At 71.2% G+C, this 108169-nt stretch carries 114 protein-coding genes (1 of these 114 cut by a window edge); 61 read left to right on the top strand and 53 right to left on the bottom strand.

The features are described 5' to 3' along the window. Together H8B08_RS10375 and H8B08_RS10370 are read left to right on the top strand one after the other, a co-directional pair. Nucleotides 1-879: the 3' portion of an arylsulfatase gene (locus H8B08_RS10375; RefSeq protein ID WP_187450121.1), read on the top strand. Its footprint begins 585 nt before the window's first position; the window shows 879 of its 1464 coding nt (coding positions 586-1464); its start codon lies off the left edge, out of view; the stop codon is at nucleotides 877-879. A gap of 149 nt (nucleotides 880-1028) precedes the next feature. Further along, nucleotides 1029-1853 (top strand): sel1 repeat family protein, encoded by an 825-nt coding sequence (locus H8B08_RS10370; protein ID WP_187450120.1) that lies wholly within the window; start codon nucleotides 1029-1031, stop codon nucleotides 1851-1853. A 4-nt stretch (nucleotides 1854-1857) separates the two neighbouring features. On the opposite strand, the gene H8B08_RS10365 is transcribed toward H8B08_RS10370, so the two are convergent. Beyond that, nucleotides 1858-2856, bottom strand: coding sequence for a transporter (locus tag H8B08_RS10365; RefSeq protein ID WP_187450119.1), 999 nt, complete (start codon nucleotides 2854-2856; stop codon nucleotides 1858-1860). 495 nt (nucleotides 2857-3351) lie between these two features. Between H8B08_RS10365 and H8B08_RS10360 the strand changes: the two genes are divergently transcribed. From H8B08_RS10360 to H8B08_RS10345, 4 genes are all read left to right on the top strand, one after another. Then, nucleotides 3352-4569 (top strand): pilus assembly protein TadG-related protein, encoded by a 1218-nt coding sequence (locus tag H8B08_RS10360; RefSeq protein WP_187450118.1) that lies wholly within the window; start codon nucleotides 3352-3354, stop codon nucleotides 4567-4569. Between the two features lie 4 nt (nucleotides 4570-4573). Further along, nucleotides 4574-4996: a TadE/TadG family type IV pilus assembly protein gene (locus tag H8B08_RS10355; protein ID WP_187450117.1), complete on the top strand. Its 423-nt coding sequence runs from the start codon at nucleotides 4574-4576 to the stop codon at nucleotides 4994-4996. A 7-nt stretch (nucleotides 4997-5003) separates the two neighbouring features. Beyond that, nucleotides 5004-5411, top strand: a complete 408-nt coding sequence (locus H8B08_RS10350) for a TadE/TadG family type IV pilus assembly protein (RefSeq protein WP_187450116.1) — start codon at nucleotides 5004-5006, stop codon at nucleotides 5409-5411. A gap of 450 nt (nucleotides 5412-5861) precedes the next feature. Continuing rightward, nucleotides 5862-7421, top strand: a complete 1560-nt coding sequence (locus H8B08_RS10345; RefSeq protein ID WP_187450115.1) for an LOG family protein — start codon at nucleotides 5862-5864, stop codon at nucleotides 7419-7421. Between the two features lie 141 nt (nucleotides 7422-7562). Here the strand turns inward: H8B08_RS10345 and H8B08_RS10340 are convergent, their stop codons facing one another. The 6 genes from H8B08_RS10340 to H8B08_RS10315 all read right to left on the bottom strand — a co-directional run bounded on the left by H8B08_RS10340 (nucleotide 7563) and on the right by H8B08_RS10315 (nucleotide 11887). Continuing rightward, nucleotides 7563-7754, bottom strand: coding sequence for a hypothetical protein (locus H8B08_RS10340; RefSeq protein WP_187450114.1), 192 nt, complete (start codon nucleotides 7752-7754; stop codon nucleotides 7563-7565). A gap of 286 nt (nucleotides 7755-8040) precedes the next feature. Next, complete coding sequence (locus H8B08_RS10335; protein ID WP_187450113.1) at nucleotides 8041-8430, bottom strand: OsmC family protein; 390 nt, start codon at nucleotides 8428-8430, stop codon at nucleotides 8041-8043. Between the two features lie 143 nt (nucleotides 8431-8573). Beyond that, nucleotides 8574-9113: a DUF4136 domain-containing protein gene (locus tag H8B08_RS10330; RefSeq protein WP_187450112.1), complete on the bottom strand. Its 540-nt coding sequence runs from the start codon at nucleotides 9111-9113 to the stop codon at nucleotides 8574-8576. Between the two features lie 101 nt (nucleotides 9114-9214). Further along, entirely contained in the window at nucleotides 9215-9751 is a 537-nt protein-coding gene (locus tag H8B08_RS10325; RefSeq protein WP_187450111.1) for a DUF4136 domain-containing protein, read from the bottom strand. A 5-nt stretch (nucleotides 9752-9756) separates the two neighbouring features. Beyond that, a complete protein-coding gene (locus tag H8B08_RS10320) occupies nucleotides 9757-10299 on the bottom strand; it encodes a DUF4136 domain-containing protein (protein ID WP_187450110.1) in 543 nt (180 codons plus the stop codon). 1144 nt (nucleotides 10300-11443) lie between these two features. Next, nucleotides 11444-11887 (bottom strand): DUF1036 domain-containing protein, encoded by a 444-nt coding sequence (locus H8B08_RS10315; RefSeq protein ID WP_187450109.1) that lies wholly within the window; start codon nucleotides 11885-11887, stop codon nucleotides 11444-11446. A 64-nt stretch (nucleotides 11888-11951) separates the two neighbouring features. On the opposite strand from H8B08_RS10315, the gene H8B08_RS10310 reads away from it, so the two are divergent. Together H8B08_RS10310 and H8B08_RS10305 are read left to right on the top strand one after the other, a co-directional pair. Next, entirely contained in the window at nucleotides 11952-12326 is a 375-nt protein-coding gene (locus tag H8B08_RS10310) for a hypothetical protein (RefSeq protein WP_187450108.1), read from the top strand. After that, nucleotides 12304-13557: a PBSX family phage terminase large subunit gene (locus H8B08_RS10305; RefSeq protein ID WP_187450107.1), complete on the top strand. Its 1254-nt coding sequence runs from the start codon at nucleotides 12304-12306 to the stop codon at nucleotides 13555-13557. The genes H8B08_RS10310 and H8B08_RS10305 overlap by 23 nt, the downstream gene beginning before the upstream one ends. Nucleotides 13558-13585: 28 nt before the next feature. On the opposite strand, the gene H8B08_RS10300 is transcribed toward H8B08_RS10305, so the two are convergent. After that, on the bottom strand, nucleotides 13586-14002 hold the full coding sequence (locus H8B08_RS10300; RefSeq protein WP_187450106.1) for a hypothetical protein: 417 nt from the start codon (nucleotides 14000-14002) through the stop codon (nucleotides 13586-13588). A gap of 313 nt (nucleotides 14003-14315) precedes the next feature. On the opposite strand from H8B08_RS10300, the gene H8B08_RS10295 reads away from it, so the two are divergent. Continuing rightward, a complete protein-coding gene (locus H8B08_RS10295) occupies nucleotides 14316-16214 on the top strand; it encodes a portal protein (RefSeq protein ID WP_187450105.1) in 1899 nt (632 codons plus the stop codon). Nucleotides 16215-16320: 106 nt separating this feature from the next. Further along, nucleotides 16321-17199, top strand: coding sequence for a DUF4240 domain-containing protein (locus H8B08_RS18925; RefSeq protein WP_222934405.1), 879 nt, complete (start codon nucleotides 16321-16323; stop codon nucleotides 17197-17199). A gap of 114 nt (nucleotides 17200-17313) precedes the next feature. Here H8B08_RS18925 and H8B08_RS10285 read toward each other — a convergent pair whose 3' ends face one another. Beyond that, on the bottom strand, nucleotides 17314-17724 hold the full coding sequence (locus H8B08_RS10285; RefSeq protein WP_187450104.1) for a hypothetical protein: 411 nt from the start codon (nucleotides 17722-17724) through the stop codon (nucleotides 17314-17316). A 93-nt stretch (nucleotides 17725-17817) separates the two neighbouring features. Between H8B08_RS10285 and H8B08_RS10280 the strand changes: the two genes are divergently transcribed. Continuing rightward, nucleotides 17818-18795, top strand: a complete 978-nt coding sequence (locus H8B08_RS10280; RefSeq protein WP_187450103.1) for a pesticin C-terminus-like muramidase — start codon at nucleotides 17818-17820, stop codon at nucleotides 18793-18795. Nucleotides 18796-18880: 85 nt separating this feature from the next. Then, complete coding sequence (locus H8B08_RS10275; protein WP_187450102.1) at nucleotides 18881-19408, top strand: hypothetical protein; 528 nt, start codon at nucleotides 18881-18883, stop codon at nucleotides 19406-19408. 18 nt (nucleotides 19409-19426) lie between these two features. Here H8B08_RS10275 and H8B08_RS10270 read toward each other — a convergent pair whose 3' ends face one another. The 6 genes from H8B08_RS10270 to H8B08_RS10245 all read right to left on the bottom strand — a co-directional run bounded on the left by H8B08_RS10270 (nucleotide 19427) and on the right by H8B08_RS10245 (nucleotide 23003). Beyond that, nucleotides 19427-19654, bottom strand: a complete 228-nt coding sequence (locus H8B08_RS10270; protein WP_187450101.1) for a hypothetical protein — start codon at nucleotides 19652-19654, stop codon at nucleotides 19427-19429. A gap of 98 nt (nucleotides 19655-19752) precedes the next feature. Continuing rightward, on the bottom strand, nucleotides 19753-20394 hold the full coding sequence (locus H8B08_RS10265; protein WP_187450100.1) for a hypothetical protein: 642 nt from the start codon (nucleotides 20392-20394) through the stop codon (nucleotides 19753-19755). 71 nt (nucleotides 20395-20465) lie between these two features. Beyond that, complete coding sequence (locus tag H8B08_RS10260) at nucleotides 20466-20999, bottom strand: hypothetical protein (RefSeq protein ID WP_187450190.1); 534 nt, start codon at nucleotides 20997-20999, stop codon at nucleotides 20466-20468. A 170-nt stretch (nucleotides 21000-21169) separates the two neighbouring features. Then, nucleotides 21170-21955 (bottom strand): MerR family transcriptional regulator, encoded by a 786-nt coding sequence (locus tag H8B08_RS10255; RefSeq protein ID WP_187450099.1) that lies wholly within the window; start codon nucleotides 21953-21955, stop codon nucleotides 21170-21172. A 228-nt stretch (nucleotides 21956-22183) separates the two neighbouring features. Further along, nucleotides 22184-22375 carry a hypothetical protein gene (locus H8B08_RS10250; protein WP_187450098.1) on the bottom strand — a complete coding sequence of 64 codons (192 nt, stop codon included), beginning with the start codon at nucleotides 22373-22375 and terminating at the stop codon, nucleotides 22184-22186. Nucleotides 22376-22460: 85 nt separating this feature from the next. Continuing rightward, nucleotides 22461-23003 carry a hypothetical protein gene (locus H8B08_RS10245; RefSeq protein ID WP_187450097.1) on the bottom strand — a complete coding sequence of 181 codons (543 nt, stop codon included), beginning with the start codon at nucleotides 23001-23003 and terminating at the stop codon, nucleotides 22461-22463. A gap of 198 nt (nucleotides 23004-23201) precedes the next feature. Here H8B08_RS10245 and H8B08_RS10240 point away from each other — a divergent pair, with 198 nt between their 5' ends. From H8B08_RS10240 to H8B08_RS10230, 3 genes are all read left to right on the top strand, one after another. Further along, complete coding sequence (locus H8B08_RS10240; RefSeq protein WP_187450096.1) at nucleotides 23202-23642, top strand: response regulator; 441 nt, start codon at nucleotides 23202-23204, stop codon at nucleotides 23640-23642. A gap of 17 nt (nucleotides 23643-23659) precedes the next feature. After that, the gene (locus tag H8B08_RS10235; RefSeq protein WP_187450189.1) at nucleotides 23660-24370 is read left to right on the top strand and encodes a peptidase S14; all 711 of its coding nucleotides are present in this window, start codon (nucleotides 23660-23662) and stop codon (nucleotides 24368-24370) included. A 94-nt stretch (nucleotides 24371-24464) separates the two neighbouring features. Continuing rightward, on the top strand, nucleotides 24465-24770 hold the full coding sequence (locus tag H8B08_RS10230) for a hypothetical protein (RefSeq protein ID WP_187450095.1): 306 nt from the start codon (nucleotides 24465-24467) through the stop codon (nucleotides 24768-24770). A 333-nt stretch (nucleotides 24771-25103) separates the two neighbouring features. Here the strand turns inward: H8B08_RS10230 and H8B08_RS10225 are convergent, their stop codons facing one another. Beyond that, nucleotides 25104-25880 carry a hemerythrin domain-containing protein gene (locus tag H8B08_RS10225; protein ID WP_222934404.1) on the bottom strand — a complete coding sequence of 259 codons (777 nt, stop codon included), beginning with the start codon at nucleotides 25878-25880 and terminating at the stop codon, nucleotides 25104-25106. Between the two features lie 207 nt (nucleotides 25881-26087). On the opposite strand from H8B08_RS10225, the gene H8B08_RS10220 reads away from it, so the two are divergent. Further along, nucleotides 26088-26924 (top strand): hypothetical protein, encoded by an 837-nt coding sequence (locus H8B08_RS10220; protein ID WP_187450094.1) that lies wholly within the window; start codon nucleotides 26088-26090, stop codon nucleotides 26922-26924. A gap of 3 nt (nucleotides 26925-26927) precedes the next feature. Beyond that, nucleotides 26928-28106, top strand: a complete 1179-nt coding sequence (locus H8B08_RS10215) for a P22 phage major capsid protein family protein (protein ID WP_187450093.1) — start codon at nucleotides 26928-26930, stop codon at nucleotides 28104-28106. 61 nt (nucleotides 28107-28167) lie between these two features. On the opposite strand, the gene H8B08_RS10210 is transcribed toward H8B08_RS10215, so the two are convergent. Both H8B08_RS10210 and H8B08_RS10205 read right to left on the bottom strand, forming a co-directional pair. Beyond that, a complete protein-coding gene (locus H8B08_RS10210) occupies nucleotides 28168-29295 on the bottom strand; it encodes a hypothetical protein (protein ID WP_187450092.1) in 1128 nt (375 codons plus the stop codon). Beyond that, on the bottom strand, nucleotides 29264-30736 hold the full coding sequence (locus H8B08_RS10205; protein ID WP_187450091.1) for an MBOAT family protein: 1473 nt from the start codon (nucleotides 30734-30736) through the stop codon (nucleotides 29264-29266). The genes H8B08_RS10210 and H8B08_RS10205 overlap by 32 nt, the downstream gene beginning before the upstream one ends. 218 nt (nucleotides 30737-30954) lie before the next feature. On the opposite strand from H8B08_RS10205, the gene H8B08_RS10200 reads away from it, so the two are divergent. Next, nucleotides 30955-31563: a hypothetical protein gene (locus H8B08_RS10200; RefSeq protein WP_187450090.1), complete on the top strand. Its 609-nt coding sequence runs from the start codon at nucleotides 30955-30957 to the stop codon at nucleotides 31561-31563. Nucleotides 31564-31579: 16 nt separating this feature from the next. Then, nucleotides 31580-34645 (top strand): hypothetical protein, encoded by a 3066-nt coding sequence (locus H8B08_RS10195; protein ID WP_187450089.1) that lies wholly within the window; start codon nucleotides 31580-31582, stop codon nucleotides 34643-34645. On the opposite strand, the gene H8B08_RS10190 is transcribed toward H8B08_RS10195, so the two are convergent. Both H8B08_RS10190 and H8B08_RS10185 read right to left on the bottom strand, forming a co-directional pair. Beyond that, a complete protein-coding gene (locus H8B08_RS10190; protein WP_187450088.1) occupies nucleotides 34642-35712 on the bottom strand; it encodes a hypothetical protein in 1071 nt (356 codons plus the stop codon). The two genes, H8B08_RS10195 and H8B08_RS10190, sit on opposite strands and share 4 nt — an antisense overlap. Before the next feature lie 2 nt (nucleotides 35713-35714). Then, on the bottom strand, nucleotides 35715-36677 hold the full coding sequence (locus tag H8B08_RS10185; RefSeq protein WP_187450087.1) for a glycosyltransferase family 2 protein: 963 nt from the start codon (nucleotides 36675-36677) through the stop codon (nucleotides 35715-35717). Between the two features lie 120 nt (nucleotides 36678-36797). Here H8B08_RS10185 and H8B08_RS10180 point away from each other — a divergent pair, with 120 nt between their 5' ends. The 11 genes from H8B08_RS10180 to H8B08_RS10130 all read left to right on the top strand — a co-directional run bounded on the left by H8B08_RS10180 (nucleotide 36798) and on the right by H8B08_RS10130 (nucleotide 45661). Next, nucleotides 36798-37718, top strand: a complete 921-nt coding sequence (locus H8B08_RS10180) for a phage tail protein (protein WP_187450086.1) — start codon at nucleotides 36798-36800, stop codon at nucleotides 37716-37718. Next, complete coding sequence (locus tag H8B08_RS10175; RefSeq protein ID WP_187450085.1) at nucleotides 37718-39190, top strand: hypothetical protein; 1473 nt, start codon at nucleotides 37718-37720, stop codon at nucleotides 39188-39190. The genes H8B08_RS10180 and H8B08_RS10175 overlap by 1 nt, the downstream gene beginning before the upstream one ends. Then, on the top strand, nucleotides 39187-39402 hold the full coding sequence (locus tag H8B08_RS10170) for a hypothetical protein (RefSeq protein ID WP_187450084.1): 216 nt from the start codon (nucleotides 39187-39189) through the stop codon (nucleotides 39400-39402). Before H8B08_RS10175 ends, H8B08_RS10170 begins: the two co-directional genes overlap by 4 nt. Nucleotides 39403-39437: 35 nt before the next feature. Then, a complete protein-coding gene (locus H8B08_RS10165) occupies nucleotides 39438-39827 on the top strand; it encodes a hypothetical protein (protein ID WP_187450083.1) in 390 nt (129 codons plus the stop codon). Nucleotides 39828-40003: 176 nt separating this feature from the next. Further along, the gene (locus H8B08_RS10160; RefSeq protein WP_187450082.1) at nucleotides 40004-40819 is read left to right on the top strand and encodes a hypothetical protein; all 816 of its coding nucleotides are present in this window, start codon (nucleotides 40004-40006) and stop codon (nucleotides 40817-40819) included. 1 nt (nucleotide 40820) lies between these two features. Then, the gene (locus tag H8B08_RS10155; protein ID WP_187450081.1) at nucleotides 40821-41066 is read left to right on the top strand and encodes a hypothetical protein; all 246 of its coding nucleotides are present in this window, start codon (nucleotides 40821-40823) and stop codon (nucleotides 41064-41066) included. Nucleotides 41067-41115: 49 nt separating this feature from the next. After that, nucleotides 41116-41769, top strand: coding sequence for a glycoside hydrolase family 19 protein (locus H8B08_RS10150; RefSeq protein WP_187450080.1), 654 nt, complete (start codon nucleotides 41116-41118; stop codon nucleotides 41767-41769). 11 nt (nucleotides 41770-41780) lie between these two features. Next, nucleotides 41781-42026 carry a hypothetical protein gene (locus H8B08_RS10145; protein ID WP_187450079.1) on the top strand — a complete coding sequence of 82 codons (246 nt, stop codon included), beginning with the start codon at nucleotides 41781-41783 and terminating at the stop codon, nucleotides 42024-42026. Next, nucleotides 42023-42421: a hypothetical protein gene (locus tag H8B08_RS10140; protein WP_187450078.1), complete on the top strand. Its 399-nt coding sequence runs from the start codon at nucleotides 42023-42025 to the stop codon at nucleotides 42419-42421. The genes H8B08_RS10145 and H8B08_RS10140 overlap by 4 nt, the downstream gene beginning before the upstream one ends. 210 nt (nucleotides 42422-42631) lie before the next feature. Continuing rightward, nucleotides 42632-44926: an MASE1 domain-containing protein gene (locus H8B08_RS10135; RefSeq protein WP_187450077.1), complete on the top strand. Its 2295-nt coding sequence runs from the start codon at nucleotides 42632-42634 to the stop codon at nucleotides 44924-44926. 102 nt (nucleotides 44927-45028) lie between these two features. Next, nucleotides 45029-45661 carry a hypothetical protein gene (locus tag H8B08_RS10130; protein WP_187450076.1) on the top strand — a complete coding sequence of 211 codons (633 nt, stop codon included), beginning with the start codon at nucleotides 45029-45031 and terminating at the stop codon, nucleotides 45659-45661. A gap of 64 nt (nucleotides 45662-45725) precedes the next feature. Here the strand turns inward: H8B08_RS10130 and H8B08_RS10125 are convergent, their stop codons facing one another. The 3 genes from H8B08_RS10125 to queA form a co-directional block, all read right to left on the bottom strand. Next, nucleotides 45726-46193, bottom strand: a complete 468-nt coding sequence (locus tag H8B08_RS10125) for an SMI1/KNR4 family protein (protein ID WP_187450075.1) — start codon at nucleotides 46191-46193, stop codon at nucleotides 45726-45728. 4 nt (nucleotides 46194-46197) lie between these two features. After that, nucleotides 46198-47316, bottom strand: coding sequence for a tRNA guanosine(34) transglycosylase Tgt (tgt, locus tag H8B08_RS10120; RefSeq protein ID WP_187450074.1), 1119 nt, complete (start codon nucleotides 47314-47316; stop codon nucleotides 46198-46200). 230 nt (nucleotides 47317-47546) lie between these two features. Then, nucleotides 47547-48623 carry a tRNA preQ1(34) S-adenosylmethionine ribosyltransferase-isomerase QueA gene (gene queA / locus H8B08_RS10115; RefSeq protein WP_187450073.1) on the bottom strand — a complete coding sequence of 359 codons (1077 nt, stop codon included), beginning with the start codon at nucleotides 48621-48623 and terminating at the stop codon, nucleotides 47547-47549. 280 nt (nucleotides 48624-48903) lie between these two features. On the opposite strand from queA, the gene H8B08_RS10110 reads away from it, so the two are divergent. Together H8B08_RS10110 and H8B08_RS10105 are read left to right on the top strand one after the other, a co-directional pair. Next, entirely contained in the window at nucleotides 48904-49488 is a 585-nt protein-coding gene (locus tag H8B08_RS10110; protein WP_187450072.1) for a hypothetical protein, read from the top strand. 177 nt (nucleotides 49489-49665) lie between these two features. Next, nucleotides 49666-50577, top strand: a complete 912-nt coding sequence (locus H8B08_RS10105) for a M20/M25/M40 family metallo-hydrolase (RefSeq protein WP_187450071.1) — start codon at nucleotides 49666-49668, stop codon at nucleotides 50575-50577. 280 nt (nucleotides 50578-50857) lie between these two features. Here the strand turns inward: H8B08_RS10105 and H8B08_RS10100 are convergent, their stop codons facing one another. Further along, on the bottom strand, nucleotides 50858-51595 hold the full coding sequence (locus H8B08_RS10100) for a glycerophosphodiester phosphodiesterase family protein (RefSeq protein ID WP_187450070.1): 738 nt from the start codon (nucleotides 51593-51595) through the stop codon (nucleotides 50858-50860). Then, complete coding sequence (locus tag H8B08_RS10095) at nucleotides 51592-52050, bottom strand: RidA family protein (RefSeq protein WP_187450069.1); 459 nt, start codon at nucleotides 52048-52050, stop codon at nucleotides 51592-51594. The genes H8B08_RS10100 and H8B08_RS10095 overlap by 4 nt, the downstream gene beginning before the upstream one ends. Nucleotides 52051-52231: 181 nt before the next feature. Between H8B08_RS10095 and H8B08_RS10090 the strand changes: the two genes are divergently transcribed. Further along, a complete protein-coding gene (locus tag H8B08_RS10090; RefSeq protein ID WP_187450068.1) occupies nucleotides 52232-52396 on the top strand; it encodes a hypothetical protein in 165 nt (54 codons plus the stop codon). A 140-nt stretch (nucleotides 52397-52536) separates the two neighbouring features. Here the strand turns inward: H8B08_RS10090 and H8B08_RS10085 are convergent, their stop codons facing one another. Then, complete coding sequence (locus H8B08_RS10085; protein ID WP_187450067.1) at nucleotides 52537-53163, bottom strand: hypothetical protein; 627 nt, start codon at nucleotides 53161-53163, stop codon at nucleotides 52537-52539. A 110-nt stretch (nucleotides 53164-53273) separates the two neighbouring features. Between H8B08_RS10085 and H8B08_RS10080 the strand changes: the two genes are divergently transcribed. Then, entirely contained in the window at nucleotides 53274-53573 is a 300-nt protein-coding gene (locus tag H8B08_RS10080) for a hypothetical protein (protein WP_187450066.1), read from the top strand. Between the two features lies 1 nt (nucleotide 53574). Here the strand turns inward: H8B08_RS10080 and H8B08_RS10075 are convergent, their stop codons facing one another. Next, on the bottom strand, nucleotides 53575-54294 hold the full coding sequence (locus H8B08_RS10075; protein ID WP_187450065.1) for a hypothetical protein: 720 nt from the start codon (nucleotides 54292-54294) through the stop codon (nucleotides 53575-53577). 235 nt (nucleotides 54295-54529) lie between these two features. On the opposite strand from H8B08_RS10075, the gene H8B08_RS10070 reads away from it, so the two are divergent. Genes H8B08_RS10070 through H8B08_RS10060 form a run of 3 tightly spaced genes read left to right on the top strand, consistent with a single transcriptional unit; the run spans nucleotide 54530 to nucleotide 55760 of the window. After that, on the top strand, nucleotides 54530-54883 hold the full coding sequence (locus H8B08_RS10070) for a hypothetical protein (protein WP_187450064.1): 354 nt from the start codon (nucleotides 54530-54532) through the stop codon (nucleotides 54881-54883). Beyond that, nucleotides 54883-55218 carry a PadR family transcriptional regulator gene (locus H8B08_RS10065; RefSeq protein WP_187450063.1) on the top strand — a complete coding sequence of 112 codons (336 nt, stop codon included), beginning with the start codon at nucleotides 54883-54885 and terminating at the stop codon, nucleotides 55216-55218. The genes H8B08_RS10070 and H8B08_RS10065 overlap by 1 nt, the downstream gene beginning before the upstream one ends. Continuing rightward, a complete protein-coding gene (locus tag H8B08_RS10060) occupies nucleotides 55215-55760 on the top strand; it encodes a DUF1700 domain-containing protein (protein ID WP_187450062.1) in 546 nt (181 codons plus the stop codon). The genes H8B08_RS10065 and H8B08_RS10060 overlap by 4 nt, the downstream gene beginning before the upstream one ends. Before the next feature lie 213 nt (nucleotides 55761-55973). Here H8B08_RS10060 and H8B08_RS10055 read toward each other — a convergent pair whose 3' ends face one another. Both H8B08_RS10055 and H8B08_RS19205 read right to left on the bottom strand, forming a co-directional pair. Beyond that, a complete protein-coding gene (locus H8B08_RS10055; RefSeq protein ID WP_187450061.1) occupies nucleotides 55974-57230 on the bottom strand; it encodes a DNA polymerase IV in 1257 nt (418 codons plus the stop codon). After that, a complete protein-coding gene (locus H8B08_RS19205; RefSeq protein WP_187450060.1) occupies nucleotides 57227-58270 on the bottom strand; it encodes an ROK family protein in 1044 nt (347 codons plus the stop codon). The genes H8B08_RS10055 and H8B08_RS19205 overlap by 4 nt, the downstream gene beginning before the upstream one ends. Nucleotides 58271-58370: 100 nt before the next feature. On the opposite strand from H8B08_RS19205, the gene H8B08_RS10045 reads away from it, so the two are divergent. The 3 genes from H8B08_RS10045 to H8B08_RS10035 all read left to right on the top strand — a co-directional run bounded on the left by H8B08_RS10045 (nucleotide 58371) and on the right by H8B08_RS10035 (nucleotide 61396). Then, a complete protein-coding gene (locus H8B08_RS10045) occupies nucleotides 58371-58736 on the top strand; it encodes a response regulator (protein ID WP_163261853.1) in 366 nt (121 codons plus the stop codon). A gap of 11 nt (nucleotides 58737-58747) precedes the next feature. Then, nucleotides 58748-60112 (top strand): PleD family two-component system response regulator, encoded by a 1365-nt coding sequence (locus H8B08_RS10040; protein WP_187450059.1) that lies wholly within the window; start codon nucleotides 58748-58750, stop codon nucleotides 60110-60112. Nucleotides 60113-60247: 135 nt separating this feature from the next. Beyond that, nucleotides 60248-61396, top strand: coding sequence for a hypothetical protein (locus H8B08_RS10035; RefSeq protein WP_187450058.1), 1149 nt, complete (start codon nucleotides 60248-60250; stop codon nucleotides 61394-61396). Nucleotides 61397-61424: 28 nt separating this feature from the next. Here H8B08_RS10035 and H8B08_RS10030 read toward each other — a convergent pair whose 3' ends face one another. From H8B08_RS10030 to H8B08_RS10010, 5 genes are all read right to left on the bottom strand, one after another. Beyond that, the gene (locus H8B08_RS10030) at nucleotides 61425-62225 is read right to left on the bottom strand and encodes a hypothetical protein (protein ID WP_187450057.1); all 801 of its coding nucleotides are present in this window, start codon (nucleotides 62223-62225) and stop codon (nucleotides 61425-61427) included. A 167-nt stretch (nucleotides 62226-62392) separates the two neighbouring features. Continuing rightward, on the bottom strand, nucleotides 62393-62560 hold the full coding sequence (rpmG, locus tag H8B08_RS10025; protein WP_018079812.1) for a 50S ribosomal protein L33: 168 nt from the start codon (nucleotides 62558-62560) through the stop codon (nucleotides 62393-62395). A 208-nt stretch (nucleotides 62561-62768) separates the two neighbouring features. Next, complete coding sequence (locus H8B08_RS10020) at nucleotides 62769-64154, bottom strand: TolC family protein (protein ID WP_187450056.1); 1386 nt, start codon at nucleotides 64152-64154, stop codon at nucleotides 62769-62771. A 14-nt stretch (nucleotides 64155-64168) separates the two neighbouring features. After that, entirely contained in the window at nucleotides 64169-67348 is a 3180-nt protein-coding gene (locus H8B08_RS10015; protein WP_187450055.1) for an efflux RND transporter permease subunit, read from the bottom strand. 7 nt (nucleotides 67349-67355) lie between these two features. Then, a complete protein-coding gene (locus H8B08_RS10010) occupies nucleotides 67356-68525 on the bottom strand; it encodes an efflux RND transporter periplasmic adaptor subunit (RefSeq protein WP_187450054.1) in 1170 nt (389 codons plus the stop codon). Between the two features lie 226 nt (nucleotides 68526-68751). Here H8B08_RS10010 and H8B08_RS10005 point away from each other — a divergent pair, with 226 nt between their 5' ends. Further along, entirely contained in the window at nucleotides 68752-69324 is a 573-nt protein-coding gene (locus tag H8B08_RS10005; RefSeq protein WP_222934403.1) for a TetR/AcrR family transcriptional regulator, read from the top strand. Between the two features lie 11 nt (nucleotides 69325-69335). Here the strand turns inward: H8B08_RS10005 and H8B08_RS10000 are convergent, their stop codons facing one another. Further along, nucleotides 69336-69689 carry a hypothetical protein gene (locus tag H8B08_RS10000; protein ID WP_187450052.1) on the bottom strand — a complete coding sequence of 118 codons (354 nt, stop codon included), beginning with the start codon at nucleotides 69687-69689 and terminating at the stop codon, nucleotides 69336-69338. Beyond that, nucleotides 69647-72343: a prolyl oligopeptidase family serine peptidase gene (locus H8B08_RS09995; protein ID WP_370545454.1), complete on the bottom strand. Its 2697-nt coding sequence runs from the start codon at nucleotides 72341-72343 to the stop codon at nucleotides 69647-69649. The genes H8B08_RS10000 and H8B08_RS09995 overlap by 43 nt, the downstream gene beginning before the upstream one ends. 168 nt (nucleotides 72344-72511) lie before the next feature. Between H8B08_RS09995 and H8B08_RS09990 the strand changes: the two genes are divergently transcribed. The 5 genes from H8B08_RS09990 (at nucleotide 72512) to H8B08_RS09970 (ending at nucleotide 75784) form a co-directional block, all read left to right on the top strand. Continuing rightward, the gene (locus H8B08_RS09990) at nucleotides 72512-72760 is read left to right on the top strand and encodes a DUF3297 family protein (RefSeq protein ID WP_187450051.1); all 249 of its coding nucleotides are present in this window, start codon (nucleotides 72512-72514) and stop codon (nucleotides 72758-72760) included. 324 nt (nucleotides 72761-73084) lie between these two features. Then, nucleotides 73085-73633, top strand: coding sequence for a hypothetical protein (locus H8B08_RS09985; RefSeq protein ID WP_187450050.1), 549 nt, complete (start codon nucleotides 73085-73087; stop codon nucleotides 73631-73633). Further along, the gene (locus tag H8B08_RS09980) at nucleotides 73630-74841 is read left to right on the top strand and encodes a zinc-dependent alcohol dehydrogenase (protein WP_187450049.1); all 1212 of its coding nucleotides are present in this window, start codon (nucleotides 73630-73632) and stop codon (nucleotides 74839-74841) included. The genes H8B08_RS09985 and H8B08_RS09980 overlap by 4 nt, the downstream gene beginning before the upstream one ends. 78 nt (nucleotides 74842-74919) lie before the next feature. Continuing rightward, complete coding sequence (locus tag H8B08_RS09975; RefSeq protein ID WP_187450048.1) at nucleotides 74920-75171, top strand: YciI family protein; 252 nt, start codon at nucleotides 74920-74922, stop codon at nucleotides 75169-75171. A gap of 37 nt (nucleotides 75172-75208) precedes the next feature. Continuing rightward, nucleotides 75209-75784 carry a hypothetical protein gene (locus H8B08_RS09970; RefSeq protein ID WP_255500765.1) on the top strand — a complete coding sequence of 192 codons (576 nt, stop codon included), beginning with the start codon at nucleotides 75209-75211 and terminating at the stop codon, nucleotides 75782-75784. Here the strand turns inward: H8B08_RS09970 and H8B08_RS09965 are convergent. From H8B08_RS09965 to H8B08_RS09945, 5 genes are all read right to left on the bottom strand, one after another. Next, nucleotides 75781-76482: an NUDIX hydrolase gene (locus H8B08_RS09965; RefSeq protein WP_187450047.1), complete on the bottom strand. Its 702-nt coding sequence runs from the start codon at nucleotides 76480-76482 to the stop codon at nucleotides 75781-75783. The two genes, H8B08_RS09970 and H8B08_RS09965, sit on opposite strands and share 4 nt — an antisense overlap. A 166-nt stretch (nucleotides 76483-76648) precedes the next feature. Beyond that, nucleotides 76649-78190: a sodium:proton antiporter gene (locus H8B08_RS09960; protein WP_187450046.1), complete on the bottom strand. Its 1542-nt coding sequence runs from the start codon at nucleotides 78188-78190 to the stop codon at nucleotides 76649-76651. 96 nt (nucleotides 78191-78286) lie between these two features. Then, entirely contained in the window at nucleotides 78287-80575 is a 2289-nt protein-coding gene (gene rnr / locus H8B08_RS09955; RefSeq protein WP_187450045.1) for a ribonuclease R, read from the bottom strand. Between the two features lie 72 nt (nucleotides 80576-80647). After that, nucleotides 80648-81160 carry an OmpH family outer membrane protein gene (locus H8B08_RS09950; protein ID WP_187450044.1) on the bottom strand — a complete coding sequence of 171 codons (513 nt, stop codon included), beginning with the start codon at nucleotides 81158-81160 and terminating at the stop codon, nucleotides 80648-80650. An 11-nt stretch (nucleotides 81161-81171) separates the two neighbouring features. Beyond that, entirely contained in the window at nucleotides 81172-81780 is a 609-nt protein-coding gene (locus tag H8B08_RS09945; protein WP_187450043.1) for a hypothetical protein, read from the bottom strand. A gap of 360 nt (nucleotides 81781-82140) precedes the next feature. Here H8B08_RS09945 and H8B08_RS09940 point away from each other — a divergent pair, with 360 nt between their 5' ends. The 3 genes from H8B08_RS09940 to H8B08_RS09930 all read left to right on the top strand — a co-directional run bounded on the left by H8B08_RS09940 (nucleotide 82141) and on the right by H8B08_RS09930 (nucleotide 84337). After that, nucleotides 82141-83349, top strand: coding sequence for an acyltransferase family protein (locus H8B08_RS09940; protein ID WP_187450042.1), 1209 nt, complete (start codon nucleotides 82141-82143; stop codon nucleotides 83347-83349). Between the two features lie 62 nt (nucleotides 83350-83411). Then, nucleotides 83412-84026: a hypothetical protein gene (locus tag H8B08_RS09935; protein ID WP_187450041.1), complete on the top strand. Its 615-nt coding sequence runs from the start codon at nucleotides 83412-83414 to the stop codon at nucleotides 84024-84026. Between the two features lie 8 nt (nucleotides 84027-84034). Further along, nucleotides 84035-84337, top strand: coding sequence for a transcriptional regulator (locus H8B08_RS09930; protein WP_187450040.1), 303 nt, complete (start codon nucleotides 84035-84037; stop codon nucleotides 84335-84337). On the opposite strand, the gene H8B08_RS09925 is transcribed toward H8B08_RS09930, so the two are convergent. The 5 genes from H8B08_RS09925 to plsY form a co-directional block, all read right to left on the bottom strand. Continuing rightward, entirely contained in the window at nucleotides 84334-84954 is a 621-nt protein-coding gene (locus H8B08_RS09925; RefSeq protein ID WP_187450039.1) for a hypothetical protein, read from the bottom strand. The two genes, H8B08_RS09930 and H8B08_RS09925, sit on opposite strands and share 4 nt — an antisense overlap. Before the next feature lie 57 nt (nucleotides 84955-85011). After that, nucleotides 85012-87633 (bottom strand): type I DNA topoisomerase, encoded by a 2622-nt coding sequence (topA, locus tag H8B08_RS09920; RefSeq protein ID WP_187450038.1) that lies wholly within the window; start codon nucleotides 87631-87633, stop codon nucleotides 85012-85014. 180 nt (nucleotides 87634-87813) lie between these two features. Then, the gene (locus H8B08_RS09915; RefSeq protein WP_187450037.1) at nucleotides 87814-88803 is read right to left on the bottom strand and encodes an aldo/keto reductase; all 990 of its coding nucleotides are present in this window, start codon (nucleotides 88801-88803) and stop codon (nucleotides 87814-87816) included. A 209-nt stretch (nucleotides 88804-89012) separates the two neighbouring features. Further along, entirely contained in the window at nucleotides 89013-90089 is a 1077-nt protein-coding gene (dprA, locus tag H8B08_RS09910) for a DNA-processing protein DprA (protein WP_187450183.1), read from the bottom strand. A gap of 3 nt (nucleotides 90090-90092) precedes the next feature. Further along, entirely contained in the window at nucleotides 90093-90692 is a 600-nt protein-coding gene (gene plsY / locus H8B08_RS09905; RefSeq protein ID WP_187450182.1) for a glycerol-3-phosphate 1-O-acyltransferase PlsY, read from the bottom strand. Nucleotides 90693-90866: 174 nt separating this feature from the next. Here plsY and H8B08_RS09900 point away from each other — a divergent pair, with 174 nt between their 5' ends. From H8B08_RS09900 to H8B08_RS09885, 4 genes are read left to right on the top strand one after another with little or no spacing between them, the layout of a single operon-like run. Beyond that, nucleotides 90867-91316 (top strand): hypothetical protein, encoded by a 450-nt coding sequence (locus tag H8B08_RS09900; RefSeq protein WP_187450036.1) that lies wholly within the window; start codon nucleotides 90867-90869, stop codon nucleotides 91314-91316. After that, complete coding sequence (locus H8B08_RS09895; RefSeq protein ID WP_187450035.1) at nucleotides 91313-91777, top strand: hypothetical protein; 465 nt, start codon at nucleotides 91313-91315, stop codon at nucleotides 91775-91777. The genes H8B08_RS09900 and H8B08_RS09895 overlap by 4 nt, the downstream gene beginning before the upstream one ends. Nucleotides 91778-91830: 53 nt before the next feature. Next, nucleotides 91831-92238 (top strand): hypothetical protein, encoded by a 408-nt coding sequence (locus H8B08_RS09890; RefSeq protein ID WP_187450034.1) that lies wholly within the window; start codon nucleotides 91831-91833, stop codon nucleotides 92236-92238. 1 nt (nucleotide 92239) lies between these two features. After that, the gene (locus H8B08_RS09885) at nucleotides 92240-92620 is read left to right on the top strand and encodes a hypothetical protein (protein WP_187450033.1); all 381 of its coding nucleotides are present in this window, start codon (nucleotides 92240-92242) and stop codon (nucleotides 92618-92620) included. Nucleotides 92621-92817: 197 nt separating this feature from the next. Here H8B08_RS09885 and pyrC read toward each other — a convergent pair whose 3' ends face one another. Together pyrC and H8B08_RS09875 are read right to left on the bottom strand one after the other, a co-directional pair. Continuing rightward, nucleotides 92818-94095, bottom strand: coding sequence for a dihydroorotase (gene pyrC / locus H8B08_RS09880; protein ID WP_187450032.1), 1278 nt, complete (start codon nucleotides 94093-94095; stop codon nucleotides 92818-92820). After that, on the bottom strand, nucleotides 94092-95078 hold the full coding sequence (locus tag H8B08_RS09875; protein WP_187450031.1) for an aspartate carbamoyltransferase catalytic subunit: 987 nt from the start codon (nucleotides 95076-95078) through the stop codon (nucleotides 94092-94094). The genes pyrC and H8B08_RS09875 overlap by 4 nt, the downstream gene beginning before the upstream one ends. Nucleotides 95079-95256: 178 nt before the next feature. Between H8B08_RS09875 and H8B08_RS09870 the strand changes: the two genes are divergently transcribed. From H8B08_RS09870 to cydB, 3 genes are read left to right on the top strand one after another with little or no spacing between them, the layout of a single operon-like run. Beyond that, nucleotides 95257-97080: a PQQ-binding-like beta-propeller repeat protein gene (locus tag H8B08_RS09870; protein WP_187450030.1), complete on the top strand. Its 1824-nt coding sequence runs from the start codon at nucleotides 95257-95259 to the stop codon at nucleotides 97078-97080. A 29-nt stretch (nucleotides 97081-97109) separates the two neighbouring features. Further along, entirely contained in the window at nucleotides 97110-98519 is a 1410-nt protein-coding gene (locus H8B08_RS09865; protein WP_187450029.1) for a cytochrome ubiquinol oxidase subunit I, read from the top strand. A 2-nt stretch (nucleotides 98520-98521) separates the two neighbouring features. Continuing rightward, on the top strand, nucleotides 98522-99541 hold the full coding sequence (gene cydB, locus H8B08_RS09860; RefSeq protein ID WP_222934402.1) for a cytochrome d ubiquinol oxidase subunit II: 1020 nt from the start codon (nucleotides 98522-98524) through the stop codon (nucleotides 99539-99541). On the opposite strand, the gene H8B08_RS09855 is transcribed toward cydB, so the two are convergent. Further along, on the bottom strand, nucleotides 99538-100272 hold the full coding sequence (locus H8B08_RS09855; protein ID WP_187450028.1) for a hypothetical protein: 735 nt from the start codon (nucleotides 100270-100272) through the stop codon (nucleotides 99538-99540). The genes cydB and H8B08_RS09855 overlap by 4 nt on opposite strands. Before the next feature lie 171 nt (nucleotides 100273-100443). Between H8B08_RS09855 and H8B08_RS09850 the strand changes: the two genes are divergently transcribed. Continuing rightward, nucleotides 100444-101190 (top strand): tetratricopeptide repeat protein, encoded by a 747-nt coding sequence (locus H8B08_RS09850; RefSeq protein ID WP_187450027.1) that lies wholly within the window; start codon nucleotides 100444-100446, stop codon nucleotides 101188-101190. A 46-nt stretch (nucleotides 101191-101236) separates the two neighbouring features. Here H8B08_RS09850 and H8B08_RS09845 read toward each other — a convergent pair whose 3' ends face one another. The 3 genes from H8B08_RS09845 to ruvX all read right to left on the bottom strand — a co-directional run bounded on the left by H8B08_RS09845 (nucleotide 101237) and on the right by ruvX (nucleotide 102937). Continuing rightward, nucleotides 101237-101479 carry a hexameric tyrosine-coordinated heme protein gene (locus H8B08_RS09845; RefSeq protein WP_187450026.1) on the bottom strand — a complete coding sequence of 81 codons (243 nt, stop codon included), beginning with the start codon at nucleotides 101477-101479 and terminating at the stop codon, nucleotides 101237-101239. Nucleotides 101480-101543: 64 nt separating this feature from the next. Next, nucleotides 101544-102467 carry an AEC family transporter gene (locus H8B08_RS09840; protein WP_187450025.1) on the bottom strand — a complete coding sequence of 308 codons (924 nt, stop codon included), beginning with the start codon at nucleotides 102465-102467 and terminating at the stop codon, nucleotides 101544-101546. Next, complete coding sequence (gene ruvX / locus H8B08_RS09835) at nucleotides 102464-102937, bottom strand: Holliday junction resolvase RuvX (protein WP_187450180.1); 474 nt, start codon at nucleotides 102935-102937, stop codon at nucleotides 102464-102466. The genes H8B08_RS09840 and ruvX overlap by 4 nt, the downstream gene beginning before the upstream one ends. A gap of 299 nt (nucleotides 102938-103236) precedes the next feature. Between ruvX and gatC the strand changes: the two genes are divergently transcribed. From gatC to gatB, 4 genes are all read left to right on the top strand, one after another. Beyond that, complete coding sequence (gene gatC, locus H8B08_RS09830; protein WP_187450024.1) at nucleotides 103237-103524, top strand: Asp-tRNA(Asn)/Glu-tRNA(Gln) amidotransferase subunit GatC; 288 nt, start codon at nucleotides 103237-103239, stop codon at nucleotides 103522-103524. Then, nucleotides 103524-104999 carry an Asp-tRNA(Asn)/Glu-tRNA(Gln) amidotransferase subunit GatA gene (gatA, locus tag H8B08_RS09825; RefSeq protein WP_187450023.1) on the top strand — a complete coding sequence of 492 codons (1476 nt, stop codon included), beginning with the start codon at nucleotides 103524-103526 and terminating at the stop codon, nucleotides 104997-104999. The genes gatC and gatA overlap by 1 nt, the downstream gene beginning before the upstream one ends. A gap of 220 nt (nucleotides 105000-105219) precedes the next feature. Continuing rightward, a complete protein-coding gene (locus H8B08_RS09820; protein ID WP_187450022.1) occupies nucleotides 105220-105642 on the top strand; it encodes an endonuclease domain-containing protein in 423 nt (140 codons plus the stop codon). Then, nucleotides 105635-107143 (top strand): Asp-tRNA(Asn)/Glu-tRNA(Gln) amidotransferase subunit GatB, encoded by a 1509-nt coding sequence (gene gatB / locus H8B08_RS09815; protein ID WP_187450021.1) that lies wholly within the window; start codon nucleotides 105635-105637, stop codon nucleotides 107141-107143. Before H8B08_RS09820 ends, gatB begins: the two co-directional genes overlap by 8 nt. Before the next feature lie 416 nt (nucleotides 107144-107559). On the opposite strand, the gene H8B08_RS09810 is transcribed toward gatB, so the two are convergent. Then, on the bottom strand, nucleotides 107560-108169 hold a 610-nt coding region (locus tag H8B08_RS09810), incomplete at its 5' end, for an RcnB family protein (protein ID WP_187450020.1).

Below are 108169 nucleotides of genomic sequence, written 5' to 3'. Positions count from 1 at the left end.
CTGGACCTGAAGGTGCGGCCGATCGTGGACGAGAAGTACATCATCCCCAAGACGGTCGAGTACATCAGGCGCGAAGCGGCGGCGAAGAAGCCCTTCTTCGTCTACGTGGGCTACTCCGAGGTGCACCCGCCGGTGATGTCCAACCCGAATTTCGCCGGCAAGTCCACCGAGCGCAGCGGGGAGTTCGCCGACGTCATCGCCGAGATGGACTACCGGGTCGGCCAGGTCATGGACGCCGTCAAGGCCGCGGGCGTCGAGGACAACACGATCTTTATCTTCAGCAGCGACAACGCGGGCGGAGGGGCGGTCCCGCAAGTCGGGCCGGGCTCGAACGGGCCGTTCCGCGGCAATTTCTTCAACACGCCGTTCGAGGGAAGCATGCGGGTGCCGGCCATCGTCCGCTGGCCCGGTAAGGTCCCGGCCGGCGTGGTCACGGAGCAGATGCTGGCCGCCGTGGACTGGCTGCCGACAGTGGCCGGAATGGTGGGGGCGCCCGGCCTCGTGCCCAGGGACCGCCCGATCGACGGCGTTGACGCGTCGCCCTTCATGCTGGGCAAGAGCGATAAGACCGGCCGCGACAGCTACATGTTCTTCGGCGCGGACGGCGAGCTGATGTCGATCAAGTGGAAGTTCTGGAAGACGGTCTTCCGCTACACGGCCGATAGCCCGGCCGTCGAGAGCCCCTACCTCCGGCCGGCGTTTCCCCTGATGTACAACCTGAGCAGCGATCCGCACGAGGACAACAATCTATTCTATACCGATTTCACCACTGCATGGGTTCTGGCCCCGAATCTCAAGCTCATCGAAGGGTATGAGCGGAGCGTGAAGCAATACCCGAACATCAAGGTCGGCGAGGACTTCACCGGGTATAATAAATAAGCGCCGGATCGCGCCGCGCCCAAACGGCCAGCTTCGCCGGTGGCGGCCGCCAGCGGTCGAGGCATGCCTGCGACGATCCGTTCGGCCTGGGCGTCTGGACCGCGCCCGGGGCGCCGCTATCCTCGCCGCGATTCCGGGAGGGGACCCCCATGAAGTCGATTGTTTTAGCGCTCGCGCTGGCGCTGACCGCGGGCGCGTCCGCCCAAGCTGCGCCGGCGCCGGCCGAGCCGAGCCAGGCCGCCATCGACAAGGCGCAAGGCCTGCTGAACCAGGCCCAGGCGCTGCAGGCGAAGGGCGACCTGGCCGGGGCGCTGAAGCTGGTCGGCGAGGCGGCCCTGGCCGTCGACAACCCCGATCTGATGCACAAGCTGGGGCACATGTATCAGACGGCCGACGCCCAGAAGGCGGTCCCCGACCACCTCGCCCAGTCGCTGCGCTGGTTCAAGCTGGCGGCCGACCGGAACCAGGCGGACTCGCTGGCCCACTACGGCCAGGCCCTGATCGACGGCGCGGGCGTGAAGCGCGACCACGCCGAGGGCGTGCGCATGCTGCTGGACGCCCGCGAGGGCGGCTATCACGGCGCCTACGCGGCGCTGGAGAAGATCGCCGAGACCCAGAAGCTGGCGGTGGAGTGCGCGGTCGCCATGGCCGCGCGCAAGGGCTACGAGCCGGCCAAGCAGGAAGAGCTGGTCATGGGCCGGGCCACCAAGTGGTACCTGGTGCGGTCGGGGGCCGGCGACAGGCGCCGCGGCGACACCCTGAGCATCTACGGCGCGCGCGACCGCGGGGTGTCCGAGTCGTCCGCCTACACCGAGTTGCTGCTGTCGACGGGCGGCTTCACCCGCATGGAGACGGTGGTGATCCCGGTCGGCTCGGACCGCGAGTTCCGCTACGACCAGCCCGCCGACTACGTCGACGCCAGCGCCCAGGGCGAGCGCGACGCCGCCGAGATCCTGGCCGCCTGCAAGCGCTGAGGCGTCAGCCGCCGGCGGCCGCCTTGGGCCGGGGGCCGCTCAGCGGCACGCTCAGGGTCAGGAAGCCGGCCCAGCCCTCCAGCCGGTGTTCGGCGGCGAACTCCCAGTAGGCGCGCGCGTTCAGCGCCGCCTGGCGGCCGTTGACGCTGAACAGGTAGCCGACCTCGGGGCCGACGGCGGCCACGCTGGACTTGAACGCGCCCACCCGGTCGCCTGAGCCGCTGTCGTCGGTCAGCTGCTGGTACCAGTAGCCGGCCAGGCCGACATAGACCTGCTGGTTCAGGAACTGCGAGGCGGCCCAGTCGAGGTGGAAATCGACGCCGCTCTTATAGTCGGTCTGCGGATTTTCGAAGTTGTAGGTGAGCCCTGCCGTGGCCGAGAACTCCCGCCCCGACTTCGGATCGAGGTAGGTGTAGGCGCCGCCGCCGTCGACGGCCGCGTGGCCGAGGCCGATGTTGGCCAGCCGGTCGGGATCGTACGCGCCGACCGGAAGGTCGCCGGTCAGGTAGGCCATCCAGTTGTTGACGCCCTTGTTCCAGGTCACCGAGGCGAGCGGATAGAGGTCGCCGAACCCCCAGACGGAGTCGTCGCGCCGGCCGGTCAGCTCGTCGCCGTTCGGGCGCGCGACCCGGATGTCGCCCGAGACGCTGTTCCACGCGTACATGCCGGTCATGGACAGGGCGAGCTGGCCGCCGCCGAGCACCTTGCCCTCGGGCGCGTAGAGGGCGGTGACGAGCTGGGCGACGAGGTCGCCGTCGACGTCGGCGACGATGGATCCGCCGATCGGAAAGCTCCGCTCGTGGCCGGCGTCGCCGCTGTAAACGTAGGTGTCGCCTCCCAGGTAGAAGCCGGGCGGCGGGGGCACGGCCGCGTCGCTGGCGTACTGGCCGGGCAGCCAGAAGCTGACCCCGCCCTCGTCGGCGCGGGCGGGGGCGGCGAGGGCGGCCAGCGCCGCGGCCAGGACGGCGGCGAGGAGCGGAGCGGGTTTGCGGGACGCACGCATGGCCTGGCCTGCACCTGTTGAGCCGATGCTGAGCAACATTCCTCGAGCGGGGGTGTTCCTGGGGCCTCTTCCCCTCTCCCGGTCGGGAGAGGGCGGGGCCCACGCGCCGCAAGGCGCGTGGGAGGGTGAGGGATACGGGAGGGGGCAGGGCGGGGCGCCAAGGCCGCTCGGGTCCGTAACCCCTCATCCTCCCACGCTGCGAAGCAGCGTGGGCCCCTCCTTCTCCCTCCGGGAGAAGGGTCAGGAACGGTTGGGGCGGAGGCCGGTTGACCGCCCGCGGCCGAGGCCGCGTCTGTACTTCTCGTTCGCTTGGAGGACGGAGGGCTTCGTTCGGCGGAGCGCGGGGCGAAGCCCTCCGGACAGGCTTAATGCGTGTTCACCAAACGGTTCGCGTATAACATGGATAATGCAAATTAAGCCTTTGCTTTCGCACTCGATTTAACACGCGGGCGTAGCCTCGACGGAGCAGGTGATTCTCTCCGGGGGCGCGTGGTGATGCGGAACTTCCTTCGACGGTTCAGGTCCGAGGGCGGCAACGTCGCCCTGCTGTTCGCTCTGACGCTGCCGCTGGTGGCCGGCGGGGCGGGGCTGGGGATCGAAACGACCTACTGGTATTTCAAGGACCTGGAGCTGCAGGCGGCGTCCGACGCGGCGGCCTATGCGGCGGCCATCGACAAGCGGGCCGGCGCCAGCGACGCCGAGATCGCCGCCACGGCCAAGCGCGAGGCGGTGGCAAACGGCTTCACCATCGCCGGCGGCACGGTGGTGGTGAACACCCCGCCGAGCTCGGGCAAGTTCGCCGGCAGCCCGGACGCGGTGGAGGTGCAGCTGCGCTCGCCGGTGCAGCGGTTCTTCACCAAGGTGTTCAGCAAGTCCAAGGTGGAGGCGCGGGCCCGCTCGGTGGCGGTGTTCCAGACCGCGGCCAGCGCCTGCGTGCTGGCCCTGCACCCCTCGGCCTCCGGCGCGGCCAAGTTCTCCGGCAGCTCCAGCCTGACGCTGAACGGCTGCAGCGTCATGACCAATTCGGTGGCGGCCGACGCCACCATCACCCAGGGCTCGAACAGCCTGAAGACCACCTGCCTGATCTCGGTCGGCGGCGTGGCCCTGTCGGGGGCCAACCTGACCATGACCGAGTGCGACGCGCCCGTGACCCAGGCGCCCCCGGTCGCCGACCCGTACCGCAACGTGCCCGAACCCTCCGCCTCCGGTCCGTGCAAGCCGGACGTGGGCGCCACGCGCACGCCGGGCATCTACTGCAGCGGCATGAGCCTGAGCGGCACCGTGAACCTGCAGCCGGGCGTCTACGTGGTCACCGGCGGCAACCTGAAGATCAACGCCAACACCAAGGTGATGGGCGAGGGGGTGACGATCTTCTTCAACGGCTCGTCCTCCCCGCAGATCAACGGTTCGGCCACCATCCAGGTGAGCGCGCCGACCTCGGGGCCCTATTCGGGCGTGCTGTTCATGGGCGACCGCGAGAGCACGGCCGGGCGGGCGACCTTCAACGGCACGGCCGACTCCAAGATGACCGGAGCGATCTACTTCGCCAACAACGCGGTCGAGTACCTCGGCGACTTCGAGGGCGAGAACGGCTGCACCCAGGTGGTGGCGCGCACGGTCGAGTGGAACGGCAACGCCACCTTCAACGCCGACTGCACCGACAAGGGCATGAGCGCCCTGCCGGCCATGAAGCTCGTCAAACTCGCGGAATAGGCCCATGCGCGGATTGAAGAAATTCCTGAAGGACTGCGGCGGCGCCTCGGCCGTGGAGTTCGCCCTGATCGTGCCGATCCTGTCGGGGGCGGCGGTGATGACCTACGACCTGTGGACCGGCTCGAGGGGCGTGCTGGCCATGCGCGCCGGCGTCGAGGCGGGCGCGCAGTACATCCGCGGCGGCGGGTCCAGCGACGCGACGGCGAAGACGATCGCGCTGGCCTCCTGGAAGGACAAGCCGCGCAACGCGGCGGTGACCGTCTCGCGCTCGTGCAAGTGCGGCAGCGCGGCGAACGTCTGCACCGGCCTGTGCGCCAGCACCCAGACCCCGCCGCAGGTGTTCGTGACCTTCGCCGCCAGCGGCACGGGCACCGGCGTGTTCCTGAAGCAAACGCTCAAAGACACGCAGGTGGTCCGTGTCCGCTGAGCGCGCCGTGAAAGCCCCTCGCCGGCGGTTCGCGGGCGACGAGGGCGGGGCGACGGCGGTGGAGTTCGCCATCGTCGGCCCGATCTTCCTGATGCTCCTGTTCGCGCTGATCAACTTCGGCTGGGCCATGCACTGCGCCTCGAGCGTGCGCTACGCCACCGAGGAATCCGCGCGCAAGCTGGCCATCGACGCCGACGTCGACGCGGCGGTGATCAAGGCCGACATCGTCAAGCGCCTGACCCAGATCGCCGATCCGGACGTGACGGTGACGGTGACCAAGGACCGCTCGACGCCGAAGCTGCAGGTGGCCGACGTGGTGACCTCGTACAAGCACCACATCGGCTCGCCGTGGATCCCGGCCTACACGGTGAACTTCCGCACGGAAGTGAGCATCGCGACGCCGCTGTTCGAGTGATCTCCGATCCCCCTTCGGGGGGAGCCGCCGTCCCAGGCGGCGGCGGGGGGCTTCGGCGCGCGCGGCGGTCGGCCGCGCAAGCGCACCAGTACCCGTGGTCTCCGTCGCCTTGCGCCGGAGCCCCCCGAACCTCCGTGCGGCTTAATCCATGGCGGCGAGTTTGCTCCCGGATCGGGGCTGGAGCTCCGCATCCGGCGTGCGGAGGTTCAAAATGATCGTCACCCTCGGGCTTGTCCCGAGGGCCCAGGCATCCGGTGCGCGAACGGTTCTAGCGGAGGTGCGAGCTGAACGCTGGGCCCTCGGGACAAGCCCGAGGGTGACGGGCGTGGGGCGGCGCCGTCGCGCTCCGCTGGAGGCCCCCACGGCGGCTTTGCCGCCGGCTCCCCCCAGCGGGGGGAGATCTAAGGGGGCGCTTGCCCTGCGGTCGCGGCGGGCGGAGACTGTCGCGGTATGCTTGAGATCCGTGACGAGCAGGACGTGCGGGGGTGGCTGGCGGCGCCCGACCACGGGCCGGCCATGTTCCACTCGCTGGACCTGCGGCCGTTCGCGCAGGGCTTCGCCCGGACCACCACGGCCGGCTGCGCCTTCCTGGACTGCGAGCTGGCGCCCGAGACCGCCGCGCAGGCGGTGGCGGAGGGGGCCTATGTGGTGTCCAAGGCGCCGGGCGTGCCGTTCCGCCAGTTTCCGAGCCGCTGGTACACGGTGGCGACCATCTACGACGGCTTCCAGCCGGGCCGGCCGGGCTCGTGGGCCGACTCTTACGACCATCGCTGCTTCCGCTGGTTCATGGAGGAGCAGGCGGTGCCCCGGCGGCTGAACGCGGCCGAGGCGGTGGCGGCCAAGCTGCACGACACGGCCATGGAGCACGCGGTCGGGCGCTTCCTGAAGCAGTGCGGCCGGCGGGCGGTGGCCTTCATGGGCGGCCACGACGTCAGCCGCAACGCGCCCAGCTATCGGGACGTGGCGGTGCTGGCGCGCGACCTGCACCGGCTGGGCTTCCTGATCATCACCGGCGGCGGGCCGGGGCTGATGGAGGCGGCCAACCTGGGCGCGTTTCTCGCGCCGTTCGCCGATCACGAGCTGAACGTCGCGCTGGCGGAGCTGGCCCCGGCCCCGGACTACAAGGAGGTCGACGCCTGGCTGGAGACGGCGTGCGCGGTGCGCGCGCGGCTGCTGGGGACCTGGGACGCGCCCTCGCATCCGGGCGGGCCGAGCCTGGGCATTCCGACCTGGCTGTACGGCCACGAGCCGCCCAACCTGTTCGCCAGCCACATCGCCAAGTTCTTCTACAACGCGCTGCGCGAGGACGGCCTGGTCAGCGTGTCGAGCGGCGGCATCATCTTCGCCGAGGGCAACGCAGGCACGGTGCAGGAAATCTTCCAGGACGCCACGCAGAACTACTATCGCGGGCGCCTCTCGCCGACGCCGATGGTGCTGCTAGGGCGGGATTACTGGCACCGCTCGGCGCATCCGGCCGATCCGAAGGCCAAGCCGCTGTATCCGCTGCTGAAGCGGCTGGCCGAGGAGAAGGGGTTCGAGCGGTCGCTCTTGCTGACCGACGACCTGGAGGAGGCGCGCGAGTTCGTGGTGGCGGCGGCGCGGGCGGCGGAGGTGGAGCTGCGCCTGGCCGACGAGCGCATTCCGGAGCTGGGCCTGTCGGCCATGCCGACCGAGGACGCCGCCGAGCGGCGGGCGGCGCGGGCCTATGTCGAGGGCCTGCTGCGGGCGGCCGAGCGCGACCGCTATCGCGTCGGGGCCGGCGAGGACGGCGTGGCCGACGGCTGCGTCTACGCCCTGTGGGAGATCGCCGCGCGGCTGGGGGCCGGGCGGCCGCTGGCGCGCGAGGCGGGCCGGGAGCGGGCGGCGATCCTGGACTTCGTGGGCGCCGTGCTGGCCCGCTGCGAGGAGGAGCGCGCCGACGGCCACGGCGAGACGCCGGAGGCGGAGGGCCGGGTGGCGGTGCTGCAGGGGCTGTATTCGGCGCTGGAGGCGGGGGCGCACCGGCGGTGAGGGCGGGGGCTCCAGCGGAAACCGCGCCTTCCACCTCCTCCGTACGCCCCGACGAAAGTCGGGGTCCAGGTGAAGCCCACTGAGAGTGGCGGATGAATCTGGGTCCCGACATTCGTCGGGACAGACGGATTTGGAGCGGCTTCAGCGGGCCAGCAGGGCGGCGAGCAAACAGCCCAAGGTCATCCAGAACATCACCGCCCAGAAGCCGTGATTGAGTTCGTTGGCGCGATAGTCTTCGTCGAGGAAGCGGGTGCTGAGCGGGAAATAGGTGGCGGCGATGGTGATCCAGCGCCCGGGCGTGATGAAGATCCGCTCGATCCGTTCTCTCGTCATCGCCGCCGCTCGCGTCGCGCCGGGCGGGTCATCCGTCCGGCGAGGGGCGAGATTGAAACTGTAATGTTTTCAGCCGGGTGAACGCAGCAATTGATCGTCACCCTCGGGCTTGTCCCGAGGGGCCAGGCTTCCGGTGCGCGAACGGACCGAGGGGAGGTGCGAGCTGAACGCTGGGCCCTCGGGACGAGCCCGAGGGTGACGGTATTTGGGGGGGGCTCGCGCGCTCCGCTGGAGCCCCCCACGCCGCCCGCCGGCGGCGGCTCCCCCCGGAGGGGGGAGATCTTGGCTAGTCGGCGACCGTCGTCGCGATCGCCATCGACCGTTTCAGCGTGAGCGTCACCGGGGTGCGTTCGGCGATGTCGGCGAGGCGGGCGCGTTGGGTCTCGTCGAGCTCGCCTTCGAAGCGGAGCGTGCGGTCCAGGCGTTCGACCTCGCCTTCGCGGGCGAAGTGGACGTCGACGTGGGCGGCGGTCAGCGCCCAGCCCTTGCGGCCGGCGTACATGCGAAGCGTGATGGCGGTGCAGGCCGACAGGGCCGCGCACAGCAACTCGTAGGGGGCGGGGCCGGCGTCCTGGCCGCCGAGGTCGGGGCGTTCGTCGGCGGTCAGCCGGTGGTGGCCGGCCTTGAGGGCGACGGCGTAGTCGGTCGTGCCGATGTCGGCGTGGGCGCGGGCCATGGCGGTGCTCCGAGGGCGGGGACCGTGCTTTAGCGCGATGCGCGCCAAAGATCGTCACCCTCGGCGGGGGGCGGCGGCGTCGCGCTCCGCTGGAGGCCCCCACGGCGGCTTCGCCGCCGGCTCCCCCCCGGGGGGAGATCTGGCTAGTTGCCCGACGTCGGCGGGAACTTGGCGAGCACGCTGGTCACCGCGGCGTCGATCTCGGCCTGCGAGACCGGGCCGCTGAGCCGCTGGGTGGCGGTGCCCGACCAGACCGGGCGGCGCGTCTTGGCGTCGAACACGTCGATGGTCAGGGTGCCTTCGGTGATGGTGCGCACGTGGGTCTGGGCGTTCCACCAGCCGCCGCCGGACTGGCCCCAGGCGCCGTAATAGGGGCCGTAGTTCCAGGTCTCGATGCGGTCGCGCTTGCCGAGCGTGAAGCCGACGGCGAAGTCGGGCGTGTCGCTGCGGGTGAAGCCGCGGGCCTGAAGCGTGCGGTTGATGGCGTCGCTGACCCGCTGCCAGGTCAGGGGCGGGGCGCCGGGCTGGGGCGTGTCGCTGGCCAGCGAGAAGGTGTGGAAGCTCGAGAAGTCGACGCTTCGGTCATAGTCGGTGTTGATGTTCGGGCCGGTGGCGCAGGCGCTCAGGCCCAGGGCGACGCTCAGGCCGGCGGCGAGACCCAGCAGGCGGCGACGGTCGGTCATGGCGCGCGCTCCTCGAGACTTGGCCCGCAGGATCGCGCCGGGGCGGGGCCGCGTCGCTCGGCAAAAACCCCGAGACGGGCGGCGGTCTCCCCCGAGGGGGCTCACTTTGCGGGCGGCGGGGGCGGGAACTTGTCCAGCACGGTTTTCACCGCAGCGTCGATCTCGGCCTGGTCGGGGACGGCGCTGATGCGCTGGGACAGGGCGCCGTGCCAGAGCGGCCGCCGGGTCTTCGCGTCGAACACGTCGATGGCCAGGGTGCCCTCGGTGTAGTCGATGACGTCGGGCGAGCCGCCGGACCAGTCGACCGGGCCGGGGCCGCCCCAACCGCCGTAGGACTGGCCGAGGTCCCAGGTCTTGGTCTGCTGCCGGCGGCCGATCGTGAAGCCGATCGCGAAGTCGCCGGGCTGGGCTTGGGTGTAGCCGCGGGCCTGCAGGTCGCGGTCGATCGCGTCGCGCACCTGCTTCCAGGTCGTGGCGACAGCGCCGGCGGGCGGGCTGGTGACGGCCCAGCTGTAGCTGTGCATGTCGACGAAGTCGGCGGTGGCGTCGAACTTCGTCTTCACCTCCGGGCCGGCGAAGGCGCACAGCACCAGAGCGACGACGGGGCCGGCGGCGCGGGCGAGCGGGCGGGCGGACATGCGGGTCAGTCCCGGGCCGGGAAGTCGGCCAGCACGGCGGCGACCACGGCGTCGACGTCGTCGGGCGTGGCGTCGCGGCCGAGGTGCGCGCGCGAGGTCGAGCGCCAGACCGCCTTGCGCGAGGCGACGTCGACCACGGCCACCGTCAGGGTTCCGGGCGTGGGGCCCGTCTGCTCGGGCCAGTCCAGCAGGCCGCCCCAGCTGCGCTGGCCGGCCCGCGGGTCGGGGGCGGCGCTGTAGCGGGGGCCTTCGGTGTAGAGCGGCGGCTTGCCCGGATCGCCGAAGAAGACGGCGACGGCGAACTGGGGCGGCTGGCCCTGGCTGTAGCCGCGCTGCTCGAGGGCGCGGGCCACCGAGGCCTGGGCCTGGACCTCCAGCGCCGGATCGACGTCGGAGGGCGACATCGGGCCGGTCCAGACGAAGTTGCGCCAGCCGGAGACGTCCACCGACGGGTCGGCCTGGACCCGGGCGGCCGGCTCGGCGGCGGCGGTGCACGCGCCCAGGACCAGGGCGGCGGCGAGGCTGAAGAGACGGTGGCGATCGAACATGACGCCCTCCGGCGGAAACGACGGAGCATGGCGTGCTGGGACGGCCGGAGGGATCGGGCAAACCCCGAAGAGGGGTGGGGGAGGTTGCGTAGGGGCGCGCGGTTTCGCGGCGGAATTCCTGTCGCCGGCGCGGGCGGACCCGGGCGGATGCGCGGCGCGTGATGGCGGGCGTAAGCTATTGAAATAACAGACGTGTGGCTGGCGGACGCCAGGCGTCCGCTTGGGCCGGGCTTCAGCCGGGCTCCAGCATCTCAGAGTCAGATATCAGAACCAGACAAAGGTTACTTACACGGGAAAGGCGCGCGGGCGCGCGAGCCGGCCCGTCGAAAAAAGTTCTGGTTTTGTTCTTGACGGCCCCGGGGCGTTCGGCTATCCCTTAGCCACGGTGGATTGCTGCGCCGGGGGCCGAGGCGCTCTCCTGAAGCGCCCGCCGGATCGCTTTTCCCTTTCGAGGTTTCGCCGCGGCGGACCGGGTGGACCCCGGACGCAACGCCCCTGCCCGGGCGGCGGCGACCAAGCTTCGCCGAGCGGCGCGGCCGCCCCTTCGCAGGTCGCCCCTGTGACGGGAGCGCGGGACGCTTCCCCTTCAGCGTTCCCTCCCGAGACCGGCGCTCCCCCGCCGGCCCCGCGGCCCTTCGCGTCGAAATGGCGGTCGCCCCGCCGACCTCGGCGAACCCAATCCTCCCCCTAGCGAAGCGCTGGGGGAGGGGGACCACGCGAAGCGTGGTGGAGGGGGCTCCAGCGTGGCGCTGCGGCTCACGTCGCACTCCGCTGGAGCCCCCCACGGCGGCTGACGCCGCCTGCTCCCCCAGCGCTCCGCTCGGGGGGAGATCTAAGAGTTTCCGCCCCTGACGAGTCGCGCCGAACACGCCTGTGAGCGACCGTTGACCCCTGTCGGCCGAACTCCGACGGGGCGGGAATCCTCTGCGCCCTCATCCGGCTCTCCGCGAAGCTCGCGCTGCGCTGCGGCCGGGATGACGGATTGTGAATTGAGTTTCCGCCCCGGACGAGCCGCCGAGCACGTGATGTTCGCGACCGTTGACCCTTGTCGGCCGAGCTCCGACGGGGCGGGATGCCTTTGCGCTCGACCATTTTCGTCAGCCCCAGGGTGACGTTTTTGGAGGCGGCTCAGCGATCGACCGGCTCAGCGGGAGAAGGTGACGGTGTAGGTGTCGTCCCAGGGGAGCACGTGCGCCTCGAACCGGAAGGGCGCCTCGCCCTCGGCGCACTCGTCTTCGCGGGTCGCGGTGCGGTTGAACGCCTTCAAGGGCACGCAGAACCGGGTGTCGCCGTCCCATTCGTGTCCGTCCGCGGAGCCGGCGAAGGTGTAGAGGACGCCGCCGCGCGCGATATCCTCGTGGCGGCAGGTATGCGGCGCGATCGTGTACCACCCGCGGATGACGTACTGGCCGAAAAGTGGTGTGTCGTAGTGCGCCATGGCCAAAGAGATGGCCTCGTCGTCGTCGTTGCAGAAATCGACCTCCACGTACCGGGCGTCGGCGCGTACGGCCGGCGCCGGGCCGCCCACGGTCGCCGCCAGAACCAGGCCCGCGGCCAACAGGGCCCGTCCGCTCGTCGTGGTGTTCATGTGAAGTCCCCCCGCGCGTGAGTAGGCGCCTGCGCCCGTGTCTTGTCCAGCCGGAGGGCTCACCATGACCGCGTCCCGCTATCGCGCCGCCTTCTGCGAGACGGCGGTGGAGTGCCTGTCAAAGGGCTACAGCCTGGCGGTGTTGGCCGGGGAGCTGGACGTGGCGCGCTCGACGGTGAGCGCGTGGATCGCGGCGCATCCGGCGTTTGCGGAGGCCGTGGCGCGCGGTCGGGCCAAGGGGGCCAAGGTCTGGGAGGACCGGCTGGCGGCCGCCGCGTCCGGCAAGGGCGCGGGCAATGCGACGGTGATCGCGTTCGCGCTGAAGCAGATCGCGCGGGACGACTGGGGCGAACGGGCCGAGAGCGCGCCCGCCGGCCCCGGCGTGGCGGTGACGGTGGAGTTCGTGAGGCCTGGCCATGCCGACCGCTCAGATCCCTGAGGCCTTCCAGGAGCTGTTCCGCCCGGCGCGGCACAAGGCGTTCTTCGGCGGGCGCGGGTCGGGCAAGTCGCATTCGTTCGCTACCGCCCTGGCCCTGCAGGCGGCGAGCGAGCCGCTGCGGGTGCTGTGCGCGCGCGAGATCCAGAAGTCGGTGAAGGAGAGCGCCAAGCGGCTGATCGAGGACAAGATCGCCGAGCTGGGCTTGAGCGGCGTGTTCAGGTCGACCGACGCGGAGATCCGCGGGGCCAACGGCTCGCGGTTCTTCTTCGCGGGCCTGCGGTCGAACCCCGAGGCGATCAAGTCGATGGAGGGGCTGGACCGGGTGTGGGTGGAGGAGGCCGACCGGGTGTCGCAGCGCTCCATCGACCTGCTGGTGCCGACCGTGCGCAAGCCCGGCTCGGAGCTGTGGTGGGCGTGGAACCCGCAGAACGAGTTCGATCCGGTCGACCTGATGTTCCGCGGGCGGACGGTTCCGCCGGACGCGGTGGTGCGCCGGGTCTCGTTCGCCGACAATCCGTGGTTCCCGCAGGTGCTGGCCGCCGAGATGGCGCACGACCTGGCGGCCGATCCGGACAAGCACGCCCACGTGTGGCTGGGCGAATACCGCAAGGTGGCGGAGGGCGCGTACTACGCGCGGCTGCTGTCTGAGGCGCTGGCGCAGGGACGGATCACGCGGGTGCCGGCCGATCCGGCGCTGGAGGTCTGGACGGCGTGGGACTTAGGCGTCGGCGACGCCACGGCGATCTGGTTCGCCCAGGTGGTGGGCCGCGAGGTGCGGCTGGTCGACTATGTCGAGAATTCCGGCGTCGGGCTGGACTGGTACGCGCGGGCCCTGCGCGAGCGCGGCCATGTCTATGCGCCGCTGGTGCTGCCGCACGACGCCATGGCGCGGGAGCTGGGCACCGGCAAGAGCCGGGCGGAGATGCTGGAGGGGCTGGGCTTTCGGGTGCGCATCGCGCCCCGCGTGGGCGTGGCCGACGGGATCGAAGCGGTGCGCCGCTTGCTGCCGCGGACGTGGATCGACGCCGGCGCGTGCGGGCCGGGGCTGAAGGCGCTCGGCGAATACCGCGAGCGGGTGGACGAGAAGCGCCGCGTGGGCCTGGGGCCGCGGCACGACTGGGCGAGCCACGGCGCCGACGCGCTGCGCTACCTGGCGGTGGCCGTCGAGGAGCCGCGGGTCGCGCGGGCCAAGCGCGAGGGCGAGCGCGGGGCCGGCGGGTGGATGTCCTGATCCCTTCTCCCGCAAGGGGAGGGGATGTTCAGGCGCGCTGCAGGCGTTCGCTCAACTGGCGGCGCGTCCACGCGTCGGCGGCCGCGGCCAGCATCCGATAGAGGCGTTCGAGCGGAACGGCCGGGTTGCGCGCCGCGGCCAGGCGGACGCCCGGCACGGGGTCGTCCAGCAGGCGCTCGAGCACGGCCGGGGGCAGGGTGTTCTTTTGCGCGATGCGGGTGCGCACGTCGGGGTCGGGGTCGGCGGCGAGCCGGTCGATCAGGTGCGCAGGAATGCTGCGGTTGTGGGCGACCCAGACGCGCAGCTCCGGCCAGCGGTCGATCACCTCCGCCCACACGGCGTCGGGCGCCGCCGCCCAGGACGAGCGTGAGTATTCTTCCTTGGAATTGCTGAGGCGCAGACGGCGGAATTCCTCCGCGCTCTCGATCGGCGGCCAGTCCTGCATCGTTTCCTCCACCCGATCGCCCCGGCCTTTGGCGGCCGGTGGCGGCGAGTCCCTGGATACGAGTGTGCGCGCGTGGGCGGGGCGGTCAAGGACCGGCGTTCGGCGGGTGGAGGGGGTGGCTGATCCTTCCGCTTTGGCGCCGGGTTGCGGAGGCGTCGCGAGACCCCTCATCCTCCCATGCGGACCTCCGCCCTGCGGGCTCCGGTGCATGGGCTCCGTCCTTCTCCCTCAAGGGGAGAAGGATGCCATGAGATTTCTGAAACGACCGTGCTCTGGGTCCCCGCTTTCGCGGGGATGAGCGGAGAATTTTGCCATGACCGACGACAAGATCCTGGAGCAGGCGCGCGCGGCGTTCGAGCGCTGCGTGGAGCGCGAGGCGGACAATCGGGCGGAGGCGCTGGACGATCTGCGCTTCGCCCGGCTGGGCGAGCAGTGGCCGGCGGAGGTGCGTCGGCGGCGCGAGCGCGAGGGCCGGCCGTGCCTGACCATCAACCGGCTGCCGGCCTTCATCCGCCAGGTGGTCAACGACGCGCGGCAGAACAAGCCGTCGATCTCGGTGCATCCGGTGGACGGCGCGGCCGATCCGGCGGTGGCGGAGATCATGAGCGGGCTGATCCGCCAGGTGGAGCAGGCCTCGGACGCCGACGTGGCCTACGACACGGCGCTGGAGTTCGCGGTGACCTGCGGGGTCGGCTACTTCCGCATCGGCACGGCCTGGGCGCGCGACGACGGCTTCGAGCAGGACGTCATCATTCAGCGGATCGCCAATCCCTTCACGGTGTACGGCGATCCCGACAGCACGGCGGCGGACAGCTCCGACTGGAATTCGTGCTTCGTGGTCGAGAGCCTGACCCCGGCGGCGTTCGAGAAGCGCTGGAAGGGCAAGGAGAAGGTCGACTGGTCGTCGGACGCCTGGGCGGGCCTGGGCGCGCCCTGGTTCGACCGGGGCGGCGAGCGGGTGATGGTGGCCGAGTGGTGGACGCGCGAGGAGGTGCGTTCGTCTGTGGTCGGCCTTTCGGACGGGCGGGTGCTGCCGCTCGACGCGGTCGAGGAACGCGCCGCCGAGCTGGCCGCGGCCGGGGTCGTGCCGGTGGGCGCGCCGCGCGAGGTGGTCTCGCACAAGGTCATCCAGCGGATCCTGACCGGTTGCGAGGTGCTGGAGGAGAACGCCTGGCCGGGCCGGTTCATCCCCATCGTCCCGGTCTACGGCGAGGACCTGAACGTCGAGGGCGAGCGGGTGCTGCGCTCGCTGGTGCGCGACGCCAAGGACCCGCAGCGGATGTTCAACTACTGGCGCACCACCTCGACCGAGCTGGTCGCGCTGGCGCCCAAGGCCCCGTTCATCGGCCGCAAGGGCGCGTTCGAGACCGACGCGGAGAAGTGGGCCAGCGCCAACACCGACACCCACGCCTTCATCGAGTACGACGGGCCGGAGGCGCCGATGCGCCAGCCCTTCGCCGGCGTGCCGGCCGGGGCCCTGCAGGAGGCGCTGAACGCGGCCGACGACCTGAAGGCGATCATCGGCCTGCACGACGCTTCGCTGGGGGCGCGGTCGAACGAGACCAGCGGGCGGGCCATTCTGGCGCGGCAGCGGGAAGGGGACGTGTCGACCTTCCACTACATCGACAATCTGAGCCGGGCGATCCGGCACGCGGGCCGGGTGCTGATCGACCTGATCCCGCGCGTGTACTCGACCGCACGGATCGTGCGGGTGCTGGGGCCGGAGGGCCAGGCGACGGGCGTGCCGGTCAACCAGCCGGTGACGGTGGCGGGCGTGGAGCGGGTGTTCGACCTCGGCGTCGGCAAGTACGACCTGACGGTCACGGCCGGGCCGGGCTTCACGACGCGCCGCCAGGAGGCGGCGGTGCAGATGACCGAGTTCGTGCGGGCTTTCCCCGCCGCCGCGCCGGTGCTGGGCGACCTGCTGGCCAGGAACCTGGACTGGCCGGGCGCCGACGAGATCGCGCGGCGGCTGCAGGCCCTGCTGCCGCCGGCGGTGAAGGGCGCGCAGGGCGGCGCACCGGATCCGCAGGTGGCGCAGCTACAGGCGGTGATGGCGCAGGGGATGGAGCGGCTGAAGGCGCTGGAGGCCGAGAACGCCGCGCTGAAGGCCGGCCGCGAGGTCGAGGCGGAGAAGCTGCGCCTGGAGGCCGAGAAGCTGCGCATCGAGGCGTTCCGCGCGGAGACGGAGCGGTTGGGGGTGTCCGCCTGAACTTGGCGCTGCGACAAGTCGTCCGGCCTGATCGTCGAGACTTTTAAGGATCTGGTGTCGGCTTCGTCCGATCCTGCGCGCGGATTCGTGCGGCAGGAGAGTTTCCATGTGGCGTAGGCTTTGGGCGGCGATCCGTGCGGCGGTGTTCGGTACGGGCGGGCGGCGCGGCGCGCGGGCGCCGACGCAGCCCGTCGAGGTCGCGCCGACGCCGGCGCCTGAGTCCGCGCCCGCGCCGCAACCGGAGCCGCCGCGGGAGCGCGCGTCTGAGCCGGTCGAAGTCGCGCCGGCGCTGGAGTCTGCCCCCGTGCCGCAACCGGAGCCGGAGGCGCGGCGGGAGTCCGCGCCTGAGCCGGCCGATGTCGCGGATCCCTGGTTCGACCTGGCCCTGCTGCGGGCGCTCGCGCCCGAATCCGAACTTGCGCCCGACTCCGCGCCCGAGCCAGGCGTGGACGCGCTGCCGGAGGCGCGGTTCTGGGCGCTGATCGAAGCGGCCGCCGAGGCGCGCGCGGGCGGCTCCGAGGCGCAGGCCGAGGCGTTGCGGGCGGCGCTGCAGGCGCTGACGCCCGAGGAGCTGGTCGCCTTCGAGGCCGCCCTGGCCGTGCAGATGGCCCGGGCCAACCGCTGGGAGCTGTGGGGCGCGGCCACCGTGGCGCTCGGCGGCGCGCCGGACGACGGCTTCGCCTACGCCCGGCTGTGGCTGATCGGCCAGGGCCGCGAGGTGTTCGAGCGGGTGCTGGCCGATCCGGACGCCCTGGCCGACGTGCTGCCCGAGGACGTCGAGGCGGCGCTGGAGTTCGAGGGGCTGATGTACGTCGCCGGCGACGTCTGGTGCGAGAAGACCGGGCGCGAGGCCGAGGAGTGGCCGGGCGCGGGCGTCGACGGGGTCGACGAGCCGGCCGGCGAGCCGATCGAAGAGGACGAGGACCTGCTGGCGAAGCGCTATCCGAAGCTGTGGAAGCGGTTCGCGGAGGCGGCGCTGGGGTGAACCTTCGGCTGGATGAGAGCCCTCGGGCCCGGACTCACGCCACGGCGGTGATCACCAGGTTGAGGAGGACGGGCTTCCTGTTGGCGCGGAAGTCGCAAATCACGGTGTAGGTGTTCAGCGCACGACCTCGACCGCTTCGCGCTCGACCGCCATGGCCGGGCCTGCCGGGCGGATCATCAGGAAGCGGCCTGAGCAGGCGCCGGGGATGGACCAGGCGCCTTCGATCTCGGCGCCGCAGGCGCTGAGCACGCCCGTATAGCGGACCGTGTGGGTCTGGCCGCCGGAGCCGTCGTAGGTCTTGACGAAGCGGACGTCGGCGCCTTGGCGCGCGCCCTCGACCGTGGCGTAGAGCAGGCGGTCGGCGGTGGCGCCGGTCCAGTCGGGCTCGTGCGTGGTGCCGCCGACGTGGCCGCCGGTCTCGAACAGAACGGCGACGAAATCGCCCGGGGCGTAGGGGCCGTCATAGCTGTAGCGGCCGTTCCAGACGCCGGTCAGGGCGGGGGCGGCCGAGAGGGCGTGGGTCATGGCGGCGCTCCGTCGGGCGCGGGTCGGATACCAGTGAAACGCCACGGCGTCACCTGAGCGAAATTCCCAGAAGATTTTGAGGAGGAGGCGGCGATGGCCCAGCCCCCGAAACTGCGCGACGGGCAACGTCGCGTCGACGCCGACGGCCGCCCGTGGCTGGTCGAGAACGGCCGCTGGCGGCGCGAGGCGCCGTGGGAGACCGTGGCGGTCGGCGCGCGGCGGACGCTGGAGGACGCCGACCGGTTCGTGGAGCGCGAGGTGCGGCCGCGACTGGACGCCGTGCTGGCGCCGCCGGCCCGGGCGCCCCGGCGCTCGCAGCGGGCCGCATCGGAGGAGCCGCTTCGCCTGCGCCGGCTGCCCATGGTTCCGCAGTTCGTGGCCGACGGGCGGGCGGCCGGGCCGTCGCTGAAGCTGGGGCTGCTGCCCGCGGCGACGTCGGCGCCGGCGCCCGCCGGGGCGGGCCGCTACGATGTGGACCGGGCGTTCCTGCTGGAGCAGGAGGCCGCGGGCGGCCCGAAGCTGGACATGTACGTCCCCACCGTGAAGGACCGTCCGGACCTGGCGCTTGAGAACAGCGGCCCCACCATCGGCGCCGGGGTCGACCTGGGCCGCAAGGACGCAGCCTACCTGAGGCGGGTCGGGGTCGACCCGGCGACGATCGACAAGCTGAGTCCGTACTTCGGAATGACCCGGCAGAAGGCGTTGGACTATGTGCGGGCGCACCCGCTGAGCCTGAGCGAAGCCGAGGTGGCGGCGCTGGACGCGGCGGTCCAGGACGACCACATCGCCGAGATCGCCAGGACCTTCGACGCCGCCTCGAAGGTGGGGCGGTTCGACCAGCTGCCGCGAAGCACGCAGACGGCGGTCGCCAGCCTATACTTCCAGTACGGGCCGAACGAACCGTGGAAGACCACGCCGCAGTACTGGACCCAGATCACCACCGGCGACTGGGAGGGGGCCCACCGCAACCTGCGCAAGTTCGGCGACGCCTATCCGTCCCGGCGCGGGCGAGAGGCCGACCTGATGAAGAAGGATATCGAGGCGGGGACCCTGCCGCGCGCGGCGCGGTAGTCCGGGTTGACTCGCCGTGTCGAATATCGCTGTCGTCCGGTCTGGTGAGGCTGCGCTTCCTGCGGTCCGGAAGTCGGGGGACGTCATGCGTCGGTTGGGCGGAGCGGTTCTGGCGGCGGTGTTGCTGGCCGCCGTGGGCGCGGGCGGCGCGCTCGCGCAGGCCTACGCGGCCGATCGGGACCCGAATTTCGGCGCCAAGGTCAAGGCCTTCATGGGCGCGCGGAAAGGCGACTACATCGAGCCGGGCGACCTGGCCTCCGGGCAGGTGCTCATGGCCCTGACCGGCCCGAAGGAGCAGAAGACCCTCGACGACGGCGCCGTGCGGTTCGACGGCTGTCGGCTGCACAGCTGCCCCGAAGCGGCCGCGGTGGTGCTCTCGCCGCAGGGCGAGGTGCTCGCGGTGGGGCTGATCCACTTCGGCTGCCACTTCGCGCCGCCGCCGGCGGACGCACCGAAGCGCAAGTCGCCCTACGTGGAGTGCGACACCAGCGCCGGTCCGCGGCTGACCATGTTCGTGAAGCCGGGCGGCGCGTACGGCATGGCGCTGTACCGCTGGGCGGCGGCGACGACCCGCAATCCGGCGATCGCGCGCGAGACGGTGGTCGTCGGCTGAGGCCGCGGCCGGGGCCCGTCAGCCCTCTTTTGGTTTTCCGGGCGTCTCGATGGCCGCGAAGAAGGCGCCGATCAGGGCGCCGACGCCGCCCATGGCGATCAGCCTCTCGACGGTGGGGCCGGTGTGGTTGACCAGGTCGCCGACCAGGTCCCAGCGCGGGAAGACGAAGGCGACCAGCGCCCAGCCGCCGGGCAGGACGATGGCGCCCAGGGCCGCCTGGCGGACGATCGACTTGAACTTGTGCATGCGCGCGCTCCCCCGAGGCGTTGGCGTCCGCAGAAGAGCGCAGTGGGGGAGTCGCGGCAAGGTGGGTGTTCGGCCGGCGCGCTTGAGGGAGGCGCCTACTACGTCGCCACCGCGCCGAGCAGGCCGGTGACGCGGCCGATCAGGTCGGGCGGGCCGCGCAGGATCAGGCCGGCGTGAGCTTCGGATTCCAGCAGGAGGCGCCGGCCGTCGAACCACCATTCGCGGCGGACGATCGGCTGTGGGCCGCCGAGGTCGAGCCAGGCGAGGAAGCGGGGGCGGCCGTCAGCCCGTCGCAGCGCTTGTTTCACGCGGCGGCGCAGCTTCTTGTCGTCGGCGGGGCCCAGGTGGCAGGCGACCTCGGCCTGGGCGGCGCAGGCCTCGGCGCAGGCGGCCAGCTTTTCGGCGTCGTCAGGCAGCTTGCGGGCGAAGGTGTGGGCGTCGAGGAAGTCGGCGCAGGTCTCCATGGCGCAGGCCAGCGCCTTGCGCGCGTGCTCCAGCTCCTGGGGCGTGCGGTGGGGCAGGGCGCGGATCCACACCGGCCGCCAGGGGGCCAGGCGGTCCGCGCGCGGGCCCCTGGGCTCGGCCGTGGCGGCCTTCAGGCGGGCGTGCAGGCCGCCGCCGCCGCCGAGCCGGAAGAAGGCCGGGCGGGGGACGGACTGGACGACGTAGACGCCGCCCAGCCGCGGGTCGCCGTAGCGGCGCAGCTCGATGTCCCAGTCGTGCGGGTCGATGGGCTCCACGCGGGCCTCCTGGGGAGGAGGATGCGGCGCGGGCGGCGGGTCGGGAAGCCGGGGGAAATTAGGCGCCTAATTCAGGACGGTCGGGAAAGCGCCCGAAACAGCTTGGCGGCGAGGGCATCCGAGATCGTCCCGTCGGGCGTGAGCGCGCAGTCTTCGTCAAAGCCGTGTGCGAGAACTTCGTCCAAGAGGCGCTTGCGCAGCACGTCTGCTGGCTCGGCTTCGAGCAACAGAACGGAACCGCCCGACGTTCGGGTCGTCTCGTGTGTGACCGCATCGGGAAGACCCGGCAGGGCTCGCAGGAGATTCAGCTCGTCGGAACTCACGTGAATGGCCAGCCAGGCGCGAGGGTCGTGGATCACAGCGTAGGCGCGTTCGGCGATCTCCCGGTTGCGCTCGCAGGCTTCGGAAAGCCCCATGTGCTCGGCCACGGCCCAGTCGAGATAGGCCTCCAGTTCGTCGATTCCGAGCTCACGACCGACGCCGGCCAGCTGGCCCGCGTAGCTGTCGTATTCATCGCTGGGGCCTCCTTCCGCGCCGGTGTTCACGCCGATCGGGTCCCAGTCCTCCCAGAGAAGTCGGCGAAGGCGTTCGAGCTTTGCGGCCATGAGGCTTGGTACTGTCGGATATGCAAGGGACCAAGCCATTCCTGCGCAGGCGGTCACGCCTCCCGACGGCAGGAGAGTGAAGTGAGGAGCACGCGTCGAGCATGGCGCGACCCCTCACCCTCCCACGCTTCGCGCGGGCCCCTCCCTCTCCCGCAAGGGGAGAGGGAAAATTAGGCCAGCTCGTTGACCGCGAAGGCGTGCATGGCGTCGGCCAGCCACTGGGCGAAGCCGGGGTTGATGGTTTCGTAGCGGGCGCGGAAGTCGGGGTGGTCGAGGTACATGTCGGCCAGGCCCGCGTAGGCGTCGGCGGTCGGCGGGGCCGGCCAGCTCTTCGCGACCCAGGCGTGGTGACGGCGCAGCAGGGGCGCGATGTCGGCGTGGTCGGGGCTGCGGCCGGCGCGTTGCGCGTCGGCGAGGGCGGTCTCGATGGCCTTCAGTTCGTCCATCTGGCCCTGGAAGTCGGTCTTGCTCATGGCGTTCGAGCGGGCGCGGCTGTGGTCGACCACGGGCTTGGCGGCTTCGCCGAAGCGGTCGACGACTTCGGCCTCGTACTGGGCCTGCTTTTCGGGCGCGAAGCCCTTGTAGAGATCGGCGTCCTTCATGGGCGTCTTCATGGGCGCGGTTCCTTCCAGGTCTGCGATGGTTTGGTCGAGCGTCTGCAGCAGCAGCCGGCGCCGCTGGTCCTCTGCGGCCAGGCGTTCGCGGTGGCCGCGCAAGGCGGCCAGGCGGTCGAAGCCCGGGCGGTCGAGCAGGGCGGCGATCTCGGCCAGGGAAAGGCCGAGCTCGCGGTGGAACAGGATCTGCTGCAGGCGCAGGAGCTCGGCGCGGCCGTAGTAGCGGTAGCCGTTGTCGCCGACCTCGGCGGGCTTGAGCAGGCCCAGTTCGTCGTAATGGTGCAGCGTGCGCACCGACACGCCCGACAGCCGGGCGAGGCCATTTACGGTGTGGCGAGTCATGCGCGGCGCTCCCTCATCGCCGGGAGATGTGCGGTCTGACGCGGCGTGAGGGTCAAGCGGGTTCGCGAACAAAATTTCCCGTCATCCCGGAAGCCGCGCCAGCGGCTATCCGGGACCCGGCAAGTGCGAGGCTGACGCTGCGATCCCGCGCTGCAACGCACGCCGCGCTTGCTGGGTCCCGGCTCTCCGCTGCGCTTCGCTCCGCTGCGGCCGGGATGACGGCTTAAATCAAAACAGATCGGCCCGGTCGCGCCGGCACACCAGCCGGTCTTCGTCGCAGACTTCGACGGAGCGGTAGGCGGGCTGTTCGGCCAGGCGGCCGAGGGCCAGGCGTTCGGCTTCGGCGTCGTCGCCGGCGGTGAGGATGGTCAGGTCCAGGACCGCGCTGTCGGCGCGCACGAAGTACAGGATGTAGGCCACGGCGGTCGTCCCCGATGGGGAACGCGCCCCCGCGCGCTCCCTTCCGCTTTGAGAACGACGGCGAGGCCCGGTTTCATCCCGGCGATCAGCGCGTGGCCTTCACCACCACGGGGTCGGGGGCGTTCGGATCGACGGCGGCCTGGTAGCTGGGCGGGATCAGCACCAGCGGCTCCATCTTCATCAGCGACCCGCGCGGTCCGATCCGCGGCGGGGTGACGAAGCCGACCTGCAGGACGATGGGCCGCCCGACGATGGAGGGCGGCGGCGGCGGCAGGTTGATCATGGTCAGGTCCTCGGCCGCGTCGGTCATGGCGTCGTCGAGCGGGAACTGGCCGGTGGCGCGGGTGATGGCCCAGGACTTGATGACGCCGCGCTCGTCGATCTGCAGGGTCGCCTCGGCGATGCGCAGTTCGCCGTGGGCGCCGGCGGCGCGCTGGAGCGCGTAGGGCGCGGGCCCCAGCACCCGGTCCAGCCGCCAGCCGGCGTAGCGGATCCAGCGCGTGGCGGCGGGGTCGGGATCGACCGGGCGCCACAGGGGCTGGGCATGGGCCTGGCTCTGGGCCAGGGACCCGGCGACGAGGGCGGCGGCGACGGCCGCCGCGCCGAGAATGGATGATCTGCCCCGCATGACGCGTCTCCCGTAGGGCCGGCGTCGCCGCCCCCGGAGCGCGCCGCGACCGACGGATCAACCGGCGAGCCGGGCCGGGCGCGTCGGCTTCGCCGCGCACACATTGTCGTGTGGGCGAGGCTTGGCGGCGGGCGGCCGCACGAACGAAGCGCCCGCGTGAACGTTTTTATCGGTTGGGAGTCGGTCGGAGTTCGGGCGTTGCATCTGTTGGTGGTCGAGGATCAGGGCGTGTTCGCGGAAGCCATGGCCGAAGAGCTGAAAGCGGCCGGACACGAGGTCGACGGACCCGCGCGCAGCATGGAGGAGGGCCTGAAGCTGGCCCGCAAGCGCCGCCCGGAGTTGGCGCTGGTCGACATCGGCCTGAAGGTCGAGGGCGACGGCATCATGCTGGCGCGCATGCTGTGGCTGGAGTTCGAGGTGCCGTCGCTGTTCGTCAGCGGCAGCCGAGAGGAGGCGGTGGCCAACGCCGACCTGGCGGTGGGGCTGGTGGAAAAGCCGGTCGCGCCGGAGAAGGTGGTGCGCGCGGTCGAGGCGGCGCGGGCGGTGCTGCACGGCGATCCGGCCCCGGCCGGGCCCTCGGAGCTGACCCTGTTTTCGCACGGCCCGCGCCCCTCGGAGCACCCCCGCAACGTGCACTGACCCGGAAGGAACAGGCCATGGGCCCGCAGAAGGACCAGGCGGCGGCCCCGCAGAGCCAGAAGGGCGGCCGCGACCTCTCGCACGAAAAGACGAAGGCTTTGAAGCGCGGACCGGCCCGGGGCCGGCCGGCGCCTGAGGGCGACATGGTCGGCGGGGCCGACGGCGAGGACGACGGGCTGCCGGCCGCGCTGTTCGCCCCGCAGATCCGCCTGCTGGGCGACATCGACAAGGCGCTGGTCGAGAGCTTCCAGGACCAGTTGAAACGGATCGGCGAGACGGTCGACCCGGTGGTGATCGAGTTGACCACCCTGGGCGGCGACGCCGAGCTGAGCCGGCGACTGGCGCTGGAGGTGCGCCTGGCGCGCCGGCGCACGGACCGGCGGCTGATCTTCCTGGGCAAGACCGCGGTCTACTCGGCCGGGGTGACGGTGATGGCCGCCTTTCCGCGCAAGGACCGCTACATCACGCGCGACACCGTCCTGCTGATCCACGGCCGGCGGATGGACAAGCCGGTGCACTTCACCGGCCCGCTGAAGGCTCAGGCCCAGGTGGCGCGCGAGATCCTGGCCCAGATCGAGGTCGGGCTCGCGCTGGAGCGCGAGGGGTTCGCCGAGCTGGTCGAGGGCGCCGACGTCGGTCTCGACGAGGTGGTCGAGCGGGCCGCGAACAACTGGTACGTCCCCGCCGAGGAGGCGCTGAGGCGCGGGCTGGTGGCGGCGCTGGTGTGAGCGAATTTCACGGCGGCGTGAACCGGGCGCGAGGCCGGTCGGTTGGTCGGGCGGCCGGGCGGGCCCCGGCCGCAGCTCCGGAGGAGAGTTTCCCGTGTCCACCGCCGTTCCCCTGTCCGTCGGCCTGTTCCGACTGACCGCCATCGTCGGGTCGCTGGCCCTGCTGATGGCCTGCTCGCCGAAGAAGAGCGCCGCCGAGAAGGCCGCCGAGGCCCAGCCCGAACCCGCCGCGCCCGAGTCCGTGCCGCCGGCGTCCACGTCGACCGACGCGGTCGGCGCGGCCGAAGCGCCGCCGGCCGGAACCGCCATGCCGTCGACGCCGCCCACCGAAACCCCGCCCGCCGGCGCCCCGGCCGGGACGGGCACGCCTCCGCCGGCGGGTTCGACCTCGCCGCAGTAGCAACAGCGGACCTCTCGTCAGGGAGGCCCCCAGTCCGTGTGCCCCGGCGAAAGCCGGGGGCCAGGTGAAGCCCACCGAGCCTCGTGGATGAATCTGGGTCCCGGCTTTCGCCGGGACATACGGGTTCAGGGCTGGCTTCGTGGATCGCGCAGGAGCGTCACCACGCAGCGATCCACCCTGATCAGGCCGCGGCGCTCGAGTTCGGCCAGGGCGGCCTCGATCCGGCGCGGATCGGCGGTCCCGCCGTCGGCCAGGGCGGTGTAGCTGAATTCCCAGGTCCCGTCGGGGCCGGCGTGGGCCCTGATGATCTCGAGCAGGCGCTCGAGGTCCAGGTCAAAAGCCCCGGCCGTGTTCGTGGATGTGGCCGGGCTCGGGGGGCGGATGACGGTCGCCCCGGCGGCGCCCGGGCCGCAGCAGTTTCCGCAGACGCTTGCCGCCGGGCAGGACCGCGAAGGCCAGGTCGGCCGCGGCCCCGGCCGCGCGCAGCGGCGCGGGCGTTGAAGGCGTCGGCGCGTCGGCCTCCAGCTGGGCCGCGGGGCCGGAGGTGCGCAGCCGGCTTTTCAGGTTCAGCGCCGCCTCGCGGCTGAGTTCGGCCTTGCGGGCGGCCAGCTTCGCGCCCAGCGCGTGGACGTCGACGCCGCGCACGCGGGCCGCCTCGAACAGTTCGGCTTCTTCCTCAGCGGCGTGGCGCAGGGAATAGACGCCCAGCACCCGCACCTTGGCGTCGAGCAGGGGATCGTCGATGGCGGCGGTCTCCACGTCGGCGATCAGCTGGCGGGCGGTGAGGTGCTCGACCTGGGCGTTGTCGATGCGGTCGGGGTCGACCCCCGCCGCACGGAGCGCCGGATAGAACAGCTCCTCCTCGATGCGGGCGTGGACGGCGAGCGTCAGGCACAGCCGCTCGGCCACCGCGACCTTGTCCAGCGGGCCCGAGGCCTGGTCGTACTCGGCCAGCAGGCGGGCGACCGACTGGTGGTCGCGACGCAGCAGCTCCAGGCCGTCGGGAGCGTCCGCGAAGGCGGCTGGCTCGGCCGGCGCGTTGCCGGCGGTGAACGGGTCGGGGGTGGTGGCGTGGGCGGCCGGTGCGGCCGGCCGGTCGGCGGTGGTCATGACGCGGTCCTGACTGGGCACTGTCCTGACAACGCGCGAGGGGGGCGGGGGCTTCCCTGCGTCCGATTCACCGACCGTCATCCCGGCCTGAACGCTGCGGGCGCGCTGCAACGCGCGTGGCGCTTGCTGGGTCCCGGCTCTTCGCGGAGCTGCGCTCCGCTACGGCCGGGATGACGTCCATTTTGGTTTGGAAACCCAGAGGATCCCATGGAAACCGAAACCCCGACCAACCCGGTCGAGGACGCGGACGCGTGCCTGCCGGGAGTCGAGACGGAGGCCGACGGCGCCGACGACTTACGCGAGACGCTCGAAGACCTCGAGACCGAGATCGAGCACGACGGCCAGGTCTATCGCGTGCCGCAGGCGCTGAAGGGCGCCTTCCTTCGCCATGCCGACTACACCCGCAAGACCCAGGAGGTGGCCGAGCAGCGGCGCGCCCTGGAGACCGAGCGGCGGGCGGCGGCGGAACGGGCCGAGCTGGAGCGGGCGCATGCGGCCGACTACGGCCGGCTGGCGGCGCTGGACGCGGCGGTGGCCGATTACGAGGACTACGACTGGGACCTGTGGTTCCGGCAGAACCCCGAGCAGGCGCAGGCCGACTGGGCCCGCTTCCAGCAGGCGCAAGGCCTGCGCGCCGAGGTCGGGGCTCAGTTGCACGCCAGACAACGCTTTTCGACCCTCGAAGCGCAGCGGGATCACGCCACGCGCCTCGAACAGGGCCATGCGGAGCTGGCTCGCGACATCGAGGACTGGTCGCCCGCCCTGGCGCGCGAACTGGCCGTGTTCGGACAATCGCTCGGCTTCAGCGCGGAAGAGCTGAACGCCGTGGTCGACCCGCGCGCGGTGAAGGTTCTGCACGCCGCCTGGCGCGGCGCGAAGGCCCTCCGACAAGAGACCGCCGGGCGCGAGCTCGAGCGGGCCCAGGCGTTCCGCCCGGTCCGTCAGGTCGGAGGCGCGGCCTCCGCCCCGCGCGACCCGGCGCGCATGAGCACCGCCGAGTGGATGCGCTGGCGCAGCGAACAGACCCGCAGAAAGGCACGATAGACGATGGCGAACTCCATCCTCAGCGCGACCCAGGTGACCCGTGAGGCCCTGCGCGTGCTGCACCAGAAACTGAACTTCGTGGGCTCGATCGTCCGCGACTACGACGACAGCTTCGCCCGCAAGGGCGGCAAGATCGGCGACACCCTGAAGGTGCGCCTGCCGAACGAGTACGTGGTGCGCACCGGCGCGGCGCTGGCCACCCAGGACACCAACGAACAGAGCGTCGACTTCAAGATCCAGACCCAGAAGGGCGTGGACCTGAACTTCACCTCGGCCGACCTGACGCTGAGCCTGGACGACTTCTCCGAGCGGGTGCTGGAGCCGGCCATGAGCGTGCTGGCCGCCCACATCGAGGCGGACGCCATGAGCATGTACAAGGACGTCTGGCAGCAGGTCGACAACCAGGGCCAGAAGGCCGACTTCGGCAAGATCCTGCAGGCTCGCAAGAAGCTGGTCGACGCGCTGGCGCCGCTGCCGGACCGCACCTGCAACCTGAACACCCAGGACAATGTCGACCTGGTCGACGCGCTGAAGGGCCTGTTCAACCCGCAGGAAGGCGTCTCCAAGCAGTACCGCGAAGGCTATATGGGCCGCACCGCCGGCTTCGATTTCGTGGAGAACACCCTGTGGCCGTCGCACACGCGCGGCGACGCCGCCGGCTACGTCTGCAACACGGCCACCGGGATCGCCTCGGGCTCGAACACGGTGACCCTGTCGGCGGGCACGGGCACGATCAAGCAGGGCGACGTCTTCACCATCGCCGGCGTGTTCCGCGTGCACCCGGAGACCAAGGCCTCGACCGGCCAACTGCAGCAGTTCGTGGCGACCGCCGACGGCACGACCTCGGTGACCGTGGCCCCGACCCCGATCACCTCGGGCGCGCGCCAGAACGTCAGCATCGCCTCGCCGGGCGCCTCGAAGGCGGTGAGCGTGTCCGGCGTCTCCGGCGTCGCGCACGGCGTTTCGCTGGCCTACCAGAAGGGCGCCTTCGCCTTCGGCACCGCCGACCTGGTGATGCCGCAGGGCGTCGACTTCGCCGCGCGCGAGGTGTTCGACGGCATCTCCATGCGCATCGTGCGCCAGTACGACATCAACCAGGATCGCCTGCCGACCCGGGTGGACGTGCTGTACGGCTACAAGACCCTGCGCCCGCAGCTGGCCTGCCGGCTGGCGAACAACTGAATCTAGGGCGGGGAGGGCGTTCGCGCCCTCCCTTGCTTGGCCGTGGGGCGCGGGGCGTGGATCAGAGCCGAGGCGGCCCCGGATTGGAGACCTTGGTCAGCGCAGCCGCGGACGCGTCGCCGGCGCAGGCCGGGCCGCGGCCGCTCAGCGTCCAGGCGGCGGCGACGTTGTCGGCGGCGATCTGGTGGCCGAGTCCGTTCCAATGGCCGTCGAGCGGCGAGAAGTCGACCTTGCGGCCGGCCCGCGCCTGGTGGGCGCGGAAGGCGGGGTCGAGGTCGACCACGGTGAAGCCGCGAGCGCGGGCCTTGGCGATCAGCAGGGCGCGTTCTGGGCCGTATTCGGGTTCGCGCGCTTCGACGATGGACTCGCGGTCGGCGTCGATCACGAGGGTCACGCGGCTGGGCGGCAGCTCGGCCTGGAGGCGCTCGAGGAAGGCGTCGACCACCCAGGCGACCGGGGCGGGCTCCTGGTCCGGCGCCGGTTTGGCGAAGGCCTCGGACAGGCGCGCGACCGGATTGAAGCCGAGATTGCCGTGGACGTAGCGGAACAGCTTGGACGCATTGATCGCGTCGCGCAGCGGCGTGGTCCCGGCCCGGTCGGTGCGTTCGAGCGTGACGGTTCCGTCGGCCCGCCGCACGAAGTGGTGCATGCCCGGGCGCGGCGCCGTGGCCTCCCACAGGTCGCCGTCGGAGAGCACGACGACCGCGTCGCGGACGTTCAGCCGCTGGCGCGCCCAGTGCAGGTAGCTGACGTAGTCGGACGGCGCCGTCCCGGAGACGCCGAAGCCGTAGACCCGCGTGCAGTCGCCGACGCGCCGGCGCAGGCGGGCCTGCAGGGTCTCGGCGTAGGGGACGGCCAGGCCCTCGACATAGCTGTCGCCGAGCACGGCGGTGACGGGCCCTGTGCCCGTATAGGTCTGCGGGTCGTTGAAGCCGAGATTGTTCAGCCGGCCGGTGCGCGGGTTGAACAGGGTCCAGCCGACCGAGTGCACCCAGTGGCGCCCCGGAACGCCCAGCATCACCGGGCTGGCCTGGTCGACCGAGCGGTAGGCCATGCCGGCGTGGATCGGCGCGACGCGGAGCGCGAGCTCCAGGCCGAACACGCCGGCGAGCCCGCCGAGCGCGAGCGCGACGGCGGCGGTCGCGGCCCGCTTCAGCCTAGAAGTTGAAGTAGATGAAGGCCGAGACATGCTTGGACACGTTGACGATGGCGAGGAAGACGACCGCCGCGGAGACGGCGCCGAGCGCGAAGAAGCTGGCCTGGAAGCGGCGTAGCGGCGCGGCCGCGGCCGGCCACAGGCGCGGCAGCTTCTCCAGCACCAGCTGCTGGGAGTTCGGCGCCAGCCAGACGACGGCGAGCAGGGCGGCGATCAGCCAGGGGCCGCGGCCGTCGACGAACAGCTCGGGCGCACCGACAGCGGCGGGATTGAACATCGACTGGACCAGGGTCCACGCCGTGCCGAGGTCGGCGGCGCGGAAGAACACCCAGGCGACGACGACGGCCAGGAAGGTCAGGAGGCCGGCGAACAGCTTCCAGACCGGCGCACGATCGAGGACCTCGCGGCCCCGCGCGCCGATCAGGCTGCGGAAGGCGTGGGCGATCAGCAGGTAGAGGCCGTGCAGGCCGCCCCAGACCACGAAGGTCCAGCCCGCGCCGTGCCAGAAGCCGCCGATCAGCATGGTGGCCAGCAGGTTCAGGCTGCGCAGGGCCGGGCCTTTGCGGTTGCCGCCCAGCGGGATGTAGACGTAGTCGCGCAGGAAGCGCGACAGGGTCATGTGCCAGCGCCGCCAGAACTCCACGATCGAGCCCGATTTGTAGGGGCTGGCGAAGTTGAACGGCAGGTCGATGTTGAAGGCCTTGGACAGGCCGACCGCCATGTCGCAGTAGCCCGAGAAGTCGAAGTAGAGCTGCAGCGTGTAGGCCAAGGCGCCGGTCCAGGCGTCGGCGAAACCGACGGCGCCGTGGGCGTCGAACACCGGGTCGGCGTAGGCGGAAACCGCGTCGGCCAGCACCACCTTCTTGAACAGGCCGATGACGAAGAACAGGGCCCCGACGGTGACGTTGTCGAGCGAGATCCGATAGGTCGCCTCGCGCCGGAACTGCGGCATCATCTCGCCGTGGTGCAGGATGGGGCCGGCGATCAGGTGCGGGAAGTAGGTCACGAACAGGCCGTAGTGGACCGGGCTGTACTCGCGCGCCTTGCCGGCGAAGGCGTCCACCAGGAAGGCGATCTGGGTGAAGGTGAAGAAGCTGACGCCCAGAGGCAAAACGAGCTTCAGCAGGGGCAGGGCGCCGCCCGAGACGGCGTTGACGTTGCCGATGAAGAAGTCGGCGTACTTGTAGAAGCCCAGCACGGCGAGGTCGGCGACGACGCCGAACACCAGAAGCGCCTTGGCGCGGGCGCGGTCGGTCTCGCGCAGGCGCGCGATCCCCGAACCGACCAGCCAGTTGAAGGCGATCGAGCCCAGGAGCAGCGGCACGAAGCGCCAGTCCCACGCGCCGTAGAACACCAGCGAGGCCAGGGCCAGGAAGCCGGCCGCGGCCGCGCGGCTCCACCGGCCGATCAGGAAGAAGCCGGCGAAGACGATCGGCAGGTACAGAAACAGGAACGCCGGCGACGTGAACAGCATACTCAAGGACCTGAAGCGCGGTTCGCCGGATCGGCGCAGGGATAGGGCGTGCGGGTGACTGCGCCGTTAAGCGCCGAGCCTTCCCGGAGACGGCGGCGGGCGTCGATGACGGCCCGAGCGACCGGAGGCCCGCCGAGGGCGCCTAGTTAACATCACAACGGTGTTTGGCCAGCCCGCCGGGGCGCGACCGATCCACCCACCTTTCAGCGGGAGGCCCCATGGCCCTGACCGACTACGCCGGGCTGCTCGCGGCCCTGGCGGACTTTTCCGTGCGCGCCGACCAGGGCGCGCTGTGGCCGGCCTGCGTGGCCCTGGCCGAGGCGCGCGCCAGCCGCGAGCTGCGGGTGCGGCCGATGGTCGGGCGCGCCGCCGCCAGCTTCTCGACCGAGTACTTCGAGGGGCCGCGCGACCTGGTCGGCGCGATCAGCCTGGAGCTGGCCGAGGCGGAGATGAAGCTGACCTATGTCGCGCCCCAGACCCTGGCGCGGCTGAAGCGGGCCGATCCGGACGCCGCAGGGCCGCCCCGGGCCTATTCGGTGGTGGGCCGAGAATTCCAGGTGTGGCCGGCGCCGAGCGGGCCCATGGCCGCCGAGCTGACCTACTGGCGGCGCATTCCGGCGCTCGGCGAAGAGACGCCCAGCAACTGGCTGTTGGCCGCGCATCCGGACGTCTACCTGTACGGCGCGCTGCTGCAGTTCGCCATGACCGCCGAGGACGAACGGCTGGGCGCGTGGGCGCAGGCCTACGAGACCGCCCTGGCCCAGGCGCAGGGCGCCTATCCGACCGAACCCGACGGCGCGCGCCTGCGCGTCGAGCTGCCCCTCTGAGCCGCGAGCGTAAGACATGACCGAATGGATTCCGGCCGGGCTGGAGCCCGGCAGCGTGGGCGAGCGCGTCTACGCCTCGACCAGTCAGGCCGAAGCGCGCGAGGCGATCGGCGCGGCGGCGGACGACGACGCGCGCCTGGCCGGCGCGGCGCAGGCGGGCGCCAACCTGGCCGACCTGAGCGACCCGGCCGCGGCGCTTGCCCAGCTGAAGGGCGCGCGCATGGTCGGCCTGTTCGTCGAGCTGGAGGGCGAGACGGTGGGCGAGGACGCGAAGGCCGTCTTCACCGCCGGCCACACCCGCTCCGGCCTGGGCGCGGCCCGCTACGTGCTGGACGCCGACCAGGCGAGCCCGACGGCCAGCCCCTGGCGCGGGCGTTCCGCCGACGGCTTCTGGTTCGTGCTGGACGAGGCCGAGCCGAGCTTCGAGCAGTTCGGGGCGCTGGGCCAGGCCGACCACCTGAACCCCGTGGTCGACGACACCGCCGCGATCGTTGGCGGGGCGGTGGCCTGGTCGAACCTGACCGGCCGGGCCGTGCGCGCCGGCGGGCGGATCTACAACGTGCGCGACACCATCGAGCTGACCTACGGTCGGCTCAAGGGCGTGGGCTCGACCAACGGCGGCAACGGCGCGCTGGCGACCAGCTGCCTGCTGTTCTCGCACCTGGGCGCCAAGCCGGGGATCCGCACGACGCTGGCGACCAGCAAGAAGCTGGCCCTGATCGAGGGCTTCGACCTGCGCGCGGCGTCCTGGGACCCGGCGACCGGCTGCACCGGCTACGGCCTGGACATCGGGGCGCGGCTGATCGCGCGCGACCTGTCGGTGCAGCACTGGGGCAAGTCGGGGTTGTTCCTGCATGGCGACGGCGCGTTCGGCGGCGCAGCGACCGGCGGCCCCTACCATTCGCGCTTCGAGAGCTGCCGCTTTGTGTTCTCCAAGGAGCACGGCGCGGTGGTCGGCACCGGCGCCAACGCGGTGACCTTTGTCGACTGCGAGTGGAAGTGGAACGGCGCGCCCGGCTACGGCGTCGCGCCTAGCGCGGCGGGGAGCTGGGACGGCCTGCACGTCGCCTATGACGGCGACGGCAATCCCGGCAACGCGTACGCGCAGTACTGGCCGGAAGCGCTGACGGTGCTCGGCGGCGACGCGTCGTACAACAGCCGCTACGGGTACAATTTCCAGGGAGTGCGCAACTCGCCGGCGATCATGCCGGGGTATGCGGAGCAGAACAGGGCGGCTGACGGGCAGGTCAACATCGGGCTCGGGGTCGATCACTGCTTTATCGTCTTCGGCGGGCTGAGTGGCGGTTCCGCTTCAGTTAAGATGGGTGTCTACGGCGACTACCAGCGCACGAACCAGATCTGGGTCGGCGGGGAAAGCCTCGGCGGCGGCGGCACCGGCAACGCCAAGCTTAACTATCAGACCGGTGCGGGTCAGGTGTACGCTGAAAGTCCGGATCGAGCGCATCAGGTTTATTCGATCGCGTCGGACAACAAGACCTACATGTGGGGCGTAAATACATGGGGTAATGGTCAGATTAAGCTGGGTGCCAACCAAGCTGAGTACATCCAGATCGATCGAATGGCAGGTGTGCAGTTGCCCGCGCGTAGCCGAGCCGTGAGTGCACTGGAATTCGTACCGCTCGCCAACCGCGCCTCGGTGCTAGCGCGCACCTACGCGGGCGACTCTACCGCGTGGCTTCAGGCGGCGATTAACACGGGGAAGAACGTCGACCTGTGCGGCTTGGATTGGTATTGCGCCGGCCTGACGATTCCCAATAACCAGCAGGCGCTAATCTCTCCTGGGGGGACGGCGAACCTGTTCAAGAACGCGAATGGCGCGATTCTCACGGTCTCTGGTAATGACGTAGTCGTTAGAGACGTGGTTTTCCGTGGTCAGTCAGCGACCTTCACAGGGCACAATGTCGTTTTGAATGGACTCCGCCCGCGCCTGGAATTTTGCGGTTCACTCGATGCTCAGGCGCGCGCGTTATACGGTCCGACGGCCGACAAGACGCAAATCTACGGCTATACCTACGGCTACCAGACGGCAGACACGTCAGCGACCGGCTACGATATTGAGCTCGGCAATCCCGCCGCTGCGACTCTCTACCATCAGATTATTGGGACCTATGGCAGCGCGAACGGTGGGATTCTGCTCGTCAATTCCGGCTCGCACTCGATCACCGATAGCCTGTTCGGCAAGTTGACTGTCCAGAACATCGGTAGCCCGCCCGGTTCGAACGGCGGCAAAATGTCGGGCAACCGAATCCTTGGAAACGTCTCGGTCGGCCTGCCTAGCGCCATCTTCGTTGGCAACCAGTTTGGGGCGATCACCGTCACACTCGAACTAGGGTCGGGCGGCTGCAGCATCGATGAGAGTAATACATGGCAAAGCGGCTCGCTGGTCGTAAACAACGGCAACGGGTCGTCCAACTTCATTGCGCGCAGCATTGGCACGGGCGCCCGGCCTTATAACGGCCCCGGTACAAAGTATGGGGCTACGGCTGACGCGGTCGAGGTCGTGCACCGAAACGGCGAAGGTCTATGGACCAACTGGAATTTTCTGCTTTCGAACTCGCGCGCGCTCAAAAGCCGCAACTCTGCCGATGCCGCCGATCTTAACCTGATCTCGATGTCGCAAGCGACGGATAGCGTGTTTGTCGGCCATGGTCAGGGGGGCGGGAACACGGTGATCGATAGCGGCACGAACGGCGTCCGCATCGCTACCGCTAACGCCGCCTTCCTCGACTTGAAGACAACTGGGGTCACCCCGGCCGCCACCAACGTTCTGGATCTGGGCACGACGGCGTTGCGCTTCAAACGCGCATTCTTTCAGGGAGTGATCGAGACCGCTGGCCAGTACAACATCGGCGGGAACAAAGTGGTGGGCCCACGTGACACAGGTTGGACGATATCGACCGGCATAGCCAGCAAGGGCGCGTACGCAACCTATGCCGCGGGTACTGCGAGCGCAGCATATACTCAAACCGAGCTGCAGGACGTAATGACCAAGCTTCAAGCGGCGTCGCAACGCGTGAAGGCACTTGAGGACGCCATGCGTACGCACGGGTTGATCGATTAGCGTCCCAGGACGAGGGACCAGAGGCCTATCCAGGAATCGCGCGCCGATACGGCATTCCGATCGGCCCATAAGGTCGCCGCCACCATCACGGCAAACCAGTAGCCGATTGCTAGAACCCGGCGCTTAGGTGGCGACTGAGCGAGCGCCATCAGCATAAAAGCATTCAGACTCAAGAAGATGCGAACAAATCCAGCGTTCACGATCGAAAGCGCTGCGCCTGCGGCTGCGAACACCAAGGTTCCGCCTAGCCAAGGTGAGCGCGTGTCACGGGCGAGGAGCAAAGTGCCGCCATACTGGATGATGAGAGCGGTGTATCCGAGCAGGTTGAGCCCCGAGGCGAGTTCATAGGTCGTGGTGCGCCGTCCGAGGTCGAGGCTTCCGAACGGGGAGGCGGCGACGCCGAGCGCCAAAAGCACACCATAGAGTGCAATTGCTCCGGTCACGGCTGCCGCAATGCGCGGGTCACGAGCGCCGAACTGGACAAGGCCAACTATGCCGGCGACCACGAGAAATGAGGTGTGGACCGTGCCGGCCAACAATGCCGCAGCGACCACGGGCGCGCGGAGGGCGACGAGCAGCAGGAATAGCGAAGTCGCCAGACCTTGTCGGATGGCGGCGACGTACAGCCCGACGCCCAGGCCGCGGTCAAGAATTAGTGCTGCAATGATCAACCAAGACCACCACCCGACGGCGAGCCAACGTCCGCCAGTGATCTTGTTGGCCGCGAGGATAAAGGCTGCAGGGCTTAGTAGCAGGACGACGCGATAGCCCAGCTCGTCCCGAAGCGGGGAAAGAATGACAGTAAGTAGCTGCCACCCGGGCTCCTCGATCAGAAAGAGCCACCAACTGCGGAAGTGCTCGAAGTCGGGGTCGAAGGCGGCGAGGTAATTGGTGTCGTCGTAGGTGACGCCGATAGGTCGCGTGGCAAGCAGAACGCACAGACCGATGGCGAGCGACCACCAGACTAGTCCCTGAATTCCGCGGATCGCAATCTCGCCCCGGAGTCGCTGCGGGTCGCCAACCCACGGCGGCCAAGGCGAGGCGACTTCAGCTTCTCTTAAGAGCATCCCTAGCGCTTCCCGAACTGGGCTCGGTCACGCCAGGCGAGCAGGGCTCCAGCGGGGAGGCCGACGAGCCAAAGCGCGCGCGCGGTGGAGCGCGCGAGAACGCGCCCTTGGGCTGTCAGGCTCAAGCCCAGATGGGTGGCGTAGCGGACGTTGTTGGTCGCCGCACGCAGGAACTGCAGCGGCGCGGACCAGAACCAGCCGAGTTCGTGGTTCAGCACCTCGCGGTAGTACAGCAGCCGTCCTTCGGCGCTGGGGATCGGATTGGCGACGGTTAGGCGGTCGCCGCCGGTGGTGTGGACCACCAGCAGCGGTTCGTTGACGTAGCGGGTCTTGTAACGGCGCGCGATCCGGCTCCAGACGAGGCCTTCAGGGACGAATTTCACGCCCTCGGGTTCGGGGAAGGGGTGCTCGCGGATCACGGCGAGCCTATGAAAGCCCCACTTGTCGCCCCTTACCTTGTGGCGGTAGCGGATTTCCAGCGAGTCGGAGTCGGTCGGGTCTAAGGGGAAGCGGCTGCCGACGAGGCGGCCGTCCGGGTCGCCGGCCAGCGCCGTCACCGCTGAGAAGCCCGGGTCGTGTTTGACCTGGTCCCAGTGGTGCTTGAACCGCTCCAGGGCGGCGGGCACGCAGGCGTCGTCGCTGTCCAGCGGCAGGAACAGTTCGCCCCGGGCCAGGCCGGCGCCGCGGTTGAAGGCCGTGTGCTTGCCGCGGTTTTCCTGCCAGACGTAGGTGATCGGGAAGTCGGCCTCGGCTTTCCAGCCGGCGATCAGGGCGTCGGTGCCGTCGCTGGAGCCGTCGTCGACCACCACCCATTCGAAGTCGCGTAGGGTCTGGGCGCGCAGGCTGTCGTAGACCCGGTGCAGGGTCGCGACGCGGTTGAAGGTGGGCGTGAAGACCGTGAACAGCGGCGCGGCCGGGGGCTCCCCGGACGCGGCGCGCGACGGCGCCGACAGCACGTCGACCATACCCCCGACCCCCGATCCTCGCGCCTGGTCTAGGTTATTCGCGCCGCTTCGCCAACCGCCGGTCAGCGATCGGCGCTCGCGGCGGCGCTTTCGTTTTTCCCACAATCGAAAGGTCCGCCGATGGCCGACACCGTCACCGCCCACTACGGGCTGGTCAAACCCGAGCCGGGGGCCAGCGCCGACACCTGGGGCTCCAAGCTGAACGGCGATCTGGACGCCGTCGACCAGGCCCTGTTCGAGGGGCTGCCGCGCGACGGGGCGCGGGCCATGACCGGGCGGCTGGCCCTGGCGGCCGGGGGGGCGTCCCAGGCGTCGCTGCTGGTGCCGGCCGGCGGCGCCGATCCGGTGGCGCCGGCGCCGGGCGAGCTGTGGAACAACGGCCACGCGCTCAAGTATCGCGCCGCCTCGGCGACCCGGGTGATCGCCTTCATCGACTCCGCCATGAGCGGAGACACCACGGGCAAGGCGGCGCAGGCCGACAAGTGGACCACGGCGCGGACCCTCGAGTTCACCGGCGGCGCGACCGGCTCGGCCCTGGTGGACGGCTCTGAGAACGAGAGCGTCGCCCTCACCCTGGACAAGCCCAGCGTGGTCGCCGGCGCGTGGGAGCCGGGCGACATGAAGATGCGCGCCGGCTCGAGCGTTGCGGCCGGTTGGCTGGAGTGCGACGGGGCCGCCGTCTCGCGGACGACCTATGCGGCCCTGTTCGCAGCGATCGGGACCCTCTACGGCCCCGGCGACGGCATCTCCACCTTCAGGCTGCCCGACATGCGCGGCGAGTTCCCGCGCGGCTGGGACCACGGACGCGGGGTCGACGCCAGCCGCGCGCTGGGCTCGGCCCAGGCGGGGCAGAACGAGAGCCACACGCACCGGGTCATGGAGGGATCGGGCGGCACCACGACAGGGCCGATCCTCGGTTGCGGCTTCTCCGGTCAGGACAACGCGACCAGCTTCGTCAGCGGGGCCAATCTGCTCGAGGCGTCGGGCGGCGCGGAAGCCCGGCCGCGCAACGTGGCCGTCATGTTCGTGATCAAGACCTGATGCTGGTCCCCATCAAGATTCCGCCGGGCGTGTTCGCCAACGGCACGACCTATGAGGCGAAGGGGCGCTGGAACGCGGCTTCCCTGGTGCGCTGGATCGACGGGGCCATGCAGCCGGTGGGCGGCTGGCGGCCGCGCTCGGACGCAGGCCCGATGGAGGGCGCCGCGCGCGCCATGCTGGCCTGGAAGGACAACAGCGGCGGGCGCTGGTGCGCGGTCGGCACGCACTCGCGCCTGTACGTGCGCACGGCCTCGGACGCCGTCCACGACGTCACGCCGGAAGACCTGACGGCGGGGCGGGCGGACGCGCTGGCCGTCGGCGGCTACGGCTATACGACCTACGGGACCGGCGCATACGGTGCGCCGCGGCCGGACCTGGGGGCGGTGCAGGCGGCCACTGTCTGGAGCCTGGACACCTGGGGCGAGCGGCTGGTCGGCTGTTCGCCAGAGGATGGGCGGATTTTCGAATGGCGGCTGGACACGGCCGAGCCGGCCCAGCCGATCGGCGGGGCGGGCGCCCCGTTCGCGGCCGACGCCCTGGTGGTCAGCGCCGAGCGGTTCCTGTTCGCCCTGGCCGGGCGGACCGTGAAGTGGTGCGACCAGGGCGACAACACGGTCTGGGCCGCAGCCCCCGAGAACCAGGCCGGCGAGGTCGAGCTGCAGACCCACGGCGCGCTGAAGTGCGGCCGGCGGGTGAGGGGCGGCACCCTGCTGTTCACCGAGGTGGACGTGCACCTGGCCAGCTTTATCGGCGGGGTGTTCGTGCACGCCTTCGAGCGGGTCGGGGCCGATTGCGGCGTGGCCGGAGCAGGCGCTGCGGTGTCGATCGACTCTTCGGCCGTGTGGATGGGGCGCGAGAGCTTCTGGATTTACGACGGCACGGTGCGCGCCCTGCCGTCGGCGGTGTCGGACCAGGTGTTCTCGGACTTCAACGCCGCCCAGGCGTCCAAGGTCTCCGCCTTCCACAACTCGGCCTTCGGCGAGGTGTGGTGGTTCTATCCGTCCGGCGGATCCAACGAGGTCGACCGGGCGGTGTCGTGGAACTACCGCGACGGGGTGTGGGCGACGCACGCGCTGGCCCGCACCTGCGCGGTGGACGCCGGCGTGTTCCGCCAGCCGATGGCGGTGGACGCGGACGGCCGTCTCTACGAACACGAGACCGGGTTCTCCTATGCGGGCACGCAGGGGCCGTGGGCCCAATCGGGCCCGTTCGAGATCGGCTCGGGGGAGCGCATGGCGCTGGTGCGCCAGTTGGTGCCGGACGAGCGCACCGGCGGCGACGTGCGGGTGAGCTTCCTCACCCGCGACTGGCCCAACGGGCCGGCGACGACCCACGGGCCCTACGAGCTGTCGGCCAGGACCGACGTGCTGTTCACCGCCCGCCAGGCGGCGGTGCGGGTCGAGCCGGCGCGGCCGGCCGACTGGCGCTGGGGCGAGCCGCGGGTCGATGTGGCCGTGGGAGCAAAGCGATGAGCCTGCAGCTTCCGGCCGCGCCGGCGGCCTACGACCGCAACGACCAGGCCTCGGTGCGCCTGCTGCTGCAGGCCCAGGATCGCCGCACGCTCAAGCGCGACGGCGACCTGGTGCTGGGCGCGGGCCTGCGCCTGGTGGCGGTGGCGCCGGACGGGACTCGCTGGGCGCTGGGCGTGGACGACGCCGGCGCGACCACCTGGACGGCGGTCTAGCCCCGCCGCTGCGGCGGTCTTCTCAAGGGGGAGCCATGAGCCGATCGATAGAGGCGCCGGCCGATCTGGCGGCGTGGGATCGCTGCGCGCCGTGGCTGGCGGCGGCGCTGGAGCATTCGCTGGCCGGCTGGACGGTGGAGGACCTGCGCGCCGGCGTGGCGCGCGGGCAGGCGCAGTTCTGGCCGGGGGAGGGCGCGGCGCTGGTCACCGAGATCGCCAGCTATCCGAACCGGCGCGTGCTGGAGGCGGTGGCCGCCGGCGGCGACGGGGCGGAGATCGTCGACGTGCTGCGGCCGCGGGCGGAGGCCTGGGCGCGGGCGAACGGCTGTGCGGCGGTGATGGTGGCCGGCCGGCCGGGCTGGACCCGGCGGCTCGCGGCCCACGGCTACGGGCTGAAGTATCTGGTGTTGGGAAAGGATCTCTGACGACCCGGACAGGATCCTCCCGGCTAGATGACCTAGGCCCGCCGCGCGGTCGCGGCGGCGCGTATCTCCACAATCGAACGCGGGCGCAAGCCCGCGCGCCGGCGGCGCGCGGGTCGCGCGGTCGTGCGCGCTCGCGGGTACGGCTTGAAATTCACGGTATTTGGAAAGGAAATGCGATGGCGGGGCCGTACTTCGGCATCAGCGGCGGCAAGAACAAGACGAAGAGCTCGTCGACGACGGACACCAGCCTCGACGCCTGGTCGAAGGGGATCTACGGCGACCTTTCGGGGCAGGTGCGCGGGCTGCTGGCCCAGCCGTTCCAGGCCTATGGCGGGCCGTTGTCGGCCGGCGTCAACGGCTATGAGACGGCGGCCGCGGACCTGGCCGCGAAGGCGTCCGGCTACACCCCGGGCAAGATCTCGGCCGGCGCGTTCACGGACGCCGACATGGCGGCCTACGCCAACCCCTACACCGAGGCGGTGCTGGGCGGGGTGCTGAGCGACGCGGCGACCGCGCGCGACCGCCAGCAGGTCGCCGACGCCCAGGACGCCACCCGGGCCGGCGCCTGGAACGGCGCGCGCCACGGCGTGGCCGAGGGCCTGACCAACTCAGCCTACCTGAAGCAGGTGAGCGACGCGTCGGCCCAGATCCGCGCCAGCGCCTTCGACCGGGCGGCCGACCTGTGGGGCCAGGACCGCGCCGCGCGCCTGCAGGCCGAACAGGCCAACCAGACCGCCGGCCTGCAGGCGGCCCAGCTGGGCCTGACCGGCGCGGGCGTGATGGGGCAGTTGGGCGCGCAGCTGCGCGGCGCCCAGCAGGACGCCTACGACCGCGCCTACGCCGAGTTCGTCCGCGCCCAGGACGATCCCGGCAAGCGGGCCGACGCGCTGCTGAAGCTGCTGCAGGCCACGCCGATGTTCTACGACACCCGCGAAACCGGGAAGTCGACCGGCACGAACATCGGCTTCAAGGCGGGCTACGGGGAGGGCTGACATGCCGGCTGTCGACGCCGGCGACGTGCTGACCGTCGCCCTGGCCGTGCTGGCCGCGGCCGCCGGCTGGGGCGCCAGCCGCCAGAAGATCCTCGACCTCGAACGCCGCGTCGCCGCCCACGACGGCGCGCGCGACGAGGTCATCCGCCTGCAGGAGCAGGTGCGCGCCCTGACCGACGCGCTGAAAGACCTGCGCGAAGACCTGCGCCTGGCCCTGCGCCCGGAGCGGCGCCCCGGCGAGGGCTGAGGCCCGCCCGCGGCGCGCGCGGCGCCGCCTTCCGATCCTCGGAGTTTCCATGTCCCTCGATCCACTCGCCGCCGCCTCGCGCGCGGCGATCACCTTCGCGCGCCTGGCCGGCTTCGCCCGCGGCCTGGGCTGGCACGACGCGCGGCGCATGGCCCGCGCGCTGGAGGCGGCCCGGTTCGCCGCCGGCCTGTCGACACCCCGGCGCGTGGCCCACTTCATGGCCCAGCTGCATCACGAGAGCGCCGGGTTCACGCGGCTGGAGGAGAGCTTCCGCTATCGACCCGAGCGGCTGGACGCGATGTTCTCGGCCGTGCGTGGCGCGGCCGACGCGCAAGCCCTGCTGAAGCGGGGCCCGCAGGCGGTGGCGAACCGGGTCTACGCCGGGCGGCTGGGCAACGGCGACGAGGCGTCCGGCGACGGCTGGCGCTATCGCGGCCGCGGTCTGGTGCAGCTGACCGGGCGGGCCAACTACGCCGAAGCCTCCGAATGGATCGGCCGCGACCTGGAGGCCGAGCCGGACCTCGCCGCCGAGCCGGAAGCCGCCTGTGAGATCGCGGCGGCCTGGTGGGCGCGCAAGTCCGTCAATGAAGCGGCCGACCGCGACGATTTGGTCGCCGTCACGCGCGCGGTCAACGGCCCGGCCCTGGCCGGGCTGAAGGACCGCGAAACCCAGCTGCACCGCGCCAAGGGCGTGTGGCGCTGAAGGAGACCGTCATGATCGACCAAGACCCGCCGCCGGAGCCGACCTGGACGTTCCGGCGGGTGTTCACCTATGCGGCCACGGCCGCCAACTCGGCCCTGCTGGCGGTGATCGTGCTGAGGCTGCAGGAGGGCGAGACCCTGCGCTGGGTGGCCCTGGCTCTCGTCGGCGCCAACGTGGTGCTGGCCACCCTCTACCTGGCCGGAGCCTCGGTGCTGGACTGGGCGCGCCTGGCCGCCGCGGCGGGACGCAGGGCGTGATCGCGCTGGTGCTGAAGCGGCCGCTGACGGCGGCGTTGGCCCTGCTGGCGGCGCTCAGCCTGGCGGCGGCCGGCGTGCAGGGTCTGCGCGTCCGCTACGCGGCCCAGCGTGCTGTGGCGGCCGAGACCGCGGCGCGCGAGGCGACCCGGCGGGCCGAGCTGAACGCGGCGGCCGTCGAGGCGCTGGACCGCGCCCATGAAACCACCCGACGACTGGAGGAGACGGCCGATGACGCGGCCCGCACCCTGGCGCGCGATCCCCGCGGCGACGCGCGCCTCGACCCTGGCCTGCTGGCTGACTGGCGCGACGCTCTTGAGCGGCTGCGCGCGGACGCCGCCGCCGCCCGTGCCGATCGCCGTGCCGCAGAGCCTGCGCGCGCCGTGCCCGAGGCCTGACCCGAGCGGGGTGTTGACCCAGGCCGACCTCGCCGCCTTCAGCCTGCGCCAGGAGGCGGCGATCGGGGCCTGCGAGGCGTTGAAGGACGCCGCCGTAGCCCTGCTGGACGCCCGCGGGCCTTAGGCGGAGGATCGCGGCGGGGAGGGCGCTTCCTTTTGCCGGGCTCCGCAGTTGAACCGGGGCTGGCCCGACGGCGCTGACGGACCCTGATGACGCTGACGACGCGAACGGTGATCGGTGTCGGCGCCCTGACCGCGGGGTACGCCGTCCTCGGCTATCTGGGCCTGACCTGGGCCACCTTCGGCGCGGCGGTGTCGCCGGTGTGGCCGGCGTCGGGGCTGGCGATCGCCGCCCTCCTGCTCGGCGGCCTGCGGCTGTGGCCGGGCGTTTTCCTGGGGTCGTTGGTCGCCACCAGCCTGGCTCCGACCCCGGACCCGGTCCCGGTGCGCCTGATGTTCGCGGCCGGAGACACCGTGGCGGTCGCTATCAGCGTCTGGCTGCTGCTGTACGTCGTTCGGTTCGACCGGACCCTGCGGCGCGTGCGCGACGTGTTCTGGCTGATCCTGATCGGCGCGCTGGTCTCCGGCCTGATCTCCGGCGTTCTGGCCTTGGCCGTGCTGACCGGCTTTCAGGGCATGCCCGCCGACGCCGCGCCGGAAGCGCTGCTGCGCTGGACGGTGGGCGACGTCGTGGGCGTGATCACCGTCACGCCGGTGATCCTGACCTGGGCCCGGCCCGACCCGCTGCACCGCAACGTCGACTGGTGGGTGGCCTTCGTCGCCCTGCTGGGGACCTGCTCGGTCCTGGCCTGGCTGGTCTTCGTGGCGCCGCCGCCAGGGGTGATCCTGCTGCCCTGGCATCTGGCGCCGCTGATGATCGCCGCGGCCTTCATGCTGGACGCCCGCGCCGCCTCGACCATCGGCCTGGCTTCGTCCGCCCTGGCGCTCTACGGGGCCCAGCCGGGCGGGGGCGCCTTCGCGGAGCTGTCGCAGGGCCGGGTGCTGGCGGTGCAGCAGTACGTGATGATCATGCAGGGGACCATCGTGCTGGTGGCGGTGATGGTCGAGGCCCTGCGCCGCGCCCGCACGGCGGTGGACAACGAGCGGATCTACCTGGCCACGGCCGAGAACGAGGCGCGCCTGCGCCTGGCCCAGGAGGCCGGCCAGGTCGGCACCTGGGACTGGAACATCGAGCGCGGCCAGTCCCTGTCCAGCGACACGCTGCTGGAGATCTTCGGCTGGCCGTTGACCCGCCCGGACGTCGGCTTCGACGCCTGGGTCGAGCGCGTGCACCCCGACGACCGCGAGCGCGCGTTGGAGGAGGTGAGGGCCGCCTACAAGGGTTCGACCGCCTATTCGTCGGTCTATCGGATCCTGCTGCCCTCGGGCGAGGTGCGCCACGTCGACAGCCGCGCGCGGCTGTTCTACGGCCCGGACGGACGGGTGCGCCGGGTGCTGGGCGTGGTGGTCGACATCACCGAGCGCAAGGAGGCCGAGGAGCGCCAGCGCCTCTTGATGCGCGAGGTCGATCACCGGGCCAAGAACGCGCTGGCCGTGGTGGCGGCGGTGGTGCGCCTGACCAAGGCCGACACCAAGGAAAGCTTCGCCGCGGCGGTCGAGGGCCGCATCCAGGCGATCGCGCGGGCTCACAACCTGCTGGCCGCCTCGCGCTGGACCGGGGCGTCCTTGCGTCAGCTGATCGACGAGGAGATCGAGCCCTATCAGGGCGACGCGGAGAAGGGCGGCGCGCGCATCCGGGTGAAGGGGCCGGAGGTCATGCTGGCCGCCGACGCGGCCCAGCCGCTGGCCCTGGTGCTGCACGAGCTGATCACCAACGCCGCCAAGCACGGGGCCCTGTCGTCCCCCGGCGGATCGGTCGATCTGAAGTGGTCGGTCGATCCGCAGGCCGACCGGCTGAAGCTGGACTGGACCGAGAGGGGCGGCCCCATCACCGAGGCCCCCAGCCGCGCGGGCTTCGGCTCGACCCTGATGACCGCCTCGGTCGAACGCCAGCTGAACGGCGAACTGCGCCAGACCTGGCGCAAGAGCGGCCTGCACTGCGAGATCGACATCCCGCTGCAGCGCGTGGTGCGGACCGCCCCGGTGGAGGCCGGCGTGGAGGGGCCGCGCGTCGTGCTGCTGGTCGAGGACGAGGCGTTGATCGGCCTGGACATGAAGGCGCGGCTGGAGGCGCTGGGCTGGTCGGTGATCGGCCCCATCGGCGGCGTGGCCGAGGCGCTGGGCGCGATCGAGGCGACGACGCCGGCCGCCGCCGTGCTGGACGTAAACCTGGCCGGCGAGGCGATCGCGCCGGTGGCCCGCCGGCTGACCGAGCTGCACGTGCCCTTCGCCTTCTCGACCGGCTATGGCGACCTGATCGACGGAGCGCGCGAGTTCGACGCGCCGGTCCTGGTCAAGCCGGTGACGACCGAGGAGCTGAAGGACGCCTTCGAGCGCCTCCACGTCGGCCCGGACGGCCACGACGGAGCGGCGCCGCCCGCCTGAGCGGGGCCTTTCCCCCCTAAGGGAACTCGCTCTGCGCTGTTCAGTCTATTGGACAGCCTGCGCAGTCCAGTCCATGTTCGGCGCAGGGGAGGACGACAGGGCATGGCGCACAGACGCACGGCTCCAGTTCCTAACGTGGTCCTGGTCGGCGGCGTGCTGTTGTGCACGCTGGCGCTGGGCGCGTGTACGATGACGCGCACGACGGTCACCCGCAGCAGCAAGGCCATCGGCGAGGGCATCGACGAGGCGGTCACCGCGCCGCTCGAAGACCTCAACCTGATGCGCGAGAACATTCCCGTCGCCCTGATCCACGCCCAGGCGGAGCCGTACTCTCTGAAGGGGCTGACCCGCTGCGAGGCCATCGCCGGCGAGGTCGGCCGCATCGACGCCGCGCTCGGCCCCGACCTGGACGAACCCGCGCCGCCGGACGTCCGGCGGATGAGCGAGAAGGGCGCCGACTACGCGGCCGGCGCGGCGCTGAACGCCGTGCGCGACACCACCACAGGCGTCATCCCCATGCGCGGCTGGGTCCGCCGCCTGACCGGGGCCGAGCGCCACGAGAAGGCCGTGCGCGAGGCCATCAAGGCCGGCACCGTGCGCCGCGCCTACCTGAAGGGCGTGGGCATGCAGAGGAACTGCGCGCCGCCGGCCGCGCCCAGCTGGTTCGTGCCGGTCGAGCCCCATGCGGCGGAGGTGACGCCGCCGCCGGTGGTCGCCGACCAGGGCGGATCGTGACCTGACATTTCCGGACAAAGACGCGCCCTCGGCTCCGGCCGGGGGCGCTTTTTGCGTTTTGGGGCTAGTCGTCGGCCTCGACTGGATCGATGGCGCAGAAGGCGGCGATCCAATCCGTGAAGCTGTCGGCCACCTTCCGGACCGTGCCGAAGTCGTGATCGAACAGCCAGACGGGCGACTCCGCGTCGCTGGCCGTGCGCCGATCAAATGCAAACAGGTTGCCTGAGCAGTCGCCCGCGAAGGCGATCAGATGTTCAGGCAATCCGAGTTCGCGCCAACCCTCGGTCGTCTCCACGATCTCGGCGGGATCGAAGAAGTTGCTGACGTCGGCGATGTCGAGCTCTCGGTCGACGATGCTGCTCAGCAGGGCGATCGTGGGGCGGGGGAGTCCGGTCCCGAGCACCGCTTCCCGGTAAGCAGGCGGGAAACGGCAGCCCAAACGGGCCTCCGCCTGTTCGAGGGCCGCTGGCGCGACCGCGTCGGGCGCATAGTCGGGGTGGGTCCACTTGCGGACGAACGCATCGAGCGACATGCGCTCAGTCTTTTCTGAGATGCCGCTCGGCGAAGCTCTGGCGGAAGGCGTCGAAGCGGCCTTCGGCGATGGCGGCGCGGCTATCGGCCATCACCGCCTGGAAGAAGGCGATGTTGTGCCAGGACAGCAGCACCTGGCCCAGGATCTCGCCCGCGCGTACGAGGTGGTGGAGGTAAGCCTTTGAATAGTCGCGGCTTGCGGGACAGGTGCTGGTCGGGTCCAGCGGCGCGTCGTCCTCGGCGAAGCGGGCGTTCTTCAGATTGATGGGCCCGTCCCAGGTCCAGGCCTGGCCGTGGCGCCCGGAGCGGGTGGGCAGCACGCAGTCGAACATGTCGATGCCGCGCGCCACCGCCTCGACCAGGTCGATCGGCTTGCCCACGCCCATCAGATAGCGCGGCCGGTCGGTGGGCAGCATGGGCGTGGAGTACTCCAGCGTCTCCATCATCTGTGCGTGGCCTTCGCCGACGGCCAGGCCGCCGACCGCATAGCCGTCGAAGCCGATCTCCTGCAGCCGCTCGGCCGATTCCCGGCGCAGGTGTTCGAAGGTGGAGCCCTGCTGGATGCCGAACAGGGCCTGGGTGTCGCGCTCGCCGAAGTAGGCCTTGCAGCGCTGCCCCCAGCGGGCCGACAGGCGCAGCGCGTCGGCGGCGCGTTGTTCGTCCGCCGGCCAGGCGACGCACTCGTCCAGCTGCATGACGATGTCCGAGCCCAGCAGGTCGGCCTGGATCTCCATCGAGCGCTCGGGCGAAAGCACCCACTTCGACCCGTCCAGGTGGCTCTGGAAGGTGACCGCCTCTTCCTTGACCTTGGAGATGTTGGACAGGCTCATCACCTGGAAGCCGCCGCTGTCGGTCAGGATCGGCCCGTCCCAGCGCATGAACCTGTGCAGGCCGCCCAGCCGCTTCACCCGCTCGGCCGTGGGCCGCAGCATCAGGTGGTAGGTGTTGCCCAGGATCACGTCGGCGCCGGTCTGGACGACCTTGTCGACGGTCAGCGCCTTGACCGTGCCGGCCGTGCCGACCGGCATGAAGGCGGGCGTGCGGATCTCGCCGCGCGGCGTGGTCAGCACCCCGGTGCGGGCGGCGCCGTCGGTGGCGGTCAGGGCGAAGGGGAAGGCGGCCATGGGGTCTCAGATAAGCGCTCGGGCGCGCTCTGTAGCGTGAAGCGACGCCGCAGGCACACCAAAACCTGCCCGCGTCGAGCGCGCCGGGTCAGCTCCAATACCCGTCACCCTCGGGCTTGTCCCGAGGGCCCAGGGCGGCCGGAAGCGCGAAGCTGTCGAGGGCTCGTGCGAGCTGAACGCTGGGCCCTCGGGACAAGCCCGAGGGTGACGATGTTGGGGCGGGGAGAGGGCTACGCGGCCCGAAACAGCAGCGACGTGTCCCCGTACGAATAGAACCGGTACCCCGTCTCGATCGCCCGGGCGTAGGCCGCCTTCATCGTCTCGGCGCCGGCGAAGGCGCAGACCAGCATGAACAGGGTCGACTTCGGCAGGTGGAAGTTGGTCATCAGCACGTCGGCTGCGCGAAAAGCGTAGCCCGGCGTGATGAAGATGGCCGTCTCGTCGGCGAAGGGCCGCACCACGCCGTCCTCGCCGGTGGCGCTTTCCAGCAGGCGGAGCGACGTGGTGCCGACGCAGACGATCCGTCCGCCGGCGGCGCGCACGGCGTTCAGCGCGTCGGCCGTCGCCTTCGTCACCACCCCGAACTCGGCGTGCATCCTGTGCTCGCTGACCTCGTCGGTCTTGACCGGCAGGAAGGTGCCGGCCCCGACGTGCAGGGTGACGAAATGCGTCGAGATTCCGCGGGCTTGCAGGCTGGCGATCAGTTCCGGCGTGAAGTGCAGGCCCGCCGTCGGCGCGGCCACCGAGCCGTCCTCGCGGGCGAAGACGGTCTGGTAGTCTCTGGTGTCGCGCTCGTCCTCGGCCCGCAGCGCCGCGATGTAGGGCGGCAGCGGCATGTGGCCGTGGGCGGCGATGGCCTGGTCCAGGGCCGGGCCGGACAGGTCGAACTTCAGCTCGACCTCGCCACCGTCCAGCTTGGTCACGACGGTCGCGTCCAGCCGGTCCAGCTCGCACGAGGTGTCGGAGGTGGCGCCGAACAGCACCCGGTCGCCGTCCTTCAGCCGTTTGCCGGGCTTCATGAAGGCGGTCCAGCGGTCGGCCGCCGTGCGCTTGTGCAGGGTCGCCTCGACCCGGACGGTGGAGTCCTCGCGCGGGCGGATTCCCGACAGTCGGGCGGGGATCACCCGGGTGTCGTTGAACACCAGGGCGTCGCCGGGTTGCAGCAGGTCGGCCAGGTCGCGGACCTGACGGTCCTCGAACGGCTGGCCGGGGCGCACCACCAGCAGGCGCGCGGCGTCGCGCGGCTCGGCGGGGCGGAGCGCGATCAGGCTCTCGGGAAGCTCGAAGTCGAAATCGGACAGGCGCATGGGTGGCCGGTGAAGGCCACGGCGAGGCCGGCGGGTCAACGACTTTTCCCTCTCCCCTTGCGGGCTCGCTGCGCATTTCGGGGCGCGCTCTCAAGCCGTATGTCCCGACGAAAGTCGGGACCCAGATTCACCCGCGACGCCCTGTGGGCTTCACCTGGGCCCCGACTTTCGTCGGGGCGTACGGAGATTAGGCGCGCCGCATTCGCAACAGCACCGCAGCGGGCTTGACCGTTGAGACGCTTCGCGCACCCATGATCGGTGAAATACGGGGAGGGCCGACATGCGTATCGCTCTGATCTGCGGCGCGGCCGCGCTGGCGCTGGCCGGGTGCGGCAAGCCTGAGGCGTCGAAGACGGAGAAGCCGACGACGGTCGTGGCGACGGCGCCGGAGCCCGGCGCCGAGGCGCTGGAGGGCTTCACCACCCAGCCGGGGCTGGAGCTGTTCGGCTACTACATGCCCCAGAGCGAGATCACGGTCGGCCAGTGGCGGCTGGATCACCTGCACCTGGGCTCGCCGACCGAGTTCGAGGACTGGGCGGCGGGGCGGCGCACGGCTGCCTACGCGCCGGTGATGATGGAGTTCGACGACACCAAAAGTCCCAGGAAGGTCAACGAGCTGGGTCAGGACGTTTACGCCGTGCGCGAGCGCGTCCTGCCCGACGCCTGGCGGGTGACCGAGACCGAGATCGCCTTCGTCGACAACCACCCGCGGCTGGGGAAGGTGAGCTTCCAAGGCAAGCTCGATCCGGCCGCCCTGAAACGGGCGAAGGCCGGCGACGCCGAGGCCGTGGTGCTGACCGGCACGCTGACCATCGGGGAGGCGACCTTCACCGACGTGAAGTTCACCTGGTTCGGCGGGGATTGAAGACCTCGCTCCTTCTCCCGGTCGGGAGAAGGAAGGGGCCCGCCCGCGCTAGCGGGTGGGAAGGATGAGGGGCGCACCGCCGGCCGCGTAACCCCTCACCCTCCACGCTGCGCGTGGGCCCCTCCCTCTCCCTCGGGGAGAGGGGTATGGTCACGCTGTTTTCTGAAGGACCCGCTCATGAAGTCCGCACTCGCCGCCGTGTTGGCGCTCGCCCTGACCGCCGCCGCGCCGGCGCCGCCGCGGATCGACGGGACGCGGCTGGTGCAGGACCTGAAGGTGCTCTCCGCCGACGACATGGCCGGCCGCTATCCCGGCACGCCGGGCTCGGCCAAGGCGCGGGCCTATGTCGAACAGCGCTTCCGCGAGGTCGGCCTGACGACCAAGGAGCAGCCCTTCACCTACACGACCAAGGCCGGGGCCGAGGTCCCGGGCGTCAACGTCTGGGGCGTGGTGAAGGGTAAGAAGACGCCCGACCGCTACATCGTGGTCACCGCCCACTACGACCACCTGGGCGTGAAGGACGGCCAGATCTTCAACGGCGCCGACGACAACGCCTCGGGCACGGCGGCGCTGTTCGCCATGGCCAAGTACTTCAAGGCGCACCGGCCGGACCACTCGCTGGTGTTCGTGGCCCTGGACGCGGAGGAGGGCGGCGCGCGCGGGGCCCACGCCTTCGTCGCCGGTCCGCCGGTCCCGAAGGACGCCATCGTCCTGAACGTGAACCTCGACATGGTCGCCCGGGGCGACAAGGGCGAGCTCTACGCCTCGGGCGGCTACCACAATCCGGGCCTGGTCCCCGTGCTGGAGCGCGTGGCCAAGACCGCGCCGGTGACCCTGAAGCTGGGCCACGACCGTCCCGAGCAGGGCCAGGACGACTGGACCGGCCAGTCCGACCACATGGCCTTCCACGAGGCCGGCATCCCGTTCGTCTATTTCGGCGTCGAGGACCACCCCGACTATCACCGCCCCACCGACGACTTCGAGAAGGTGAACCCGGACTGGTACGTGCGGTCGGTGCAGACCATCACGGAAGCGGTGATGGCGCTGGACGCCGACGACGCGGCGATCCGGGCGGCTAAGGCCAACTAGATCCTCCCCCTCTGGGGGAGGGGGACCGCGAAGCGTCGAGGGGGCTCCAGCGGAGCGCGCCCGTTCCATATCCGCTCATCCCCGCGAAAGCGGGGACCCAGGTGCGGGACCTTTGGCTGTTGAAAGTATCGGTTCGAACGTCCGAGCGCGCTGGGACGCGGGGGCGCTCTGGGTCCCCGCTTTCGCGGGGATGAGCGGAGGTTGGGGCTGAACCCGTGCGCTCCGCTGGAGCCCCCCACGGCGGCTTGCAGCCGCCTGCTCCCCCCAACAGGGGGAGATCTCAAGCCCGCCAGCCCTCGAAGATGATGTTGTCGGCGTGGCGCTCGACTCGCGCGGCTTCGGCCCGCGAGCGGATCGTCCAGGTCGCGACCGGCAGGCCGCTCGCGCGCAAGGCGGCCACCCGGCGGCTGGGGATCAGGTCCTGGCCGGGGATCAGGACATGGGGCGCGGCCAGCTCGAGCTGGCGGTCGGTGTAGGCGCGGGCCGGGTCAGGCAGGACCGTTCGTCCGCTCTCGTCGACGCGGGCCGACGCGTTCAGGCCGCGGGGCAGGCGAGGCGCCAGAGTCCGCATCAGGCCCAGCGCCGCGGGATTGAAGCCGATGACCATGGCCTCGCCGCGGAAGTCGGCCAGCAGGTCGGCGACCCGGCGCTCCAGCCGGCCTTCGCGGCCCGCGGGCGTCTTCAGCTCGATCAGCAGCACGCCACGCCGCCCGACCTGGTCGAGCACGCGGCGCAAGGTCGGGATGGTCTCGGTCGTTCCGCTCAGCCGCACGCCGGCCAGTTCGCCGGCGGTCAGGGCGTCGACCCGGCCCTGGCGCCCGGTCAGCCGCTTCAAGGTGTCGTCGTGGAACACCACGGCCTCGCCGTCGGCCGACAGCCGCACGTCGAGCTCGACGCCGTAGCCGGCCTCGCAGGCGGCGTCGAACGCCGCCAGCGAGTTCTCGGGCGGGCCGCCCGGCCTCCACAGCCCGCGATGGGCGAAGGCCGGGCCGCTCAGCAGGGCGTGCGCCCGGCTCACTTCACCTCGACGACGGCGTCGACTTCGACGGCGAAGTTCACGGGGAGCTTGTAGACGCCGACGGCGGCGCGGGCGTGGCGGCCGGCGTCGCCGAACACCTCGACCATCAGGTCCGAGCAGCCGTTGATCACCTTCGGCACGTCGTAGAAGTCCGGGCCGGCCTGGACGAAGCCGCCCAGCTTCACGATGCGGGTCACGCGGTCCAGGTCGCCCAGGGCGACCTTCAGCTGGGCCATGATGTTGATCCCGCACAGGCGCGCGGCCTTCACGGCGGTGTCGAAGTCGACGTCGACGCCGACCGTGCCCTTGATGCCGCCCGAGGCGTCGGTCGAGACCTGGCCCGACACGTGGATCAGGTTGCCGGTCTGGACGAAGCCGACATAGGTGGCGATGGCGGCCGGCGGCTCCGGCAGGGTGATGCCGAGTTCGGCGAGGCGGGCTTCGATCTTGGACATGTGACGCTCCGTCAGCTTTCGCCGCGCTGCTTAGCGGTCCGCGGCGAAAGGCGGAAGAGGCGGCGCGCGCCTCAGCGGCCGGCGCCGGCGGAGCGGGCGCTCCGCGTCCGGCCGGGCAGGGCCTGGAACGGGCCGTGAGGACCCACGTTCCGGCTTGGGGGCGCGACTTCCGGAGGTTGCCATGGCGGGCCTTATTCATCGCCACGATCACCATCACCACCACGTCGAGCGCGAGCGGCCGAAGAGCACGCTGATCGTCGCCGCGGTGCTGTCGTCGATCGCGCTGGTGCTGTTCCTGATCTACGGCATCCCGACCATCTTCGAGATCCTGAGGTCGGTCGGCTGACGTTTTTCGCTGCCGTCGTCCCGCCTGAAGCCGTGTGTTTCGACGAAAGTCGGGACCCAGATTCGGCCCTGAAGCCGACCGGGCTTCACCTGGACCCCGGCTTTCGCCGGGGCGTGCGGAAGGTGGCGACGGCCACGACGCTACGGCTGAGCGCTCTCCTCGAAGCGCCGCACCACCCCGGCCGTCAGCGTGTCCATCACCTCCTCCTTCAGCTGATCGGCCAGGTCGTCGAGGTGTTCGGCCTTCGCCCTGAAGGAGGCGCCCTCGGGGGTCGCCAGGAAGGCGTCGACCTCGGACCGGGCCTGGCCCGACGGCGCCGGCGGCGCCTGGCCGGACGCGGCGCCCGCCGCATAGGCCAGCAGGGCCTGGCCGCCGGGCTGCTTGAGGAAGGCGTTGACCGCGTCCAGCTCGCGGGTGGTGAACTTCATCGCGAACAGCCGTCCGGCCTTCAGCTCCAGCAGCGGCGCCTGGGCGTCGACCTCGGCGGTCGCGGCCGCCTGCAGCCGCGCCTCCCAGCCGGGCTGGGCGTCCAGGGCGTGCGCGGCGGCGAACTCAGGCCCGCTCAGCTCGCGCACCAAGTAGCCGCGGAAATCGATCGCCTGCATCAGCACGCGGGCCAGCTCGGCCCCGCGGGCCTCCGGTTCGGTGAGCGGCAGGGCGTCTTCGACCGGCTGGGCGGACGCGGTGAGGGCGGTCGCCAGCGCCACGCTCAGCCCGGCGGCGGCGAGCCGGCGGCGGAAGGTCTGACGGTGAGGGGCGCTCGGCATCGACAAGGCCTGCGCGCGTGACGTCCCCTTAGAAAAACGCGCGTTTCTCCAGCCGTATCCAGCGCGGCGGCGCCGTCGCCACAAGCTCTGCTTTCTGTTATGCAGAATGCATGAGCGTCCAGCGTAAGCCCCTGTTCGACACCGCGGCCTTCGAGGAACAGCTCGTCGGCGCCGGTGTTACCCAGAAGAACGCCGCCGCCCAGCGGCGCGCCTTCGCGGACGCCATGGCAGAAGCGCTGGACACCCGACCGACCAGGCAGGATCTCGAACTGATGCAGTCGAGGATCGAGACGGCGATCGCCAACCAGACGGTCGAGATCTCCAAGCGGATGAACGCCCAGTTCGTTCAGTTCGTCGCCATCGTCGGCGCCCTGATCGCCGCGGCCACCGCCATCATCAAGCTGGGCTGACCTAGCGCTTGCCGAAGGCGGCGGGACGCGCGGCGCGCACCGGGGCCATCTTGGCCTCGTAGCGTGCGACCACGCCCGGGGTCAGTTCGGCCAGCATCAGCTCTTCCATCCGGTCCTCGGCGCGGTTGAGCAGCACCATGAGGGTCTGGCCCTCGTGCGAGTAGGCCAGGTAGTTGCGGATCTGCTGGTAGTTGGCGTCGGACGCCCGCGTGAAGTTCAGCTCGGGCTTGTAGATCCGGACGATCTGCAGCCCTGTCTCCTTCAGGCTGGCGCTCTCCGGCGCGGTCTCGCGCATGGTGGAATCGAATACCAGGGCCAGCATCTGGCGGCCGGCCGGCCCCTCCAGGAACTCGACATTGGCCTTCAGCTGATCCAGCGGCATGCCGCGCGCGAACTCGCGGCCGGCCAGCCGCTCCAGGGCGGGAAGGTCGTTGTACATCTCCTCGACGACCGCTTCGCTGAGCGCGGCTTCGCCGCCGGCCTCCCACTTGATCTTGAAGGTCTTCTGCGCGGTCAGCGGCCGGCTCAGCCGCTGCGTCCACCAGCTGCCGACCTTGGCCGTGCTGAAGAACTGGTGCGCCAGCCGCAGGCCCAGCGCCTCGGCCTCGGGCGTGATCTCGGAATACGGCTGCGGGGTGCGGTCGGCGCCCGCCTGGGCCGGCGCGGCGGTGCTAAGGGCCAGGGCCGCGCAGGCGGCGGCGATCATCCGGACACGAGACATCTGACTTCCCCCAGGCGACGCGTCGCCTCCCGCCCGGACGGTTAACGGCTTTGCCGAACCCCGTCCAGCGAAGGGCGGCGAGGCGGACCTTCCTTCTCCGCACAGGGAGGAGGAAGCCGCTCCTGAGACGCCGTCAGGTTCATTGCTGCAAGTTAACTTGCATAACAAGGCATCGTGCCTCACCGTGTGTTCATGGGCCGGACCCGACATCCCGCCCGCATACGGAGGACTCCCCATGACCCAGGCGCTCGCTTCCGCCCGCCCGGCCGAACTGACCCTCAACGTGCTGGACCGCACGGCCCGCGGCTTCGCCGCCGCCACGCTCGGCTTCGGTTCGTTCAGCCTTTACGCGATGGCGGTGGCCTTCGCCCTGGTGGCGGCGATGGACCCGATCGTCCCGGACCAGGTCGGCTTTTGGCTGGCGCCCTTCAAGTTCGGCCTGACGATCGGCGAGGCCCTCCCGGCCGGCCCGGAGCTGCTGGGCTCCAACATCGTGCCGGTGGGCGCGGCGCTCGCCATCGCCTGCTGGCTGCTGGCCCGCCCGCTGGGCCGCGGCGCCGCCCTGCTGCTGAACCGATCGGCCCGCTGATGGACCTCGGATCCTGGCAGACGCAATTGCGCAAAGGGGCGGCCGAGCTGGTCGTCCTGGCGCTGCTCGGGCGCAAGGAGCGCTACGGGCTCGAGATACTGGAAGGGGCGGGGGAGGCGGGCGAGCTGGTCACCGAAGGCGCGCTCTATCCGCTGCTCACCCGGCTGGAGCGCGAGGGCAAGCTGGCCTCGCGCTGGGCCCTCGACGAGGGCGCCAGTCATCCCCGCAAGTATTACCGCCTGACCGGCGAGGGCGAACGGCTGCTGGCCGAGATGCGCCCGGTGTGGAGCCGCTTCCACGCCCAGGTCACGGCCATCGTGGAGCGCGAACAATGACCCCCGCCGCCGAAGACTTCGCCCGCCGGCTCGACGCCGGCCTGAGAGGCCTGCCGGCCGATGAACGCGAGCGCATCGTGCTCGAGATCCGCGGCCACCTGGCCGAACGCGGCGAGGCCGGCCTGGCCGCGCTCGGCGCGCCCGAAACCCTCGCCAAGACCTATATGGAGGACTTCCGCATGACCCAGGCGATCGCTCAGGCCAATCCGGCCGCCCTGCTGCTGACCATCCTCGACCGCGCCGGCCGCAACGCCGCCGCGGCGGTGATCGGCTTTGTCGCCGTGACGCTGTACCTGATGAGCGCCGGCTTCCTGGTGGTGGCGGTGCTGAAGCCGTTTTTCCCGACCCATGTCGGCCTGTGGCTGGACCCGTTCAGCTTCGGCGCCTGGGTCAACACGGCGACGCCGGCCGGCCCGGAAGTGCTGGGCTGGTGGACGATCCCGGTGGGGCTCGTGCTCGGCCTGGTCTGCGGCGCCGTCGCCGGCCCGCTGATGCGCTGGGGCGCCGAGCGGCTGATCAAGCGGCCGGTGTTTGGGAGCTGACCGACACGGGCGGACCGCGCTCCCTCTCCCCTTGCGGGAGGGGGAGGGACCCGCGCGCCGGAGCCCGCGAGAGCGGGCGCAGGTCAGCGCGGGAGGGTGAGGGGGCTCGCCGCCGCCGGCCGTGCGACCCCTCATCCTCCCGCGCAGGCCTCCAGGCTTCCGCCTTCCGGCGCGCGGGCGCCGTCCTTCTCCCTCAGGGGGAGAAGGAGGTCGTCACCTTTTCAACGCCCGCCCGGTGGTCACCGCCGCCTTGCCGAACTTTTCCCTGAGCGCATCCACCGCGGTCTCCGTCTTCAGCGCCCGGCCGTCGTCGCCGCCGAACAGGTCGCCCCGGGCGTCCGCCGCGTCGACCAGCTCGGCCATGCCGATGCCGATCAGGCGGTAGGCCACGCGCCCGTCGGCCTCGCGGGCCAGTAAGGTCCGGCCCTCGTTGAACAGGGTGCGCGCGGTCTGGGTGGGGACGGGCAGGGTTCGCCGGCGGGTGATCAGCCGGAAATCGGCGGTCTTCAGCTTCAGCACCACCACCCGCGCGGCAGCGCCGTCGCGCCTGGCCTTGGCGGCCAGCTTGTCGCACAGCGGCCAGAGCTCGTCCTCCAGCTGGGCGAGCCCGGCCATGTCGTCGTTGAAGGTGGTCTCGGCGCTCATGCCCTTGCGCTCGGACTCGGGGTCGACGGCGCGGGCGTCCTGGCCTCGGGAGAGCTGGGACAGGCGCAGGCCGTACTCGCCGAACCGGCGGGCCAGGTCCTTCACGTCGGCCCGGGCCAGGTCGCCGACCGTCGACAAGCCGGCCGATTGCAGCTGTTTGGCCATCTGCGCGCCGACGCCGGGCAGGATCTGCACCGGGCGGGCGCTGAGGAAGCTCTGCGCCTCCTGCGCCCCGATCACCGAGAAGCCACGCGGCTTGTCCAGGTCCGAGGCGATCTTGGCCAGGAACTTGTTGGGGGCCAGGCCGATGGAGACGGTCAGCCCGGTCTCCTGCTCGATCTGGCGCTGGGCGCGGGCCAGCTGGAAGGCGGCCGGCCCGCCGTTCAGCCGTTCGGTGCCCGACAGGTCCACCCACGCCTCGTCCAGCGACAGCGGCTGGATCAGCGGGGTCAGCCTAGCCAGCGTGCCCAGGATGTGGCGGCTTGCTTCCTTGTACTTGGCGAAGTCCGGCTTGATCACGACCGCGTCGGGGCAGGCCTTCAGCGCCTTGAACATCGGCATGGCCGAGCGCACGCCGTACTGGCGGGCGATGTAGCAGCAGGTCGACACGACGCCGCGCTTGCCGCCGCCGACGATGACGGGAAGGTCGCGCAGCTCCGGCCGGTCGCGCTTCTCCACGGAGGCGTAGAAGGCGTCGCAGTCCATGTGCGCGATGGTCAGCCGGTCCAGTTCGACGTGCGAGATCACCCGCGGGCTGGCGCACGACGGACAGCGGCGGAAGGGCTCTGCCGCCGTGGTCAGGCAGTCGCGGCAGATCGCCTTCATGACCACAGCCGCGCAGCCCCTCGCACGCCCGACGAATCGCCCCAGGCGGCCGGGACCAGCGGCGTCTCGAAGGTGTCGGAGAACACGTAGGCCCCGATCAGGGCCGGGGCCTGCTCGTAGAACTCGTGCACGTTGGACAAGCCCCCGCCGACGACGATGACGTCCGGGTCAATCAGGTTGCAAACGTTGGCCAGGCCGCGGGCGGTGCGCAGCATCCAGCGGTCGAGGGCGGAGCGGGCTTCGTGCTCCAGTCGGCGCGCGACACTCCCCCGATCGTCACCCTCGGGCTTGTCCCGAGGGCCCATCGCGCAGTTCGCACTCAGCTTTGCGGGTGAGGGCGCTTCCGAGCCGTCGTGCGGCGAGCCCGAGGGCGACGCCCCTTGGAAGCCGCGGTGCAGCGGCGCCAATCTCGCCGCCTCCACGATCTCCTCCGCCGTCCATGATTCGCCGGTCGCCCGGGTGAAATCCCTCTGCAGGCCGGTGCCGGAGATGAAGGTCTCCAGGCAGTTCTTCCGCCCGCACCAGCAGTCGGTCGCCTCGTCCGCCCGCGACCAGGGCAGCGGCCCGTGGCCCCATTCGCCGGCGAAGCCGTTGCGGCCGCGAATCAGGCCGCCGTTCACCACCAGCCCGCCGCCGCACCCGGTGCCGAGAATCACCGCGAACACCACGCCGGCCCCGCTGCCCGCGCCGTCGCGGCTTTCCGACAGGGCCAGGCAGTCGGCGTCGTTGGCCAGCTTGACCTTGCGGCCCATGGCGGCGGCCAGGTCCGGGCCGAACGGCTTGTCGTTCAGCCAGGTGGAGTTGGCGTTCCGGATCCGGTCGGTCTTGGGCGAAATCGAGCCCGGGTGGCCCACGCCCACCGTGCCCGGGCGGCCGGCTTCGGCCTCCACCCGGTCGACCAGGGCGGCGGCGGCGCGCACGGCCTTTTCGTAGTCCTGCGGGGTGGAGACGCGTTCGCGCACGAGGAACCGGCCGTCTTCGTCCAGCGCGGCCGCCTCGATCTTGGTGCCCCCGAAGTCTACGCCGATACGAACCGTCAAGCTTCACCCGACCTTAATTAGTGTCGTGCGACGACCTTACGTGAAGAGGCGAGCCGTGTCCGTCACGTGACTGCGCCCGAATGAAGCGGTTCGGTGGATGATGTCCAAGAAGGTCCTCATCGTTGAGGATAACGAGCTGAACATGAAACTCTTTCATGATCTGCTCGACGCTCAGGGCTACGAGACCCTGCAGACCCGCGAAGGGCTGCAGGCGCTGGCCCTGGCCCGCGCCCATCGCCCCGACCTGATCCTGATGGACATCCAGCTGCCTGAGATCTCCGGCCTGGAAGTCACCAAGTGGCTCAAGGAAGACGACGAGCTGTCCCACATCCCCGTCGTCGCGGTCACCGCCTTCGCCATGAAGGGCGACGAGGAGCGCATCCGCGAAGGCGGCTGTGAAGCGTACATCTCCAAGCCGATCTCGGTGGTGCACTTCCTCGACACGGTGCGGCGCTACCTGGGCTAGGTGGTGACGCCATGACCGCCCGCATACTCGTGGTGGACGACGTCGAGGCCAACGTCCGGCTGCTCGAGGCCAAGCTCGCGGCCGAATACTACGACGTTCTGACCGCCTACGACGGCCCGACCGCGCTGGCGGTGGCCGCGGCCGACCAACCCGACATCGTCCTGCTGGACGTCATGATGCCCGGCATGGACGGCTTTCAGGTCTGCCGCCGGCTGAAGGACGATCCGCTCACCCGCCACATCCCGGTGGTCCTGGTCACCGCGCTCGACGGCCGGGACGACAAGCTCCAGGGCCTGGAGGCCGGGGCCGACGAGTTCCTGACCAAGCCGGTCGACGACCTGGTGCTGTTCGCGCGCGTGCGCTCGCTGACCCGGCTGAAGCTGGTGATCGACGAGCTGCGCCAGCGCGAGGCCTCGGGCCGGCGCATGGGCGCCATCGAAACCGCCTCGGCGCGCCTGGGCGGCGCCGGCGGCCGTGTGCTGATCGTCGACGACCACGAACGCCAGGCCGAGCGCATGGCCGCCGAACTGGCGGTCGAGCATCGGCCGGTCATCGAATCCGAGCCGGACAAGGCGCTGCTCTCGGCGCGCGGCCCGTGCGACCTGGTGATCGTCAACCTGGGCGCCCGCAGCTTCGACGGCCTGCGCCTGGCCGCCCAGATCCGCTCCGACGAGACCACTCGCCAGACCCCGATCCTGGCCGTCTACGAGCCGGCCGAGCGGGCGAGGGCGGTCAAGTCGCTGGACCTCGGCGTCAACGACCTGCTGGCCCGGCCGATCGACGACCAGGAACTGGCCGCCCGCGTGCGGGCCCAGATCCGGCGCAAGCGCTACACCGACCTGTTGCGCGACAACCTCGACCGCTCGCTGGAGCTGGCGGTCACCGATCCGCTCACCGGCCTGCACAACCGCCGCTACATGGACAGCCAGCTGACCGCGCTGCTGCGCCGGGCGGCGAAGGGCGGCGAGCCGGTGGCGGCCCTGATCATCGACATCGACCACTTCAAGGGCGTCAACGACGCCTACGGCCACGACGTCGGCGACGAGGTGCTGAGCGAGTTCGCCGTGCGCCTGGCCACCAACGTGCGCGCCATCGACCTGCCGTGCCGCTACGGCGGCGAGGAGTTCGTCGTGGTCATGCCCGACACCCGGCTGGAAGACGCCCACCACATCGCCGAGCGCATCCGCACCCAGGTGGCCGGCTCGCCCTTCCGCGTGGCCGACGGGCGCGAGCTCTTGTCGGTGACCATCTCCATCGGCGTGGCGTCGGGCCAGGGCGAGACGCCCGAAAGCCTCCTGCGCCGCGCCGACGCCGCCCTCTACGAAGCCAAGACCGCCGGCCGCAATCGCGTAATCGCGCGCTCGGCGGCGGCGTAGCGTCTTCTTCCCTGCAGAACGAAACGGCCCTCTCCCAAAGACGGACGGCGTGACCCGAAACAGCCGGCGCACCCGCCGGTTGAGGGGCGACCTTCGGGCGGCTCGTGCCGCCTCTGTCACCGTGGAGTTCGCGTCATGCCCCGATTTTCGACTCTGGTCCCGATCGGCCCCGAGGCGCTCTTGCGCTCCGACGTGCTGGCCCCGGCCGCCGGCGTGCTGCCCAACCGGACCGTGGCCCTGTTCGACGAGCCTGCGGCCGGGGCGGACCCGGAGACCCAGCGCTTCGGCCAGTTCGGGCGGCCGCTGGGGCCGCGGGTGGACCTCGGGCCGCTGGAGAACCCGGACGGCGGCGGCGTGTCCCACTCGCTGATCGAGCCGCTCCGCGGCGGCGGCTACGTGGCCGGCTGGCTGGAATCGTTCAGCCAGGCGACCGACAGCCGCTACGCGGTGATCGGGCCCGACGACCGGCTGCTGGTCAGCACCACCTTCGGGAACAGCGGGCGGGTGTCGGGCCTGGCCGCGACCGACCTGCCGGGCGGCGGATTCGCGTTGCTGGAAACCGTCTCGGGCATCTTCGGCGAGTCCGCGGCGCTGCATTTCCAGCGGTTCACCGCCCAAGGTGCGCCGATCGGCCAACCGTTGACGCTCGCAGCCCAGAGCGGCGGCGCGGGCACGCTGTCCTACAGCGACCCGCAGGCGCTGGCGCTGAACGGAGCGACCGAGCTCCTGTGGATCGCCCGCGACGGAGTGCACGCCGGCCGGCTGGCCGCCGACAACAGCTTCCAGTCGCAGTTGCTCGACGCCGGCCAGGCCGCCGACCTCGACGCCGTGCGGCTGAACGACGGCCGTGTCGTCGCCACCTGGGCCGAGCCGAACGGCTTCGACGCCTTCGTGATGGCCGCGGTGTTCGATCCCGCCCATCCGGACCAGGCCCGGGTGTTCAAGGTCGGGGACGCCGACGCCTTCGCCTCCGCCACCGATCCGGAGCTCGCGGCGCTGAAGAGCGGCGGCTGGGCGGTCAGCTGGCACGACGGACAAGCCGACGGCTCGACCACCGCGCGGACCTTCGGCCCCACCGGCGACGCCAGCCCCGAGTTCCACGCCCGCGGCGACTTCATCGGGACGGACGCGTTCGGGCGGGTGCTGGCCATGCGGGTCGACCCCGACGGCGACGTCTTCCTGTCGCGCTATTTCGAACTGTCGCTGCCGTTCTTCATCCCCGGCCTGGACGTCGTCCATCAGCCGCAATCCGCGCTCGCAGCGGCGCAGGAATGGGCGTTGTAGAAGCCTGAGGCGAGCGCGGCGGGGGTCTTCAGTCTGACCCGTCCGCCGCCGCCGAGCGCGCCGGCGGCGGGGGCAGTCCCATGGTCTTGCGCCGCTCCGTCTCGAAGCCGCGCACGCGCTCGGCCACGCGGAGGAGGGGCGTCTCGTCGACCCGGATGACGCCGGTGCGGGCCGTGTCGAGGTCGAGGATCAGACCGATCGCCAGGGCCAGCAGCACCAGCTGGACGGTGGACGGCAGGAAATGGCGCCGGCCCTTCTTGTCGCCGTAGCCGATGAAGCCGGCGGCGACGACGGCGTAGATCAGCATGGCGCGCACGACATTCACCGGCACGCGCGCGTTCAAGGCTTCGCGCCGCATCACCGCGGCCTTCAGCATGGCGTCGATCGCGCCCAGCGCGGCGCCCGCGTCCGGCGGCGCGCCCTTTCCGGTCAGCTGAGCGGCGCTGTCGATCCACAGCCGGGCGGCGCTCAGTTCGCTGCGGCTCTCCGCAGCCGCCATGCCGCGGTCGCTGCGCGCCTCGGCGAAGACCTCTCGGCTGTCGAGATAGCGGATCAGGGAATCGGCCAGCCGGGTGCGCTGGGGCTCCGGCAGGATGACCAGCCGTCGGTAGGCGCCGCTGATCGCCGAGGTCTCCTCGATGACCAGGTTGCGGCGGGTGTTGTAGCGGTCCATCCCCATGCCGAAGGTGAACCCCACCAGCAGGGCCATCAGCCCCATGATCGCGCCCTGGTAGCCGCCGAAGGCGTCGTCTTCCTCGGTGACCCCGCGCGCCTGCTGGCGTTTCAGGTTCCAGCGGCGCAGGCGCACACCGGCCTCGTGCGCGATCATGAAAAGCGCCGCGAACAGCGGGGCGATGAGCCAGAGGGACAGGTGCTGGATCGGCGGCGGGCTGGGCACGCCGCGGCAACCGCGGGGGACGGCGTCCGGTTGCCGCAACGAAAAACGCCCGGGCCTTGCGGTCCGGGCGTTCGAATAGCGTCGCTGGAAGCGAGATCTTACTTGATCTTGCCTTCCTTGAACTCGACGTGCTTGCGCACGACGGGGTCGTACTTCTTCAGCACCATCTTTTCGGTCTTGGTGCGGGCGTTCTTCTTGGTGACGTAGAAGAAGCCGGTGTCCGCCGTGGAGTTGAGGCGGATCTTGATGGAAGCCGGTTTGGCCATGGCGGGACTCCTCGGCGGCCACGGCCGCTGAAATTCGAGGCGCGGAAAATACTCAACGAGCCGGCGAAGTCAACGGCTTCGGCGGGGTTCGGCGCGACCTTTCCGCACGGTTTTGCTGGGCTTTCGCGAGAAAGGGGACCGGGCGGCGGCTCGACGGCTTCACGGCCGGCACGAAGCGCTGCGATTCCGGTCCCGCGATTCGCGTCCGTCACCCCGGCCGCGCCTGCCAGCCCGCGCCCAGCGCCTGGCCCAGCCGCACGTAGGCCAGCGCCTCGCGGGTGCGGGCGACGGCCAGGCGGTCCTCGGCCTCGGACAGGCGCCGTTCGGCGTCCAGCACGCTGAAGAACGGATCGGCGCCCTGGCGATAGCGGACCCGCGACAGCTCCGCCGCCTCGCGCGCCGCGGCCGCCGCCGCGTCGAGGTCGCGGGCGGCCACGCGGGCGGCCGACAGGGCGGCCAGGCCGGTGTCGACGTCGCGCACGCCCGACAGCACGCTCTGGTCGTAGCGGTGGAACTCGGCCTCCGCCCCGGCCTGGGCCGCCTGTTCACGCAGCGCGTTGCGGCGGAAGTCCAGGGCCGGCCAGTCAATGCGCGGCCCGATCGAGTAGGAGAAGCCGTCGCTGACGCCGAGGTCGCCGAAGCCCGGGGCGAGCCAGGCGGCTCCGCCGGCCACGGTCAGGCGCGGCCACCAGTCGACCTTGGCGGCCCGGCGACGCGCCACCGCCGCCTGCAGCCGCGCCTCGGCCTGGCGGATGTCCGGGCGCCGCTGCAGCAGGTCCTCCGGCGAGCCTACGCCGAACTGCGCCGGCGCGGCCGGCACGGCGGTCGGGTCGGCTAGCAGGGCCTCCAGCGCCGGCGTCAGCCCGGCCACCAGCACGTTCAGCGCGTCGTGGGCGCCGGCGATCTGGGCCTCCAGGGTGGAGACGGTCGAGCGGGTGGTCTCCAGCTGTTCGCGCGCGCGGGCCACGTCCAGCCGGGTGCCCTGGCCGGCCGCCTTCATCTTCTCGGTCAGGGCCAGGGTGTCGGTCTGGCTCTTCAGGTTGGCCTGGGCCGCCGCCAGCCGCGCCTGGGCGCCGCGCAGGTCGACGTAGGCGGCGGCGGTCTCGGCCGCGACCGTGACCAGGGCGCCCTTGCGGGCCTCCTCCACCGATAGGGCGTCGGCCTCGGCGGCCTTCACGCCGGCGTGGATGCGCCCGAACACGTCGGCCTCCCACGAGGCCGTCGCCCCCAGCGCGGCGACCTCGCCGTTGACGGGCGGCTGGCCGTCGCGGGCCTGGCTCCAGCCGGTGTTGGCCGAGCCGAACGGCAGGAAGTTCCAGGCCTCGACGTCGGCCAGGGCGCGGGCGCGGCGGACCTCGGCCTCGGCGGCCAGCAGGTCGCGGTTGGAGGTGAGCGCCTTCTCGACCAGGGCGTCGAGGGTGGGATCGCCCAGCGCCGTCCACCAGGCGGTGTCGGGCTGGGCGGCCTGGCCCCCCTCGGCGCGGGCGAAGGCGCCGGGGAGGGGGCTGGCCCCGGCCGGCAGGTCGCCGGTCGAGGCGCAGGCGGTGAGGGCGGAGGCGGCCATGAGGGCCGCCAGCAGGGTTCGGGCTTTCACTTCGGGACTCCGGATCATTCGGCCGCGTGGGCGTCGGCGGGCGCGGCCGGGTCGGCCCTCAGCCGGCCGATCAGGGCCGAGAGGCGGCGGGTGACGACGTAGAAGACGGGGGTGAGGACGAGGCCGATCAGGGTGACCCCGATCATGCCGGCGAAGACCGCCGTGCCGATGGCGACGCGCTGTTCCGCCCCGGCCCCGTGGGCGAACACCAGCGGCGTCACGCCCAGGATGAAGGCCAGCGAGGTCATCAGGATGGGACGCAGGCGCAGGCCCGCCGACTTGGCCGCGGCGGCGAAGGGATCGAGCCCCTCCTGGTCCTCGAGCTGCTTGGCGAACTCGACGATCAGCACCGCGTTCTTGGCCGCCAGGCCGACCAGCACGATCAGCGCGATCTGGGTCAGGACGTTGACGTCCAGTCCGCGCAGCAGAAGGCCGACGAGGGCGCCCAGGATCGACATGGGCACGATCAGGATCACCGCCAGCGGCAGGGTCAGGCTCTCGTACTGGGCCGCCAGAACCAGGAAGACGAAGAAGGCGGCCAGCAGGAAGATCCCGAGCGTTCCGCCCGACTCCGTCTTCTGGATGTAGCCGAGCTCGGTCCACTCGTAGGACATGCCGGCCGGCAGGGTCTTGGCGGCCAGCGTCTCCAGCTTGGCGATCAACTGGCCCGAGGAGGTCCCCGGCGCGGGCTCGGCGTTCAGTTCGGCGGCCGGATAGAGGTTGTAGCGGGGCACCCGCGACGGGCCGGCCGTTTCCGCCACCCGGGTCACCGCCGAGAGCGGCACCATCTGGCCGTCCAGGCTGCGCACCCACAGGCGGCCGATGTCTTCCTTGCTCTGGCGGAACTGGCCGTCGGCCTGGGCGGTCACCCGGAAGGTGCGGCCCAGATAGTTGAAGTCGTTGACGTAGGCCGAGCCGAGATAGACCTCCAGCGCCTGGTTGACCTCGGAGACCGGCACGCGGAGCGCCTCGGCCTTGTCGCGGTCGACCTCCAGCTTCAGCCGCGGCGTGCGCGCCTCATAGAAGGTGAAGGCGTTGGCCACGCCCGGCGTCTGGTTGGCCGCCATCATCATGTTGAAGGAGGCGTCGGCCAGGGCGGCGTAGCCTTTGCCCTCGCGGTCCTGGATCATCATCTTGACCCCGGAGCCCGAGCCCAGGCCCTGCACCGCCGGCGGCGCGATGACCAGGACGAAGGCGTCCTGGATGTCGGCCGTGGCCTTGCGCACGTCGTTCAGGATGGCGTCCTGAGTGCGGTGGGTCTTCGCCCGCTCGTCGAACGGCGCGAAGGTGAAGAACACCGTGGCCGAGTTGGTGGCCTGGGTGCCGGTGGCGCCCGAGTAGCCGACGAAGCCGGGGTCGGCGACCACGCCCTTGACGCTGCGGACCCGCGTGGAGACCTCCTGGGTCACTTCGCGGGTGCGCTGCAGCGAGGCGCCCTGCGGCAGCTGGATGGCCACGAAGCCGTAGCCGCGGTCCATGGCCGGTACGAAGCCCTTGGGCGACATCTGGAACAGGCCGCCGGTCAGCAGCACCAGGCCGCCGTAGACCACCAGCACGATGGCCGCGTAGCGCACGGCGCGCTTGGTGAGCAGGCCGTAGCGGTCCGACAGGATGTCGAAGCCGCGGTTGAAGGCGCCGAAGAAGGCGTGCAGCGGCTTCTCCCAGGCCTTCGGCTCGCGGTCGTGGGCGTGGGGCTTCAGCAGCACCGCGCACAGGGCCGGCGAGAGGGTCAGGGACACGAAGGCCGAGATCAGGGTCGCGGTGGCGATGGTCAGGGCGAACTGCTTGTAGAACTGGCCGGCCACCCCGCCGATGAAGCCCACCGGCACGAACACCGCGGTCAGCACCAGGGCGATGGCGATCAGCGCGCCTCCGACCTCGTCCATGGAGACCCTCGCGGCCTCCTTGGGACTGAGGCCCCGGGCGATGTTCCGCTCGACGTTCTCGACCACCACGATGGCGTCGTCGACGACGATGCCGATGGCCAGGATCAGGCCGAACAGGGACAGGGTGTTGATCGAGCCGCCGGTCAGGGTCAGCAGGGCGAAGGTGCCTACCACCGAGACCGGGATGGCCAGCACCGGGATCAGCGCCGCCCGCCAGCTCTGCAGGAAGACGAACACCACCACCACGACCAGCAGCACGGCCTCGAGCAGGGTCTTCTGCACCTCGTGGATGGAGGTCGAGACGAACTTGGTGGTGTCGTAGACGATCTTGTACTCGAGCCCTTGCGGGAAGTCCTTGGACAGCCGCTGCATCGTCGCCTCGACCTCGCGGCCCGTCTCCAGCGCGTTGGAGCCCGGACGCTGGAAGACGGCCACGGCCACGGCCGGCTTGCCGCCCAGCGAGGCGTCGGAGGTGTAGTTCTCCGCGCCCAGCTCCACCCGACCGACGTCGCGGACGCGCACCAGGGCGCCGTCGCGGCCGGTGGCCACCACCACGTCCTCGAAGGCCTCGGGTTCGACCAGGCGGCCGGGGGCCTCGACGGTCAGCTGGAACTGGGCGCCGTTCGGCTGCGGCTCGGCGCCGACGCTGCCGGCGGCGACCTGGATGTTCTGGCGGCGCAGGCCGGCCAGCACGTCGCCGGCGGTCAGGCCGCGGGCGGCGATCTTCTCCGGGTCCAGCCAGATGCGCATGGCGTAGTCGCGCGCGCCGAACACCACCACGTCGCCGGCGCCCTTCAGGCGCGCGAGCTCGTCGCGGACCTTCAGGGTCGTGTAGTTGGAGACGTAGATCTGGTCGTAGCGCTCGTCGGGCGAGAGCATGTGCACGACCATCATCAGGTTCGGGCTGCTCTTGGCGACGGTGACGCCGAGCCGTCGCACCTCCTCGGGCAGGCGGGCCTGGGCGGTCGAGACGCGGTTCTGGACCAGCACCTGGGCGTCGTCGAGATCGGTGCCCAGCTTGAAGGTGACGGTCACCGTCAGCCGCCCGTCGGCGGTCGACTGGGACCCCAGGTAGAGCATGTTCTCGACGCCGTTGATCGACTGCTCCAGCGGCGCGGCGACGGTCTCGGCGATGGTCTCGGGGCTGGCCCCCGGATAGGCCGCGGTCACCGTGATGGTCGGGGGGACCACCTCCGGATATTCCGACAGCGGCAGGGTCCGGATCGCCAGGATCCCGACCAGGGTGATGACCACCGACAGCACCGTCGCGAAGATCGGGCGGTCGATGAAGAACCTCGATAGGCGCATGTAGGGATCAGCCTGCGGTCTTGGCTTGGGCCGCCGCCGCCTCGCGGGCGGGGCGGGCGAATTCGGGTTTGACGGGCTGGCCGGGGATGGCGCGCTGCAGGCCGTTGACGACGACGCGTTCGCCCCCCTTGAGGCCCGAGCGGATCACCCTGAGGCCCTGGTAGGTCGTGCCCAGCTCGACCGGCCGGTACTCGACCAGGTTCTTGGCGTTCACCACCAGCACGTACTTGCGCGACTGGTCGGTGTTGATCGCCGCCTCGGGCAGCAGCACCGACGGGCCGCTGGCGGCCGCCAGCAGGCGCACGCGGCCGTACTGGCCGGGCGTGAACTCGCCCTTGTTCTGGAAGACCGCCCGGCCGCGGATGGTGCCGGTGGACGGGTCGATGCGGTTGTCGACGAAGTCCAGCTTGCCGTGGTGGGCGAAGTCGCTCTCGCCTTCGAGCTTCAGCGCCACCTCGCGCGGGGCGCCGGGCGTCAGGGCCGGGCCGCCGGCGCCGGACAGCAGGGCCTCCGGCGCGGAGAACTCGAAGTGGATCGGGTCCAGCGACACGATGGTGGTCAGCACCGTCTGGCCGGCCTGCACCAGATTGCCGCCGTCGACCCTGCGGTCGGAAATCCGGCCCGAGATCGGCGCGTAGACCCGGGTGTAGCCGAGGTCGAGGTCGTTGGCCCTGAGCGCCGCCTGGGCCGCCGCCTTGGCCGACTTGGACTGGGCCACCGCCTCGCGGCGGGCGTCGAACTCCTCGGCCGAGATGGCGTCGGCTTCGCGCAGCGCCTGGGCGCGATCGAACTCGCTCTGAGCGCGGGCCAGCCTGGCCTCCGCCTGGCCGACGTCGGCCTTGGCCCGGTCGACCTGGGCCTGCAGGGGCAGGGGGTCGATGGTGAACAGCAGCTGGCCCTTCTGGACGTACTGGCCGTCGGTGAAGTGGATCTGCTGCAGGTAGCCGCTGACGCGCGGGCGCACGTCCACGCTCTGGGCGGCGACGAAGCGGCCGGTGTGCTCGCTCCATTCCTCCACCGGCTGGACCAGCGGCTGGGCCACGGTGACCGGCGGCGGCGGCGCGGCGTCGTCGTCCTGCGCCTTGGCCCCGCAACCGGCCAGGGCCAGCACCGCCAGGCTGACGCCTGCGGCGGCGAGCCAGCTCGTGGTCTCCCCCGCCTCTCTGAGTCTCGACATGCCGTATCCCCACGACTTGGATTATGACGATCGTCATACGATATGACGTGCGTCATGCGTTATGACGGTCGTCATGTGGATCGCGAGAACGATGGTTCAAGAAGCTCGGCCGGAAAATTGTGCGGAGGCGCGCAGAAATCGATCCGGACCTTCCAGGCCGAGGAAGGTTTTCCCCGAATCCCCTAACGCCTATATGGATTTTCAGTCAGCGGACGATGGGTCGGTCGTGAGCAACCTGAAGACGCGCAAGGAAGAAACCCGCCAGCGGATCGTCGAGACCGCCAGCCGCCTGTTCCAGCAGAAGGGCGTGGACGGGGTCGGCGTGGACGAGATCATGCGCGAGAGCGGCCTGACCCACGGTGGCTTCTACGCCCACTTCGCCAACAAGGAGGCGCTGGTCGCCGAGGCCTGCACCTGCGCCCTGCAGCAGGCCTCGGCCAAGTGGTCGGGCCTGGGCCAGCTGCTGTCCGACGACGCCCGCTTCGAGCAGTTCATGAACGAGTACCTGGCCGGCGACCCGCGCACCGGCGCGCCGGCCTGTCCCGCCGCCATGCTGGGCCCCGACGTCGCCCGGCGCGGCGAGGCGGTGCAGGCGGCCTACACCGCCGGCGTCAAGCGCATGATCGAGGTGATCGCCAAGGAGGCCGGGGCCGAGCGCGAGGAGGCCATCGCCATGTTCGCGGCGATGATCGGTGCGACCAACCTGGCCGCCTCGGTCGGCGACGACAAGGCGCTGGCCGCCGAGATCCTGCAGGCCACCCGTCGCCAGCTCTTGCAGTGCGGGGTCGCGGAGGGCTGAGCCCGGCCGGCCTACGACCCGGTCTTGTTCGGGGTCAGGACCAGCGGCAGCACCAGCATCCGCCCTTCGGCCGGCCAGTCGGCGGGCGGCTTGCCCTTTTGCTGCGAGGCGATCTGCACGGCCGCCTGTTCGGCGTCGGCGTTCTTCGGCTCGGAGCTGAGCGCCTTGCAGTCCTTCAGGGCGCCGTCGGGCATGCCGCGGCACTGGACCTTCACGGCCACCTGGCCGGCGGCCAGCGGCTTTGCGGACGGCGCGGCCGGGGTGGTGGGGGCGGCGGCGGGCTTGGCCGCCGGCGCGGCCGCGGCCGGCAGGGCGGCGGCGATCAGGGCCAGGGCGGCGAGGGGAGAGACGAGAAGCAGGCGCATGCGGTCCTCTCGGGGAAACCCTGGCCAACCTTTGGGCGGCCCCTAGGTTCCCCGCTCCGCTCGCCAAGCGCGTTCCACGCCAGCCCCAGGCCGTATGTCCCGGCGAAAGTCGGGCCCCACGGCCCTCCGCGGCGCTCGGCGGGCTTCACCTGGACCCCGGCTTTCGCCGGGGCAGACGGAGCGAGGTTGGCACGCGTCCCGTGGGACAGGGCCCTTACGGCGCGGCCTTCGCCGCCGGCTTCAACCAGCGGTCCAGCCAGGTGGTCATCTCCCACAGGGTGTGCAGGTTCGACTCCCGCGCGCGGTAGCCGTGCGCCTCGTTGGGCAGCACCACGTAGCGCACCGCCGACGCCCTTCAGCGCGGCGTAGAACCGCTCGCTCTGGATCGGGAAGGTGCCGGAATTGTCGTCGGCCTCGCCGTGGATCAGCAGGATCGGCTCGTTGACCTTGTCGGCGTAGGTGAACGGGCTCATGCGCGTGTAGGTGTCCTCCGCCTCCCAGTAGGTGCGCTGCTCGGCCTGGAAGCCGAACGGCGTCAGGGTGCGGTTGTAGGCCCCCGAGCGGGCGATGCCGGTCTTGAACAGGTCGGTGTGCACCAGCAGGTTGGCGGTCATGAACGCGCCGTAGCTGTGGCCGCCCACGGCGATGCGGTCGCGGTCGGCGACGCCCATCTCCACCACCTTGTCGACCGCCGCCTGGGCGCTGGCCACCAGCTGCTCGACATAGGTGTCGTTCGGCTCGGCCCCGTTCGCGCCCACGATGGGCATGGTCGGGTTGTCCAGCACCGCATAGCCCTGGGTCAGCAGGAACAGGTGGCTGGCCCCGGTCGGGCGGGTGAAGCGGTTGGAGCGGTCCACCGTCTGGCCGGCCACCTTCGCGTCGGTGAACTCGGCCGGATAGGCCCACATCAGCAGCGGCAGTCGCCCGTCGCGCTTGGGATCATAGCCGGCCGGCAGGTACAGCGTGCCGTTCAGCGGCACCCCGTCGGCGCGGGTGTAGGTGATCTGCTGCTTGCTGACCCCGGCGAACTGCGGGGCCGGGTCGACGAAGCTGGTCAGGGCGCGCGACTTGCCGCCCAGGTCGCGCAGGAAGAAGTTCGGCGCGTCGGACTTGCTCTCGCGGCGGGTGATCAGCTTGCGGCCGGCCTCGTCGGCGATGGCCACGACCGGCTCGTAGGCTTCGGCCTTCGCCTGCCACAACCGCTGGGTCTTGCCGTCGGCCAGGGTCATGCGGTCCAGGAACGGCCGCGCGCCGGCGGCCTCCGCGCCTTCGCCGGCCAGGAACACGCTCTTGCCGTCGGGGGTGAAGTGGATCACCTGCCGGCCCTTGCCGTCGGCCTTGGTCTCGACGTCGCCCGGGTCGCCGTACTGGTCCTGGTAGTTGCGCTGGATCAGCACGCGGCCCGATCCCGGCTGGGCCGGGTTCACCAGCACGCGCTTCTCGTTACGGGTGTTGAACCAGCGGCTGTAGACCAGGGCCGCGTCGGCCCGGCCCCAGTCGATGCCGGCGTAGCGCTGGTCTAGGTCGACCAGGGTGCGGGGCGCCGCCGTGAAGGGCGCGTCCTGCATCAGCACGCGATCGCGCACCTCGGCCTTGTTGCGCGGATCGCCGCCGTCTTGGGCCTCGACCCAGACGAGGGTCGCGGGCGCGTCGGCGCGCCATTCCGCGTTGCGGGGACCCAGCACCACGGCGTCGAACGGCGGCGGCACGTTGTCGGCCAGCGGGCGGTCGACCAGGGTCTTCACCGTCTGGCCGCCGAAGTCGATCACCGAGATTTCGGTCGGGAACAGGGTGGCGGGCACCAGGTAGCTGAACGGCGGCTTCACCCGGGTGGCCAGGATCAGCCGGCCGTCCGGCGAGACGCTGGCGCCGGTGTAGAGGCCGGGCGCGCCGATCGCCTGGGCCGCGCCGGTGCGCAGGTCGACGCGGGTCAGCTGCGAGGTGAAGTAGTGCGCGAACAGAGCTTCGTCGTGCGGCGAGGACAGCAGGTCCTGATAGGTGCGCACCGGGGCCGACTTGCCGCCCTGGGTCTCCTGCACCTTCGGACCTTCCGGCGTGGTTGGGGCGACCGGCGCTGCGCCGCGGCCGGCCGGCACGGCGCGCACCAGGAAGCCCGAGCCGTCCGGCAGCCAGCTGTAGGACGCGCCGAACGCGCCGTTCAGGCCCGGCGCGCCGACCCGCCGCGCCGTGGCGGTCTTCACGTCCGCCGCCCACAGCTCCAGCCCGTCGGCGGTCTCGGCTACGAAGGCCAGGGTCTTGCCGTCCGGCGACCAGCGGGTGTCGGTGAAGCGCAGGCCGGCGGGCAGGGCGACCGCCTTGGCCGGGCCGCCGGCGACCGCCTGGAAGCTCAGCGCGTTGCGCCAGGCCACGCGCGCCTCGATCGGGCCGCCGGTGCGCGGATTGATGCGGTAGCCGCCCAGCCGCAGGATCGGCTCCGACACCGCCGCGATGGACGGCAGGTTCTCGCCGCCCAGGATGGCCAGGGTCGAGCTGTCGCTGCTCAGGCTGACCTGCGGGGTCGGCGCGGCGTCCAGGATCTGGGCGATCGGCGCGGGCGGGACGTGGTAGGTCTCGGCCAGGGCCAGCGGCGCGGCCGTGCAGGCGGCCAGCAGGGCGGCGACGGCCACGGCCGTCCGGTTCGCGCGCAGGAACATGTATCCCCCGATGTGCTGTGCGGCCGCGCTTCCCCGCGCGGTCCGATTTGTTCGAACCCGAACAATGTCCCGCGCCGGCCGCGAAGGGAAGGCCGAAAGCCCGGCCCGGGATTGGCGCCGGGCCGCCCGCTGGCTATCACCGCCTCAATTCAAAGTTCGAGGCCCCCGATGTCCGACACCCCGCCCGACCGCCTGTCCGTCGACCCCAAGAGCCCCTTCCACGACGAGGCCGTGCTGGCCCGCGGCGTGGGCGTGCGCTTCAAGGGCGAAGAGAAGACCAACGTCGAGGAGTACTGCGTCAGCGAAGGCTGGGTGCGCCTGGCCGTCGGCAAGAAGGTCGACCGCAACGGCAACGCCCTCACCGTCAAGCTGCAGGGCCCGGTCGAGCCGTACTTCGAAGACATCGAGCAGGCCTGATCCTCCTTCTCCCCCTGAGGGAGAAGGACGGAGCCCGCGCCCCGGACCCGGCGGAAGCCGGGGCCGCGCGGGAGGATGAGGGGTCGCTCCGCGGGCGGCCCTTTTTCTTTGCGAGAAACGCGTCCGTGGTCGCGAGACCCCTGAACCTCCCGCGCACGCCTGCGCTCCGCTCCGGTGTGCGCGTCCCCCCTTCTCCCTCAAGGGGAGACGGGGCAGGCGCTCCCTAAAGCCCAGCTTTCCTTCAGCTTTCCAAGCGCCGCCGTCGGAACGGCCGCCGCCCTGACGGGTTCGGACCCCGTCCTGGGAGCAAAGGGAGCTCACGTCATGGCGGTGTTGGATCGGGCCGACCTCGGGCGCGGGAACGGGCATGCGCCCGGCCACGCCTTCGAGCGGATGGGGCGCTTCCTGCGCTCGCCGCAGATCGCCTTGCCGAGGCCCGGCAAGCCGCCGGCGACGGTGGTGATCGACCGGGTGCGCGCGCGGCCCGCCGTGACGCCGACCCTGGCCGGGAGCCTGGGGGTGATGGGCGTGGGCCTGGGCCTGGTCGAGCTGTTCGCCGCCCGCCACCTGGCCCGCTGGCTGGGCATGTCGGAGCGCTCCACCGGCCTGATCCGCGCCTTCGGCGTGCGCGAGATCGCCACCAGCTTCGCGCTGATGGCCGACCCGACGCGCACCCGCTGGCTGTGGGCGCGCACGGCCGGCGACGTGCTGGACTACGCCGCGCTGAGGGCGGCCGACCGGGCGGACAACCCGCACGCCCACCGGGTGCGCGGCGTGATCGGCTTCATCCTGTTCGCCGGCGTGCTGGACGCGGTGGTGGCCGGACGGATGTCCACGGTGAAGCGCACCTGCGGCGGGGAGGCCCGGCGATGAAAGCGATCTGCTGGCAAGGCAAGAAGGACATGCGCTGCGAGGAGGTGCCCGAGCCGCGTATCGAGCACGGCCGCGACGCCATCATCCAGGTCACCACCTGCGCCATCTGCGGTTCGGACCTGCACCTCTACGACGGGTTCGTGCCCGCCATGATGAAGGGCGACGTGATCGGCCACGAGTTCATGGGCGAGGTCGTGGAGGTCGGGCGGGACAACAAGAAGCTGAAGGTCGGCGACCGGGTGGTCGTGCCCTTCACCATCTGCTGCGGCGAGTGCGCCCAGTGCCGGCGGGGCAACTTCTCGCTGTGCATGACCACCAACCGCAACAAGCCGCTGGGCGACGCCGCCTTCGGCCACACCACGGCGGGCCTGTTCGGCTATTCGCAGCTGACCGGCGGCTACGCCGGCGGCCAGGCCGAGTTCGTGCGCGTGCCCTACGCCGACGTCGCGCCGGTCAAGGTGCCGGACCACCTGACCGACGAGCAGGTCCTGTTCCTTGGCGACATCTTCCCGACCGGCTGGCAGGCGGCGGTGCAGTGCGACCTGCAGCCGGACGACACGGTGGCGATCTGGGGCTGCGGTCCGGTCGGCCAGTTCGCCATCCGCAGCGCCAGGATGCTGGGCGCCAAGCGTGTCATCGCCATCGACCAGGTGCCCGAGCGCCTGGCCATGGCCCGCGCCGGCGGGGCCGAGACCATCGACTTCAGCCAGGAGAACACGCTGGAGCGCCTGAACGAGATGACTGGCGGCCTCGGCCCCGAGAAGGTCATCGAGTGCGTCGGCCTTGAGGCTGTCGGCCACGGCATCACCGGCGTCTTCGACAAGGTCATGACCGGCATCAAGATGGAGACCGACCGCGGCGTCGCGCTGCGCGAATGCATCATGGCCTGCCAGCCGGGCGGGGTGGTCTCGGTGCCGGGCGTCTACGGCGGCCTGCTGGCGGCCTTCCCGTTCGGTGCGGCCATGAACAAGGGCCTGACCTTCCGCATGGGGCAGACCCACGTGAACCGCTGGACCGACGAGCTGCTGCGCCGGGTCGAGGCGGGCGAGATCGACCCGTCCTTCGTCATCACCCACACCGCTCCGCTGGGCGAGGCGCCGGAGATGTACAAGACCTTCCGCGACAAGCAGGACGGCTGCATCAAGGTGGTGCTGAAGCCTGGCCAGAAGACTCCGCGCGGCCGCGGCGGGCCGGCGACGGTGCACTGAGGCGGGCTGCCGCCCCGGTCCCGCCGCATTGCGCGCGCATGGCGGACGCTCAGCTGAGCCGTTCGCCGAGCCCCGCACATGAAGTATCTGGTCCTCACCGTCCGCCGTCCGGCCTTCCGCGACGACGTCCGCGACGCCCACTACGCCTTCCTGGACCGGCTGCGCGCGGCCGGTGCTCTGGTGGCGGCCGGACCGTTCACCGACCGGTCGGGCGGCGCCTACGTGCTGACCGCCGACAGCCTGGACGCCGCCCGCGAGCTGGCCCTCCAGGATCCGCTGCACCTCGAGCGCTGCTCGACCGTGACCGTCCACGAGTGGGACGCGCGCTAGGCCTTGCCCACGACCGGCCGCCGTCTAGCTTAGGGGCATGCGCAAGCTCGCCCTCCCGATCGCCTTGTCCGTCGTCGCCCTGTCCGTCGTGGCCATGTCCGCCGTCGCCCTGCCGGCCGCCGCCGCGCCGGCCGACACCTTCTTCGCCGAGCTGTCCGCCCTGTGCGGCAAGAGCTTCGAGGGGGAGGTGATCTCGACCGATCCCGCCGACGCCGACTTCCGCGGCAAGCGCCTGGTCATGACCGTGCGGGACTGCTCGGCCGACGAGGTCCGCGTACCCTTCGCGGTCGGCGAGGACCGTTCGCGCACCTGGATCGTCACGCGCACGGCGCAGGGGCTGCGCCTCAAGCACGACCATCGCCACGCCGACGGCACGCCCGACGCGCTGACGATGTACGGCGGCGACACGATCGCGCCGGGGACGGCCGGGCGCCAGGAATTCCCGGTCGACGCCCAGTCCAGGGCCCTGTTCGAGCGCGAGGGGCGCACCGCTTCCCTGACCAACGTCTGGGCGATGGAGATCGAGCCGGGCCGCGCCTTCGTCTACGAGCTGCGCCGTCCCAACCGCCTGTTCCGGGTGAAGTTCGACCTGAGCCGGCCCGTGACGCCCTAGGCCGTTTCGACCACGTGCTGGCCGCGCACCATGCGCACGAAGGGCACGGGGCGGTCGGGCGCTTCCAGCCGGGCCGAGACCTCGCCCAGCACGAAGCGGGTGATGGCGGGCAGGTCCTGGCGGCCGGCCTCGTCGAGGGTCAGCCAGGCCACTTCGTCCAGCTCGCGGTCGCCGCCGGCCGGGTCCAGGCCGGCTAGCCGCTCGGCGTCGGCCAGGAAGAAGCGCGCGTCGAACCGGCGCGCGCGTCCCGGCGGGGTGATGGCCCGGGCGACATAGCTCAGGGCGCCGAGGTCCGGCGCGACGCCCCGCTCGGTGAAGGCCCGCCACGGGCCGATCGCAGGACGAGCGGCGACGGGACGGGCCAACAGCAGGCCGGCTTCCTCCCAGGTCTCGCGCACCGCCGCGCAGGCCAGCGACCGGGCCCGCGAGGCGGTGGCCCCGCGCTGCAAAGCGACGGCGGTCTCGGGCGTCAGCTCGCTGGAGGCCGGCGCCGTACGGTCGACCGGATCGACGCGCCCGCCGGGAAACACCCACTTCGAGGCCATGAACACGTGCCCCTGCGCGCGGCGGCCCATCAGCACGCGCGGCACAGGCCCGTCGCGGCGGACCAGGATCAGGGTGGCGGCGTCCTTGGGGCGAAGCCGGTCGCCCGTGGGCGGGGCGTCCTTCAGGTCGGCGGCGGAGTCGAACGGGGTCACCCGCGAGGGATAGCACGGGTGAAGGCGCGAAGGGCGCGCAAGTGCGGGCAGGGACGGAAAGAGCCGCTCAGACCTGGCGCGCCAGAATGGGTCAGAACCGGTCAATCCGAGGCAGCGATCTGCTCATCAGTCACCGCCTTTGCCTGACATTGCCCGAGACACGGCCTCAGTTTTCCTCGATGTGGCGTTCGCTGTCGCTCTCCAGGGCGACTTCGGCGAAGTCGAGCTCCTCCTGCAGGATCAGGAAGGCGTCGGGCCCGATCGTCTGCGCGTTGCGCAGGCTTTCGAGCGCCTCGCGCTGTCGGTGCATGGCGCGGCGGCCCAGCGCGCGCCATTCGTCCAGCGGCGCGCAGGGGGCGCCCGGCTGGGCGGTCTCGCGCCGCGTCACGAAGATGTAGCGCCACGCGTCGGCGGCGGGGCCGCCGGTTCCGGCGCATTCGTTCAGCGCGGCGGTGGCCATGGCCGCGCGCGCCCGCGCAAGCTCGTCGGGCAGGTCGGTCACGCCGTCCAGCTTCAGCAGCTTCACCAGCGGCCCGAGCGTCAGGCCCTGAAGCACCAGGGTGGCGATCACGGTGGCGAAGGCGGTCAGCACGATCAGGTCGCGCTGGGGGAAGTCGGCCGGCAGCGCGAAGGCGGTGGCCAGCGTCACCAGCCCGCGCATGCCGCACCAGCCGACAAGCACGCCCTGCGCCAGGCTGGCCGGGCGCAGCTCGCCGCGCAGGATCTGAAAGCGGACGGCCAGCCGGTTGTAGACCAGCACCCAGGCCATCCGCACGACGATCAGACAGGCGACCACGGCGGCTGCGAACCCGCCGGCCTGCGCCAGCCGGTCCGCGGGCATGGACGCGACGATGGTGCGCGCCTGCAGGCCCATCAGCACGAAGGCCAGGACGTTGAGCAGGAACACCGCCGAGTCCCAGACCGCGAAGCTGTGGATGCGCGAGCGCGGCGGCGTGTCCAGGGCGGCCGAGCGGGCGATCGTCATGGCGAAGGCGACCAGGCAGAGGATGGCCGACAGGCCCAGCCGATCGGCGATCACCCAGGCGCCCAGCGTTCCGGTGAACTCGCTCAGATTGCCGCCCAGCGTCCCGGTCACATGGGGCGTGAGCCAGCGGAAGAACCAGGCCAGAAGAACGCCCAGCAGGACGCCGCCGGGCACGGCCAGGGCGATGTGGAGGCCTAGCCCTGTGTCGATCGCGCCGCGCTGGTGCACGGCGAGGGCGGCGCTGAACAGCAGCAGCGCCGAGGCGTCGTTCAGCAGGCTCTCGCCCTTCAGCACGGTCACCGTGCGGCGCGGCATGCTCACCCGGCTGAGGATGGCGGTGGCGGCCGCGGCGTCGGGCGGGGCCACGATCGCGCCCAGCGCCAGGGCGGCGTAGAGCGGCAGGCCGGCCCAGGCGACGCCCATCGCCGCCACCGCCGCCGCGCTCAGCAGCACCGCCACCAGGGCCAGCGCGGTCAGCGGCCGCCAGTAGAGCCGCAGCGCGCCGATGGGAAAGTCGAAGGCGGCGTCGACCAGCACCGGCGCGATGAACAGGGCCAGCACGGTGTGCGGATCCAGCTGGATCTGCGGCGCGCCGGGGACCAGGGCCAGGGCGACGCCGGCGGCGGCCAGCATGGCCGGGTAGGGGATGGCCACCCGCCGCGAGACCTGCAGCAGCACGATGGCCACCGCCAGCAGAGCCAGCATGCTCTCGAAGAAGCTCATCCTCGACCCCTCGAGCTCCCCCGGCGGGATTAGCGCCGCGGGCGAGGGGCGAGGCAAGCGGGGCGGCGATCCTTCTCCCTCAGGGGGAGAAGGAGCTTACCGCCGCTTCCCGCGCGAAATGTTTTTCGGCTTGCCGGGCTTGCCGCTCTTCCCGGTCGCACGTTCTGGCTTGCCGCCGGCGCGGCGGCGCACGCCCAGGCGCGGGCGGGCCGCGGTCGGGTCGGCCGGGGCCGGATCGCTCAGCATTTCGAACACCAGGCCGCCGGTGATGGGCGTGGCCTCGACCAGGCGCACGACCACGTCGGCGCCCAGCTTCCAGCGCTTGCCGGAGCGCTCGCCGACCAGGGCGTGGGCGCGGTCGTCGTGGTGGAAGTACTCGGCCCCCAGGCTCGACACCGGCACCAGGCCGTCGGCGCCGGTCTCGCGCAGGCGCACGAACAGGCCGAAGCGGGTGACGCCGGTGACCTTGCCCTCGAACTCGGCCCCGACCCGCTCCTCCAGGAAGGCGGCGACGTAGCGGTCGGTGGCGTCGCGCTCGGCCGCCATCGAGCGGCGCTCGGTGGTGGTGATGTGCTCGGCCGTGTCCTTCAGCGTCGCGACTTCCTGGTCGGTCAGGCCGTCGTCGCCCAGGCCCAGCGCCCGGATCAGGCCGCGGTGCACGGTCAGGTCGGCGTAGCGGCGGATCGGCGAGGTGAAGTGGGCGTAGCGGTCCAGGTTCAGGCCGAAGTGGCCGACATTGTCGGTCGAATAGTGCGCCTGCATCTGGGTGCGCAGCACCACCTCGTTGACGATGTCGGCGTGCGGTCCGTCGCGGGTTTCGTCCAGCAGCCGATTGAAGCGCTTGGTGGTGGCCGGCTCGCCCTTCGACCAGGCCATGCTGATGGTCGACAGGAAGTCGCCGAGGTTGAACAGCTTCTCCTGGCTGGGCGGCTCGTGCACCCGCACGATCAGCGGCTGGCGCTTCTTCTCCAGCGTCTCGGCGGCCGAGACGTTGGCCTGGATCATCATCTCCTCGATCAGCCGGTGGGCTTCGAGGCTCTCGCGCCGGGTGATGCCGGTGACGTGGCCTTCCGGGCTGATCTCGACCTTCCGTTCGGTGGTCGCGATGGCCAGCGGGCTGCGGGCCTCGCGGCCCTTCAGCATGGTCTTGTAGGCGTCCCACAGCGGCAGCAGGATCGGCACCAGCAGCGGGCCGGTCTGGTCGTCGGTGTCCCCGTCGATCGCCGCCTGGGCCTGCTCGTAGGACAGCTTGGCGGCCGAGCGCATCAGGCCGCGGATGAAGCGGTGGCTCTGCTTCCTGCCGTTCTTGTCGAACACCATGCGCACGGCCAGGCAGGCGCGGTTCTCGCCTTCGCGCAGGCTGCACAGGTTCGACGACAGGGCGTGCGGCAGCATGGGCTCGACCCGGTCGGGGAAATAGGTCGAGTTGCCCTTGTCGCGCGCCTCGCGGTCGAGCGCCGAGCCCACGCGCACGTAAGCGGCGACGTCGGCGATGGCCACCCAGACGATCCAGCCGCCCTTGTTGTTCTCGTCCAGGTCCGGCTCGGCGTAGACCGCGTCGTCGTGGTCGCGCGCGTCGGCGGGGTCGATGGTGATCAGCGGGACGTGGCGCAGGTCCTCGCGCCCCTCCAGCGTCGGGTGCTTCGCGGCCTGCGCCTCGGCCTCGGCCTGGTCGGAGGCGCCGACCGGCACGCCGTGGGCGTGCACGGCGATCAGCGAGAAGGCGCGCGGCTCGTCCTCGCGGCCGACCACCTCCAGCACCCGGCCCATCTTGGGGCCATAGCGGCGGTGCTGCGTGCCGACGGCGGCCAGCACCAGGTCGCCGTCGTAGATGTCGCGCGCCTCGCCCTCGTCGAGCAGCAGGAATTCCTTGGAGCGCCGGTCGACCGGCTCGACGCGGGTCTCGCGGCGCGACTTGCGCACCACGCCCAGGATCTTGTGGGCGCTCTGGCCCAGCTTCTTGATGAGACGGGCCTCAAAGTCCTCGCCGACCCGCTCGAAGCGCACCAGCACCCGGTCGCCCACGCCCGGCGCGCCGGCGCCCTTGCGTTCGGCCGGATCGGGGGCCAGGCGAGCCGGCTTAAGGTCCTCGCCGGCCTTGGCCAGGCGCACCCAAAGCTCGCCGTCGGTGTCGCGCTCGACCACGTCGGCCACGCCGACCGGCGGATAGGCCCCGGCCTCGGCGAAGCCCTTGCGCCCACGCTTGCCCAGCCGGCCTTCGGTTTCGAGTTCGCGCAGCATTTCGCGCAGCGCGCGGCGGTCGGAGCCTTTCAGGCCGAACTCGCGCGCGACATCGGCCTTGTCGGACTCGCCGTGCTCACGCAGGTACCGAAGCAGGGTTTCCTTGTCCGGCAAGCCGGCGGGGCGTTTGGGTGTCTTGGCCACGAATCCTCTCAGCGCCCATACATAGCGCTGTTTGGGAACGCGCCAACGTGCCGGCGGGAGGCAGACGCTCTGTCAGCCGCCCGGATTGGCCGCGTCGTAGGCGCGGACGATCTCGTCGGTGATGTCGGGCGCGGGCGGGGAGGGCTGTTCGTCCACGATGGTCAGGCCGTCGCGCCGCTGGATCGTGGCGGCGACCCGGTCGTACCTAGCGAGGATGGCCTCGATCTCCTTGCTTTCCCGGGCGGCGGCTTCGGCGCGGCTCCGCTCCCACTTCTCGCTCAGGGCGACGACCTTTCGCTTCAGGTCGGCCGACTTCTGCTCGCGCGTGGCCGCGTCCATCGTCGGGGACGCCTTGTCGAGCGCTTCCTTCTCAGCGCGAAGCGCCGTCTGCTCGGCGTCGATCTCCTTTTGCCGGGCGTCCAGCCACGTCCTCAGGCGCGCCTGGGCCGCCTTGCCGTCGCGCACCTCGAGCAGCACGCGCTCCAGGTCCACATAGGCGACCTTGGCCTGCTGGGCGGCGGCCAGGGAGGGCGTGGCCAGGGCGGCGACCAGCGCCAGGGCGGAGAGCTTGCGGCGGATCGACATGGGAGGGCTCCTTAGTGCGCCTGGGCGCGCGCGCTGCAGACCTTGGCGTCGCCGAACCGGCCCTGGGCGCGGGCGAAGGCGGCGCTGAGCGGGGCGGATCGGGTCTCGAGCGGCGGCAGGAAGGCGGTGGCCTGGCCCAGCGGCCGCCGGCCGGCGTCCAGGAAGCGCACGCGCAACCGCTTGGCCGACCAAGCGCCCGCCACGATCTGCGCCTGGCCCTTGGCGCTGGCGCGGAACTCCAGGCCGGCGGCGCCGTGGATGCGCCCGGCCAACGGACCGCTGAACAGCGGCTTTCCGTCGGCGGTGATCTCCAGCCACTTCGGCTCCGGGGCGCCCTTGGGCGGATCGAACCGGGCGCGGAAGCGATCGGGCGTGGCGGCGAAGCGGTCCGGGCCGGTCACCGGGAGGCTGAAGCCGACGCCGAGCGGACCGCCCGGCGTGTCCCAGACGACCGCGCTGTGCTCCAGCTCCAGGCGCCGATGGGCGTCGTATTCCAGCACCGCCCGGCTGGCGCCGTCGCCCGCCGCGCAGCTCCACCCGGCCAACATGTCCTGCGCCGCCGCCGGCGTTCCCGCCATCGCGCAAACCAGGCCGAGCCCGCCGATCATCCGTCCACGCATGCGCCGTTCCCCCCGGTCGCGGTCTACTGCGGCCAAGATAGCGCCGTTCGCATCAAGCGCGACAGTGCGAAGGTTCTAGCGCGCGACTCCTTCTCCCCCTGAGGGAGAAGGAGGGCCCCGGCCACCGGAGCCCGGAGGGCGGAGGTAAGGACGGGAGGATGAGGGGTCGCGCCGCCTTTTCAGCTGCCAACCGTAGCTCGACCCCTCATCCTCCCGCGCAACCCTCCGCTAGCGCTCCGGGGCGCGGGCTCCGTCCTTCTCCCGCAAGGGGAGAAGGGGAGGGTTTGATAGACAAGTTTGCAATTTAAACGAGTTCATGCATTCTCGTCCCACGACGCCGCCGCGAGGGGAGAGCCGGCCATGCACGAGAGTGAGCGTTTCCATGCCCTGGACGCGGTCCGCGGCTTCGCGCTGCTGGCCGGGGTGACGCTGCACGCGTCGGTCGGCTTCCTGCCGTCGGAGGCGCCGTTGTGGCCGGCCATGGACGACAGCCGCAGCGTCGAGCTCGCGGTGATGTTCTACGTTCTGCACGTCTTCCGCATGACGGTCTTCTTCCTGATCGCCGGCTTCTTCGCGCGCATGAGCCTGGAGCGGCGGGGCTTGGCCTCCTTCGCCTGGGACCGGCTGAAGCGGATCGGCCTGACCTTCGTGATCTTCTGGCCGGTGGTGTTCGCCAGCCTGATTGCGGTGATCGTCTGGAATGCGGCGATCGCCAACGGCGGGACCATCCCTGACGGTCCCCCGCCGCCGCCCATGACGGTCGAGACCTTCCCGCTGACCCACCTGTGGTTCCTGTACCTCTTGCTGTGGTTCTACCCGGCCATGCTGGTCCTGCGGGGCTTAGGTAAGCTGGTGGACGGGCAGGGGCGGTTGGCCGGGCTCATGGACCGGCTGACGGGCCTGGCGGTCGGCGGCTGGACCCCGATCCTGCCGGCCCTGGCCGTGGCGCTGGCCATGTGCCTGGATCCGGAGTGGCGCATGTGGTTCGGGATCCGCACCCCCGACTTCGGCCTGATACCCAATCCGGCGGCGCTGAGCGCCTTCGGCCTGGCCTTCGCGATCGGCTGGATGGTCCACCGCCGGCAGGAGCTGCTTGAGGCCTGGGCGCGGCGCTGGGCCTTCCTGATCCTGCTGGGCGCGGGCTTCACCGCCGCCGGCCTGGCCATGGTCGGGCTGGAGCCCAGCCTGGACGCGGCCCCGACCGACGGGACCCAGATCGCCTATGCGGTCTGCTACGGCCTGGCCGTCTGGGGCTGGACGCTCGGCCTGATCGGGGCGGCGGTGCGCTTCCTCTCGGGCCACAGCCCGGCGCGCCGCTACGTCGCCGACGCCGCCTACTGGATCTACCTCGTCCACATTCCGGTGGTGATGGCGGCCGCGGTGCTGGTCGCCCGCCTGCACCTGCCGTGGACGGCGAAGTTCCCGATGGTGGTGGGCGGCTCCCTGCTGGTCCTGTTCGCCAGCTACCAGCTGTTCGTGCGCCACAGCTTCATCGGCCGGTTCCTGAGCGGCCGGAAGAAGCCCAAGAAGGTCGCGCCCGCCGCCGTCCCCGAACTGGAGCCGGCGTGACGCCTCCAGAGACTTTCAACCCGAACCACCCCATGCTTCCCGCCGATTCCGGAGACCCGCCGATGAGCGCCGCCGACACCGCCCTGGACGACCTGGCCTTCCTCAAGGGCCTGGTGGAGGCCGGCGACCGCAATCAGGCCCGCATGGGCGAGGCCTTCGTGGGGGGCGGGCTGATCTACGGCGTGCAGGGCCTGGTCTGGTGGGCCTCGGACGTATTCGGCTGGCCGCTCGGTCCGCTGGGCAATCTGGCGCTTGCGACCCTGCCGACGATCCTGTTCTGCGGCGTGGCGGTCTGGGTCGCCCGACGCGACCGCCAGCCCCGGCCGGCCGGCGCCGTGTCCCGCGCGGTCCGCGCCGCCTTCATCGCCACCGGCGTGACCAACCTGGCGCTGCTCTGCCTGTTCGCTCCGGCCGCCATTTCGCGCCAAAGCATGGTGATCTGGGAGCTGTACCCGGCCGTGGTGTTCGCCCTGCAGGGCGGCGCCTGGGCGACCGCCTACATGCTGCGCCGGCGGCTCTGGCTGGGCGTGGTGGCGCTGGGCTGGTTCGTCACCGCCGTGGCGCTGGGCCTGACGCTGGCCACCTCGACCTACCTGCTGATCGTGGGCCTGGGCCTGCTGGCCTGGATGGCGGTCCCGGGCTTCGTTATGCTCCGCCTCGCCCGCAAGGGGGCCTGAGCCAGCCGATGGGCGCGCTGGACGTCGAGCGCATCGACGAGGTGATCCACGGCCGCCTGCGGCTGGGGATCATGGTCTACCTGGCCGACGCCGAGGTGGCCGACTTCGTCGAGCTGAAGGAGGCGCTCGGCGCCACCCAGGGCAACCTGTCCGTCCACCTGCGCAAGCTGGAGGACGCCGGCTATGTCGGCATCGAGAAGAGCTTCCTGGGCCGCAAGCCGCTGACCCGCATCCGCATCACCGAGGCCGGCCGCAAGGCGTTCGCGGCTTACCTGGAGGCGCTGGAGGCGGTGGTGGGCAAGCGCTCCTAGATCTCTTCGCAGACGTCGGGATCGTCGAAGCCGCCACCAGCCCAGGCGACGCCCGGACGGATCAGGGCGTCGCGTGCGGTCACGGCGGGCAGGGCGAGGGTATGGTCGTAGATCGCCTCGCCGCTCCTGGCGAGCAGCCGGACCCGCACCTTCGTCGCCCGCACGGCGCCGGCCAGGGCGGCGGCGTCGGCCGGGACGCTCGCATGGAAGCTCTTGCCGCGATGGCTCGCCACCTCCGCCTCGGCCGGCCCCTTGTAGAGCAGACGGCCGTCCGCGGAGATTTCGAGGGTCTCGTCGCCGTTCCAGAAATCGGTCGCTGAGATGGAAACGTCGAAGCTGTCCGGGCGCCACGACCAGCGACCGCCGGCGTCGACAGGCAGATTGAACATCAGGGCCGGGCCGGGCTCCGGGGTGTGGGACGAGATCGACCACCAGATCTGCCCCCCCATGAGGCTCTTGCCCGCGTCGAAGTCGAGCTCGACGTCGGCGACGCCGTTCGACGTCGAGGCCTGCGGCGCGTCGAGCACCTGGACGTACGAGCAGACCCACGCGGCCTTCGCCGGCGCGGCGAAGCCCAGCACGGCCACGAACGCGGCGGCGGCGGTCTTTATCGACATGTGTAGTCCCCCCGGGAGTCGGGGGAGCATACCTCGTCCGAACGCCTTGGGAGAAGATCAGGCCTTGGCGGCCGCCTTCTTCTTGGCCGCCGGCTTCTTCGCCGCCGCTTTCTTCGGGGCCGCGTCGCCCTCGGTCTTGGCTGCGGCGGCCTTCTTCGCCGGAGCCTTCTTCGCGGCCTTGGTCGGGCTCTTGCCGGCCTTCTCCGCGATCAGGGCCACGGCCTGTTCCATGGTCAGTTCGGCCGGGTCCGTCCCCTTGGGGATGGTCGCGTTGACCTTGCCGCACTTCACGTAGGGGCCGAAGCGGCCGGGCATGACCTTGATCGCCTCGCCCGACACCGGGTGGGCGCCCAGGTCCTTCAGCGCCGCGGTGGAGGCCCCGCCGCGGGCCCCGCGGCCGCCGCCGGCCCGCTTGGTGGCGAGCAGGTCCACCGCGCGGTTCACGCCGATCTCGAACACGTCCTCGATCGACTCGACGTTGGCGTAGGTGCCGGCGTGCTGGACGAACGGGCCGTAGCGGCCCAGGCCCGCCAGGATCGGCTGGCCGTCCTCCGGGTGCACGCCCACCTCGCGCGGCAGGGTGAGCAGACGAACCGCCCGCTCCAGGTCCATGCCGGCCGGGCTCCAGCCCTTGGGCAGGGACGAGCGCTTGGGCTTGTCGCCTTCGCCCAGCTGCACGTAGGGGCCGAAGCGGCCGATCTTCAGGCTGACCTTCTCGCCGGTCCCCGGATCGACGCCCAGTTCGCGGTCGCCGCTGGCTTCAGCGCCCTCGGCGTCCGGTGCGCCGATGGCGCGGGTGAAGCGGCATTCCGGATAGTTCGAGCAGCCGATGAAGGCCCCGAACTTGCTGGTCTTCAGCGACAGGCGCCCCGTGCCGCAGGTCGGGCAGGCGCGCGGATCCGTGCCGTCGCCCTTGTCCGGGAAGATGTGCGGGGCCAGCGCGTCGTTCAGAGCATCCAGCACGTTGGTGACGCGCAGCTCGCTCATGCCCTCCACGGCGGCATGGAAGTCCTGCCAGAAGTCGCGCAGCAGGACCTTCCAGTCCAGTTCGCCGGCCGACACCTGGTCCAGCCGCTGCTCCAGCGCGGCGGTGAAGTCGTACTCGACGTAGCGCTCGAAGAAGCGCTCCAGGAAGGCGGTGACCAGCCGGCCCTTGTCCTCCGGATGGAAGCGGTTCTTCTCCATGCGCACGTATTCGCGGTCGCGCAGCACCGACAGGATCGAGGCGTAGGTGGACGGACGCCCGATACCGAGCTCCTCCATCTTCTTGACCAGCGAGGCTTCCGAGTAGCGCGGCGGCGGCTCGGTGAAGTGCTGGTCGGCGCGCACCTCGGCCACCTTGGCCTTGGCGCCCTCGTGGACCTGGGGCAGGCGGCCGCCTTCCTCGTCGTCGGCGCCGGTGTCGTCGCGGCCTTCCTCGTAGACGGCCAGGTAGCCGTCGAAGGTGATCACCTCGCCGGTGGCGCGCAGGCCGGTCTGGCCGTCGGCGGTCTCCAGCTCGATGACCGTGCGCTCGACCTTGGCCTGCTCCATCTGGCTGGCGATCATGCGCTTCCAGATCAGCTCGTAGAGCCGGCCCAGGTCGCCTTCCAGGCGCACGCTGTCGGGGTGGCGGGCGAGGCTGGTCGGGCGGATGGCCTCGTGCGCCTCCTGGGCGTTCTTGGCCTTCACCTTGTAGTGGCGCGGCTGCTCGGGGACGTAGGCGGTCCCGTAGCGCTGCTGGATGACCGAGCGGGTCTCGGTCAGGGCCTCGGGCGTGACCGACACGCCGTCGGTTCGCATGTAGGTGATCAGGCCGCCCTGGTCGTCGACGCCTTCGTACAGCTTCTGCGCGGCCTGCATGGTGCGGGTGGCAGAGAAGCCGAGCTTGCGGGCGGCTTCCTGCTGCAGGGTCGAGGTGGTGAAGGGCGGCGGCGGCGAGCGGCGGCCGGGCTTCTTCTCGACCGAGGTCACGGTGAAGTCGCCGGCCTCGACGGCCTGGCGGGCGGCGGTGGCGGTGGCTTCGTTCGGCAGGTCGAACTTGCCGAGCTTCTTGCCCTGGTGCTTGGCCAGGCGGGCGGTGAACGGGCCGGAGCCGGCCGAGACGTCGGCGTCGACGGTCCAGTATTCCTGGGTCTTGAACGCTTCGATCTCGATCTCGCGGTCGACGACCAGGCGAAGGGCCACCGACTGCACGCGGCCGGCCGAGCGCGAGCCCGGCAGCTTGCGCCACAGCACCGGCGACAGGGTGAAGCCGACCAGGTAGTCCAGCGCGCGGCGCGCCAGGTAGGCCTGCACCAGCTCCATGTCGATCTGGCGCGGCGCGGCCATGGCCGCCTGCACGGCGTTCTTGGTGATGGCGTTGAAGGTGACGCGCTGGACGTCCTTGTCCTTCAGCATCTTCTTGCGGTTCAGCACCTCCAGCACGTGCCAGGAGATGGCCTCGCCCTCGCGATCCGGGTCGGTGGCCAGGATCAGGCGGTCGGCGCCCTTCAGGGCGTCGGCGATCTCGGAGAGGCGCTTGGCCGCCTTGCCCTCGACCTCCCACTCCATGGCGAAGTCCTCGGCCGGCTTCACCGAGCCGTCCTTCGAGGGCAGGTCGCGCACGTGCCCGTACGAGGCCAGCACCTTGTAGCCGGAGCCCAGGTACTTGTTGATGGTCTTGGCCTTGGCCGGGCTCTCGACGACGACGACGTTCATGCGGGGCGGAGTCTGTAATGAGAAGGCGGGAGGTTTCGGGGCCGGAAAGTGGGGGCGGCCCCCGCCCGATGTCAACGCGCTCCGATCAGGCGAGCGGCGCTCCCCCGTAGGGGGAGGAAAAATTCGCTGGCGAGGGGAGGGGGAAATTCGATCTCCTTCCCCCCGTGGAGGGGGAAGGAGTTACCGTCCCACCGCCGCCAGGCCGGCTGCGTTGTATCTCGCGCCGGTGACGGCCGTCTCCGGCACCGCGGCGTCGATCGCCGCCAGCTCTTCGGCCGTCAGCGCCAGGTCCGCCGCCGCCACGTTCTCCTCCAGGCGCGACAGCTTCGTGGTGCCGGGGATCGGCACGACGTCTTCGCCCTGGTGCAGCAGCCAGGCCAGGGCCAGCTGGGCAGGCGTGCAGCCCTTGGCGGCGGCCAGATGCTTCAGGGTGTCGACCAGCGGCAGGTTGGCCTCCAGCGCGCCCGGCTCGAAGCGCGGGAGGGTGCGGCGGAAGTCGTCCGCGGCGAGCGCGCCGGCATCGGTCACCGCCCCGGCCAGGAAGCCGCGGCCGAGCGGGCTGTAGGGCACGAAGCCGATCCCGAGCTCGCGGCAGGTCGGCAGCACCTCCGCCTCGGGATCACGGACCCACAGCGACCACTCGCTCTGGACGGCCGCCACAGGGTGGACCGCGTGCGCCCGGCGGATGGTCCGCGCCCCCGCCTCGGACAGGCCGAAGTGCCGGACCTTGCCGGCGGCGACCAGCTCGCCGACCGCGCCGGCGACGTCCTCGATCGGCACGTCGGGGTCGACCCGGTGCTGGTAGAACAGGTCGATGACCTCCGCGCCCAGGCGCTTCAGCGAGGCGTCGCAGACCTCCCGGATGTGCTCGGGCCGGCTGTCGACCCCGACGGGCGACTTGCGGCCGGGCTCGAGCCGGAAGCCGAACTTGGTGGCGATCACCACGCGGTCGCGCACCGGCTTCAGCCCGCGCCCGACGACCTCCTCGTTGACGTAGGGCCCGTAGACCTCGGCGGTGTCGAAGAAGGTGACGCCGCGCTCGACCGCGCCGCGCAGCAGGGCGATCGCGTCCGGCTCGGCCATGGGCGTCCCGTACGCCGCGCTGATCCCCATGCAGCCGAGGCCGATGGCGGAAACCTCCAGGCCGTCGCCGAGTGTGCGGGTCTTCATGGGTACATTCCTTCATTCTTTCCCCTCTCCCGGTCGGGAGAGGGCGGGGCCCGCGCCGCTTTAGCGGCGTGGGAGGGTGAGGGAAACGGGAGGGAGCAGGACCAGGCGTCAGGAACGGCGGCCGTTCGTAACCCCTCATCCTCCCGCGCAGGCCTTCGCTGGCGCTCCGGCGCGCGGGCTCCGGCCTTCTCCCGCTGGGAGAAGGGATGCTAGCTCCGGCAGACCATCCCGCCGGGCAGAAGTTCCGCCTCGCCGGCGAGGGCCAGTTCGACCAGGGCGGCGAACACCACGGCGGCGGGCGCGCCCACGCCGCGGGCCAGCTCGTCGCGGGGAATGGCGGTGGGCGACAGGAGGGCCAGCACGCGGTCGCGCACCGCGTCGACCTCGTCGTCGGGGACGGCGCCGTCCCAGCGGCCGTCCGGCTCGCGCAGGGTGCGCGGGGCGGCGAGCGCGCGCAGCACGTCCTCGGCCCCTTCGCACAGGGCCGCGCCCTGGCGGATGAGGTCGTTCGTGCCCTTGGCGCGCGGCTCCAGCGGCGAGCCGGGGACGGCCAGCACCTCGCGGCCCTGTTCGGCGGCCAGGCGGGCGGTGATCAGCGATCCCGAGCGCAGCTCCGCCTCGACCACCACGACGGCGCGCGAGAGCCCTGAGATGATGCGGTTGCGGCGGGGGAAGTCGTGGGCCTTGGCGCGAACGCCCGGCGCCTGTTCGGAGACGATGCAGCCGCCCTCGCGGATGCGGCCCCACAGGTTGTCGTGCTCGGGCGGATAGACGTCGTCTATGCCGCCGGCCAGCACGGCCACGGTGCCGGTCGGCAGCGCCCCTTCGTGCGCCGCGCCGTCGATGCCGCGGGCCATGCCGGAAGTGACGGTCAGGCCGGCCTGGCCGAGCTCGGCCGCCAGGCCGCGGGCGAAGCGCAAGCCGGCTGACGAAGCGATACGCGCGCCGACGACGGCGCAGGCGTTTTTGGAAAGCAGGCCGGGGTCGCCCAGCGTCCACAGCACCGGCGGCGGGGGATCCAGCGCCGCCAGCTGCGGCGGGAAGCCGTCGTCGCCCAGCACCAGCAGGCGCGCGCCGAGCGCCTCGCCGGCCTCGAGCTCGGCGTTGATCGTGTGTTCAGGCGGAATGGAAAAGCCGTCGGCGCCGCCGCGACGGGCCAGGTGGGGCAGGGCCTCCAGCGCCGCCCCGGCCGAGCCGAAGCGCTTGACCAGCTGGTCGAAGGCGACGGGGCCGACGCGCTCGGTGCGCGCCAGCCTCAGTCGGTCGAAGCGCTCCCCCCGGTCCAGGCGTCAGTCCTTCTTCTTGCCCGCGCCGATCTTCGGCTCCTCGCCCTTGAGCAGGCGTCCGATGTTGGCGCGGTGGCGGATGAAGATCAGCACGGCCATGAACAGGGCCAGCCACAGGTAGGCGTAGGGCTCGTCGGTGATCAGGATGTAGATCGGGGCCAGGGCCGCCGCCGTCAGGGCCGCCAGCGACGAGATGCGGAACAGGAAGGCCATGGCGATCCAGGTCGCGGCCGCGAGCAGGCCCGCCCACGGCATCAGCGGCGCGAACAGCATGACCCCGAAGAAGGTGGCCACGCCCTTGCCGCCCTTGAACTTCAGCCAGACCGGGAACAGGTGGCCCAGGAAGGCCGCGCCGCCGGCGACCGCCGTCACCGCCGGATCGTGGGCCAGCAGCTTGGCCAGGAGCACGGCCAGGATGCCCTTGCCGACGTCGCCGATCAGGGTCAGGGCGGCAAGGTCCTTGCGGCCGGTGCGCAGCACGTTGGTCGCGCCGATGTTGCCGGAGCCCACCTTGGTGATGTCGCCGGCGCCGCCCAGGCGCGTGGCGATCACCCCGAAGGGAATGGAGCCCAGCAGATAGCCGCCCACGGCGGCGGCCAGCATCGGAAGGTAGTTGGTCACGCGCGCACACCTCTGGCGTCCCCGGCGGGGACCGCCGTTTTGTAACGCGCTTCGCGGCGATTCCTAGCGGGGTTCCCGCAGCGCTCTCAGAGGCGTGACAGCGTTCACCAAGCTTCGCCATATCCACGTTCTGCGAGCCGGTTTATGATCGGGGCCATGAGCGAGTCCCTCGATCCGGCTCCGGCGACGGCCACGTTTCGCGACGGCGTGCGCGGCGCGCTGGTCTTCGTGGTCGCCGCGCCGTTCACCGCGGCGGTGGTCGCCGCGACGGCGGCCGGGACGCTCAGCCTCACGCGTGGGCCGCTGGAGGCCGAGGGGCTGGTGATCCTGCTCGCCCCGGTGCTGGTGTTCGCCGGCGCCCTGATCCCCGCCGCCGTCGCCGGCTTCGTCACCGGCGCGGGCGCGACCCGGGTGGGCGGCGGCAAGCGCATCTACCTGCTGGCCGGCGCGGCCGGGGCGCTGGCCACCCTGATCGTGCACGCCGGCCGTTTCCTGCCCGACGTCGGAGCCCTGGGCCTGGTCGGCGCCCTGGCCGTGCCCCCCTGCCTGGTCGCGGCCTGGTTCGGGGCCCAGATCGGTGTGATCGGACGGGACGAAGACCGATGAGCGAGGCCGCGCCGCAAACCGTCGCCGGGAGCTCTCCACTGAGATCCGCCCTGCGCTACGCCGTGCTGTTCGCCGCGCTCGGCCCGCTGGTCGCGGGGACGGTGGCGGCCGCGGTGGTGGCCCTGCTGCTCACCCGCCTGGACGGCGGCGGCCCCACCCTCGAGGACGCGTCCGACGCCCTGCGCGCGCTGGTCGCCGACGTGTTCATCTGGGCGCCCGAGGCCTATGCGGCCGGGACCGCGCCGGCGGCCCTGGCCGGCCTGGCGGTCGGCGCGTTCGGGGCCAATCGCAAGAGCCCGGTCGTGTATCTGGTCGCGGCCCTCGCCGGCGCGCTGGCGGCCGTGCCCGCGGGCCTGGGCGACTACGCCGGCCAGATCGTGTTACTGGCCGTCGACGGCGCGATCGCGGCGGTGATCTGCACCGCCATTGCGCGCCGGTTCAGCTTCCGGAGCCGTGTGTGACAGACGCCGCCGTGGCCGGTTCGGCCCCTGTGCCGCCGAAGCGAAGCTCTGTCATGAGCGGCGCCGTCCAGTTCGGGGTCCTGTTCCTGCTGACGGGGCCGCCGATCGGGAGCTTCCTTTTTGTCGCCGCCGCCGGCGCGATCGGGGCCGCCCATGGAAGTCCGCGCGACATCGCGGACCTCATGGCTGAGCCGATCCTTTTGCTGGGGCTGGTGCTGCTCGGCTACCTGTTCGCAGGCGCGCCGGCTTTCGTCGCGGGCCTGCTGGTCGGCGCGGCGAACCGGTGGGTACGGGGCTGGACGTTGTCTGCGGTCGCCCTGGCCGCCGGATTCGTGGCGACGGCCTTGCCGCTCGTCGCGTTTGGGTCGGGGTTGAGCGATCCGCTGCCGTGCGGAGGCCTCGGGGCGGTCGTCGCGCTCGCCTGCACCGGTGTCGCCCGGCGCTGCGGGTTGGGGGCCTGAGATGAGCCCGGCTTCGCTGGCGCTGGTCCTGGCCCTGGCCGCCGCTTCACCTTCCGCCGACCGCATCGAGTGGCTCGACCGCGACCAGCGTTTCCCCGCGCCGTGCGACGTGGAGGTCTCCTTCGGCAGCTACGCCTCCGGGACCAACGGCGAGGTCGCCCGCAAGGTGCGCGCCTACGTCGGGCGCAGCCGCGACGTCACGCGGGCGCAGGCCGTGCGCTGGGGGCGCGAAGGGGAGTGGGACCTCTGCCTGACGGTCCGGCCGCAGCGGACCGCGCGGGTCTACGCCGACATCCGCCGCATGATCCCGAAGTACAGCCGTCAGGGGCCCACCCGCGTCACCCGCCGCGACGGTGTGAGATTCGAGAGCAAGCAGCCGTAGTGACAATCCCTCTCCCGGTCGGGAGAGGGAGGGGCCCGCGCCGCGTAAGCGGCGTGGGAGGGTGAGGGAAACGGGAGAGTTCAGGACCGGGCGCGCCATGAGCGCCGCCGGTCCGTAATCCCTCATCCTCCCGCGCGGACCTTCGCGCTTCGCGCTCCGGTGCGCGGGGCCCGTCCTTCTCCCCCTGGGAGAAGGTCTTAGCCGCCGAACACCGTCCGGCCGCCGACGACCGTGCGCATGACCTTGCCCTGCAGGCGGCGGCCGTCGAACGGGGAGTTCTTCGACTTCGACTGCAGCTTGGCGGCGTCGATCACGACCGGGGCGCCGGGGTCGAACAGCACCAGGTCGGCCGGCGTGCCTTCGGCCAGGCGGCCCGACTTCAGGCCCAGCAGGGCCGCCGGCGCGCTGGTCACCGGGCGCAGCACCTCCAGCAGGCTGAGGCCCGCCTCGTGGTGCAGGCTCATCAGGGCCGGCAGCAGGGTTTCGACGCCGATGGCGCCGGGGGCGGCCTCGCTGAACGGGCGGCGCTTGTCTTCCGCCGGAGCCGGCGCGTGGGCGGAGACGATCACGTCGATCAGGCCGTCGCGCACCGCCTCGATCAGGGCCTGGCGGTCCTCTTCGGGGCGCAGCGGCGGGTCCAGCCGGAAGAAGGTGCGGTAGTCGCCCAGATCCACCTCGTTGAACGACAGGTGGTTGATCGAGCAGGAGGCGAAGGCCTTCACGCCGCGCGCCTTGGCCCGCTTGAGGCTGTCCAGCGCGTCGGCGGTGGAGATCTGGTCGACCAGCAGGCGCGCGCCGGTGGTCTCGGCCAGGGCCAGGTCGCGCTCCAGCATGATGCGCTCGGCCACCGCCGGGGCGGCGGGAAGGCCGTTCCAGCCGGACAACTGGCTGGCCGTGGCGACCGCGCCTTCGGCCAGCCACGGGTCCATCGGCCGGTGAGCGACCAGGGCGCCGAAGGCCTTGGCGTAGGTCAGGATGCGGCGGAACACCTTGGTGTTGACGATCACCTTGTCGGCGTCGGTGAAGTAGGCCGCGCCGGCCTCCTGCATCAGCCCCAGCTCGGCCATGCGGGCGCCTTCCAGGCCGCGGGTGGCGGCGCCGGCGACCAGCATGTTGACCAGGCCCAGGGCGCGGGCGCGGCGGGTGACGAAGTCGACCATGGCCGGCTCGTCCAGGGCCGGGTCGGTGTCGGGCTGCAGCACGACCGTGGAGACCCCGCCGGCGGCGGCCGCGCGGGCGGCCGACTTCAGCGTCTCCTTGGGCTCGTGGCCGGGCTCGCCGGTCTTGACCCGCAGGTCGATCAGGCCCGGCCCCAGCACCGCGCCGCCGCAGTGGACGGTGTCGCCGGTGTGGCCTTCGATGGTCGGGGTGTGGGCGACCTGGACGATCTCGTCGCCGATCACCAGCACGCTGCCGGGACCGTCGTAGCCCGAGGCCGGGTCGACCAGGCGGGCGTTGATGAAAGCCGTCTTCATCGGCCGGCCTCCTGCTCGAGCCGCTCGGCCAGCGAGGCCAGCACCGCCATGCGCACGGCCACGCCCATCTCGACCTGGTCCTGGATCAGGCTGACGGCCGGATCGTCGGCCACGTCGGAGTCGATCTCGACCCCGCGGTTCATCGGGCCGGGGTGCATGACCTTGGCGCCCGGCTTGGCGTGCTTGAGTTTTTCGTGGTCCAGGCCCCAGAAGCGGAAGTACTCGCGCATGGACGGCACGAAGGCCCCGTCCATCCGCTCCAGCTGCAGGCGCAGCATCATGACCACGTCCGCGCCCTCGATGCCCTTGCGCATGTCGTGGTGGACCTCGACGCCCCAGCGGTCGACGGCCGGCGGCATCAGGGTCGGCGGGCCGACCAGGCGCACGTTGGCGCCCATCATGGTCAGCAGCGCCACGTTGGAGCGGGCCACCCGGCTGTGGGCGACGTCGCCGCAGATCGCGACCGTCAGGTTGCCGACGTCGCCGAAGGCCCGGCGCATGGACAGCATGTCCAGCAGCGCCTGGGTCGGGTGCTCGTGCTGGCCGTCGCCGGCGTTGACCACGCTGCCCGACACCTTGCGGGCCAGCAGGTCCGGCGCGCCGGAGCCGGCGTGGCGCACGACCAGCAGGTCGGGCTTCATGGCGTTCAGCGTCACCGCCGTGTCGATCAGGGTCTCGCCCTTGGCGACCGAGGAGGTGCGCGGGTTCATGTTGACCACGTCCGCGCCCAGCCGTTTGCCGGCCAGCTCGAAGGAGCTCTGGGTGCGGGTGGAGTTCTCGAAGAACAGGTTGACCAGGGTCCGGCCCTTGAGCAGGTCCAGGGTCTTCGCGGTCTGGCGGTTCAGCTCCACGAAGGCGTCGGCCAGGTCCAGCAGCGCCGTGACGTGCGGCGGCTTCAGGTCCAGGACCGTGGTCAGATGCCTTGCAGGAAACGGGAACAGCCGGGCGCGGATGTCGTCGGAAACGGCGCGGTTCGGTGTCATCGAGGCCGGGCTATAGGCCGGGGAGGGCCGGGGCGTCTAGGGGGCGCCGGGGTTCGGGCCCCCCGGCGTCCGGCTGAGGTCAGGGTTTATATCCGTCTGGATCAGGGGACGCCCTAGAGACGCCCGCCATAGGAGAGGAGGACAGTTGCGGCGGACAGCGGTCACAGGCGCGCCAGCCATGAAACTGAAGAAGTTCCTCCTCGTCATCGGCGGGCTCGTGCTGGTCGCCGCCCTCGTCGGCTTCCTGGTGATGAAAGCCTTCCCTGTGCAGACCTCGCGCGCGGGCGGCATGGCGCGGGCCTATGTCGACTCGATCGCCGATCCAAAGGGGACGCTGACCACGGAGACCAACCCGGCCTACAGGCCCGCTGCGCTCGTGGCCCCGGCTGCGCCTGCGGCTGCGCCCGCGCCCGTTTCCGACGAGTGGCCGAGCTACAACAAGACCCTGACCTCCGAGCGGTTTTCGCCGCTGACCCAGATCAACAACGCCAACGCCGGCCGGCTGAAGGTCGTCTGCACGTACGACACCGGCTCGTGGGGCGCGTTCGAGAGCGGCCTGCTCATGGTGCGAGGCGCGCTGATCGGCACCACCCAGTTCGACATCTTTTCGCTGGACCCCAACACCTGCAAGGTGAACTGGCGCACGCACGAGCGCTACCCGGGGTACCTGCTGCCGACCAACCGCGGCGCCGCCTACATGGACGGCGTGCTCTTCCGCGGCACCCAGGACGGCCGGCTGCTGGCCTACGATTTCGCCACCGGCAAGCGGCTGTGGGCGACGTCCCTGGTCAACACGGCGAAGCGGGGCGAGACCATCCCGGCCGCACCGATCGCCTGGAACGGGATGGTCTTCGTCGGTACAGCGGGCGGCGACGTCAAAGGCGGCAAGGGGAAGCTGTTCGCGCTCGACGCCAAGACCGGCAAGGTCCTGTGGCAGTACTTCAACGTGCCGCGCGCGCCCGACGACCCGGTGCTCGGCCCGGTGGCCGCTTCGCCGCTCAATGGCTCGACGTGGAAGACGCCGCAGGGCTTCCCGATCAGCGGCGGGGGAAGCTGGACCTCGCTCAGTCTGGACCCGGCGACGGGGCGTCTGTACCAGCCCGTCGGCAACCCGGCGCCGGACTTCGCCATCGACGTCCGCCAAGGCTCCAATCTTTTCACCAACTCGATCGTGGTGCACGACGCCCGGACCGGGGCCTACCAGAAGCACTACCAACTCCTGCCGGAAGACTGGCACGACTGGGACGCCTCCAATCCGCCGGCCCTGATCACCACCCGCGGCGGCAGGCAAATGATGGCGACCGCGCCGAAGGACGGCTATCTCTACGGCTACGACCGCGCGTCCGACGGCCTGCTCTACAAGGTTCCGGCGACCACCATCCGAAACATCGAAGAGCGGTTCGCGCCCGACAAGGACGTGTCCTTCTGCCCCGGTTCGGTCGGCGGCGCGGAGTGGAACAGCCCGGCCTACGATCCGCGCACCAACCTCATCGTCCTGGGCGAGAACGACTGGTGCGCCACGGTGAAGGTCAAGAACGAACGGCAGCTGCGGGACGTGAAGCTGGGCCAGCCCTGGATGGGCGACAACGCTATCAACCCCTTCAATATGATCGGCCACAAGCAGGTGCGCGGTCACGATCACTGGGCCGGTTGGCTGACCGGCTTCGACGCCGACACCGGCGTGTGGAAGTGGCGGATCAAGACTGATTACCCGGTGGTCGCCGCGGTGACGCCCACCGCGGGCGGGGTCGTCTTCTTCGGCGACCTCGGCGGCCACTTCTACGCCGTCGACGCCGACACCGGCCGCAAGCTCTATGGCAAGAAGATGCCCGGGCCGCTGGCCGGCGGCGTCATCACCTATGCGACCCCGGGCGGGGCGCAGCGCGTGGCGGTGGCGACCGGGTTCAACAACATCTTCTGGCCGGTCAAGTCCGGGTCGGAAAAGGTCGTGGTCCTGGGGCTGGAGGACGCGGCGAGCCCCCGTGCGGCCGCACGACCGTGACGGGCGGCTAAGGCCAGGAGCGACCGACGATGGACTTCGATCCAGTCACGCTTTCACGCATCCAGTTCGGGTTCCTGATCAGCTTCCACATCATCTTTCCGGCCTTCACCATGGGGCTGGCGGCGTGGCTGGCCGTGCTGGAAGGGCTGCGGCTGGCGACCGGCGACCTGATCTACCGGCGGGTGTTCGAGTTCTGGCTCAAGATCTTCGCGGTCTCGTTCGGCATGGGCGTCGTGACCGGCATCGTCATGGCCTTCCAGTTCGGCGCCAACTGGGGGGTGCTGGCCGAGCGGGTCGGCTCGATCCAGGGCCCGCTGCTGGGCTACGAGTCCTTCACCGCCTTCATGCTGGAGGCGAGCTTCCTGGGCGTCGTGCTGCTGGGGCGCGACCGCGTTTCGCCGCTCTTCTATTTCGTCGCCTGCTGCCTGGTCGCCCTGGGGACGATGCTGTCGTCGTTCTGGATCCTGGCGAACAACTCGTGGATGCAGGTTCCCGTCGGCCACGCCGTCGTCGACGGCAAGATCGTGCCGGCGGACTGGCGCGAGATCGTGCTCGGGCCGGTGATGATGGTGCGCTGGCCGCACATGCTGCTGGCGGCCTTCCTGACCACGGCCATGTGCGTCGCCGCCACCGGGGCCTGGTACGTGCTGCGCGACGTGCACCGGCCGGCGGCGCGGGTCATGCTGCACTGGGGCCTGGGCCTGGCGGCGGTGCTGGTGCCGATCCAGATCCTGTTCGGCCACGAGAACGGGCTCTACGTGCTCAAGCACCAGCCGGCCAAGTTCGCGGCCATCGAGGCGCGCTGGAAGACCCAGCAGCCGGCTTCCGAGGTGCTGGTCGCCTTGCCGGATCAGGCGCAGCAGAAGAACCTGTTCGCGATCGAGGTGCCCAGGCTCGGCAGCTTCATCGCCTCAGGCAACTGGACCGCGAAGGAGATCGGGCTGGAGACCTTCCCGCCCGAAGACCGGCCGCCGGTGTTCATCCCGTTCTGGGGCTTTCGCATCATGGTCGGCATGGGGCTGATCATGCTGGGCGTGTCCTGGCTGGGGAACGTCCTGCGCTGGCGGAGGCGTCTGGAGACCTCGCGGTGGTTCCTGTGGATCACCTTCCTGTCGTTTCCGACCGGCTTCATCGCCGTTCTGTGCGGCTGGTACACGGCCGAGGTCGGGCGTCAGCCCTGGGTGGTCTACGGCCTGCTGCGCACCAAGGACGCGGTGACCCCGTCGCTGACCACCAGCGACGTGCTGCTTTCGCTGGGGATTTACGGGCTGGTCTACGCCGTCCTGGCGGGCTTCGGCTTTCTCTACATCTACAAGCTGCTGCGTCGGGGCCCCGAGGAGGGCGCCGAGCCGATTCCGAACGCGACGCCCAGCCGGCCGATGGCCTTCGCCGACACGGCCGGAAGCGCAACCGGCGGCCGCGTCGACGAAGGGAGCTGACCATGGTGGATCCGAGCCCGCTCGCCCTGTTCTGGGCCGGGGTGATCGCGCTGGCGATCGTGGCCTACGTGATCCTCGACGGCTTCGACATCGGGGTGGGCGTCCTGTTCGGCACGACTCGCGACGAGGCCCGGCGCGCCGAGATGATGGGCAGCGTCGCGCCGTTCTGGGACGGCAACGAGACCTGGCTGGTGGTGGTGGGCGCGAGCCTGTTCGCGGCCTTTCCGGCCGCCTACGCGGTGCTGATGGGCGCCTTCTACATGCCCGTGCTGCTGATGCTGGTCGGGCTGATCTTCCGCGGCGTCGCCTTCGAGTTCCGCTATCGCAGCCACCGGATGCGCTGGCTGTGGGACGCGGGCTTCGCCTACGGCTCGACCCTGGTCGCCTTCGCCCAGGGCGCGGCGGTGGGGGCGATGATGCGGGGCGTGCCGGTCGAGAACATGCAGTTCGCCGGCGGCGCCTTCAGCTGGGTGCACGGCTTCCCGGTCCTGACCGGGATCGGCCTGGTGCTGGGCTACGCCCTGCTGGGGGCCTGCTGGATGGTGCTGAAGACCGAGGGCGCCCTGCAGGCTTGGTCGTACGCTCGCATTCCGTGGCTGGTCGCGGGCGTGTTCATGATCCTCGGCCTGGCCTTCGTGTGGAGCCTGACCATCGATCCGGACGCCGCTCAGGGCGCGCGCCGGCTGAGCGGCTGGGGCGTGGCCTTCCCGATCCTCAGCGTTCTGGCCCTGCTGGGCGTGCTGCTCGGCGCACGCGCCCGACGCGAGACCGTGCCGATGGCCATGGCGGCGGTGTTCTTCGTCACGGCCTTCCTGACGCTGGGCGTGATGTTCTGGCCGTACATGGTCCCCTATGCTGTCACCGTCGGCGACGCCGCCGCGCCGGATCAGGCGCTAGGGTTCTTCCTCTTCGCCGGCGTCGTCGTGCTGCCGCTGATCGCGGTCTACACCGCCGGCAAGTACTGGATCTTCCGCGGCAAGACCGACCGGGGTCATGTCGGTGTGGCGCGCGGCGGGCGCTAGCGCTCGTCCACGCCCTTCACCCGGCCGTCGGCGTTGAGCCGGCAGACGGCGTAGCGGCCGCTGGCGCGGACGTCGACCTCGTAGCCGCCGTTGTCGCGGGGCCGCGCGCTGACCGGCTGGGCGCTGCCCTGGCGCAGGCCGAACACGCGCTCGACCTCGTCGGCGCAGGCGCGCATGCCGCCGCTGGGCACGCCGCGGGAGCCGACGCTGGCCCCTGCCGTCACCCGGCGATAGTCGGTGCTGGCGCCGTTGCTCGAATAGTAGTCGTCGCGGCTGGAATAGCCGGTGGCGTAGTCCGAGCGGCTGTCGCCGTAGCCGTAGCTGCTGGGGCCGTAGCCGTAGGTGTCCGAGGCGTAGTCGGTGGCCCGGGCCCGCGCGCGGGTCGTGCCGCGCGTCGCGTACCGGTCGTCGTAATAGTTGTCGTTGGCCTGGTAGGCCTGCCGGTCGCGCTGCAGTTCGCGCCGGCCGGCGTCGTAGCCGCGGCGGTAGGCGGCGCTGCGTTCGTCGCGATTGAACTCGGCGTCGCGCAGGCCGTCGCGGATGCCGCGTTCGTAGGGGCTGACGCTCTCGTCGTAATAGTCGCCGCCGCGGCCGGAGACGGCCGAGAAGGCCCGTTCGCCCCGCGCCGCGAACTCGCCGAACGGTCCTTTCTCGCGGCCGTTCGAATTGGGCTCGCGGCACGACGCCAGCGCCGCGGCCAGCAACAGGAGCGAAGCCAGCCTCAGGTTCATCCCGGATCCTCCAGACCCGGGCCGGAGCCTAGGAAAGATCCGCGAGCCGCCAAATCCGGAAGAACCCCGAACCGGCTCCGGAAAACCCCTCAGGGCGAACCGCGGAGTGAAGCGGGACAGGCGCTGGCGGTCCGCCTCGACTTGCTGCGCTGGAAGACGAGGGGGTTCGTTATGAAGTTGAGTGTCTTTGCGGCGGCCCTGCTGGCGACGACGGCGGTGGCGACAGGGGCCGCGGCGGCCGGTGAGGGCATGGCCGCCTGCACGCCGGAGGGCGCGGTCTACGCGCGCGACGCCACCATCGTGGGCGAGAGCACCGACGCCTTCGACAAGGGCGACTTCCCCGCGGTTGAAGGCGCACGTCGCGGGCCTCGAAGAGGTGCTGAGCCACGCGCCCGACAAGCTCAACTACGTGGAACTGTGCGGCGAAACCGTGGTGCTGCGCGAGGCGTCACGGTTGAATGCGGGGTCGAGTGGCGGCCCTCGCCGTATTCCGAGGCCAGCATGATGGCCGGCTCTTTCTACGTCGAGATCCAGGACTTCGCCGCCGCCGAGAAGGCGCTGAGCGTGGGCTTGCGGTTGGAGCCCCTCAATACGGAGCTGGTCAGCGAGGCCGCGCTCGCCCTGAGCCGGCTTGGGCGAAACGCGGAAAGCCTGGCCGTGATCGACCGGGCGCTCGGCGAGAACACCTGGATGGACGCGCTCGATCGCGCCCGGCTGCTGCGCACGCGGGGGTTCACCCTGATCGAAATGGGGCGGCTGGAGGAGGCGGAGGCGGCCTATCGCGACTCGCTCAAGCTTCAGCCCGGCCATAAGGGCGCGCTTGGCGAGCTGGAGTATGTCGCAAAGGCGCGCGCCGGCATGGCCCCGTCGGGGATCACGACGGTGCGCAGCACCACCGGCGAACCCAGCCCTGAATAGGTCAAACCGTAGGTCGACGCGGGCGTGGTCGTCGTAAGCGGCGATCTCAGCGCCAGTAGTTGTTGGCGGCGGCGATGGTCGCGAACTCGACGGCGACGACGTGGCTGGCGGCGATCAGGCCGAGCGGGTCGTTGGCGTAGCGCACGCGGCCGGCCTTGAGGACGTCCACCTCCTTCTGCATCGCGTGGATCGAGTGACGGGCCAGCATGAGGGCCAGCGCGCGGCCTTCTTCCGGCGTGGCGGTGATCAGGCTGGCGGCGGGGACCAGGGGCTCGGGCGGGAGTTGCATCGCGACCTCGGCTGGATGGCCGCCTACAATTTCGCTGTGCCGTGAAGTGTTCCCGCTCGCAGCTTCAGGCGAAGTGGAAGGCGGTCAGGAACAGCGGGATGGTCAGCGCGCTGGTGACCGTGGTCAGGGCGACGATGCCGGCCATCAGCGGGGCGTCGCCGCCCATCTGGCGGGCCAGCACGTAGGAGGCGGCCGCCCCGGGCGCCGCGCCGCACAGCAGGGCCACGCCCTGGGCCAGGTCGTCGCCGCCGTAGAGCCGGCACAGGCCCCACATCAGCGGCGGCATCAGCAGCACCTTGGCCGCCGAGGTCAGGCCCAGCGTCCACGGCCGCCTGGCGGCGTAGGTGAAGCTGAGGCCCGCGCCGGCGATGATCAGGCCCAGCGGCAGGGCGGCGTCGCCCAGCAGCTGCAGGGTTTCGAACACGCCCGGGATCGGCGGCACGCCGGTCAGGTTGAGCGCCAGGCCGGTCAGGCAGGCGACCAGGATCGGGTTCTGCAGCATGGCCCTGGCCACGGCCTTGGGCGAGGTCCCGCCCTGGCCTTCGCCCCAGCGCACCATGACCAGCACGCACAGGATGTTCACGACCGGGATCAGCGCCCCGATGATCACCGCCGACAGGGCCAGCCCCGGCTGGCCGAACACCGCCTGGATCACCGGCAGGAAGACGAAGGAGTTCCAGCGGATCGCCCCCTGGAACACCGAGGTGAAGGCCGGGCCGTCGATCTTCATCAGCGGACGGAGGGCCACGGTGACCACGCCGATGACGATCACGGCGGTGACCGCCGCCAGCGCCGCGGCGCCCGCCGAGCCGCCCGACATGTCGGCCTTCCAGATCGCCGGGATCAGGAAGCCGGGATAGAGCACGTGGATCGACAGCCGCTCGATCGGGCCCCACAGCTCCAGCGGCAGGAAGCCGGAGCGCTTCAGGAAGTAGCCCAGCGCGATCAGGGCGAAGACGGGGAGGACCCCCATCAGGATGGCGATCACTGGGCGGCGTCCCGCATGCGGTCCAGGGCGCCTTGCAGGATGTAGGCGGCGGCGTTGCGGTCGACGACCTCGGCCCGGCGGGCGCGGGTCATGTCCATCTGCTCGATCAGGAAGCGGTTCACCGCCGAGGTCGACAGCCGCTCGTCCCAGAAGGCCACCGGCACGTCGCGCAGCCGGTTCAGGTTGCGCGCGAAGGCCCGGCAGGACTGGGCGCGCGGGCCCTCGGTGCCGTCCATGTTCATCGGCAGGCCGATGACTATCCCCGCGGCGCCGCGCTCGGCCATGATCGCGAACAGCCGTTCGGCCTCGTGGGTGAACTTGGTCTTGCGGATCAGCTCGAACGGGCTGGCGATCATCCGGGTGGCGTCGGAGACCGCCACGCCGATGGTCTTCTCGCCGAGGTCGAGGCCCAGCAGCGGCGTGTTCGCCGGCGTGGCGGCGGGGAGGTCCAGGAGATCGACGACGGCCATGGTGCGGCGGGTATAGCGGGAGTCGGGGCAGGGCAAGCGATGATCCCTCTCCCGGTCGGGAGAGGGAGGGGCCCGCGCGGCGAAGCCGCGTGGGAGGGTGAGGGACACGGGAGGGCGCAGGACCTTGCGCCAGGGCCGCCGCCGTCTGTAACCCCTCATCCTCGCACGCGGGCCGCCGCGCTTTCGCGCTCCGGCGCGCGGGGCCCGTCCTTCTCCCGCCGGGAGAAGGACAGTCAGCCCTTGCCAACCGTCCCACCCCCCGGCTAACCGGATCGGCTGAATCTGTATGGAGAGGGCCGATGGCCATCGACGCCGCGACCGTCCGCAAGGTCGCGCATCTCGCCCGTGTCGCCGAGCCGGAAGACCGGCTGGAGGCGCTCGCCCAGGAGCTGAACGGAATCCTGGCCTGGATCGAGCAGCTGAACGAGGTGGACGTCCAGGGCGTCGAGCCGATGACCACGGCGGTCGAAGCCACCCAGCCCCTGCGCGAGGACGAGGTCACCGCCGGCGGCGATCCGGCCAAGGTGCTGGCCAACGCGCCGAAGAGCGCCGACGGCTTCTTCGTCGTGCCGAAGGTGGTCGAATAATGAGCGCGCTGACCAACATCACCCTGAAGGCCGCGCTGGACGGCCTGAAGTCGAAGGCCTTCACCTCCGAGGAGCTGACCCGCGCCCACGTCGAGGCGATCGAGAAGGCCAACCCGCACCTGAACGCCTACGTGCTGCCGACCTTCGAGCGCGCGGTCGAGATGGCCAAGGCCTCCGACGCCAAGCTGGCGAAAGGCGAGGGCGGCGATCTGGAAGGCGCGCCGCTGGGCATCAAGGACCTGTTCTGCACCGAGGGCGTGCGCACCACGGCCTGCTCGAACATCCTGGGCGAGTTCACGCCCACCTATGAGTCGACCGTCACCGCCAACCTGTGGCGCGACGGGGCGGTCATGCTGGGCAAGCTGAACATGGACGAGTTCGCCATGGGCTCGTCCAACGAGACCTCGCGGTTCGGCCCGGTGGTGAACCCGTGGAAGGCCAAGGGCTCCAACGCCGCCCTGACCCCGGGCGGTTCGTCGGGCGGCTCGGCCTCGGCCGTGGCCGCGGACCTGTGCCTGGGCGCCACCGCCTCCGACACCGGCGGCTCGATCCGCCAGCCCGCCGCCTTCACCGGCACGGTCGGCATCAAGCCGACCTACGGCCGCGCCTCGCGCTGGGGCATCGTCGCCTTCGCCTCGTCGCTGGACCAGGCCGGCCCGATCGCCAAGTCGGTCGAGGACGCCGCCATCCTGCTGAAGTCCATGTGCGGCCACGACGCCAAGGACTCCACCAGCCTCGACGTGCCGACCCCGGACTGGCCGTCCTTCGTCGGCAAGTCGGTGAAGGGCCTGCGCATCGGCGTGCCCAAGGAGTACCGCGTCGACGGCATGCCCGAGGAGATCGAGGCGCTGTGGCGCCAGGGGATCGCCTGGCTGAAGGACGCCGGCTGCGAGATCGTCGACATCAGCCTGCCGCACACCAAGTACGCGCTTCCGACCTACTACATCGTGGCGCCGGCCGAGGCCTCGTCGAACCTGGCCCGCTACGACGGCGTGCGCTACGGCAAGCGCGCCGAGGGCAAGAACCTCATCGAGCTGTACGAGAACACCCGCGCCGAAGGCTTCGGCAACGAGGTGAAGCGCCGGGTGCTGATCGGCACCTACGTGCTCTCGGCCGGCTACTACGACGCCTACTACGTCAAGGCGCTGAAGGTCCGCCGCCGCATCGCCCAGGACTTCGACCAGGCCTGGACGAAGGTCGACGCCATCCTGACGCCGTCGACGCCGTCGGGCGCCTTCGCGCTCGGCGACAAGTCGGCCGATCCGGTGGCGATGTACCTGAACGACATCTTCACCGTGACCGCCAACCTGGCCGGCCTGCCGGGCATCAGCGTCCCCGCCGGCCTGGGCGCCGACGGCCTGCCGCTGGGCCTGCAGCTGATCGGCAAGCCGCTGGACGAGAGCACGATCTTTTCGCTGGCCGGCGCGCTCGAGCAGGCCGCGGCCTTCAAGGCGAAGCCCGAGAAGTGGTGGTGATCTGAATCCCTCTCCCGGTCGGGAGAGGGAGGGGCCCGCGCCGCGGAGCGGCGTGGGAGGGTGAGGGACACGGGAGGGGGCAGGACGTGACGCAAGCGTCGATGAAGCTTTTCCGGCCGCGTCCGGCGGCGTCCGCCTCCGTAACCCCTCATCCTCCCGCGCGGACCTCCGCTGCGCTCCGGGGCGCGGGGACCGTCCTTCTCCCGCTGGGAGAAGGGAAGTGAGCACGGACCGCGCCCGCTCGTTGCGACAGTCCCAGACGCTCGCCGAGGCGGCGCTGTGGAAGCTGCTGCGCGGCGGCCGGCTCGACGGTTTGAAGTTCCGCCGCCAGCACCCGATCGGGCGGTACTTCGCCGACTTCGCCTGCGCTTCTGCGCGGCTGGTGATCGAGCTGGACGGCGGCGTGCACGATCGCGACGAGGCGGTCACCTACGACCACCTCCGCCAACAGGAAATCGAAGCCGCGGGCTGGCACGTGCTCCGGTTTCGCAATGACGACGTGTTCGGCGAACCGCATAAGGTCGTCGACGAGATTCTGCGTGGGGCCAGATCGGCCGGCCGCGTAACCCCTCACCCTCCCGCGCTTTCGCGCGGGCCCCTCCCTCTCCCTCCGGGAGAGGGGTATGAGAAGACGCATGACTGATACCGTCGCCGAACGTGAATCCAAACAGATCCAGGGCCGCACCGGCCTCTGGGAGATCGTCATCGGGCTGGAGGTGCACGCCCAGGTGTCGTCGAAGTCGAAGCTGTTCTCCGGGGCGGCGGTCGGCTTCGGCGCGGGGCCGAACGAGCAGGTCTCGCTCGTCGACGCCGCCATGCCGGGCATGCTGCCGGTGCTGAACCGCTTCTGCGTCGAGCAGGCGGTGCGCACGGGCCTGGGCCTGAAGGCGCAGATCAACAGGAAGAGCCGGTTCGCGCGGAAGAACTACTTCTACGCCGACCTGCCGCAGGGCTATCAGATCAGCCAGTTCGACGAGCCGATCGTCGGCGAGGGCGAGGTCGAGGTGGAGCGCGAGGACGGCTCCTTCTTCACCGTGCGCATCGAGCGCCTGCACCTGGAGCAGGACGCCGGCAAGCTGATCCACGACCTGTCGCCGACCGAGAGCTTCGTCGACCTGAACCGGGCCGGCACGGCGCTGATGGAGATCGTCTCGCGCCCGGACATGCGTTCGGCCGAGGAGGCGACCGCCTACGTGCAGAAGCTGCGCACGATCCTGATCTACCTCGGCACCTGCGACGGCGACATGGAGAAGGGCAACCTGCGCGCCGACGTGAACGTGTCGGTCTGCCGCCCCGGCGACTACGAGAAGTATCGCGAGACCGGTTCCTTCAAGCACCTGGGCACGCGCTGCGAGATCAAGAACGTCAACTCGTTCCGCTTCATGCGCGCCGCCGTCGAGTACGAGGCGCGCCGCCAGATCGAGATCATCGAGGACGGCGGCAAGGTCCTGCAGGAGACCCGCCTGTTCGACCCGACCAAGGGCGAGACCCGCTCCATGCGCTCCAAGGAAGAGGCGCACGACTACCGCTACTTCCCCGACCCGGACCTGCTGCCGCTGGTCGTCGAGGACGCGTGGATCGAGGAGATCAAAAAGAGCCTGCCCGAGCTGCCGGACGACAAGCGCCGCCGGTTCATGAGCCAGTACGGCCTGTCGTCCTACGACGCCAACGTGCTGATCTCCGAGCAGGCGCGGGCCGACTTCTACGAGAAGGCCGCCGTCGGCCGCGACGCCAAGCTGGTCGCCAACTGGACCACCAACGAGCTGCTGGCCCGCCTGACCAAGGACGGCCACGACATCGAGGACAGCCCGGTCCCGCCCGAGCACATCGCCGAGCTGGTCGCCCTGATCGAGGACGGCACCATCTCGTCCAAGATCGCCAAGCAGGTGTTCGACTACGTCTGGGCCGGCGAAGGCTCGCCCAAGGCCGTGGTCGAGAAGCACGGCCTGGTGCAGGTGACCGACACCGGCGCCATCGAGGCCGCCATCGACCAGATCATGGCCGCCAACCCGGACAAGGTCGAAGCGGTGAAGGACAAGCCGCAGGCCCTGGGCTGGTTCGTCGGCCAGGTCATGAAGGCCACCGGCGGCAAGGCCAACCCGGCGGCGGTCAACGACATCCTGAAGGCCAAGCTGGGCGTTTGAGGCTCAGCGCCTCCCTCTCCCGGGCGGGAGGGGGAGGCGATCTACGACGCGCGTGAAGTCAGCCAGCGGCTGGGCCGCCCGCTGCCCGCCGGCTGAGGCGGGCGGAGCGGTTGTTCCACCGAAGGTCTGCCGCCTGGGCCTCGGACTGGCCTTGCGGTCGGCGGCGCGGTGGTGCTCGGGCCCGTGTTGCTGTTCGTGTGGGTCGTCTTCGCTGGCGGGCTGACTGAACCGTCGATTCCCCCGCCGCGGGGCGAATCTCACCCTTTCCGCCGCCCAAACCTCCGTCGGAAAAGAAAAAGCCCCGCGGTGGAGGCCGCGGGGCGAAGAAGTGATCCAACGTGAGTGATCACAGTGAGCGGGAGTTTCGAGGCACAAATGTGGCGAAACTCTCGCCTCCGTGAATAACGACGTTCTCCTCAATACAGGTCGAACAGCACGTCCAGGATCAGGCCGGTGGCCAGGCTGATCAGGACCAGGTCGTTGTCGCAGTGGACCCAGACGTAGCCCGGAGGGGCCGGACGGGCGCCGTACATGTACGGATCGTAGACCCGGTAACGGAAGTAGTAGCGCGGCAGGTACTCGCCGCGGCGCCACGCGTGGTGGCGGTAGTCCCGCGGGTAGGACAGATAGCCGTAGCCCGGCGCGAACCAGAAGCCGGCGCGCGCGCCGTTGTAGTCGCGGAAGCGCGGATTGCCGCGCCACCAGTTGCGGTTCGAGCGGCTGTAGTGCCATTCGCCGCGCCCGCCGCCGCGGCCGTCGTTCCAGCGGTCGTCGTCGCGATGGTCGCGACCGTCCCAGCGGCCGTCGCGGTCGCCGCCGCGATGATCGTCGCGCCGATCGTCCCAGCGTCCGTCGTTGCGGCCGTCGTTGCGTCCGTCCCAGCGCCCGTCGCGATCGCCGCCGCGCCCGTCACGGTCGCCGCCGCGGCCGTCCCAGCGTCCGTCGCGATCGCCGCCCTGGCCGCCGCCCCGTCCGTCGGTGCGCCCGTCCGAACGCCCGTCACGGTCGCCGCCGCGGCCGTCCCAG

Source organism: Caulobacter sp. 17J80-11 (assembly GCF_014349105.1).
Taxonomy (GTDB): Bacteria; Pseudomonadota; Alphaproteobacteria; order Caulobacterales; family Caulobacteraceae; genus 17J80-11.
The sequence above is the reverse complement of the archived record's forward strand: the minus strand, read 5'-3'. Positions and strand labels throughout refer to the sequence as shown.

Excerpts from the sequence above, each read along its gene's own strand:
- H8B08_RS10370 (WP_187450120.1), top strand. The coding sequence starts at position 1,029 with ATGAAGTCGATTGTTTTAGCGCTCGCGCTGGCGCTGACCGCGGGCGCG.
- H8B08_RS10365 (WP_187450119.1), bottom strand. The coding sequence starts at position 2,856 with ATGCGTGCGTCCCGCAAACCCGCTCCGCTCCTCGCCGCCGTCCTGGCC.
- H8B08_RS10360 (WP_187450118.1), top strand. The coding sequence starts at position 3,352 with ATGCGGAACTTCCTTCGACGGTTCAGGTCCGAGGGCGGCAACGTCGCC.
- H8B08_RS10355 (WP_187450117.1), top strand. The coding sequence starts at position 4,574 with ATGCGCGGATTGAAGAAATTCCTGAAGGACTGCGGCGGCGCCTCGGCC.
- H8B08_RS10345 (WP_187450115.1), top strand. The coding sequence starts at position 5,862 with ATGCTTGAGATCCGTGACGAGCAGGACGTGCGGGGGTGGCTGGCGGCG.
- H8B08_RS10340 (WP_187450114.1), bottom strand. The coding sequence starts at position 7,754 with ATGACGAGAGAACGGATCGAGCGGATCTTCATCACGCCCGGGCGCTGG.
- H8B08_RS10335 (WP_187450113.1), bottom strand. The coding sequence starts at position 8,430 with ATGGCCCGCGCCCACGCCGACATCGGCACGACCGACTACGCCGTCGCC.
- H8B08_RS10330 (WP_187450112.1), bottom strand. The coding sequence starts at position 9,113 with ATGACCGACCGTCGCCGCCTGCTGGGTCTCGCCGCCGGCCTGAGCGTC.
- H8B08_RS10325 (WP_187450111.1), bottom strand. The coding sequence starts at position 9,751 with ATGTCCGCCCGCCCGCTCGCCCGCGCCGCCGGCCCCGTCGTCGCTCTG.
- H8B08_RS10320 (WP_187450110.1), bottom strand. The coding sequence starts at position 10,299 with ATGTTCGATCGCCACCGTCTCTTCAGCCTCGCCGCCGCCCTGGTCCTG.
- H8B08_RS10315 (WP_187450109.1), bottom strand. The coding sequence starts at position 11,887 with ATGAACACCACGACGAGCGGACGGGCCCTGTTGGCCGCGGGCCTGGTT.
- H8B08_RS10310 (WP_187450108.1), top strand. The coding sequence starts at position 11,952 with ATGACCGCGTCCCGCTATCGCGCCGCCTTCTGCGAGACGGCGGTGGAG.
- H8B08_RS10305 (WP_187450107.1), top strand. The coding sequence starts at position 12,304 with ATGCCGACCGCTCAGATCCCTGAGGCCTTCCAGGAGCTGTTCCGCCCG.
- H8B08_RS10300 (WP_187450106.1), bottom strand. The coding sequence starts at position 14,002 with ATGCAGGACTGGCCGCCGATCGAGAGCGCGGAGGAATTCCGCCGTCTG.
- H8B08_RS10295 (WP_187450105.1), top strand. The coding sequence starts at position 14,316 with ATGACCGACGACAAGATCCTGGAGCAGGCGCGCGCGGCGTTCGAGCGC.
- H8B08_RS18925 (WP_222934405.1), top strand. The coding sequence starts at position 16,321 with ATGTGGCGTAGGCTTTGGGCGGCGATCCGTGCGGCGGTGTTCGGTACG.
- H8B08_RS10285 (WP_187450104.1), bottom strand. The coding sequence starts at position 17,724 with ATGACCCACGCCCTCTCGGCCGCCCCCGCCCTGACCGGCGTCTGGAAC.
- H8B08_RS10280 (WP_187450103.1), top strand. The coding sequence starts at position 17,818 with ATGGCCCAGCCCCCGAAACTGCGCGACGGGCAACGTCGCGTCGACGCC.
- H8B08_RS10275 (WP_187450102.1), top strand. The coding sequence starts at position 18,881 with ATGCGTCGGTTGGGCGGAGCGGTTCTGGCGGCGGTGTTGCTGGCCGCC.
- H8B08_RS10270 (WP_187450101.1), bottom strand. The coding sequence starts at position 19,654 with ATGCACAAGTTCAAGTCGATCGTCCGCCAGGCGGCCCTGGGCGCCATC.
- H8B08_RS10260 (WP_187450190.1), bottom strand. The coding sequence starts at position 20,999 with ATGGCCGCAAAGCTCGAACGCCTTCGCCGACTTCTCTGGGAGGACTGG.
- H8B08_RS10255 (WP_187450099.1), bottom strand. The coding sequence starts at position 21,955 with ATGACTCGCCACACCGTAAATGGCCTCGCCCGGCTGTCGGGCGTGTCG.
- H8B08_RS10245 (WP_187450097.1), bottom strand. The coding sequence starts at position 23,003 with ATGCGGGGCAGATCATCCATTCTCGGCGCGGCGGCCGTCGCCGCCGCC.
- H8B08_RS10235 (WP_187450189.1), top strand. The coding sequence starts at position 23,660 with ATGGGCCCGCAGAAGGACCAGGCGGCGGCCCCGCAGAGCCAGAAGGGC.
- H8B08_RS10225 (WP_222934404.1), bottom strand. The coding sequence starts at position 25,880 with ATGACCACCGCCGACCGGCCGGCCGCACCGGCCGCCCACGCCACCACC.
- H8B08_RS10220 (WP_187450094.1), top strand. The coding sequence starts at position 26,088 with ATGGAAACCGAAACCCCGACCAACCCGGTCGAGGACGCGGACGCGTGC.
- H8B08_RS10215 (WP_187450093.1), top strand. The coding sequence starts at position 26,928 with ATGGCGAACTCCATCCTCAGCGCGACCCAGGTGACCCGTGAGGCCCTG.
- H8B08_RS10210 (WP_187450092.1), bottom strand. The coding sequence starts at position 29,295 with ATGTCTCGGCCTTCATCTACTTCAACTTCTAGGCTGAAGCGGGCCGCG.
- H8B08_RS10205 (WP_187450091.1), bottom strand. The coding sequence starts at position 30,736 with ATGCTGTTCACGTCGCCGGCGTTCCTGTTTCTGTACCTGCCGATCGTC.
- H8B08_RS10200 (WP_187450090.1), top strand. The coding sequence starts at position 30,955 with ATGGCCCTGACCGACTACGCCGGGCTGCTCGCGGCCCTGGCGGACTTT.
- H8B08_RS10195 (WP_187450089.1), top strand. The coding sequence starts at position 31,580 with ATGACCGAATGGATTCCGGCCGGGCTGGAGCCCGGCAGCGTGGGCGAG.
- H8B08_RS10190 (WP_187450088.1), bottom strand. The coding sequence starts at position 35,712 with ATGCTCTTAAGAGAAGCTGAAGTCGCCTCGCCTTGGCCGCCGTGGGTT.
- H8B08_RS10185 (WP_187450087.1), bottom strand. The coding sequence starts at position 36,677 with ATGGTCGACGTGCTGTCGGCGCCGTCGCGCGCCGCGTCCGGGGAGCCC.
- H8B08_RS10180 (WP_187450086.1), top strand. The coding sequence starts at position 36,798 with ATGGCCGACACCGTCACCGCCCACTACGGGCTGGTCAAACCCGAGCCG.
- H8B08_RS10175 (WP_187450085.1), top strand. The coding sequence starts at position 37,718 with ATGCTGGTCCCCATCAAGATTCCGCCGGGCGTGTTCGCCAACGGCACG.
- H8B08_RS10170 (WP_187450084.1), top strand. The coding sequence starts at position 39,187 with ATGAGCCTGCAGCTTCCGGCCGCGCCGGCGGCCTACGACCGCAACGAC.
- H8B08_RS10165 (WP_187450083.1), top strand. The coding sequence starts at position 39,438 with ATGAGCCGATCGATAGAGGCGCCGGCCGATCTGGCGGCGTGGGATCGC.
- H8B08_RS10160 (WP_187450082.1), top strand. The coding sequence starts at position 40,004 with ATGGCGGGGCCGTACTTCGGCATCAGCGGCGGCAAGAACAAGACGAAG.
- H8B08_RS10155 (WP_187450081.1), top strand. The coding sequence starts at position 40,821 with ATGCCGGCTGTCGACGCCGGCGACGTGCTGACCGTCGCCCTGGCCGTG.
- H8B08_RS10150 (WP_187450080.1), top strand. The coding sequence starts at position 41,116 with ATGTCCCTCGATCCACTCGCCGCCGCCTCGCGCGCGGCGATCACCTTC.
- H8B08_RS10145 (WP_187450079.1), top strand. The coding sequence starts at position 41,781 with ATGATCGACCAAGACCCGCCGCCGGAGCCGACCTGGACGTTCCGGCGG.
- H8B08_RS10135 (WP_187450077.1), top strand. The coding sequence starts at position 42,632 with ATGACGCTGACGACGCGAACGGTGATCGGTGTCGGCGCCCTGACCGCG.
- H8B08_RS10130 (WP_187450076.1), top strand. The coding sequence starts at position 45,029 with ATGGCGCACAGACGCACGGCTCCAGTTCCTAACGTGGTCCTGGTCGGC.
- H8B08_RS10125 (WP_187450075.1), bottom strand. The coding sequence starts at position 46,193 with ATGTCGCTCGATGCGTTCGTCCGCAAGTGGACCCACCCCGACTATGCG.
- tgt (WP_187450074.1), bottom strand. The coding sequence starts at position 47,316 with ATGGCCGCCTTCCCCTTCGCCCTGACCGCCACCGACGGCGCCGCCCGC.
- queA (WP_187450073.1), bottom strand. The coding sequence starts at position 48,623 with ATGCGCCTGTCCGATTTCGACTTCGAGCTTCCCGAGAGCCTGATCGCG.
- H8B08_RS10110 (WP_187450072.1), top strand. The coding sequence starts at position 48,904 with ATGCGTATCGCTCTGATCTGCGGCGCGGCCGCGCTGGCGCTGGCCGGG.
- H8B08_RS10105 (WP_187450071.1), top strand. The coding sequence starts at position 49,666 with ATGAAGTCCGCACTCGCCGCCGTGTTGGCGCTCGCCCTGACCGCCGCC.
- H8B08_RS10095 (WP_187450069.1), bottom strand. The coding sequence starts at position 52,050 with ATGTCCAAGATCGAAGCCCGCCTCGCCGAACTCGGCATCACCCTGCCG.
- H8B08_RS10090 (WP_187450068.1), top strand. The coding sequence starts at position 52,232 with ATGGCGGGCCTTATTCATCGCCACGATCACCATCACCACCACGTCGAG.
- H8B08_RS10085 (WP_187450067.1), bottom strand. The coding sequence starts at position 53,163 with ATGCCGAGCGCCCCTCACCGTCAGACCTTCCGCCGCCGGCTCGCCGCC.
- H8B08_RS10080 (WP_187450066.1), top strand. The coding sequence starts at position 53,274 with ATGAGCGTCCAGCGTAAGCCCCTGTTCGACACCGCGGCCTTCGAGGAA.
- H8B08_RS10075 (WP_187450065.1), bottom strand. The coding sequence starts at position 54,294 with ATGTCTCGTGTCCGGATGATCGCCGCCGCCTGCGCGGCCCTGGCCCTT.
- H8B08_RS10070 (WP_187450064.1), top strand. The coding sequence starts at position 54,530 with ATGACCCAGGCGCTCGCTTCCGCCCGCCCGGCCGAACTGACCCTCAAC.
- H8B08_RS10065 (WP_187450063.1), top strand. The coding sequence starts at position 54,883 with ATGGACCTCGGATCCTGGCAGACGCAATTGCGCAAAGGGGCGGCCGAG.
- H8B08_RS10060 (WP_187450062.1), top strand. The coding sequence starts at position 55,215 with ATGACCCCCGCCGCCGAAGACTTCGCCCGCCGGCTCGACGCCGGCCTG.
- H8B08_RS10055 (WP_187450061.1), bottom strand. The coding sequence starts at position 57,230 with ATGAAGGCGATCTGCCGCGACTGCCTGACCACGGCGGCAGAGCCCTTC.
- H8B08_RS10045 (WP_163261853.1), top strand. The coding sequence starts at position 58,371 with ATGTCCAAGAAGGTCCTCATCGTTGAGGATAACGAGCTGAACATGAAA.
- H8B08_RS10040 (WP_187450059.1), top strand. The coding sequence starts at position 58,748 with ATGACCGCCCGCATACTCGTGGTGGACGACGTCGAGGCCAACGTCCGG.
- H8B08_RS10035 (WP_187450058.1), top strand. The coding sequence starts at position 60,248 with ATGCCCCGATTTTCGACTCTGGTCCCGATCGGCCCCGAGGCGCTCTTG.
- H8B08_RS10030 (WP_187450057.1), bottom strand. The coding sequence starts at position 62,225 with ATGATCGCGCACGAGGCCGGTGTGCGCCTGCGCCGCTGGAACCTGAAA.
- rpmG (WP_018079812.1), bottom strand. The coding sequence starts at position 62,560 with ATGGCCAAACCGGCTTCCATCAAGATCCGCCTCAACTCCACGGCGGAC.
- H8B08_RS10015 (WP_187450055.1), bottom strand. The coding sequence starts at position 67,348 with ATGCGCCTATCGAGGTTCTTCATCGACCGCCCGATCTTCGCGACGGTG.
- H8B08_RS10010 (WP_187450054.1), bottom strand. The coding sequence starts at position 68,525 with ATGTCGAGACTCAGAGAGGCGGGGGAGACCACGAGCTGGCTCGCCGCC.
- H8B08_RS10000 (WP_187450052.1), bottom strand. The coding sequence starts at position 69,689 with ATGCGCCTGCTTCTCGTCTCTCCCCTCGCCGCCCTGGCCCTGATCGCC.
- H8B08_RS09995 (WP_370545454.1), bottom strand. The coding sequence starts at position 72,343 with ATGTTCCTGCGCGCGAACCGGACGGCCGTGGCCGTCGCCGCCCTGCTG.
- H8B08_RS09990 (WP_187450051.1), top strand. The coding sequence starts at position 72,512 with ATGTCCGACACCCCGCCCGACCGCCTGTCCGTCGACCCCAAGAGCCCC.
- H8B08_RS09985 (WP_187450050.1), top strand. The coding sequence starts at position 73,085 with ATGGCGGTGTTGGATCGGGCCGACCTCGGGCGCGGGAACGGGCATGCG.
- H8B08_RS09980 (WP_187450049.1), top strand. The coding sequence starts at position 73,630 with ATGAAAGCGATCTGCTGGCAAGGCAAGAAGGACATGCGCTGCGAGGAG.
- H8B08_RS09975 (WP_187450048.1), top strand. The coding sequence starts at position 74,920 with ATGAAGTATCTGGTCCTCACCGTCCGCCGTCCGGCCTTCCGCGACGAC.
- H8B08_RS09970 (WP_255500765.1), top strand. The coding sequence starts at position 75,209 with ATGCGCAAGCTCGCCCTCCCGATCGCCTTGTCCGTCGTCGCCCTGTCC.
- H8B08_RS09960 (WP_187450046.1), bottom strand. The coding sequence starts at position 78,190 with ATGAGCTTCTTCGAGAGCATGCTGGCTCTGCTGGCGGTGGCCATCGTG.
- H8B08_RS09950 (WP_187450044.1), bottom strand. The coding sequence starts at position 81,160 with ATGTCGATCCGCCGCAAGCTCTCCGCCCTGGCGCTGGTCGCCGCCCTG.
- H8B08_RS09945 (WP_187450043.1), bottom strand. The coding sequence starts at position 81,780 with ATGCGTGGACGGATGATCGGCGGGCTCGGCCTGGTTTGCGCGATGGCG.
- H8B08_RS09940 (WP_187450042.1), top strand. The coding sequence starts at position 82,141 with ATGCACGAGAGTGAGCGTTTCCATGCCCTGGACGCGGTCCGCGGCTTC.
- H8B08_RS09935 (WP_187450041.1), top strand. The coding sequence starts at position 83,412 with ATGAGCGCCGCCGACACCGCCCTGGACGACCTGGCCTTCCTCAAGGGC.
- H8B08_RS09930 (WP_187450040.1), top strand. The coding sequence starts at position 84,035 with ATGGGCGCGCTGGACGTCGAGCGCATCGACGAGGTGATCCACGGCCGC.
- H8B08_RS09925 (WP_187450039.1), bottom strand. The coding sequence starts at position 84,954 with ATGTCGATAAAGACCGCCGCCGCCGCGTTCGTGGCCGTGCTGGGCTTC.
- topA (WP_187450038.1), bottom strand. The coding sequence starts at position 87,633 with ATGAACGTCGTCGTCGTCGAGAGCCCGGCCAAGGCCAAGACCATCAAC.
- H8B08_RS09915 (WP_187450037.1), bottom strand. The coding sequence starts at position 88,803 with ATGAAGACCCGCACACTCGGCGACGGCCTGGAGGTTTCCGCCATCGGC.
- plsY (WP_187450182.1), bottom strand. The coding sequence starts at position 90,692 with ATGCTGGCCGCCGCCGTGGGCGGCTATCTGCTGGGCTCCATTCCCTTC.
- H8B08_RS09900 (WP_187450036.1), top strand. The coding sequence starts at position 90,867 with ATGAGCGAGTCCCTCGATCCGGCTCCGGCGACGGCCACGTTTCGCGAC.
- H8B08_RS09895 (WP_187450035.1), top strand. The coding sequence starts at position 91,313 with ATGAGCGAGGCCGCGCCGCAAACCGTCGCCGGGAGCTCTCCACTGAGA.
- H8B08_RS09890 (WP_187450034.1), top strand. The coding sequence starts at position 91,831 with ATGAGCGGCGCCGTCCAGTTCGGGGTCCTGTTCCTGCTGACGGGGCCG.
- H8B08_RS09885 (WP_187450033.1), top strand. The coding sequence starts at position 92,240 with ATGAGCCCGGCTTCGCTGGCGCTGGTCCTGGCCCTGGCCGCCGCTTCA.
- pyrC (WP_187450032.1), bottom strand. The coding sequence starts at position 94,095 with ATGAAGACGGCTTTCATCAACGCCCGCCTGGTCGACCCGGCCTCGGGC.
- H8B08_RS09875 (WP_187450031.1), bottom strand. The coding sequence starts at position 95,078 with ATGACACCGAACCGCGCCGTTTCCGACGACATCCGCGCCCGGCTGTTC.
- H8B08_RS09870 (WP_187450030.1), top strand. The coding sequence starts at position 95,257 with ATGAAACTGAAGAAGTTCCTCCTCGTCATCGGCGGGCTCGTGCTGGTC.
- H8B08_RS09865 (WP_187450029.1), top strand. The coding sequence starts at position 97,110 with ATGGACTTCGATCCAGTCACGCTTTCACGCATCCAGTTCGGGTTCCTG.
- cydB (WP_222934402.1), top strand. The coding sequence starts at position 98,522 with ATGGTGGATCCGAGCCCGCTCGCCCTGTTCTGGGCCGGGGTGATCGCG.
- H8B08_RS09855 (WP_187450028.1), bottom strand. The coding sequence starts at position 100,272 with ATGAACCTGAGGCTGGCTTCGCTCCTGTTGCTGGCCGCGGCGCTGGCG.
- H8B08_RS09850 (WP_187450027.1), top strand. The coding sequence starts at position 100,444 with ATGAAGTTGAGTGTCTTTGCGGCGGCCCTGCTGGCGACGACGGCGGTG.
- H8B08_RS09845 (WP_187450026.1), bottom strand. The coding sequence starts at position 101,479 with ATGCAACTCCCGCCCGAGCCCCTGGTCCCCGCCGCCAGCCTGATCACC.
- ruvX (WP_187450180.1), bottom strand. The coding sequence starts at position 102,937 with ATGGCCGTCGTCGATCTCCTGGACCTCCCCGCCGCCACGCCGGCGAAC.
- gatC (WP_187450024.1), top strand. The coding sequence starts at position 103,237 with ATGGCCATCGACGCCGCGACCGTCCGCAAGGTCGCGCATCTCGCCCGT.
- gatA (WP_187450023.1), top strand. The coding sequence starts at position 103,524 with ATGAGCGCGCTGACCAACATCACCCTGAAGGCCGCGCTGGACGGCCTG.
- gatB (WP_187450021.1), top strand. The coding sequence starts at position 105,635 with ATGACTGATACCGTCGCCGAACGTGAATCCAAACAGATCCAGGGCCGC.